This is a genomic window from Streptomyces sp. NPDC048600 (assembly GCF_055587025.1).
In genome coordinates this window covers 71,824-185,863 of record NZ_JBVJGZ010000011.1, presented here as the reverse complement: position 1 = coordinate 185,863, position 114,040 = coordinate 71,824, and the positions used below count along the sequence as shown (strand labels likewise).

94 protein-coding genes and 1 pseudogene (1 of these 95 cut by a window edge) are annotated in these 114,040 nt (G+C 73.0%); 51 read left to right on the top strand and 44 right to left on the bottom strand.

Going from position 1 to position 114,040, the window contains the following annotated elements:
- The 3 genes from ACZ6SQ_RS17590 to ACZ6SQ_RS17580 form a co-directional block, all read left to right on the top strand.
- Positions 1 to 12 carry the final stretch of a TraR/DksA family transcriptional regulator gene (locus ACZ6SQ_RS17590; protein WP_469562549.1) on the top strand. Its footprint begins 360 nt before the window's first position, so 12 of the gene's 372 nt are visible here — the last part of the coding sequence; its start codon lies off the left edge, out of view; its stop codon occupies positions 10 to 12.
- Complete coding sequence (locus tag ACZ6SQ_RS17585) at positions 9 to 809, top strand: rod shape-determining protein (RefSeq protein ID WP_469562547.1); 801 nt, start codon at positions 9 to 11, stop codon at positions 807 to 809. The genes ACZ6SQ_RS17590 and ACZ6SQ_RS17585 overlap by 4 nt, the downstream gene beginning before the upstream one ends.
- Positions 810 to 1,034: 225 nt before the next feature.
- Positions 1,035 to 1,238, top strand: coding sequence for a cold-shock protein (locus ACZ6SQ_RS17580; protein ID WP_190192812.1), 204 nt, complete (start codon positions 1,035 to 1,037; stop codon positions 1,236 to 1,238).
- A gap of 66 nt (positions 1,239 to 1,304) precedes the next feature.
- Here the strand turns inward: ACZ6SQ_RS17580 and ACZ6SQ_RS17575 are convergent, their stop codons facing one another.
- Positions 1,305 to 1,757, bottom strand: a complete 453-nt coding sequence (locus tag ACZ6SQ_RS17575) for a GNAT family N-acetyltransferase (RefSeq protein ID WP_469562544.1) — start codon at positions 1,755 to 1,757, stop codon at positions 1,305 to 1,307.
- A 298-nt stretch (positions 1,758 to 2,055) separates the two neighbouring features.
- Between ACZ6SQ_RS17575 and ACZ6SQ_RS17570 the strand changes: the two genes are divergently transcribed.
- From ACZ6SQ_RS17570 to ACZ6SQ_RS17550, 5 genes are all read left to right on the top strand, one after another.
- Positions 2,056 to 2,178 carry a hypothetical protein gene (locus tag ACZ6SQ_RS17570; RefSeq protein WP_469562542.1) on the top strand — a complete coding sequence of 41 codons (123 nt, stop codon included), beginning with the start codon at positions 2,056 to 2,058 and terminating at the stop codon, positions 2,176 to 2,178.
- A gap of 110 nt (positions 2,179 to 2,288) precedes the next feature.
- The gene (locus ACZ6SQ_RS17565; protein WP_469562539.1) at positions 2,289 to 2,444 is read left to right on the top strand and encodes a hypothetical protein; all 156 of its coding nucleotides are present in this window, start codon (positions 2,289 to 2,291) and stop codon (positions 2,442 to 2,444) included.
- Between the two features lie 553 nt (positions 2,445 to 2,997).
- A complete protein-coding gene (locus ACZ6SQ_RS17560) occupies positions 2,998 to 4,224 on the top strand; it encodes a cation:proton antiporter (protein ID WP_469562537.1) in 1,227 nt (408 codons plus the stop codon).
- 103 nt (positions 4,225 to 4,327) lie between these two features.
- On the top strand, positions 4,328 to 5,383 hold the full coding sequence (locus tag ACZ6SQ_RS17555) for a PucR family transcriptional regulator (protein ID WP_469562534.1): 1,056 nt from the start codon (positions 4,328 to 4,330) through the stop codon (positions 5,381 to 5,383).
- Between the two features lie 209 nt (positions 5,384 to 5,592).
- Positions 5,593 to 6,033: a hypothetical protein gene (locus ACZ6SQ_RS17550; RefSeq protein ID WP_469562532.1), complete on the top strand. Its 441-nt coding sequence runs from the start codon at positions 5,593 to 5,595 to the stop codon at positions 6,031 to 6,033.
- Between the two features lie 50 nt (positions 6,034 to 6,083).
- Here ACZ6SQ_RS17550 and menC read toward each other — a convergent pair whose 3' ends face one another.
- Genes menC through ACZ6SQ_RS17535 form a run of 3 tightly spaced genes read right to left on the bottom strand, consistent with a single transcriptional unit; the run spans position 6,084 to position 9,090 of the window.
- Positions 6,084 to 7,193 (bottom strand): o-succinylbenzoate synthase, encoded by a 1,110-nt coding sequence (menC, locus tag ACZ6SQ_RS17545; RefSeq protein WP_469562529.1) that lies wholly within the window; start codon positions 7,191 to 7,193, stop codon positions 6,084 to 6,086.
- Positions 7,190 to 8,008 carry a GNAT family N-acetyltransferase gene (locus ACZ6SQ_RS17540; protein ID WP_469562527.1) on the bottom strand — a complete coding sequence of 273 codons (819 nt, stop codon included), beginning with the start codon at positions 8,006 to 8,008 and terminating at the stop codon, positions 7,190 to 7,192. The genes menC and ACZ6SQ_RS17540 overlap by 4 nt, the downstream gene beginning before the upstream one ends.
- The gene (locus tag ACZ6SQ_RS17535; protein WP_469562678.1) at positions 8,005 to 9,090 is read right to left on the bottom strand and encodes a M20 family metallopeptidase; all 1,086 of its coding nucleotides are present in this window, start codon (positions 9,088 to 9,090) and stop codon (positions 8,005 to 8,007) included. The genes ACZ6SQ_RS17540 and ACZ6SQ_RS17535 overlap by 4 nt, the downstream gene beginning before the upstream one ends.
- Positions 9,091 to 9,595: 505 nt before the next feature.
- Between ACZ6SQ_RS17535 and ACZ6SQ_RS17530 the strand changes: the two genes are divergently transcribed.
- The 7 genes from ACZ6SQ_RS17530 (at position 9,596) to ACZ6SQ_RS17500 (ending at position 19,019) form a co-directional block, all read left to right on the top strand.
- Positions 9,596 to 11,278 (top strand): PucR family transcriptional regulator, encoded by a 1,683-nt coding sequence (locus ACZ6SQ_RS17530; protein WP_469562523.1) that lies wholly within the window; start codon positions 9,596 to 9,598, stop codon positions 11,276 to 11,278.
- A gap of 136 nt (positions 11,279 to 11,414) precedes the next feature.
- Complete coding sequence (icmF, locus tag ACZ6SQ_RS17525) at positions 11,415 to 14,645, top strand: fused isobutyryl-CoA mutase/GTPase IcmF (RefSeq protein WP_469562521.1); 3,231 nt, start codon at positions 11,415 to 11,417, stop codon at positions 14,643 to 14,645.
- Positions 14,646 to 14,792: 147 nt separating this feature from the next.
- Entirely contained in the window at positions 14,793 to 15,536 is a 744-nt protein-coding gene (locus ACZ6SQ_RS17520; protein WP_469562519.1) for a VOC family protein, read from the top strand.
- 522 nt (positions 15,537 to 16,058) lie between these two features.
- A complete protein-coding gene (locus ACZ6SQ_RS17515) occupies positions 16,059 to 17,777 on the top strand; it encodes a SulP family inorganic anion transporter (protein ID WP_469562517.1) in 1,719 nt (572 codons plus the stop codon).
- A complete protein-coding gene (locus tag ACZ6SQ_RS17510; protein WP_469562514.1) occupies positions 17,774 to 18,199 on the top strand; it encodes an ATP-binding protein in 426 nt (141 codons plus the stop codon). The genes ACZ6SQ_RS17515 and ACZ6SQ_RS17510 overlap by 4 nt, the downstream gene beginning before the upstream one ends.
- A 40-nt stretch (positions 18,200 to 18,239) precedes the next feature.
- A complete protein-coding gene (locus tag ACZ6SQ_RS17505) occupies positions 18,240 to 18,461 on the top strand; it encodes an alkylphosphonate utilization protein (protein ID WP_386382564.1) in 222 nt (73 codons plus the stop codon).
- Positions 18,462 to 18,683: 222 nt separating this feature from the next.
- Entirely contained in the window at positions 18,684 to 19,019 is a 336-nt protein-coding gene (locus ACZ6SQ_RS17500; protein ID WP_386382661.1) for an ArsR/SmtB family transcription factor, read from the top strand.
- Positions 19,020 to 19,075: 56 nt separating this feature from the next.
- Here ACZ6SQ_RS17500 and ACZ6SQ_RS17495 read toward each other — a convergent pair whose 3' ends face one another.
- A complete protein-coding gene (locus ACZ6SQ_RS17495) occupies positions 19,076 to 19,234 on the bottom strand; it encodes a DUF6126 family protein (RefSeq protein WP_469562511.1) in 159 nt (52 codons plus the stop codon).
- 82 nt (positions 19,235 to 19,316) lie between these two features.
- Positions 19,317 to 19,493, bottom strand: coding sequence for a hypothetical protein (locus ACZ6SQ_RS17490; RefSeq protein ID WP_386382558.1), 177 nt, complete (start codon positions 19,491 to 19,493; stop codon positions 19,317 to 19,319).
- Between the two features lie 251 nt (positions 19,494 to 19,744).
- On the opposite strand from ACZ6SQ_RS17490, the gene ACZ6SQ_RS17485 reads away from it, so the two are divergent.
- On the top strand, positions 19,745 to 20,542 hold the full coding sequence (locus ACZ6SQ_RS17485; protein ID WP_469562675.1) for a VOC family protein: 798 nt from the start codon (positions 19,745 to 19,747) through the stop codon (positions 20,540 to 20,542).
- Between the two features lie 172 nt (positions 20,543 to 20,714).
- Complete coding sequence (locus ACZ6SQ_RS17480; RefSeq protein WP_469562507.1) at positions 20,715 to 21,506, top strand: bestrophin-like domain; 792 nt, start codon at positions 20,715 to 20,717, stop codon at positions 21,504 to 21,506.
- Positions 21,507 to 21,582: 76 nt separating this feature from the next.
- On the opposite strand, the gene ACZ6SQ_RS17475 is transcribed toward ACZ6SQ_RS17480, so the two are convergent.
- The 3 genes from ACZ6SQ_RS17475 to ligA all read right to left on the bottom strand — a co-directional run bounded on the left by ACZ6SQ_RS17475 (position 21,583) and on the right by ligA (position 25,721).
- Positions 21,583 to 22,038, bottom strand: coding sequence for an SRPBCC family protein (locus tag ACZ6SQ_RS17475; protein WP_469562504.1), 456 nt, complete (start codon positions 22,036 to 22,038; stop codon positions 21,583 to 21,585).
- A 206-nt stretch (positions 22,039 to 22,244) separates the two neighbouring features.
- Complete coding sequence (locus tag ACZ6SQ_RS17470) at positions 22,245 to 23,441, bottom strand: alpha/beta fold hydrolase (RefSeq protein WP_469562499.1); 1,197 nt, start codon at positions 23,439 to 23,441, stop codon at positions 22,245 to 22,247.
- Positions 23,442 to 23,675: 234 nt separating this feature from the next.
- Complete coding sequence (ligA, locus tag ACZ6SQ_RS17465) at positions 23,676 to 25,721, bottom strand: NAD-dependent DNA ligase LigA (protein WP_469562497.1); 2,046 nt, start codon at positions 25,719 to 25,721, stop codon at positions 23,676 to 23,678.
- A 421-nt stretch (positions 25,722 to 26,142) separates the two neighbouring features.
- Here ligA and ACZ6SQ_RS17460 point away from each other — a divergent pair, with 421 nt between their 5' ends.
- Together ACZ6SQ_RS17460 and ACZ6SQ_RS17455 are read left to right on the top strand one after the other, a co-directional pair.
- Positions 26,143 to 26,880 (top strand): HEAT repeat domain-containing protein, encoded by a 738-nt coding sequence (locus ACZ6SQ_RS17460; protein WP_469562494.1) that lies wholly within the window; start codon positions 26,143 to 26,145, stop codon positions 26,878 to 26,880.
- Positions 26,874 to 28,004, top strand: a complete 1,131-nt coding sequence (locus ACZ6SQ_RS17455) for a MerR family transcriptional regulator (RefSeq protein ID WP_469562492.1) — start codon at positions 26,874 to 26,876, stop codon at positions 28,002 to 28,004. Before ACZ6SQ_RS17460 ends, ACZ6SQ_RS17455 begins: the two co-directional genes overlap by 7 nt.
- Here ACZ6SQ_RS17455 and ACZ6SQ_RS17450 read toward each other — a convergent pair.
- Entirely contained in the window at positions 27,940 to 28,260 is a 321-nt protein-coding gene (locus tag ACZ6SQ_RS17450) for a GYD domain-containing protein (protein ID WP_469562489.1), read from the bottom strand. The two genes, ACZ6SQ_RS17455 and ACZ6SQ_RS17450, sit on opposite strands and share 65 nt — an antisense overlap.
- A 178-nt stretch (positions 28,261 to 28,438) precedes the next feature.
- On the bottom strand, positions 28,439 to 28,876 hold the full coding sequence (locus ACZ6SQ_RS17445) for a RidA family protein (protein WP_469562486.1): 438 nt from the start codon (positions 28,874 to 28,876) through the stop codon (positions 28,439 to 28,441).
- Between the two features lie 318 nt (positions 28,877 to 29,194).
- Between ACZ6SQ_RS17445 and pgm the strand changes: the two genes are divergently transcribed.
- From pgm to ACZ6SQ_RS17415, 6 genes are all read left to right on the top strand, one after another.
- Positions 29,195 to 30,835, top strand: coding sequence for a phosphoglucomutase (alpha-D-glucose-1,6-bisphosphate-dependent) (pgm, locus tag ACZ6SQ_RS17440; protein WP_469562483.1), 1,641 nt, complete (start codon positions 29,195 to 29,197; stop codon positions 30,833 to 30,835).
- 66 nt (positions 30,836 to 30,901) lie between these two features.
- Positions 30,902 to 32,062: an NAD(P)-dependent oxidoreductase gene (locus ACZ6SQ_RS17435; RefSeq protein WP_469562479.1), complete on the top strand. Its 1,161-nt coding sequence runs from the start codon at positions 30,902 to 30,904 to the stop codon at positions 32,060 to 32,062.
- Between the two features lie 117 nt (positions 32,063 to 32,179).
- On the top strand, positions 32,180 to 32,884 hold the full coding sequence (locus ACZ6SQ_RS17430) for a VanZ family protein (protein ID WP_469562476.1): 705 nt from the start codon (positions 32,180 to 32,182) through the stop codon (positions 32,882 to 32,884).
- A 68-nt stretch (positions 32,885 to 32,952) separates the two neighbouring features.
- Entirely contained in the window at positions 32,953 to 33,651 is a 699-nt protein-coding gene (locus tag ACZ6SQ_RS17425; protein WP_469562474.1) for a response regulator transcription factor, read from the top strand.
- 7 nt (positions 33,652 to 33,658) lie between these two features.
- Positions 33,659 to 34,756 carry a sensor histidine kinase gene (locus ACZ6SQ_RS17420; protein WP_469562471.1) on the top strand — a complete coding sequence of 366 codons (1,098 nt, stop codon included), beginning with the start codon at positions 33,659 to 33,661 and terminating at the stop codon, positions 34,754 to 34,756.
- Between the two features lie 76 nt (positions 34,757 to 34,832).
- Positions 34,833 to 35,825: a phosphotransferase family protein gene (locus ACZ6SQ_RS17415; protein WP_469562468.1), complete on the top strand. Its 993-nt coding sequence runs from the start codon at positions 34,833 to 34,835 to the stop codon at positions 35,823 to 35,825.
- A 21-nt stretch (positions 35,826 to 35,846) separates the two neighbouring features.
- Here the strand turns inward: ACZ6SQ_RS17415 and ACZ6SQ_RS17410 are convergent, their stop codons facing one another.
- Both ACZ6SQ_RS17410 and ACZ6SQ_RS17405 read right to left on the bottom strand, forming a co-directional pair.
- Positions 35,847 to 36,488: a dihydrofolate reductase family protein gene (locus tag ACZ6SQ_RS17410; protein ID WP_469562465.1), complete on the bottom strand. Its 642-nt coding sequence runs from the start codon at positions 36,486 to 36,488 to the stop codon at positions 35,847 to 35,849.
- A gap of 90 nt (positions 36,489 to 36,578) precedes the next feature.
- The gene (locus ACZ6SQ_RS17405) at positions 36,579 to 37,280 is read right to left on the bottom strand and encodes a 2-phosphosulfolactate phosphatase (protein ID WP_469562463.1); all 702 of its coding nucleotides are present in this window, start codon (positions 37,278 to 37,280) and stop codon (positions 36,579 to 36,581) included.
- A 245-nt stretch (positions 37,281 to 37,525) separates the two neighbouring features.
- On the opposite strand from ACZ6SQ_RS17405, the gene ACZ6SQ_RS17400 reads away from it, so the two are divergent.
- Positions 37,526 to 38,539 (top strand): hypothetical protein, encoded by a 1,014-nt coding sequence (locus ACZ6SQ_RS17400; RefSeq protein ID WP_469562461.1) that lies wholly within the window; start codon positions 37,526 to 37,528, stop codon positions 38,537 to 38,539.
- A gap of 67 nt (positions 38,540 to 38,606) precedes the next feature.
- On the opposite strand, the gene ACZ6SQ_RS17395 is transcribed toward ACZ6SQ_RS17400, so the two are convergent.
- From ACZ6SQ_RS17395 to ACZ6SQ_RS17345, 11 genes are all read right to left on the bottom strand, one after another.
- Positions 38,607 to 39,797, bottom strand: a complete 1,191-nt coding sequence (locus tag ACZ6SQ_RS17395; protein WP_469562458.1) for an NADase-type glycan-binding domain-containing protein — start codon at positions 39,795 to 39,797, stop codon at positions 38,607 to 38,609.
- Between the two features lie 6 nt (positions 39,798 to 39,803).
- The gene (locus ACZ6SQ_RS17390; protein ID WP_469562456.1) at positions 39,804 to 40,373 is read right to left on the bottom strand and encodes a phage tail protein; all 570 of its coding nucleotides are present in this window, start codon (positions 40,371 to 40,373) and stop codon (positions 39,804 to 39,806) included.
- On the bottom strand, positions 40,370 to 42,361 hold the full coding sequence (locus ACZ6SQ_RS17385; RefSeq protein WP_469562453.1) for a putative baseplate assembly protein: 1,992 nt from the start codon (positions 42,359 to 42,361) through the stop codon (positions 40,370 to 40,372). Before ACZ6SQ_RS17385 ends, ACZ6SQ_RS17390 begins: the two co-directional genes overlap by 4 nt.
- Before the next feature lie 8 nt (positions 42,362 to 42,369).
- Complete coding sequence (locus ACZ6SQ_RS17380; protein WP_469562451.1) at positions 42,370 to 42,768, bottom strand: GPW/gp25 family protein; 399 nt, start codon at positions 42,766 to 42,768, stop codon at positions 42,370 to 42,372.
- A 27-nt stretch (positions 42,769 to 42,795) separates the two neighbouring features.
- Positions 42,796 to 44,610, bottom strand: a complete 1,815-nt coding sequence (locus ACZ6SQ_RS17375; RefSeq protein WP_469562449.1) for a VgrG-related protein — start codon at positions 44,608 to 44,610, stop codon at positions 42,796 to 42,798.
- Positions 44,607 to 45,347, bottom strand: coding sequence for a CIS tube protein (locus ACZ6SQ_RS17370; protein ID WP_469562447.1), 741 nt, complete (start codon positions 45,345 to 45,347; stop codon positions 44,607 to 44,609). The genes ACZ6SQ_RS17375 and ACZ6SQ_RS17370 overlap by 4 nt, the downstream gene beginning before the upstream one ends.
- Before the next feature lie 2 nt (positions 45,348 to 45,349).
- Entirely contained in the window at positions 45,350 to 45,787 is a 438-nt protein-coding gene (locus ACZ6SQ_RS17365; RefSeq protein WP_469562444.1) for a phage tail protein, read from the bottom strand.
- A 2,690-nt stretch (positions 45,788 to 48,477) separates the two neighbouring features.
- Positions 48,478 to 48,630 carry a DUF6760 family protein gene (locus ACZ6SQ_RS17360; protein WP_469562442.1) on the bottom strand — a complete coding sequence of 51 codons (153 nt, stop codon included), beginning with the start codon at positions 48,628 to 48,630 and terminating at the stop codon, positions 48,478 to 48,480.
- Positions 48,627 to 49,028, bottom strand: a complete 402-nt coding sequence (locus tag ACZ6SQ_RS17355) for a hypothetical protein (RefSeq protein ID WP_469562439.1) — start codon at positions 49,026 to 49,028, stop codon at positions 48,627 to 48,629. Before ACZ6SQ_RS17355 ends, ACZ6SQ_RS17360 begins: the two co-directional genes overlap by 4 nt.
- A gap of 32 nt (positions 49,029 to 49,060) precedes the next feature.
- Entirely contained in the window at positions 49,061 to 49,504 is a 444-nt protein-coding gene (locus ACZ6SQ_RS17350; RefSeq protein ID WP_469562436.1) for a phage tail protein, read from the bottom strand.
- 112 nt (positions 49,505 to 49,616) lie between these two features.
- Entirely contained in the window at positions 49,617 to 51,203 is a 1,587-nt protein-coding gene (locus tag ACZ6SQ_RS17345) for a phage tail sheath family protein (RefSeq protein ID WP_469562434.1), read from the bottom strand.
- Between the two features lie 378 nt (positions 51,204 to 51,581).
- On the opposite strand from ACZ6SQ_RS17345, the gene ACZ6SQ_RS17340 reads away from it, so the two are divergent.
- Complete coding sequence (locus ACZ6SQ_RS17340; RefSeq protein WP_469562431.1) at positions 51,582 to 53,156, top strand: peptidoglycan-binding protein; 1,575 nt, start codon at positions 51,582 to 51,584, stop codon at positions 53,154 to 53,156.
- A gap of 241 nt (positions 53,157 to 53,397) precedes the next feature.
- Here the strand turns inward: ACZ6SQ_RS17340 and ACZ6SQ_RS17335 are convergent, their stop codons facing one another.
- From ACZ6SQ_RS17335 to ACZ6SQ_RS17320, 4 genes are all read right to left on the bottom strand, one after another.
- Positions 53,398 to 55,416 (bottom strand): ATP-binding protein, encoded by a 2,019-nt coding sequence (locus ACZ6SQ_RS17335; RefSeq protein ID WP_469562429.1) that lies wholly within the window; start codon positions 55,414 to 55,416, stop codon positions 53,398 to 53,400.
- A gap of 40 nt (positions 55,417 to 55,456) precedes the next feature.
- On the bottom strand, positions 55,457 to 56,074 hold the full coding sequence (locus ACZ6SQ_RS17330; RefSeq protein WP_469562426.1) for a Pvc16 family protein: 618 nt from the start codon (positions 56,072 to 56,074) through the stop codon (positions 55,457 to 55,459).
- Complete coding sequence (locus tag ACZ6SQ_RS17325; RefSeq protein ID WP_469562423.1) at positions 56,074 to 56,712, bottom strand: response regulator transcription factor; 639 nt, start codon at positions 56,710 to 56,712, stop codon at positions 56,074 to 56,076. The genes ACZ6SQ_RS17330 and ACZ6SQ_RS17325 overlap by 1 nt, the downstream gene beginning before the upstream one ends.
- A gap of 183 nt (positions 56,713 to 56,895) precedes the next feature.
- Positions 56,896 to 59,694: an AfsR/SARP family transcriptional regulator gene (locus tag ACZ6SQ_RS17320; RefSeq protein ID WP_469562421.1), complete on the bottom strand. Its 2,799-nt coding sequence runs from the start codon at positions 59,692 to 59,694 to the stop codon at positions 56,896 to 56,898.
- A gap of 440 nt (positions 59,695 to 60,134) precedes the next feature.
- On the opposite strand from ACZ6SQ_RS17320, the gene ACZ6SQ_RS17315 reads away from it, so the two are divergent.
- The 9 genes from ACZ6SQ_RS17315 (at position 60,135) to ACZ6SQ_RS17275 (ending at position 69,990) form a co-directional block, all read left to right on the top strand.
- Positions 60,135 to 60,485 carry an NADH-quinone oxidoreductase subunit A gene (locus ACZ6SQ_RS17315; RefSeq protein WP_469562419.1) on the top strand — a complete coding sequence of 117 codons (351 nt, stop codon included), beginning with the start codon at positions 60,135 to 60,137 and terminating at the stop codon, positions 60,483 to 60,485.
- Between the two features lie 23 nt (positions 60,486 to 60,508).
- Positions 60,509 to 61,750: a hypothetical protein gene (locus ACZ6SQ_RS17310; protein ID WP_469562417.1), complete on the top strand. Its 1,242-nt coding sequence runs from the start codon at positions 60,509 to 60,511 to the stop codon at positions 61,748 to 61,750.
- Complete coding sequence (locus ACZ6SQ_RS17305; RefSeq protein WP_469562414.1) at positions 61,743 to 62,687, top strand: NADH-quinone oxidoreductase subunit H; 945 nt, start codon at positions 61,743 to 61,745, stop codon at positions 62,685 to 62,687. The genes ACZ6SQ_RS17310 and ACZ6SQ_RS17305 overlap by 8 nt, the downstream gene beginning before the upstream one ends.
- Before the next feature lie 73 nt (positions 62,688 to 62,760).
- The gene (locus tag ACZ6SQ_RS17300) at positions 62,761 to 63,267 is read left to right on the top strand and encodes an NADH-quinone oxidoreductase subunit J (protein WP_469562672.1); all 507 of its coding nucleotides are present in this window, start codon (positions 62,761 to 62,763) and stop codon (positions 63,265 to 63,267) included.
- Positions 63,264 to 63,569, top strand: a complete 306-nt coding sequence (gene nuoK, locus ACZ6SQ_RS17295; RefSeq protein WP_386382507.1) for an NADH-quinone oxidoreductase subunit NuoK — start codon at positions 63,264 to 63,266, stop codon at positions 63,567 to 63,569. The genes ACZ6SQ_RS17300 and nuoK overlap by 4 nt, the downstream gene beginning before the upstream one ends.
- A complete protein-coding gene (locus ACZ6SQ_RS17290) occupies positions 63,566 to 65,488 on the top strand; it encodes an NADH-quinone oxidoreductase subunit 5 family protein (protein ID WP_469562411.1) in 1,923 nt (640 codons plus the stop codon). The genes nuoK and ACZ6SQ_RS17290 overlap by 4 nt, the downstream gene beginning before the upstream one ends.
- Positions 65,489 to 65,493: 5 nt before the next feature.
- A complete protein-coding gene (locus ACZ6SQ_RS17285; RefSeq protein ID WP_469562410.1) occupies positions 65,494 to 67,002 on the top strand; it encodes a complex I subunit 4 family protein in 1,509 nt (502 codons plus the stop codon).
- A 5-nt stretch (positions 67,003 to 67,007) separates the two neighbouring features.
- Entirely contained in the window at positions 67,008 to 68,435 is a 1,428-nt protein-coding gene (locus tag ACZ6SQ_RS17280) for an NADH-quinone oxidoreductase subunit N (protein WP_469562668.1), read from the top strand.
- A 142-nt stretch (positions 68,436 to 68,577) separates the two neighbouring features.
- Positions 68,578 to 69,990 (top strand): VWA domain-containing protein, encoded by a 1,413-nt coding sequence (locus tag ACZ6SQ_RS17275; protein ID WP_469562408.1) that lies wholly within the window; start codon positions 68,578 to 68,580, stop codon positions 69,988 to 69,990.
- A 102-nt stretch (positions 69,991 to 70,092) separates the two neighbouring features.
- Here the strand turns inward: ACZ6SQ_RS17275 and ACZ6SQ_RS17270 are convergent.
- Positions 70,093 to 70,315: pseudogene (locus tag ACZ6SQ_RS17270) on the bottom strand (PPOX class F420-dependent oxidoreductase); the annotation flags it as partial.
- Positions 70,316 to 70,477: 162 nt separating this feature from the next.
- Here ACZ6SQ_RS17270 and ACZ6SQ_RS17265 point away from each other — a divergent pair.
- The 4 genes from ACZ6SQ_RS17265 (at position 70,478) to ACZ6SQ_RS17250 (ending at position 74,620) form a co-directional block, all read left to right on the top strand.
- The gene (locus tag ACZ6SQ_RS17265; protein WP_469562405.1) at positions 70,478 to 71,380 is read left to right on the top strand and encodes a hypothetical protein; all 903 of its coding nucleotides are present in this window, start codon (positions 70,478 to 70,480) and stop codon (positions 71,378 to 71,380) included.
- Between the two features lie 234 nt (positions 71,381 to 71,614).
- On the top strand, positions 71,615 to 72,007 hold the full coding sequence (locus ACZ6SQ_RS17260; RefSeq protein WP_386382489.1) for a hypothetical protein: 393 nt from the start codon (positions 71,615 to 71,617) through the stop codon (positions 72,005 to 72,007).
- Positions 72,004 to 73,806, top strand: a complete 1,803-nt coding sequence (locus ACZ6SQ_RS17255; protein WP_469562403.1) for a caspase family protein — start codon at positions 72,004 to 72,006, stop codon at positions 73,804 to 73,806. Before ACZ6SQ_RS17260 ends, ACZ6SQ_RS17255 begins: the two co-directional genes overlap by 4 nt.
- A gap of 148 nt (positions 73,807 to 73,954) precedes the next feature.
- On the top strand, positions 73,955 to 74,620 hold the full coding sequence (locus ACZ6SQ_RS17250) for a GntR family transcriptional regulator (RefSeq protein ID WP_469562400.1): 666 nt from the start codon (positions 73,955 to 73,957) through the stop codon (positions 74,618 to 74,620).
- Between the two features lie 48 nt (positions 74,621 to 74,668).
- Here ACZ6SQ_RS17250 and ACZ6SQ_RS17245 read toward each other — a convergent pair whose 3' ends face one another.
- On the bottom strand, positions 74,669 to 74,893 hold the full coding sequence (locus ACZ6SQ_RS17245; protein ID WP_469562398.1) for a cold shock domain-containing protein: 225 nt from the start codon (positions 74,891 to 74,893) through the stop codon (positions 74,669 to 74,671).
- Between the two features lie 29 nt (positions 74,894 to 74,922).
- On the bottom strand, positions 74,923 to 76,350 hold the full coding sequence (locus tag ACZ6SQ_RS17240) for an amidohydrolase family protein (RefSeq protein ID WP_469562396.1): 1,428 nt from the start codon (positions 76,348 to 76,350) through the stop codon (positions 74,923 to 74,925).
- 788 nt (positions 76,351 to 77,138) lie between these two features.
- On the opposite strand from ACZ6SQ_RS17240, the gene ACZ6SQ_RS17235 reads away from it, so the two are divergent.
- The 6 genes from ACZ6SQ_RS17235 to ACZ6SQ_RS17210 are packed head-to-tail and all read left to right on the top strand — an operon-like array spanning position 77,139 to position 82,580.
- Positions 77,139 to 78,785 carry a sensor histidine kinase gene (locus ACZ6SQ_RS17235; RefSeq protein ID WP_469562394.1) on the top strand — a complete coding sequence of 549 codons (1,647 nt, stop codon included), beginning with the start codon at positions 77,139 to 77,141 and terminating at the stop codon, positions 78,783 to 78,785.
- Entirely contained in the window at positions 78,782 to 79,186 is a 405-nt protein-coding gene (locus ACZ6SQ_RS17230; protein WP_389334816.1) for a roadblock/LC7 domain-containing protein, read from the top strand. Before ACZ6SQ_RS17235 ends, ACZ6SQ_RS17230 begins: the two co-directional genes overlap by 4 nt.
- Positions 79,183 to 79,530, top strand: coding sequence for a DUF742 domain-containing protein (locus tag ACZ6SQ_RS17225; RefSeq protein ID WP_469562391.1), 348 nt, complete (start codon positions 79,183 to 79,185; stop codon positions 79,528 to 79,530). The genes ACZ6SQ_RS17230 and ACZ6SQ_RS17225 overlap by 4 nt, the downstream gene beginning before the upstream one ends.
- The gene (locus ACZ6SQ_RS17220; protein WP_469562388.1) at positions 79,511 to 80,137 is read left to right on the top strand and encodes a GTP-binding protein; all 627 of its coding nucleotides are present in this window, start codon (positions 79,511 to 79,513) and stop codon (positions 80,135 to 80,137) included. The genes ACZ6SQ_RS17225 and ACZ6SQ_RS17220 overlap by 20 nt, the downstream gene beginning before the upstream one ends.
- Positions 80,134 to 81,351 (top strand): cytochrome P450, encoded by a 1,218-nt coding sequence (locus tag ACZ6SQ_RS17215; protein WP_469562385.1) that lies wholly within the window; start codon positions 80,134 to 80,136, stop codon positions 81,349 to 81,351. Before ACZ6SQ_RS17220 ends, ACZ6SQ_RS17215 begins: the two co-directional genes overlap by 4 nt.
- Before the next feature lie 2 nt (positions 81,352 to 81,353).
- Entirely contained in the window at positions 81,354 to 82,580 is a 1,227-nt protein-coding gene (locus ACZ6SQ_RS17210) for a cytochrome P450 family protein (RefSeq protein ID WP_469562383.1), read from the top strand.
- Between the two features lie 61 nt (positions 82,581 to 82,641).
- On the opposite strand, the gene ACZ6SQ_RS17205 is transcribed toward ACZ6SQ_RS17210, so the two are convergent.
- The 3 genes from ACZ6SQ_RS17205 to ACZ6SQ_RS17195 all read right to left on the bottom strand — a co-directional run bounded on the left by ACZ6SQ_RS17205 (position 82,642) and on the right by ACZ6SQ_RS17195 (position 88,680).
- The gene (locus ACZ6SQ_RS17205) at positions 82,642 to 83,847 is read right to left on the bottom strand and encodes a glycoside hydrolase family 64 protein (RefSeq protein WP_469562380.1); all 1,206 of its coding nucleotides are present in this window, start codon (positions 83,845 to 83,847) and stop codon (positions 82,642 to 82,644) included.
- A 125-nt stretch (positions 83,848 to 83,972) separates the two neighbouring features.
- Positions 83,973 to 88,256, bottom strand: a complete 4,284-nt coding sequence (locus ACZ6SQ_RS17200; protein WP_469562378.1) for a CHAT domain-containing protein — start codon at positions 88,254 to 88,256, stop codon at positions 83,973 to 83,975.
- A gap of 19 nt (positions 88,257 to 88,275) precedes the next feature.
- Positions 88,276 to 88,680 carry a CATRA system-associated protein gene (locus ACZ6SQ_RS17195; protein WP_469562375.1) on the bottom strand — a complete coding sequence of 135 codons (405 nt, stop codon included), beginning with the start codon at positions 88,678 to 88,680 and terminating at the stop codon, positions 88,276 to 88,278.
- Between ACZ6SQ_RS17195 and ACZ6SQ_RS17190 the strand changes: the two genes are divergently transcribed.
- Positions 88,681 to 90,831: a CATRA conflict system CASPASE/TPR repeat-associated protein gene (locus ACZ6SQ_RS17190; protein ID WP_469562373.1), complete on the top strand. Its 2,151-nt coding sequence runs from the start codon at positions 88,681 to 88,683 to the stop codon at positions 90,829 to 90,831.
- Between the two features lie 248 nt (positions 90,832 to 91,079).
- Positions 91,080 to 93,464, top strand: coding sequence for an ATP-binding protein (locus tag ACZ6SQ_RS17185; protein WP_469562370.1), 2,385 nt, complete (start codon positions 91,080 to 91,082; stop codon positions 93,462 to 93,464).
- Here the strand turns inward: ACZ6SQ_RS17185 and ACZ6SQ_RS17180 are convergent.
- Complete coding sequence (locus ACZ6SQ_RS17180; protein ID WP_469562367.1) at positions 93,428 to 94,378, bottom strand: helix-turn-helix domain-containing protein; 951 nt, start codon at positions 94,376 to 94,378, stop codon at positions 93,428 to 93,430. The two genes, ACZ6SQ_RS17185 and ACZ6SQ_RS17180, sit on opposite strands and share 37 nt — an antisense overlap.
- Before the next feature lie 214 nt (positions 94,379 to 94,592).
- Between ACZ6SQ_RS17180 and ACZ6SQ_RS17175 the strand changes: the two genes are divergently transcribed.
- The 3 genes from ACZ6SQ_RS17175 to ACZ6SQ_RS17165 all read left to right on the top strand — a co-directional run bounded on the left by ACZ6SQ_RS17175 (position 94,593) and on the right by ACZ6SQ_RS17165 (position 96,010).
- On the top strand, positions 94,593 to 95,312 hold the full coding sequence (locus tag ACZ6SQ_RS17175) for a hypothetical protein (RefSeq protein WP_469562364.1): 720 nt from the start codon (positions 94,593 to 94,595) through the stop codon (positions 95,310 to 95,312).
- A gap of 29 nt (positions 95,313 to 95,341) precedes the next feature.
- On the top strand, positions 95,342 to 95,515 hold the full coding sequence (locus tag ACZ6SQ_RS17170; protein WP_381084933.1) for a hypothetical protein: 174 nt from the start codon (positions 95,342 to 95,344) through the stop codon (positions 95,513 to 95,515).
- A 108-nt stretch (positions 95,516 to 95,623) separates the two neighbouring features.
- A complete protein-coding gene (locus tag ACZ6SQ_RS17165; protein ID WP_469562361.1) occupies positions 95,624 to 96,010 on the top strand; it encodes a hypothetical protein in 387 nt (128 codons plus the stop codon).
- A 135-nt stretch (positions 96,011 to 96,145) separates the two neighbouring features.
- Here the strand turns inward: ACZ6SQ_RS17165 and ACZ6SQ_RS17160 are convergent, their stop codons facing one another.
- The 9 genes from ACZ6SQ_RS17160 to ACZ6SQ_RS17120 form a co-directional block, all read right to left on the bottom strand.
- Entirely contained in the window at positions 96,146 to 96,862 is a 717-nt protein-coding gene (locus ACZ6SQ_RS17160) for a hypothetical protein (RefSeq protein ID WP_469562359.1), read from the bottom strand.
- Between the two features lie 11 nt (positions 96,863 to 96,873).
- A complete protein-coding gene (locus ACZ6SQ_RS17155; RefSeq protein ID WP_469562356.1) occupies positions 96,874 to 97,248 on the bottom strand; it encodes a CATRA system-associated protein in 375 nt (124 codons plus the stop codon).
- A 31-nt stretch (positions 97,249 to 97,279) separates the two neighbouring features.
- Positions 97,280 to 101,044 (bottom strand): CHAT domain-containing protein, encoded by a 3,765-nt coding sequence (locus ACZ6SQ_RS17150; protein ID WP_469562355.1) that lies wholly within the window; start codon positions 101,042 to 101,044, stop codon positions 97,280 to 97,282.
- 277 nt (positions 101,045 to 101,321) lie between these two features.
- Entirely contained in the window at positions 101,322 to 103,724 is a 2,403-nt protein-coding gene (locus ACZ6SQ_RS17145; RefSeq protein ID WP_469562353.1) for an SDR family NAD(P)-dependent oxidoreductase, read from the bottom strand.
- Entirely contained in the window at positions 103,721 to 105,142 is a 1,422-nt protein-coding gene (locus ACZ6SQ_RS17140) for a cytochrome P450 (RefSeq protein WP_469562351.1), read from the bottom strand. The genes ACZ6SQ_RS17145 and ACZ6SQ_RS17140 overlap by 4 nt, the downstream gene beginning before the upstream one ends.
- Positions 105,139 to 107,907: an SDR family NAD(P)-dependent oxidoreductase gene (locus ACZ6SQ_RS17135; protein ID WP_469562350.1), complete on the bottom strand. Its 2,769-nt coding sequence runs from the start codon at positions 107,905 to 107,907 to the stop codon at positions 105,139 to 105,141. The genes ACZ6SQ_RS17140 and ACZ6SQ_RS17135 overlap by 4 nt, the downstream gene beginning before the upstream one ends.
- Positions 107,904 to 111,185, bottom strand: a complete 3,282-nt coding sequence (locus ACZ6SQ_RS17130; RefSeq protein WP_469562347.1) for an SDR family oxidoreductase — start codon at positions 111,183 to 111,185, stop codon at positions 107,904 to 107,906. Before ACZ6SQ_RS17130 ends, ACZ6SQ_RS17135 begins: the two co-directional genes overlap by 4 nt.
- Entirely contained in the window at positions 111,182 to 112,624 is a 1,443-nt protein-coding gene (locus ACZ6SQ_RS17125; RefSeq protein ID WP_469562345.1) for an acyltransferase domain-containing protein, read from the bottom strand. The genes ACZ6SQ_RS17130 and ACZ6SQ_RS17125 overlap by 4 nt, the downstream gene beginning before the upstream one ends.
- Positions 112,625 to 112,652: 28 nt before the next feature.
- Complete coding sequence (locus ACZ6SQ_RS17120) at positions 112,653 to 113,381, bottom strand: 4'-phosphopantetheinyl transferase family protein (protein ID WP_469562344.1); 729 nt, start codon at positions 113,379 to 113,381, stop codon at positions 112,653 to 112,655.
- Between the last annotated feature and the right edge of the window lie 659 nt (positions 113,382 to 114,040).

Sequence of the window (114,040 nt, the reverse complement as noted above, 5' to 3'; positions counted from 1 at the left end):
GCCGTGCCATGACCGACGCCCGCCCCTCGTACGCCGTGCCCGCCCGGCACCGGCCCTGGCCGCTGTGCCGGCAGTGCTGCGGCATCGCGCTGGACATGGGCAGCGCCCGTACCCGCGCCTGGATCGCCGGCCGTGGTGTCGTCGTCGACGTGCCCACCGTGACCGTCCCCGGCACCGGCGCGGTCCACCCCGTGCAGCGCGGCACCATCGTCGACACGCCGGGCTGTGCCCGGATGCTGCGGCGCCTGCTCGCGGACCGGGTGCCCCGCCTCGCGCAGCCCATGATCATCATCACATCGCCGGTCCTGGACGGCCTCGCCTACCGCACCCGGGCCCGCGCCGCCCTGGACGTGCTGCGCCCGCGCACCGTCCTGACCGTGCCGAGCGCCCGGAGCATCGCCCAGGCCGCGGGCGCGGATCTGGCCCGCCCTCTGCTGGTCGTGGACCTCGGCGCCCAGGTGACGGAGGTCGTGCTGCTGAGCGACGGCGCCGTCACCGACGCCCGGCGCACCGCCCTGGGCACCGGCGACCTGGACGACGCGACCACCCCGGGGCACCTCGCCGAAGCCGTGGCCAGGATGCTCACCGCGATGCTCGGCCAGGATCGCACCGGGCTCACCGCCGAAGCCCTGGACCGTGGCGTCCTCCTGGCCGGCGGCGGCGCCCTGCGCCCCGACATCACCGGACAGCTCTCCGCCCGGCTGCCCGCGTCCCTGCGTGTCGTGCCCGCGCCGCACACCGCGGCGGTCCGCGGCGCGGCCGGACTCCTCCAGGCCGCCCACGCCCATCCGGCCGCCTCCGGGGGCTGAACAACCACCGTCTCACCCGGGCCTCTTGGCGGGGGAGTGCACCCATTCGAGTGCATCCGCGGGAGTAACTCCGACCCCGACTTCACCTCGTTTCGCGGCCCGTATGAAAATGAGTCGGATAACTGGGCGTCGACAGGGTAGAACGGACGCCGGGGCCTTCCGGCGACGGACGGCCCTGCCCACAGACCAGCCGGGACCTCTCGGCGATATCGAAGGACAAACAGCATGGCCAGCGGCACCGTGAAGTGGTTCAACGCCGAAAAGGGCTTCGGGTTCATCGCCCAGGACGGCGGCGGCCCGGACGTCTTCGCCCACTACTCCAACATCAGCGGCAACGGCTACCGCGAGCTGGTCGAGGGCGAGCCGGTCACGTTCGACGTGACCCAGGGCCAGAAGGGCCCCCAGGCCGAGAACATCGTGCGCGGCTGACGCAGGCCCGCCCACTTTGTGAGGCCCGCCGCCGTGAGGCGGCGGGCCTCGGTGTTTCCCAGGGGGTCACGGCGCGGTCTCACCCAGGTCCGGGCGGTTCCGCGGGAGTGCGAAGCCCGTCAGGCCCTTCTCCTCGTAGGAGAGAAGACCGAGGCTCCGGTAGAACGCGTGGTTGCGCGCCCCGTCCGGCGTCGACGCGTCGTCGGTGGACAGCAGGAAGGCGCGGCAGTGCGCGTAACGCCGTGCGAGGTGCTCGAGCAGCGCCCGGCCGACGCCCTGCCGGTGATACGCGGGGTCGACCACGACGTCCTGTACGTAACAGATGTGCTCGTCGTCGGAGAGGGTCCGGGCGAGGCCGAGCAGGGTGCCTGAATCGTCCCGTGCCGTGATGACCAGGTGGGAGTTCGACAGTCCGCGGCACAGGCTGTCGATGTCGGCGGTGTAGCCCTCCCAGCCGACCGAGCCGTAGAGGCTCAGGATCTCGGCGGGGTCGAAGGCGTTCTCGGCCGCTATGAACACGCGTCTGCTCCTCTTCTGTGGTGCCGTTCCTCGTCCCGGGTCCGACAGCGCATCCGACCCGATGCGGGCCGAAGACGTCAAGATCGGCGTCGGTGCCGGTCGACCGCGAAGTTCCGCACCCACGCGTCACGGTCCGGCATGCGGAGCGCGCCAAGACTGCCTGAACACGGCAATGTGCCACGGGGTGCGGCCGGTCCAGGATGGGGGCGGCAGAAACACGGGGAGGGGCCCCGGTGTCGCGGTCCGGCAATGCGGACGCGGCGCCGGGACCCAGGGCATCGGTTACGGGGGTGAGGGCATGGCACAGGCTCACGCCGCCGCCTCACCGCACTTCGTCGCGCTCCTCACCTCGGAGGCCGTCGGCGCCGACGCCGCGCGGTGTGCTCCGTACGACCCCGGCAGTCCCAGCACTCGCGGTTGAGCCGCCGCTCCCGCGTGTTCCCGCGGACGAGATCGCCTCGGTCGAGCGTGCCCCGCAAACCTTCACCGCCCCCGCATCGGCCGGCATCCCGTCAGCCGCAAGGAGCTGTCATGACCCCTTTCCTGACCCCGGTCGCCGTCTCCGTGCTGATCGTCGCGCTGGGCACAGCCGTGCCGGCCCGCCGAGACCGGCGCCGCACGACGGGCGACACGGCGAGCCTGCGGGTAAAGGCAGTTGATGGGCGAAAGCGCCTAATGCGCCATTAGTCGTACGGTAAACTCCGCTACCGAGTCAGGTGCTCCGATGAGCAGGAGCCGACTCATTCTGCGGCCGCCCTTTCCGGCTGTCCTGAAACGCGACGTGATGGGGGACGTGACATGCGCCGACATGCCCGCGCCCGCACCCTCCCTGCCGCCGGGGTGTCCTGCCGCCCGTCCGCCGCTGCCGTCAGGCCCGCGCGTATCGACAACACCGCGCGCGACAGCGTGCCCGATCCGGGTCACGCCGCTTCCGCCGTCTGACGCCCGGTCCGACGCGCCCCCGGCGCTGCGACCGAGTCCATCTGCCGGGCCGGCCTCTGGCCACGAGCCGCGCCCTGCCGTTCTGGTGCTCGTCGCGAGGCAGGCACCGGTGCCTGCCGCACCGCGCGTCCGCACGCCGTGACCGCCCCCTCCACGCCCGGCTCCCCTGGAGCCGGTCAGTCCCGCACGCCCAGCCGTACCGCCCGCCGCACCCGCGCAACTGCCGCAGCCGCGGCGCCCGCTCGCCGCCCAGAAGGCACAGACGCCGTCGCCGAACCGAACCGGAGGACAGACGCCCGTGCACGACACCACCGCCCTGCTCATCGAACTGGGGGCGATCATTCTCGCCCTGGGCCTGCTGGGCCGCCTCGCCGGACGGGTGGGCCTGTCGCCCGTACCCCTCTACCTGCTCGCCGGGCTCGCCTTCGGCCACGGTGGCATCCTGCCGTTGCAGGCCAGCGAGGAGTTCGTCGCCACCGGTGCCGAGATCGGCGTCATCCTGCTGCTGCTCCTGCTCGGTCTGGAGTACAGCGCCTCCGATCTCGTCACGAACCTCAAGACCCAATACCCCTCCGGCGCCGTCGACTTCGTCCTCAACGCCGCGCCCGGCGCCGCGATGGCGCTGCTGCTGGGCCTCGGGCCGGTGGCCGCCGTCGCGCTGGCCGGTGTCACCTGGATCTCCTCCTCCGGGGTGATCGCGAAGGTCCTGGGCGACCTGGGCCGGCTCGGCAACCGTGAGACACCGGTGGTCCTCGGCATCCTGGTCCTCGAGGACCTGGCCATGGCGGTCTATCTGCCGATCCTGACCGCGCTGGTCGCCGGGGTGAGCCTCGCGGGCGGTGCCGTCACCCTGCTGATCGCCCTCGGCACCGTCGGCGCCGTCCTGTACGTGGCGCTGCGGCACGGCCGGCTCGTCAGCCGCGCGGTCTCCTCCGACAACTCCGAGATGCTCCTGCTGGTCGTGCTCGGCCTGACCCTCTTCGTCGCCGGTACGGCACAGCAGTTGCAGGTCTCCGCGGCCGTCGGTGCCTTCCTCGTCGGCATCGCCCTGTCCGGCGAGGTCGCCGAGGGCGCGGGAAACCTGCTCACCCCGCTGCGGGATCTGTTCGCCGCCGTGTTCTTCGTCTTCTTCGGTCTGTCCACCGACCCCGCCGACATCCCGCCGGTACTCCTGCCGGCCCTCGCGCTGGCCGCCGTCACCGCCCTCACCAAGATCGCCACCGGCTACTGGGCCGCCAGCCGTGCCGGTATTCCGGCCAAGGGACGGTGGCGGGCCGGCGGCACCCTCGTCGCCCGCGGCGAGTTCTCCATCGTCATCGCCGGGCTGGCCGTGGGCGCCGAGCCCCGGATCGGGCCCCTGGCCACCGCGTACGTCCTGATCCTGGTCGTCATCGGCCCGCTCACCGCCCGCTGGACCGAGCCCCTCGCCCGCCGCCTCACCCGCACCCGGCAGGGGACCCCCGCCACGCCGGACGCGTCCGTGGTGGCCGAACCCGTCGAGGCGGCAGCGCATGCCCGGCGCTGAGTACGCGAGAGCGGGGCGCGGCGGTGCGGCGTCATGGCCTCGGCCCGCCCCACGGCCCCGCCCGAACGCCCGCGTGACGACACCCGAACCGAGGGGAAACGACATGACTGTCACCATCGCCGACGAGACGTTCCTCGAGGGCTTCGAGGAGATCCTCACGGACGCCGCCCGCACCGGTCGCCGGCTGACCCGCGACGAGATCGAGTCCCGTCGCGCCCTGGGGGCCAGGGCGGCCGAGGCCGGGCACGGCTGGCGCGCCCTGGTACGCGCCCACATCACGGCCGGCCGCGAACGCCGCCCTGCGGCAGCCGCTCCGGACCATGTCCTGGCCGTGATCGAGCAGGCGGTCGACGCCTTCGCCGACGGCTACGAGCGGGCGCAGCGGCTCGTCGTCCGCAGGGAGGAGGCGGCCCGGCGCGAGTTCATCGACGACCTGCTCCACGGCCGCGGCGACGCCGGTCAACTCGCCTCGCGCTGCGAGCGGTTCGGGCTGCGTCTGTCCCGCGGCCACGCCGTCGCCGTGGCGAAGGGCCCCGAGTCCTACGACGAGACCGACCCCGTTCCCCGGCAGGTGGCCGACGACCTGTTCGCGCGGTTCGAGAGCCGCCGGATCCTGTTCACCACCAAGGACGGGCGCATGGTGTGCATCGCGCCCGGCGATCAGCCCGACGTGCTCACGCACTTCGCCGAGCTCGTCCACGCGGCCACCGGCGACAGCCAGGTCGCCATCGGCCGCCCCCGCACGGGCACCGTCGGTATCGGTCACAGCTACGAGGAGGCCCTCAACGCCCTGGACGTCGCCCAGCGCATGGGCCTCGACGACCCGTTGCTGCGCGCCTGCGATCTGCTGGTCTTCCCCGTTCTGGCCCGCGACCGGCAGGCGCTGGTGGACCTGGTGCACCACACGCTGGCGCCGCTGGAGGGGGCGCGGGGAGGAGCGCGGCCGCTGCTGGACACGCTCAGCGCGTACTTCGACAGCGGCTGTGTGGCCGCGGCGGCCGCCCGGAGGCTGTCGCTCAGCGTGCGCGCCCTGACCTACCGGCTGGAGCGCGTCCATGCGCTGACGGGCAGCGACCCCACCGACGCGGCGCACCGCTACGCCTTGCAGACCGCGGTACTCGGAGCCCGGCTGCTCGACTGGCCGAACAGGCCGCTGTGAACGGGACGTTGTGACGGTCCGCACCCTGTCCGACTGTCTCGATTCGACCGTTCCTCGAAGCCCGCAGGTGTGTCACCCTACCGAGCACCGCAACCGGCCCACGCGGCCCGGGCGGAAGCACGGTGGGACAATCCGTCCTCCAGGGTCCGCACGCGGCAGCAGGCGGAGCCTGCCGTCGGCGCCGCGCAGGACCGGAAGGAATCGTTAACATGATCGAGTGGGTGTCCCTCAGTACCGGGGCCCGCCCCGTTCCCCGGCCCGTGGCCACGCCGCTGGTGTGGGCGACGGCCTTCGGCGGCGCACTGGTCCTGGTCGCCCTGCTCAACACCACCGTGGGCACGGACCGTCCCGCGCTCGCCCTGGCCGCGCTGTCCCTGCTCGCCGCCGTGCTCGGTTTCTGCGCCAGCTTCACCGCGGCCCCGGGAACGGCCGTGCTGTGCTGGCTGCTCCTCAACGGCTTCGCGATCCCGCCCGCGGGCACCCTCAGCTGGATCGGGCACCGCGACACCTTCTGGCTCGCCTGCCTGCTCACCGCCACCCTCGTCGGCACGGCCCTGGCCCGCCTCGCCCACGCCCGGGCCGCCTATCGCACCGTCACCTCGGCCATCGCGTCCGAGCCGAACGACGAACCGTACGCCGGCCGGTTCTGACGGATCAGGCCGGGCACGGGCGACCGAGCGCCCGTGCCCGGCGTTCGCCGCTACAGCGGCAGCCACTCGCGGGAGGTGGTCACCTCGTCCAGGACGTCGGGCAGCGGCTCGACGCCGAGTCCCGGGCCGGTGGGGACCTCCAGATGACCGTCCGCCAGCACGAACGGCTCCGTGATGTCGGTCGCGAAGTACCGGTGGGAGCCGGAGGTGTCGCCGGGCAGAGTGAACCCGGGCAGGGCCGCGAGGGCCAGGTTCGCGGCACGGCCGATGCCGGTCTCCAGCATGCCGCCGCACCAGACCGGGACACCGTGGGCGCGGGCCAGGTCGTGGATGCGGCGCGCCTCCAGATAGCCGCCCACGCGGGCCGGCTTGACGTTGATGACGGAGCAGGCGCCGAGGGAGAGCGCCGCGGCGGCGTGAGCGGCGGACTCGATGGACTCGTCCAGGCAGACCGGGGTCCGCAGCAGCTTCGCCAGCCGCGCGTGCTGCACCATGTCGTCGTTGGCCAGGGGCTGTTCGATCAGCAGCAGACCGAACGCGTCCAGACGGGCAAGGTGTTGAGCGTCCACCAGCGTGTACGCGGCGTTGGCGTCGACCTGGAGCAGCAGGTCGTCGCCGAACCGCTCACGGACCGCGCGCACCGGTTCCACGTCCCAGCCCGGCTCGATCTTCAGCTTGATGCGCACATAGCCCTCGGCGACGTACCGCTCGACGGCGTCGAGGAGCTGGGGCACCGAGTCCATGATGCCGACCGACACACCGCAGGGGACCCGGTCGCGCGCCGCGCCGAGGTAGCCGCCGAACGACTCGCCCGAGGCACGGAGCTGGGCGTCGAGCACCGCCGTCTCCAGGGCCGCCTTCGCCATGTGGTGGCCGGTGAAGGGCTCCAGCGCACGGCCCACCCCGGTGGCGTCCACCCCGTCCTTCGGCAGGGCGGGGACGAGGAAGCGCCGCATCACGTCCTGGGCGCCGTCGACGTACTCGGCGCAGTACCGGGGTTCCGACATCGCCGCGCACTCCGCCCAGCCCTCGCCCTCCGTGGTGACGACGCGGACCAGCAGGACGTCGCGGCGCGTCTCCACGCCGAAGGAGGTGCGGAACGGGGCGACGAGCGGCATGGCGATACGGCGCAGCTCGACGCCGGTGATCTTCGGCTTCATGAAGTGGGCTCCTGAACGGGTCGGTACGGCGTGGTCGAAGGGCGCTCGACGACGTACCGCCGTCGGGCGTGGAAGGCGGTGACGCGGGCGCCCTCCGCGAGGAGGCCGCCCAGGACGTCGCGCAGCGCGAGACGCCAGGCGCGCGCGGCCGACGGGTCGGTGCGGCGCAGCCGCTCGATGTCGTCGGGCAGGTCGATCAGGACGGTCGCGGCGCCGGTGTGTGTGGTGACGGGCAGTCCGGCCCGGTCGAGGAGGCCGTGCTCGGCACCGGCCGGGACCGTGTCGGGCCCGGTCCGCGCGGGGTCCGGGGCGGCGGCCGGTACGGGGGCGGTGAGGTCCCAGACGGCGAGGACACGGTCGGACGGGTCACCGCCGTTGACGGCGTCGTCCATGGCTCCGTAGAAGTCGGTGAGGTACTCCTCGGGCCGGGCGCCCAGCTTGGTCAGGTTGAAGTGGGCGTTGCGGCGGATGAGGGGGTCGTAGGTCCAGGTGATCCGCGTCAGGCCGCGCGCCAGCGCCCATTGCCGCTGGTGCAGTTTGAGGGCCAGGCCGATGCCGCGGCCCGCCAGGGTGCCCGTGATGTGGGAGTGCAGCGTGGTGCCCACGGGGGCGCCGAAGAAGCCGACGGAGGCACCGACGAGCCGGCCGTCCTCGTAGGCACCGGCTACGTAGTTGCCCGCGTGGGCGAGGGCGCGCATCACCTCGGGGGAGACGGGCGGGCAGGCGGGGTCGGTGCCCCAGATGCCCGCGTAGAGGAGGGCGACGGCTTCGAGGTCCTCGACACGGTGCAGCGTGCGGATGTCGGGCGTGTTCATCGCAGCGCACCCACCAGCCCGGTGAGCAGTCGGGCGCGGTCGGGCAGGGCGGCCACCAGGACGTGTTCGTGGTCGGCGTGCGCCCCGTCGCCGACGGCGCCGAGTCCGTCCAGGGTGGGGCAGCCGACGCCGGCGGTGAAGTTGCCGTCCGAGGCTCCGCCGACGGTCGCGCCGCGCAGCGGGGCGAGGCCCAGTTCGCCGGCCGTGCGCGCGGCGAGCGCGAACAGCGCGTCGGAGGCGTCGGGGTCGAGGGGCGGCCGGTTCGGGCCGCCGTCGATCTCCAGGCGCGTGCCCGGGACCCGGGGCGCCAGCTCGCGCAGCCGGCGGTCCACCTCGTCCTGCGCGGCCGCCGTGGGCACGCGGACGTCCAGGTTCACACGGGCGAGCGCGGGGACGGTGTTGGTGGTGGTGCCCGCCGACGCCACGGTGGGCGTGATGGTCGTCCCCGGGCCGGTGTCCGCCACGACGGACGCGGCGAGCGGGTCGAGGGCGAGGATCTGATGGGCCAGCTCGACGGCGGCGTTGACGCCGTTCTCGGGTTCCAGGCCGGAGTGGGCGGCCCGGCCGCGCACGGTGATGTCGTAGATCGACACCCCCTTGCGGCCGGTCTTCAGCGCCCCGCCCGGCGCCGAGGGTTCCAGGACCAGGGTGGCCGCGCAGCGGCGGGCGAGGTCCTCGACGAGGGCGCGGGAGGTGGGAGAGCCGAGTTCCTCGTCGCCGGTGACGAGGACGCAGACGCCGTCGAGGGAGGGCAGGGCCGACAGCGCGTGGAACATCTGGACCAGGCCGGCCTTCATGTCGAAGACACCGGGTCCGCGGGCGACGCCGTCCTGCACCGACCAGGGGTGGGAGGCCAGGGAACCGGTCGGCCAGACCGTGTCGTGGTGGCCGAGGAGCAGGACGCGGGGCGTGCCGAAGGTCCACCGGAGGTGGGTGACGCCCTCGACGTCGAGGATCTGCGGGCGGGCGCCGCCGAGCAGCCTGCCGCCCTGGTCGGCGACGACCCGGGCGCTGCGGGCCAGGGCCGCGTGGTCGGCGGAGTAGGACTCGCAGGTGACCAGTTCTTCGAGGTCGGCGAGCATCGCGTCGAGCCGCGGGCCGTCGCCCCGGGGCACGGGCGAGGGTGCGTGAGGTTGCACGGGTGGTCCTCCTGGGTGGGATGGCTGCCACGTTAGGAAGACCGGAGGGCGCGGGGTTGGTGCCGCGCGCCGAAGCCGGGCGGCCGGGTTCGTCGGCCGGGACGAACGCGCCTGCCCGCGCCCTCCCGCCGTCGCGGGGCTGCCGTATCGGCAGACGTGGCGCGCCGGGAGCCGGGCACGCCCTCCAGCCGTCGATGGTGTGTGCCGGCAGACGTACGCCGCACGCGCTCACCCGCCGCCGCGGAGTGCGTACCGGCCGACGGGTGCGCCCGGACCCCGGCAGCACGCCCTCCCCCCGTCGCGCGGTGCGTACCGGTAGACGGACACCCCCCAGAGCCCGGCCGCCGGAGAGTTCGTACGCCACGACGAACCAGGGGCCGTAATCTCGTACCCACCGACGAACGCATGCCCCGCACAGGGCGCCTAGCCTGCGGAGATGATCGGGCCCATGTCGACGCCATCCGCCCGGAGCCTGAGCCGTGTGCTCGGGGATCTGGGCCCCACCCTGCTGGAACTGGTCCACGGCGACCCCGGCGAGGCCACCGCGATCGGCGGCGTCGGCATCCACGATCCGTACGACGAGCAGCTGTACCCCGAGCACGCCGTCGTGCTCGGCGTCGGCGTGACGGGGGAGCGGCAGATCGCCGACCTGCTGCGGCTTCCGACCCTGCGGGGCGCCGCGGCGCTGGTCGTGCGCGGCCCCGCCGAGGACCTGGGCGCGCTGGAGGCGGTGGTCGCCGAGACCGGTGTGGCGCTGCTCGCGCTGACGCCCGGGGCCTCCTGGGCCCAGCTGGCGGCGATGCTCCGCACCCTGCTGGCCGAGGGGGACGTCGGCGAGCCCGGCGGCCAGACGCTCGGCGGACTGCCGTCCGGCGACCTGTTCGCCCTGGCCAACGCCATCGCCACGCTCCTGGACGCCCCGGTCACCATCGAGGACCGCGACAGCCGCATCCTGGCGTTCTCCGGACGGCAGGACGAGGCGGACCCGGCGCGGGTCGCGAGCATCCTCGCCCGCCGGGTGCCCGAGCGGTATCTGCGCATCCAGGAGGAGCACGGCGTCTTCCGGGAGCTGTACTTCAGCGACCGCGTCGTCCACATCCCCGCGCCCGACCTGGGGGACGAGGTGACCCTGCCGCGCGTGGCGATCGGTGTACGGGCCGGGGACGAGGTGCTGGGGTCGGTGTGGGCGGCGGTGCGCGACCCGCTGACCCCGGAACGGGAGCGGGCCTTCCGCGAGGTGGCCAAACTGGCCGCCCTGCACATGCTGCGCTTCCGGGCCGGCGCGGACGCCGAGCACCGGCTGCGCGCCGACCTGGTCGCGACGGCCCTGGAGGGCGGCACGGGTGCCGTCGCCGCGCTCGGCCGTCTCGGGCTGGCCGGGGCGCCCCTGCTCGTGATGGCGATGGGCGTCGAACCGGCCGGGGGCGGCGACCACGCCCGCAACGCGGTCGAACGCCAGCGGCTGACGAGCGCGCTCGCGGTGCATCTGTCCGCCGTGCAGCCGCGCGCGGCCGTGGCGCTGCTCGGCGACGTGGCCTACGCGGTGACCCCCGCCGCCCCGGACGCCGACCACGCCCGGGAGCGGGCCGTCCAGGTCGCCTCGGACTTCCTGCACCGCACCGGCGACCGCGCGGGCGCCGTCGTCGGCATCGGCTCGGTCGCCGCCGAACCGGCCGCCCTCGCCCGCTCGCGCGAGGACGCCGACCGCGCGCTGCGCGTGCTGCTCGGCAGTCACATGTCCCGGCGGGTCGCGGCGATCGCCGACGTATACGCCGACGCCGTACTGCTGGAGATGCGGGACCTGGCCGCCGCCCGCCGCGACGAGCCCTCCGGCCCGCTGGCGCGGCTCGCGGCGTACGACGCCCGGCACGACGCGCACCTCGTCGAGACGCTGCGGGCCTGGCTGGACGCCTTCGGGGACGTGGTGACGGCGTCGTCCCGCCTGTTCGTCCACCCGAACACCTTCCGCTACCGCCTGCGCAGGGTGACGGAGGTCGGCGGCATCGACCTCCAGGACCCGTCCGCCCGGTTTGCCGCGATGCTCCAGCTCCGCCTCATCGGCGCGTACGACGCGCCCGCGGCCCGCCCGGGCCCGTACGACGGGCTCTCCGGACCCGCCGGGTCCCCCTGACCGAGGATCGGGCCCGGCCCGCGGTTCGGGGGCCCGCCGCTGTGCGCCTGGTCACACAGGCAGGCCTGCCTGTGATTTAGTAGGACGTCCTAGTATCTCTGCGAGTCACGTTCCAGTGTCCGGTCCGGAGGGCCCCATGAGTGATCTGCACCGCCCCGTGCATCCCGTTCGCCTGGTCACCGCGTCAGCCCTGTTCGACGGCCATGACGCATCGATCAACATCATGCGGCGGATCTTCCAGTCGCAGGGCGTCGAGGTGATCCACCTCGGACACAACCGGTCGGTGAAGGAGGTCGTGGACGCGGCGCTCGAGGAGGACGCGCACGGCGTCGCGGTCTCGTCCTACCAGGGCGGACACGTGGAGTACTTCGAGTACCTGGTGGAGTCGCTGCGCGCCCAGGGCGCGGACCACGTGCGGGTCGTGGGCGGTGGCGGGGGCGTCATCGTGCCCGAGGAGATCTCCCGGCTGCGCGCGAGCGGAGTGACGATCTTCTCGCCCGAGGACGGCCAGCGCATGGGCCTCGCCGGCATGGTCAACTCCGTGGTCGCCGACTGCGACTTCGACCTCTGGGACACCAAGCCCGCCGACGCGGCCGCCGTCCTCGCCGGTGACCGGTTCGCCATCGCCCGCGCGGTCACCGGCGCCGAGCTGGGCAAGCTGCCCGCCTCCTTCCTCGACGAGCTGCGCGCCGCCACCGCGTCGCGCCAGGTCCCCGTCCTGGGCATCACCGGCACCGGCGGCTCCGGCAAGTCCTCGCTCACCGACGAACTCGTCCGCCGGCTCCGCGTCGACCAGCAGGACAAGCTGCGCATCGCCGTGATCGCGGTCGACCCCACCCGCCGCCGGGGCGGCGGCGCGCTGCTCGGCGACCGCATCCGCATGAACTCCCTCGACGGCGGCCAGGTGTTCTTCCGCAGCCTCGCCACCCGCGGCAGCCGCGAGGTGCCCGAGCACCTGTCCGACGTGATCGACGTCGTGAAGGCCGCCGGCTTCGACCTGGTCGTCGTGGAGACCCCCGGCATCGGCCAGGGCGACGCGGCCATCGTGCCCTTCGTCGACACCAGCCTGTACGTGATGACGCCCGAGTTCGGCGCCGCCTCCCAGCTCGAGAAGATCGACATGCTCGACTTCGCCGACGTGGTGGCGATCAACAAGTTCGAGCGCCGCGGCGCCCTCGACGCCATGCGCGACGTCGCCCGCCAGCTCATCCGCAACCGCGAGGCGTTCGGTATGCGCCCCGAGCAGATGCCGGTCTACGGCACCTCGGCGGCCACCTTCAACGACGACGGTGTCACCGCGCTCTACCAGCACCTCAGGTCCCTGCTCGGCGAGAAGGGCCTGCCGCTGTCCGAGGGCGCCCTGCCCGCGGTCGACGTCCGGCACTCCTCCGGCATCCGCCAGGTCGTGCCCTCCGACCGGGTCCGCTACCTCGCCGAGATCACCGAGACCGTCCGCAAGTACCACTCCGAGTCCCTCGTGCTCGCCGAGGCCGCCCGGCGCGTCCAGCGCCTCGCCGCCGTCCGCGACGAACTCGTCGAGGCCGGCTCCGACGACAGCGGTGTCGAGGCCCTGCTCGACGGCGCCCGCCGCGCCCTCCCGCACGAGGTCACCGAGCAGATCGAGGGCTGGCCCGCCGTCGTCGCGGAGTACGCCGAGGACGAACTCGTCGTGAAGGTCCGGGACAAGGAGATCCGCACCAAGCTGGTGCGCGAGTCCCTCTCCGGCAACAAGATCCCCCGCGTCGCCCTGCCCCGCTACGCCGACCACGGCGAACTCGTGCGGTTCTGGCGCGGCGAGAACCTGCCCGGCCGCTTCCCCTTCACCGCGGGCGTGTTCCCGTTCAAGCGGGACGGCGAGGACCCGGCGCGCATGTTCGCCGGCGAGGGCGACCCCTTCCGCACCAACCGCCGCTTCCGGCTGCTGTCCGAGGGCCAGCCCGCGACCCGCCTGTCCACCGCGTTCGACTCGGTCACGCTCTACGGCCGCGACCCCGACGAGCGCCCCGACATCTACGGCAAGGTCGGCACCTCCGGCGTCTCCGTCGCCACGCTCGACGACATGAAGGCCCTCTTCGACGGCTTCGACCTGGTCGCGCCGACCACCTCGGTCTCCATGACCATCAACGGACCCGCCCCGACCATCCTGGCGTTCTTCCTCAACACCGCGATCGACCAGCAGCTCGACGCGTTCCGCGCCGCCGAGGACCGCGAGCCGACCGCCCAGGAGGCGGCCGGACTGCGCGCCAAGGCCCTCGCCAGCGTGCGCGGCACGGTGCAGGCCGACATCCTCAAGGAGGACCAGGGCCAGAACACCTGCCTGTTCTCCACCGAGTTCTCGCTGCGCATGATGGCCGACGTGCAGGAGTGGTTCATCCAGAACCAGGTCCGCAACTTCTACTCGGTGTCCATCTCCGGCTACCACATCGCCGAGGCCGGCGCGAACCCCATCAGCCAGCTCGCCTTCACCCTCGCCAACGGCTTCACCTACGTCGAGGCGTATCTGGCGCGCGGCATGGACATCGACGACTTCGCGCCGAACCTGTCGTTCTTCTTCTCCAACGGCATGGACCCGGAGTACTCCGTCCTCGGCCGCGTCGCCCGGCGCATCTGGTCCGTCGCCATGAAGGAGAAGTACGGCGCCAACGAGCGCTCCCAGAAGCTCAAGTACCACGTCCAGACCTCGGGCCGCTCGCTGCACGCCCAGGAGATGGACTTCAACGACATCCGCACCACCCTCCAGGCCCTCATCGCGATCTACGACAACTGCAACAGCCTGCACACCAACGCCTACGACGAGGCGGTCACCACCCCCACGGAGGAGTCGGTCCGGCGCGCCCTCGCCATCCAGCTGATCATCAACCGGGAGTGGGGCCTGGCGATGAACGAGAACCCCCTCCAGGGGTCGTTCGTCATCGACGAGCTCACCGACCTGGTCGAGGAGGCCGTGCTCACCGAGTTCGAGCGGATCAGCGAGCGCGGCGGCGTCCTCGGTGCCATGGAGACCGGCTACCAGCGCGGCCGGATCCAGGACGAGTCGATGCTGTACGAGCAGCGCAAGCACGACGGCACCCTGCCGCTCATCGGCGTCAACACCTTCCGCAACCCGAACGCCGACACCGCCGAGCCGGGCGCCATCGAGCTGGCCCGGGCCACCGAGGCGGAGAAGCAGTCGCAGCTTGACCGTGTGCACGGCTACCAGTCCGCCCACCAGGAGCCCGCGCACGAGGCCCTGGCGGCACTGAGGACCGCGGCCATGGAGGGCCGCAACGTCTTCGCGGTCCTCATGGACGCCGCCCGCGTCTGCTCCCTGCAGCAGGTGACCGACGCGTTCTTCGAGGTCGGCGGACAGTACCGGCGCAACGTCTGATCCGGCGGGCACCCGTACGGGACGCCCCGGGCCGAGGACCGGTCACATGACCGGCACGCACCCCGGGGCGTCCCGTGCGGGTCCCGTGGGGACCGCACCGCCCCGGCGCGGATGTCGGGTGCGGAGCGGGTGCATAGGATCGCCGGCATGGCACTGCGACCCGTTCATGTGAACGTGAAGGCCCTCGACAGCTCGGCGGTCGGCCGGTTCTGGGCGCACGCGCTCGGCTGGAGTGCCCACGACGCCGGTGTCACCACGTATGTCGGCCCCGCGGGCGGTGGCGTCTGGCCCGAACCGGTCGGCATCGGCATCGACTTCGTTCCCGTCCCGGAGCCGAAGACGGCGACGAAGAACCGTACCCACCTCGATCTCGCCACCACCTCGGCGGCCCATCAGGCGGAACTGGTCGCGCGCCTCGAGGCTCTCGGCGCGACGCCCGCCGACGTGGGCCAGGGCGACGTGCCGTGGACGGTCCTCGCCGACCCGGAGGGCAACGAGTTCTGCGTGCTGGAGCCCCGTGAGGTCTACCGGGACACCGGGCCGATCGCCGCCGTGGTGGTCGACTGCGAGGATCCGAGGGCCATGGCCGCGTTCTGGGGCGAGGCGCTGGACTGGACCCTGCACCGGGTGACCGACGAGCAGGCGGTGCTGCGCTCCGCCCAGGGCGTCGGCCCGTACCTGGAGTTTCTCCGCACGCCCGGCGCGAAGACCGTGCCGGACCGTGTCCATCTCGACCTGCTGCCCTGCCCGGGCGACGACAAGGAGGCGGAGGTGGCGCGGCTGCGGACCCTCGGCGCCATCGGCCTCGACCTCGGCCAGGGCGACGTCCCTTGGACCTGTCTGACCGACCCGGAGGGCCACGAGTTCTGCGTGCTCGCCCTGCACGGCTAGGGCGCTTCTGACGGATCTCCGTCAGAAGGGCCCCCGCCGTCCCCGGCGCGTGCGCGCCTGCGTCGCCTCAGTGGTGCGGTCGCCCACATCGTCAGTCCGACGACGCCGAGGACCACCATCCCTCCGACGACGGTGGGAACGATGCCGATCATGGCGAAGACCAACAGAAGCTCCCACAAGGTCGGTTCCTCGCCCATCGTGCTGCCGCCCTGTGCCATGAACGGCATGACGCCAGGGGGGAGTTGATCAGTTCCACTCCGCTTCGGGCGCAGTCGCACAGGCTCGACGTTCACGCCGTGGAGCCGTCGCAGCTTCCATGAATTGCAAATATCTGCAATTCAATAGATGCTGTGGTCGTTGTGCCCGTAGGTAGCCGCGGGCACAACGCCCGACTATTCCTGGCGCAGAGGGGTGCGAGACGGTGCCGGTTCCGCTGTATCGGACGACGTCCAGCCGCTTCCGTGCGCTGCCGAGGCGGCCCGGGCGGACCGGGCGCCGGTGTACGACGGGGGTCCGGTCGTCGTGAACCCGCTTCCGGCCCGGGCGGCACGCCGGGTGAGGGCAGTGCTGCCGAGCCGTGCCGATCTCGCGGCGATGGGCCGTGATCCACGCCGTGACCTGCTGGCCGGACTGACGGTCGCGATCGTCGCGCTGCCCCTGGCGCTGGGCTTCGGCGTCTCGTCGGGGCTGGGCGCGGAGGCCGGCCTCGCCACCGCCGTCGTCGCGGGCGCTCTGGCGGCCCTGCTGGGCGGCTCCCATCTCCAGGTGTCGGGGCCGACCGGGGCCATGACCGTGGTGCTGGTGCCGATCGTGGCCCGGTACGGGCCGGGCGGTGTGCTCATGGTCGGCCTGATGGCCGGAGCGCTGCTCGTCGGGCTGGCCCTGCTGCGGGCCGGCCGGTACATGCGGTACGTGCCCGCGCCGGTGGTGGAGGGCTTCACGCTCGGCATCGCCTGTGTCATCGGCCTCCAGCAGATCCCGAACGCCCTGGGCGTGGACCAGCCCGAGGGCGAGAGGGTCCTGCTGGTGGCCTGGCGGGCGGTGGCGGAGTTCGCGGCGCAACCGCAGTGGACCGCGGCCGGCCTGTCCCTGGGTGTGGCGGCGGTGATGCTGCTGGGGGCGCGGTGGCGCCCGGCGGTTCCGTTCTCGATCGTGGCGGTGATCGCCGCGACCGTGCTGGTTCAGGTCTTCGATCTGCCGGGTGCGGCGCCGATCGGGGAGCTGCCGTCCGGGTTGCCCGCGCCGTCGTTGTCGTTCCTCGACGTCTCCGCGGCCGGGTCGCTGCTGGCTCCGGCGGTGGCGGTCGCGGCGCTGGCGGCCCTGGAGTCGCTGCTGTCGGCGACGGTCGCGGACGGGATGACGGTCGGGCAGCAGCACGACCCCGACAAGGAACTGTTCGGCCAGGGCGTCGCCAACCTGGCCGCCCCGCTGTTCGGCGGCGTCCCGGCGACCGCGGCGATCGCCCGTACGGCGGTGAACGTCCGCTCCGGGGCCTCGTCGCGGCTCGCCGCGCTGACCCATGCCGCCGTGCTCGCGGTGATCGTGTACGCCGCCGCCCCGCTGGTCGAGAGGATCCCGCTGGCCGCCCTGGCCGGGGTGCTGCTCGCGACCGCGGTCCGGATGGTCGAGGTCGGCTCCCTGCGGGCCATGGCCAGGGCGACCCGCTCGGACGCGGTGGTCCTGGTGCTGACCGCGGCGGCGACCCTGGTGCTCGACCTCGTCTACGCGGTGATCATCGGCCTCGCCGTCGCCGGGGCCCTGGCCCTGCGGGCGGTCGCCGCCCAGGCCCGCATGGACCAGGTCGACTTCCGTCCCGACCTGCCCGGCGAGCACAGCGACGAGGAGCACGCCCTGCTGGCCGAGCACATCGTCGCGTACCGCATCGACGGCCCGCTCTTCTTCGCGGGCGCCCACCGTTTCCTGCTGGAGCTGACCGAGGTGGCGGACGTGAAGGTGGTGATCCTGCGCATGTCACGGGTCACGACCATGGACGCGACCGGCGCCCTGGTCCTCAAGGACGCGGTGGAGAAGCTCGACCGGCGCGGGATCGCCGTGATGACCTCCGGCATCCGCTCCGGCCAGCGCCAGGTGCTGGCCTCCGTCGGCGCGCTGGACCTCCTCCGCAGCGAGGGCCGCGAGTACGGCACCACCCCCGAGGCCATCGCGGGGGCCCGCAGGCATCTGGAGCGGGCCGGACTGCTCGCGCACCCCTCCCACCGCATCCGGAAGGCGTCCCGATGACCGCCGACGTGGAGGCGCTGCACCTGCGGCACGTGCTGACGCTGCCCACGACCGGCGCCGCCGTGCGCGTGGCCCGGCAGACGACGGAGGACGTGCTGGCCGACTGCGGCGTGAGCCTGCGGCATCCGACCGTCGGGCCGGCCCTGCTGATCGTGGCGGAGCTGGTCACCAACGCCGTCCGGCACGCCGCGGTCCTCTCGCCGACGGTCACCGTCACCTACGCCCACGGCCGGGACACGTTCGCCTTCGCCGTGCACGACCGCCACCCCTACCTGCCCGCTCTCTACGGGGCGATGGCCGCCGTACCGGGAAGCGGGCTGGCCACCGTCGTCGAGATGACCATGGAACTGGGCGGCACCGCGGTCGTACGCCCCGACGGGGACGGGCGTGGCAAGAGCATCTGGATCACCCTGCCCCTGTGAACGTCACCCTCACCCCACCACCCGAACAGGACACAGCAGCATGAGCGACATCATCGTCAAGGACTCCAACGGCACCCCGCTCGCGGACGGCGACTCGGTCACCCTGATCAAGGACCTCAAGGTCAAGGGCACCTCCGAGACCCTCAAGCGCGGCACCCTGGTCAAGAACATCCGGCTGACCTCCCGGCCGGGCGAGATCGAGTGCAACACCAAGAAGGTGAAGGGGCTGGTCCTCAGGACCGAGTTCCTCAAGAAGGCCTGACCCGCGCGGCCCGGCGGGCGGCGACCGGAACACCCTGGGAGGCGGCCCGTCGGCCCGGTCGGTGCCATGGGTGTCCATCAGTTGCAGGAATCTGCAATTGTAGAGGTCACAGCATGTTGGCGGGGGCCCCACGTCCCGGGGTCCCCACGAGGAGTTCGGGTGGACGAGGTGCCGCGCACACGCATGACGAACACGGCCGAGGACGGCAGCGGGAACACGCAGGTGAGCACCCCGCTCTACCAGCTCAAGGCCGAGTTCTTCAAAACCCTCGGCCACCCCGCCCGGATCCGCGTCCTGGAGCTCCTCAGCGAGCGCGAGCACGCCGTCGCCGAGATGCTGCCCGAGGTCGGCATCGAGGCAGCCTCCCTGTCCCAGCAGCTCGCCGTGCTCCGCAAGGCCAACCTCGTCGTCACCCGTCGCGAGGGCTCCAACGTGTACTACCGGCTCACCAGCCCCGACGTCGCCGAACTCCTGCGCGTCGCCCGGCACATCCTCTCCGGCGTCCTCGAAGGGCAGGCCGAGCTCCTGGCCGACCTGCGCGCCGCCCGGCCCGAGTAGCCGCCGCCCGGCCCGAGTAGCCGCGCCGCCCGGCCCGAGCGGCCGCGGCGCCCAGGTCACTTCTGGGCGTGCTGGCCCAGGTAGAAGAGCAGGTACACGAAACCGGCGATCAGGTGTGTGCCGAAGACGTAGAAGAAGACGCGCAGGGCGACCCCGTTCTCCTTCGACCGCTCCTGGTCCGGCGCGGCGGACTGCGCGTGCTGGTCGTCCGTCACGGGTTCCTGCCTCCATTCGGAAGTGCTCGGTCTGTGCTGCGCGCCGTCGGCGGCGTCCCGCTACCGGCCGGGGCCGGCGCCTTCACCGGCCCTGTGTCTCGTCGACGCGGACGCCGTGGTCACGCGCCATACGCAGCGCGTCCTCCAGCTCGTCGGCGGCCTGCGCCGCCTCGAAGTCGTCGTCGTTCTCCCGCGCGGCGGCCAGGCGGTCCCTCGCCACACGGATCCGGTCCAGCGCCGCCTGCTCGAACCCGGCCACAGCACAACCCCCGTCCACGCATCCTAGAACTAGTGAATTGCATAACTCTGCAAGTCTAGCGTGAGGGGGAGTCCGCCCATGCCCCGCGGCCGTGCGAGCGGTCGCCGGCGATGGCCCCCGCGAGTGCGGGACCGGGGTGCTTTCACCCGTACGGCCCGATTCCACACCTCCGGCCCGGGTAGGGGACGGCCGGTTCTTTCCCCGGGCGCCCGAGCGCCCGACCGGCACCCCGGAGGCATCACGTGCCCGACATGAACGGCCCCTACCAGCCCGGCACGCCGTGCTGGATCGACCTGATGGCCCCCGACCAGCAGGCGGCCCTCGACTTCTACTGCGACCTCTTCGGCTGGCAGGGCGAGATCGGCCCAGCCGAGCAGGGCGGGTACTCCGTCTGCACCCTCAAGGGCAGGCCCGTCGCCGGGATCATGAAGGCGATGAACCCGGACGGCACGGTGCCCGACCCGCTGCCGCCGACGGCCTGGACGACGTACCTGTCCACGGACTCCCTCGACTCCACGGTCAAGGCCGTCACCGACGCCGGAGGCGCGGTCGTGATGGGACCGATGGACGTCATGGACCTCGGCCGGATGGCCGTGATCGCCGACCCGGCCGGAGCGGTCGTAGGTCTGTGGCAGCCCGGCACCTTCGACGGCGCGGCCATCGTCAACGAGCACGGCGCGCTGATCTGGAACGAGCTGACCACCCCCGACCTCGCGGCGGCGTCCGCGTTCTACTCGGCGATCCTGCCCGTCACCACGGCCCCCTCGCAGATTCCCGGCGCCGAGGACTACGTCGAGTTCCGGGTGGGCGGGCGCGCCGTGGGCGGGATGATGGACCTGAGCAAGCTGCCGCCGGGTGTACCCCCGTCCTGGCAGCCGTACTTCCACGTGGACGGCGTGGACGACATCCAGGCGGCCGTGGTGCGGGCCGGCGGCACCGTCCTGGCTCCGGCCTTCGACATGGCCGCCGGCCGCATGGCCGTGCTCGCCGACCCACAGGGCGGCTCCTTCTCGGTGATCACGGGCACCTCACCCGACCAGCCCGCCTGACGTGGCCGGGCGCGCGGGGCGCGCGGACCGCCACCCCGTGCGCCCTCGCCGGGCGAGACCCGGCCCGTCACCCGATGGTGTGAACCTGCGGGGACCCGGAGCCAGTGATCACCGCGCCCGCTCGCTCCCGGGGCGCTCGAGGGCCTCCGTCCAGCCCCTAGGCTCCCCGCACATGTCGCTCTGGCTGCTCAATCAGTTCAGCACCTTCACCCTGGCCGTCATCACCGTCGGCGGGACCGTCGTCCTGGCCGTCGCCGGCAGCGTGCTGCTCCGCCGCAGGTACCCGTCACTGGCCGAGGGCGAGCACAACGACATGGTCGGGGTGACGCTGGGGATGTTCGGCGCGATCTACGGCATCATCCTCGCGTTCGTCATCGTCACGCTCTGGACCCAGCTCGACAGCACACAGACCATCGTCGCGACCGAGGCCACCGACATCGCGCTCATCACCCGTGACGCAGCCGCCTTCCCACCCCCTGTCCAGGCCCGCGTCGACAGTGCGCTCAGCGGTTATGTGCACGCGGTCGTGGAGGACCAGTGGCCGCGGATGCGCGCGGGCCGGCCCGCCTACGGGGCCACCGCCGACAAGCTGGAGGCCGCCTTCGACGCGCTTCAGTCGTACGAGCCGAGGACCGCGCGCGAACAGGTCTTCTACGAAGAGGCCGTCGCCCGCCTCAACGACGTCGCCGGCCAGCGCCGGGCCCGGCTGACCATGGCCGAGCAGGAACTCCCGCCGCTGCTCCAGATCCTGGCCTTCGGCGGAGCCCTCGTGCTCATCCCGCTCACGTTCCTCTACGGCATGCGCCGGCTGAGGATCCAGCTGCTCTTCGTCGCCTCCGTCGCCGCGCTCATCGGCTTCAGCCTGCTGCTGGTCTTCGTCCTCGACCGGCCCTTCGCCGGTGACCTCAGTGTCAGCCCGACGCCCTACCGGCAGGGCGCGCTCGCCCGGTACTGGGCTCCGTGACCGCGGCGCGGTGACACCTCGTGTCCGGGACGGCCCGCACGGGGCTCCCGGCGCGTTCGTGGAGCGGAGGAGCGCCTCATGCGGGCCGGGCGCCGTCCTGTTGCTCGCGTACCGCGATCCGGGCCAGTTTCGTCAGCATCATGCCGTTGCGGATGGACACGACGTAGTCCACGGGGAGTCCGTGCATCCGGGTGCCGGGGCCGCGCAGGGGGTGCCATTCGAGCACGAACAGGGTGTTCTCGCCCCACGGGATCAGGTTCATCGCGATCCGGGCCGCGCCGAAGGGCTCGGCCTTCGCCTCCAGCTCCAGACGGCGCTGCGGTTCACAGATGCGCACCACACAGCTGTCGTCGAGGGTGAGGGGGCCGAGTCCGACCCGGACCCGCAGGCGTGCGCCCACCTCCGGCCACCGCGGATCCGCGGCGATGACCTGCTGGGTGCCCGACACCCACTCCCCGTAGCGGTGACCGTCGGACAGCAGGCCCCAGACTCTCGACGGCGGACTCAGGATCAACCGACGGTTCCGGGCCACGCCGACCACACTCCTTCTCGCCCTCGCGACCGGCGTTCGCGGCATTCGCTCTCGCGACCGGTGTCCGCGCCCCGCGCCGGGCGCGGAACGCCTCCTCGACAGTAGCCGTGGCGCGGGACATCAGCACCCGCTGCGCGATCGGCGCGGGCGAGGTCGGCGCGAGGGTGCTGCCCGGGCACGGCGGGTGTCGGCCGAGGCGCGGGGCCCTACTGCACCACCTCCGTCAGCACGTTGTCCGCGTCCATGAGCCAGCTGCCCCTGTCGACTCCGTACACCTTCTTGCCTTCGAGCCACTGCCAGGACATGTGGTGCAGGGTCTTGGCGGGCTTGCGCTCCCAGACGGGGTTGTGGTCCCAGCCCTCGACACGGAACATCAGCTTGTCGCCGCCCGGGATCGTCGCGTAGAGCTTCGGGACGGAGAAGTGGAGCACCGGCCCCAGCACCTCCGGCGTGTTGGCTGTTCTGTCCAGGTCCCCGTAGACGATGCACACCGGCACCTCGCCGCCGAGCGTGGGGCCGAGCTTCGCGGTGCTGTCGTTCCAGCCCCACCAGTAGGTGTTGCGCCACCGCATCACGCCCTCGGGTGCCGCGGGGTCCGTCCCGCCCCACTTCTCGCCGACGCTGTCGCCGGCCAGGACGGACCGCCACAGGTGTTCGCCCACGGTCTTGTCGCTGGCGGCGCCCGTGATGCTCGCCTTGCTGGTCAGGTTCATCGGGAAGCCGAACACCGCGGGCGGCGTGTTCACGGGCTCCGTGGGAAGCGGCGTCATGGGAGGCGCGTCGAAGGGCTTGTCGGGGTTCGTCGACCAGCGGCCCTTCGGCGGGAACATGGGGGCGAGCAGGAACAGGCTCGACACCTCCTTGGGGTGCTGGAGCACATACGGGCCCATCACGAACGCGGCCGCGGACCAGCCGACGAACGCGACCTTCGCGTTCTGGCACAGCCCTCGGACGAACGCGACGACGGTGCTCAGCTCGTCCTCCTCGCTCTTGGAGTTCCCCAGTTGGTACGCGTAGGTGGCCGTCGCGGAGCAGCCTGCCGTACCGGGGTTGGTCTTCAGGAGGTCCCGCTGGGCAGGGTTGGCGTTGCACGGGTTGTCCATCACCTCCGGGCGGTGGGAGCGCCCGGACCCCTGGAGGTCCATGACGAACACGTCGTAGCCCTTGCTCGCGAGGGCCTGCGCCCAGCTGTAGCTGGTGTCCTGATGCGGCGAGCCGCCTGGCCCCGGGAGCACCAGGTCGAAGCCGGGGAGAGCCGGGACGCTTCTGCCGTGGAGCATGAGAACCGGCTTGGGGGTGTCGCCGGATGCGCGCTTGTACTGCCGGACGAACAGGTCGATCTGCTTGCCCCTGTTCTCCGGGATCGTCGATGTGTGCTTGACCTTGTGGTCGACGGGAGTCATGTGCGGCATGGTCGCCTCCGATGGCCGCTCGCTGAGGCAAGGCGTACAGGCGCTGGTCAGGGCCCTCGGGACCGGCCGTGGCCGCCCCGGCCATCGCGTTTCGAAGGTACGGAGCCGGTGTCAGCCCGGCGTCATTCCCTCGTCATCGGAACGGGCGAGGCCCACCCGTTCCGCCGCGCGGCTCGGCGACGGCCCGGGCGGGTCCGGCGCCGAACGCGTGGACGCGGTGCCGGTTCACGCCAGGTGGTCGCCGAGCAGGGCCGCGAACTCGTCCTCGGTGAGCACTCTCGTGCCGAGCTGCTCGGCCTTGGCCAGCTTGGACCCGGCGCCCTCGCCCGCGACGAGGATGGTCGTCCTCTTCGACACGCTGCTGGAGGCCGTGCCGCCCGCGCGCTCGATGAGTTCGTTCATCTCGTTTCGGTTGCGCCCGGCCAGCGGCCCGTGCATGCCGCCCGTGACGACGACGGCCTCGCCCACCAGCGGAAGGCCTCCCCGGTCGGGTCCGGCTGCCGTCGGCTCGGTCATGTTCACCCCGGCCTCGGCCAGCTTGTCGATGACCGGGCCCAGCGCGGCGATGTGGGCCGCGATCTTCGGGGCGTTGGCCCCCGGAAGCTTGTTGACCTGCGCCAGCTCGTCCGGTGCGGCCGCCCGCACCGCGTCCATCGTGCCGAAGTGGCGGGCGATCTCCCGGGAGAGGGTCCGGCCGGTCCGCACCACGCCGAGCGCGCAGAACACCCTGTTCAGCGGCTGCTCCTTGGCCTTGGCGAGCTGGAGCAGCAGTGAGTCGGCGCGCTTGTCGCTGCCGGTGGCCTCGGCAAGCTGCTGCCGGGTGAGGAAGAACAGATCGGCGACGTCGTCGACCAGGCCGGCCTCGACGAGAGCCTCCAGATAGGTCACACCCAGGCCGTCGATGTCGAGCTGGTCGCGGCCCACCGCGTACTTCAGGGAGGGCAGCTTGCCGCATCCGCCGCTCGCCCCGCCCGCGCACTCCCACCGCTCGCCGGACTTGTCGATGTCCCCGCCGCATCCCGGGCACGCCTCGGGCAGGGCGATGTCGGTCTCCTCGCCCGTGCGCAGCGCCACCACGGGTGCCTCCACGCGCGGGATGATGTCGCCCGCCTTGTAGAGCAGGACCGTGTCACCCACCTTCAGACCGGTGTTGCGGATGAACGCCGGATTGTGCAGCGTCGCGTACGTGACGGTGCTGCCGTCGACCTCCACCGGCTCCAGCACGGCGCGTGGGGCGATGTGCCCGGTGCGGCCCACGTTCCACTCGACGGCGAGCAGCCTGGTCTGCGCCTCCACGGGGGGCAGCTTGTAGGCGACGGCCCAGTGCGGGTGCCGCGTACCGGAGCCGGCGGCCTGCTGCTCGGCGTGCTCGTTCGCCTTGACGACGACCCCGTCGATCCCGAACGGCAGCTCGGGACGCAGTCGCTGGATCTCCTCGACGCGGGCCTGTGCCTCGGCCAGCGTGGCGTACACGCGCAGTCCGATGTCGGTGGCGGAGGTGGTCTGCACGCCCAGCGCGGCGACCTGGTCCATGACAGCTTCGTGGCTGGTGCCGGTGAGGAAGCCGGTGCCGTCCAGGTCCACGGCCCCGTAGGCGAAGAACGTGGTCTCGATGGTGTACGGCCGGTCCTTGGCCCGCAGGGTTCCCGCCGTGCCGTTGCGCGGGTTGGAGAAGACCTTCGCGTTGTGCGCGGCGCGGATCTCGTTCGCCTTCTCGAACTGGGCCCGGGTCAGCAGGACTTCACCGCGTATCTCCACGGTGGCGCCGCCGGGCACCTGGGTGGGGAGACCGGCGATCGAGCCGATCGCGTGGCTCAGGTCCTCGCCGTGCGTGCCGTTCCCGCGTCCGACGAGCTGCACCAGGCGCCCGTCCCGGTAGCGTGCCGCCATCGCGGCCCCGTCCAGCTTCGGCTCCACCGCGTACCCGCCCGCCACGGGGTGGTCGATCCGGCGGGCCAGCGACGCGTCCCACTTCACCAGGCCCTCGGCGTCGAAGACGTTGTCGAGGGAGAGCATGGCCACGGTGTGCGCCACCTCGCCAACGGGAGCCACCCCGCCGCCGACCTTCCCGATGGGGGAGTCGGTCCGGACATGGTCGGGACACGCCTGCTCGTAGGCGGCTATACCGCGGGCCAGGGCGTCGTAGGAGGCGTCGTCGAGGGTGGTGTCCCCGTCCCCGTAGTACGCCGCACTCGCGGCAAGGGCCTGCTCGACCGCGTCGTCGTAGGCGGCACGGTCGGACAGCGGAACGGCAGGTGCGGAAGTCGTCATGTGGTGATCATCGCGCAGGGGTCTGACAAACGGGATCCGCACGTTCCGCTTCTGGGGGCGGGGAGCCTTCCGCGGTGACGGCCGGGCGGACGGGCAGGGCCGGAAGGCGGATGCATGACGGTGGGCGAGGGGGCCGACGACGCCGAGTCGGACGCAGAATGCGCAAAGCGGCCTGAAAAGGCGCGGACTGTGTCATGGTTGGAGTCTGGCCCGTCGCTCTCCCCCGTAGCGGCGGGCCAGCCTGCTGATCGGCGTGGTGGTGCCGACGTGGACGGCGACGCTCGGCATACGTCCCACAGGCCCTCGCAGCCGCCATGGATTCGCTGGTCACAGGCTTGACCTTGACACGTTGACAACGTGTGTCCTGGGTGCAGGAGGTGGTCCCATCAACACGACAGACGGAACCCCGCTGTACACCCGCGTGGCCGGTGCCCTGAGCGCCGAGGACTCGTCGGTCCGGCTCCAGGCCGCCCTGGCCGTCGGCTCGCACCCCGACCCCGGCTTCCTCGATGCGCTCCTCGAGCGGTGCGCGGTCGAGGCGGACTTCTTTGTGCGGGACATGCTGTCCTGGGCGCTGACGCGCCTCCCGCCGGAGGTCACCCTGCCCCGGATCCGTGAGGAACTCGGCTCCGAGCGCGCCCAGGCCCGCAGCCAGGCGCTGCACACGCTCTCCAAGATCGGCGACGGCGCCGCGTGGGCCTGGATCACGCGCGACCTGATGCGCGACGCGGACGACGAGGTCGCGCGGACCGCGTGGCGCGCGGCGGTCGTCCTGGTGCCCGAGGCGCAGAAGCCGGACCTGGCGGGCGAACTGGTCGAGCAGCTCGGCCGCGGCGACCGCACCGCGCGACGCAGCCTGAGCCGGGCCCTGGTCGACCTCGGCGACGCGGCCGCGCCCGCTCTGGCGAAGGCCGCGGCGAACCCCGACCCGGCGGTGGCGGCACACGCTCACGCCACCGAGCTGCTCCGTCGCGACCCGGAGACCGGTTTCGACGCGGCCGTCGACGAGGCGAGGCGCGTCGTCGCCCTCGGCCCGGAACGAGCCGCTGCCGCCGATGCGTCCGCCTCGGAAGCCGCGGAGTGCGCAGTGACCGCAGCCGCGGTGGAGTCCGGCGCGCCGGTCGGCGTGGCGAAGAGTACGGAGTCCGCGGTTTGCTGATCGGTGAAGTGGCCCGCCACTCGGGGGTGAGTGCCCGGATGCTCCGGCACTACGACGCCCTCGGACTGGTGCGACCGACCGGTCGCACCGTCGGCGGCTATCGCGAGTACTCCGCCGAGGACGTCCGCAGGATCTTCCACGTGGAGAGCCTGCGGTCCCTCGGACTTTCGCTCAAGCAGATCGGGCGGGCCCTGGAGGACCCGGCCTTCACACCGTCCGGCCTGGTCGGCGATCTCATCCGGTGGACGGAGGACCGCCTGGCACGGGACCGTGAGCTGCTCGAGCGGCTCCGAGCGATCGACGCCTCTGCCCCCGGCGGCTGGCAGGACGTCCTGCGCGTCGTCGAGCTCATGCAGGGGCTCGGATCGGCCAGTGCCGCGCGCAGACAGCAGGCCGTGCTGGCCCGGCCGGAGGGCGGGTCGCTGCCCGCCGAACTGCTGGCCGAGGCGGTCCTCGCGGAGTCCGACCCCAATGTCGCGGGCGCCCTGCGCTGGGCGCTCGCCCGGTCGGGAGGCGACGGGGTGGCGGCTGTCGCCGCGGGCCTGTCCTCGGAGGACGTCGAGATCCGGCGGCGCGCGGTGCTGGCGGTCGCCGGGATGCCCGAGGCTCCCGGAGCGGCCGGACTGCTCACGGAGGCGCTCGGGGACGCGGACGCGACGGTACGCAGGCACGCGGCTCTGGCGTCGGGCGGACGCGGCGCGGCCGAGGCCGTGCCGACCCTCGTCGGCATGGTCGTCGAGGGCTTCAACGACGTCGACGCGGCGGAGGTCCTGGGAAAGCTGTCCCGGGACCCCGCGCACGGCGAAGGGATCCTGAACGCACTGGTCGACGCACTCGCCGCGCCCACCGCGGACTCCGCGACGCGGATCCGACTCACCCAGGCACTGGTCGAACTGTCCGGGACCGCCCCGCGCGAAGTCCTGCGCCGACTCGCCGAGGACGAGGACCGCGCCGTCGCGCTCGTCGCCTCGGCGTTCGTGGGAGTTCTCGACAAGCGGTCCGCCGAGGACGAGAACGGGAACGGGGACGGGAACGGTGACGAGGACCCGGCCTCCCGGCCTACGCGCCGGGAGGCCGGAAGCCGACCTCCCGACGCACCGCCTCGTCGATCTCCTCGACGGTGAGCAGGGGAGTGGCCCGCGTGCGCAGCGCACCGCTGGCCTTGACCCTGAGGCTGACGGCGGCCATGGAAACGGGGTCGGGGAAGTCGAGGATGCACACGAGGTCGTCCTCCCCGAAGGCGAAGTACATGGCCTCGACTTTTCCGCCGAGGCCCGTGACGACGTCCTCGACCGCGGCACGGCGGCCACTCGCGCCTTCCCTGAGCAAGCCCTCCGTCCCGTCGGGCGTATAGGTGGCCTGGATGAGGAACTTCGGCATGGAGGCGCTCCCTGGCTGTGACGCGGCTGGTACGCAGTCTGGCCTTCCCGCTGCCACGCGGGCCCTCCGTGGACGCGGTGCCGGATTCACCCGTTGAGCACAGCGGTGCCACGGCACCGCCCCGGGCCGCGGGACCGTGGTGCCTGATTCATCCGCGGCGTCACCGGCCGCGTCGGACTCACGCGACCGCGGTCCCCTCCAGTTCGACCATCAGCGTGGGGATCGCCAGGCGTGTCACCCGAGCATGGTGGTGGCGGGGGCCACCCCGGCGGCGCCCAGTCTCGACGCGAGGACGTCGTGGTGCCGCAGGAGCAGGTCGACGTCGGGTTGCAGAGCCGAGCCGGACGAGGTTGGCGAGGGACATACCGGCCTCGCCGAGCACGGCCTCCAAGTTGTCCAGGCTCAGAGCCAGTTGACCCGCCATGTCGCCGTCGTGCCGGGGCTCGCCCTCCGTGCTCGTCGGGGTCTGCCCCGAGATGTACAGGGTCCGGGTGTGCCCGGAGACGAGCTCGCCCTGGTTGACCCCCAACCACATGACGACGGCCAGTCGGCGGCGGCCCTGCCGGGCGTGACGTGTCCGGCTCCGGCCGGATGCGGGTGTGGTGGGGCTCTCCATGGTGCGGCTCCTCGTCGACGTGCTGCTTCGGGATGCCGCGTGATGTTAGGAAGCCGCCTCAGGGCGAAGCCACAGCATCCGCCCTTGTGTTCATACTGTTCGTCCGTGAACGCCCGGCCGCCCCCGCGCCCCGGCCCCGGCCGGAGCATGGACGGGCCGGTGAGCTCGGGGCGACAGGTACGGGAACACGGCCTCGAGCGCCGGTTCGGGTGCGTGAACACGGTCCCCGGCGCCGGTCCGGCAGCGCGGCAGGCGTGCCGGGCAGGGGACAATGAGGCCCGTACCCACGACGGTCAACCTTTGCGGAGGAGCGGGGACATGAAGGACACGCGAGCGGGGCAGGTCGCCGGGCCCGGGGATCTTGTCGACGTGGCCCGCCTGGTCACGGCGTACTACGCGCTGCACCCCGACCCGGCCGAGGCCGGGCAGCGGGTGGCGTTCGGTACCTCCGGGCACCGCGGCTCGTCCCTCGCGGCGGCTTTCAACGAGGACCACATCGCCGCCACCAGCCAGGCCATCTGCGAGTACCGCACCGCCCAGGGCACCGACGGCCCGCTCTTCCTCGGCGCCGACACCCACGCGCTCTCCGAGCCCGCCCGGATCACGGCGCTGGAGGTCTTCGCCGCCAACGACGTCACCGTGCTCATCGACCAGACCGACGGCTACACACCCACCCCCGCCGTGTCGCACGCCATCCTCACGTACAACCGCGGCCGCGCCTCCGGTCTCGCCGACGGCGTGGTGGTCACTCCCTCGCACAACCCGCCCGCCGACGGCGGCTTCAAGTACAACCCGCCCAGCGGCGGCCCCGCCGGATCCGAGGCGACCTCATGGATCCAGGACCGGGCGAACGAGATCATCACCGGCGGTCTCAAGGACGTACGGCGCATCCCCTACAGCCGTGCCCTGGCCGCGCCCGGCACCGGCCGCCACGACTTCCTCGGCGCCTACGCGGCCGACCTGCCCCAGGTGCTGGACCTGGACGCCGTCCGCGCCGCGGGGGTGCGCATCGGCGCCGACCCGCTCGGCGGTGCCTCCGTCGCCTACTGGGGCCGCATCGCCGAACAGCACGGGCTCGACCTGACGGTGGTCAACCCGCTCACCGACCCCACCTGGCGCTTCATGACGCTGGACTGGGACGGCAAGATCCGCATGGACTGCTCCTCCCCGTACGCCATGGCCTCGCTCATCGAGCGGCGCGACCGGTTCGACATCTCCACCGGCAACGACGCCGACGCGGACCGGCACGGGATCGTCACTCCCGACGGGGGCCTGATGAACCCCAACCACTATCTGGCCGTGGCCATTTCGTATCTGTTCTCCCACCGGGAGCAGTGGCCCTCGAGTGCCGGGATCGGCAAGACGCTGGTGTCGTCCAGCATGATCGACCGGGTGGCGGCGGACGTCGGCCGCCAACTGGTCGAAGTCCCCGTCGGATTCAAGTGGTTCGTGGACGGCCTCTCCGACGGAACGCTCGGCTTCGGCGGAGAGGAGTCCGCGGGCGCCTCCTTCCTGCGCCGCGACGGCTCGGTGTGGACCACCGACAAGGACGGCATCCTGCTGGCCCTGCTCGCCTCCGAGATCACGGCCGTCACCGGCAAGTCGCCCTCGGAGCACTACGCGCAGCTCACCGACCGCTTCGGCGCCCCCGCCTACGCCCGCGTCGACGCCCCTGCCTCCCGCGAGGAGAAGGCCCTGCTCGCCAAGCTGTCCCCGCGCCAGGTGACCGCCGACACCCTCGCCGGCGAGGCGGTCACCTCGGTGCTGACGGAGGCTCCCGGCAACGGCGCGGCCCTCGGCGGTATCAAGGTCACCACCGCCAACGCGTGGTTCGCCGCCCGTCCTTCAGGCACGGAGGACGTCTACAAGATCTACGCGGAGTCCTTCCACGGGGAGGACCATCTGCACCGGGTGCAGGAGGAGGCCAAGTCCGTGGTGCTCGCGGCGCTGGACGCCTGAGCAGGCATGAACCTGGCTGATCATCACTTGACCTGCCCCGACTGACGGTTCCGTCACACTGCCTGCATGAACCGCTGCACCGTGCCGTCCGAGCCCGCCCCAGGCGACAGCGACTCCGCAGCCGCGGCCCCGGGCGGGCTGACGTCGGGCAGAGTCGCCCGGGGCCGGGTCCTCGTCGTGGATCCGGCCCCGGGCGAGCAGGCCCTGATCGAGCTGGCCGCACTCGCCGGCATCGGCCTGGCGCCGACGGTGAACCTCCGGCGCGTGGCCGATGCCCGGCTGCGGGCCCGGATCGAGGCCGACTGGGAGACGGTGGACTTCGACGGGTTCTCCGAGGAGGAACTGGCCCAGCACCTGGAGGACGGAGGACAGGGGCATCAGGTCCTCAAGTGCCGGGCCGGAATCCCGCTCACCCGGCGGGTTCTGGAACGGGCGACGAGCGACGGTCTGGGACGCCGTCTGGCGCTGGTGGGGCGGGCCGCCGCCGGATCCGACACGTTCGACCACGAGACGGCCGGGCGTCTGGGGGTGGCGATCCGGACCACGCCGGGCGCCAACGCCTTCGCCGTGGCCGAGCTTACCGTGGCGCTCATGCTCGACGCGCTGCGGGACGTCTCGAGACGGGACGCCGCCTTGCGCGGCGGTTCATGGAGCGCGGCGATCGCGGATCTGCCCGCGCGCGGCCTCGCGGACACCCGGGTCGGGCTGGTGGGCTCCGGTGCGATCGCCCGGCGGGTGGCCGAACTGGTGCGTGCCTTCGGCAGCGAGGTGTGGGTCCTCGGATCGCCGCGATTCACTCCGGAGCGAGCCGCGACATGGCCCGGCCGCCGCGTCGAGTCCCTTCATGAGCTGCTGACCGGCTGTGACGTGGTGTCGGTGCATGTGCCGGCCACCGCCGGGACCGACGGCCTCATCGGCCCCGAGGAACTCGCGCTGATGCGGCCGGGTTCGGTCCTGGTCAACACCTCCCGGGCGAGCGTGGTTCGAGAGGACGCCCTCGACGCCGCACTGCGGAACCCCGCTTCCGGGCCCGAACGGGCCGCGGTCGACGTATTCGAGACCGATGGCACCGCCTTCGCGTCACCACTTGCCGACAATCCGCACTGCACCCTGTCGCCGCACGCCGCGGGCATGACCCGATCCGCGATGCGGGCCGCGTCGCAGCAGCTCCTGAAGGAGTTCGCGGTCTTTCTGGAGGCCAGGTCGCCGACCGGCGGTCCTCTGTGACGCAGGGTCGAGCCAAGTAGTAGGGCACCCGCGGCAGCACCGGCCGCCCCCGGCATATCGCGCGCGTATCGAAAACCGGATACGGCACCGCAACGGCCCTGCCGCTCTCATGGGTGCATGAACCACAACGCATCCCTGTCGGCACCGCCCCGTAACGCGCTCAGGGCCGGGCTTCTCGGGCTGGTGATCGTCGGCTTGGCGGGCGCGGCGTTCGTCGTGCGGCGGCCGCTCATGATGGCGGCGCCGAGCTGCATGGCCGGGCGGTGGCACGGCTGCCTCGACACGTTCAACGGTGTGGTGCTCGTGACGCTGGTCTCGCTGCCGTTGGCCGGGCTGGTGGCATGGGCGCTGGCGCGCCGTCGGCGGGCCGCGGGTGTCGCGTCGGCGTGGCGGGTGTCGCTGGCGGAGGTGGGCATGGTGCACGGGACGGTGCCGTTCGTCTGGCTGATCATGATGCCGGGTGCCGGGGCCGGGATCGTCCCGGGCCGGGTGAGCCTGGTGCCGTTGCGGGACCTGGCCACGATGGGGACGCTCGGGATCACCGGCAATCTGCTGGTCTTCGCGGCGCTGGGGTTCTTCGCCCCGATGCGGTGGGCGGCGCCGGCCTCCGTGCCGCGGATCCTGGCCCTCGGGGCGGGCTGCTCGGTCCTGGTCGAGACGGGACAGTACGTGCTGCGCCTGGACCGGGTGTCCTCCGTGGACGACGTACTGGTCAACACCACCGGAGCCGTGCTGGCCGCGCTCGCGTCGCGCCGCTGGTGGCGCACCACGGAGCCGGCGCCCTCGGACCGGCCGCACGCCGCGCCGACGACGACGGGCTGAGCCGTGGTCACGGCGCGCACACGCCTTCGCGCACGTCGGCGCGAAGGCACGCCGCTTAGGCTTCCGGCATGCGTGTACTGATCGTGGAGGACGAGCCCTACCTGGCCGAGGCCGTCCGGGACGGCCTGCGCCTCGAGGCGATCGCCGCCGACATCGCGGGCGACGGCGCCTCCGCTCTGGAGCTGCTGAGCGTCAACTCCTACGACCTGGCGATCCTCGACCGCGACATCCCCGGCCCGTCCGGCGACGAGGTCGCCCGGCGCATCGTCGCCTCCGGCAGCGGCATCCCGATCCTCATGCTCACCGCCGCCGACCGGATCGACGACAAGGCGTCCGGGTTCGAGCTCGGTGCCGACGACTACCTCACCAAGCCGTTCGAGCTGAGGGAACTCGTCATGCGGCTGCGCGCGCTCGACCGCAGACGCGCGTACGCCCGGCCGCCGGTCCGTGAGCTCGCGGGCCTGCGGGTGGACCCCTTCCGCCGGGAGGTCTTCCGCGACGGACGCTACGTCGCGCTCACCCGCAAACAGTTCGCCGTGCTCGAAGTCCTGGTCGCCGCCGAGGGCGGGGTCGTCAGCGCGGAACAACTGCTGGAGCGGGCCTGGGACGGGAACGCCGATCCCTTCACCAACGCCGTCCGCATCACCGTCTCCGCCCTGCGCAAACGGCTCGGCGAACCCTGGCTCATCGCCACGGTACCGGGGATCGGCTACCGCATCGACACCGGTGGCCCCGGCACGCCCCGGCCCGGCAGCGCGCATGCCTAGGGACCTCATGGCGGATGCGAAGGGCCCCAGACGCCCCGGGCTCAGCGTCCGCCTGAAGCTCACCCTCAGCTATGCCGGGTTCCTCGCCGTCGCCGGTGCCGTCCTGCTGGCCGTGGTGTGGCTGTACGTGCTGCGCTACGTACCCGACAACCCCCAGGGCCTGCTCGGGGTCTCGCCCAACCGCTGGCTCCTCGTGCGCACCTTCGCGCCCGCCGCGGCCGTGGCGATGGTCTGCCTGCTCGTGTTCGGTCTCGTCGGGGGATGGTTCCTCGCGGGCCGGATGCTCGCTCCGCTCACGGAGATCACGGCCGCGGCGCGCAAGGCCGGGAGCGGATCGCTGTCGCATCGGATCCACATGGAAGGCCGCCAGGACGAATTCCGCGAACTCGCCGACACGTTCGACGGCATGCTCGGGCAACTCGAGTCGCACGTCGCCGAACAGCAGAGGTTCGCCGCGAACGCCTCCCACGAACTGCGCACCCCGCTGGCCATCTCCCGGACCCTGCTCGACGTCGCCCGCGAGGACCCCACGGTGGACCGGGCGCGACTCCTCGAACGCCTCCAGACGGTCAACACACGCGCGATCGACCTCACCGAGGCCCTCCTGCTGCTCAGCCGCAGCGACCGGGGGACGTTCACCCGCGAGAACGTCGACCTCTCCCTGGTCGCCGAGGAAGCCGCCGAGACCCTGCTCCCGCTCGCCGAGCAGCGCGGGATCACGCTCGACGTCACCGGCACGCCGACCCGGACCAGAGGCAACGCGGAACTCCTGCTGAGGATGACGACGAACCTCCTCCAGAACGCCGTCGTCCACAACCTCCCCACCGGCGGCAGCGTGACGGTCGGCACCGAGGCGCACGGCGACACCACTGTGCTGCGCGTCGAGAACACCGGCCCTCCCGTGCCGCCGGAACTGGTACCGACCCTCACCGAGCCCTTCCGGCGCGGAACGGAACGCGTACGCACCGACGAGCACGCCGGCGCCGGCCTCGGCCTCGCCATCGTCCACAGCGTCGTCCGCGCCCACGACGGGACCCTCGACCTCGCTCCCCGCCCCGCCGGCGGACTCGTCGTCACGGTCCGGCTTCCGGGCATGCCGCACTGATCGGTCCCTGGACGCGCCAACTGCCCCTCGGCATCATGGGAGCGCTTCCGTCGTCGGCCGTCCCGAGAGTGCCCCCATGCAGAGCCGTACCAAGCGCAAGATGTCACCCGGTGAGCTCGACACGCTTCTGCGCGAGTCCATGGGCACGGGGTGCCGTGTCGAGAGCGAGCTGACCGACGGCTGGTTCAACACCGCGTACCGGGTACGTCTCGACGACGGGCGGCCCGCGATAGTGAAGCTCGCTCCGCCGGGCGACGCCGCCGTCCTGCGCTACGAGCGGGGCATCATGTCGACCGAGGCCATGGTCTACCGCAGGATCTCGGCGCTGCCGGACCCCGGCGTCCCGGCCCCCGCACTGCTTTACGCCGACGAGGAGTTCCTGGTCCTCTCGCTCCTCGGCGGCACACCCTGGGACCAGGCGGGCAGCCTCCTTTGCCCGGACCGCGAGTCGGCACTGCGGCGGGAACTGGGCCGGATCGTCGCGCGCCTGCACACACTGACCGCCGAGGACGGCCGGTTCGGCTACCCGGCCGACGAGTCGTCGCTGTCCGCCACCGACTGGCGAACGGCGTTCGGCGCCATGGTGGACGCGCTGCTGGAGGACGCCGAGCGCTGGGACTCCCCGCTCGACGTCACGCCCGGCGCGATCCGGGAGCTGGTCGCGGAGGGCGCGTACGCGCTGGACGAGGTCACCGTGCCCCGGCTCGTCCACTTCGACCTGTGGCCGGGCAACATCTTCGTCGACGTCCCCGGCCGGACCGGGCCCGCCCGCATCACCGGGCTCATCGACCACGAGCGCGCGCTGTGGGGAGACCCGGCCGCCGAACTGGTCTCCCTGGCCCTCGGCGGCGACACGGGCCCGGCGAGCGACTTCGTCACGGGGTACACCGAAGCCGGCGGCGGCCTCGGCCCCACCGCCACGCTCGACCACCGACTGGCCCTCTACCGTCTCTACTTCGGGCTGCTGGTCGTCGTCGAGTGCGGCCCCCGCGGCTACGGGTCCGAGCATCTCGCCAGGTGCCGCCGGACCCTCGCCGAGAGCGTCGCCGCGCTGCGGTCACGGGTATGAGCGCCGTACCGCGCAGCCGCTTCAGTCGTTCGCGACACCGCGGTCGGGTGCGCTCATGTCTCCCGTGGCGGGCGTGCCCTCGGCGAGTCCGTAGCGCAGATACACGGTGCCGCTCGGACTGGCCGCCGGGGGTGCGAGGAGCGTGACGTTGGTGGGCACCGCGCCGCCGTCGAACACCTTCTTGCCGACGCCGAGCACGATCGGGTGGAGCCAGAGGTCGAGACGGTCGTACAGCCTCTCGCGCAGCAGGGTCTGTACGAGGTTCAGGCTGCCGACGACCTTGATGTGCTCGTGCCGGTCGCGGATCTCACGCACCGCGCCGGCCAGGTCCGGGCCGAGCTGTGTGGACCCGGCCCACGAGAGGTCGGGCCTGCCGCGCGAGGCCACGTACTTCGGGATGCTGTTGAACAGCCTGGCGAACTCGCTGTCCTCGCCGCCTTCTTGACGGGGCCAGTAGGCGGCGAAGATGTCGTATGTGCGGCGGCCGAGCAGGAGGGCGTCCGTGCCCTCGTACGCGGCACCGACCTGCGCGCCGGCGACCTCGTCGAGCAGGGGTGCCTGCCAGCCGCCGAAGGGGAACCCCTCCGGGTCCTCCTCGGGGCCGCCGGGCGCCTGCCCGACGAGGTCCAGGGTCGCGAACAGCTCGATGTGGATGAGGCCCATGATCTTCTCCCGGTGAGTGGTGGTCCCCCCAAGAGATAGACCGGTGGGCGCCCGCGGACTCATCGCCGCGCCGGAGCCGTCCGCCGGCGGTCAGATCGCGTGGCCGTCCGTCGGCGAGGGCACCGCGCACGGGCGGAGGACCATGAGCGAGTCCTCCCAGGCCGCCACCATGGCGAAGGGGAACCGGTCGAGTTCCAGACACAGGGCGACGTCGTCGGGATGGGAGCCCTCGCGCACCCCCTGTGCCAGTTCGGCGGCGGCGCGTGAACCGGCGGCGCGGAGCAGGAACCCGCTTGCGTCGGCCGCGGCCCCGGTCGCCCGCCGGGAGATGTACTGGGCGCAGGCCAGGTCCTCCTCGGCCCGCCCGTCCTCACCGGTGACCACGAACGTGACGGCGCCGCATTCGCGTGTCCGCAGCAGCCGTGCCGTCGCCTCCGCCACCACGAAGCTCGCGCACAGCACCAGCGACGCCTCCTTGACCGCCAGGGCGCCGACCGTGCCCGCCGTGGTCTTCTGCACGACGGTCCGTCCGGCGAGGTCGGCGGAGCGCAGCAGGGCCGGTGAGTTGACGACGTCGAACCCGGGCGCCGGGGGACCGTCCTTGAGCGCGACCCAGTCCGGGTGACGCCCCTTCAACACCAAGGCGTCGTCGAGCGATTCGGCGAGGACGATCTTCTCCGCCCCCCGTGCGAAGGCGTGGGCGGCCACGGTGAAAGCGCGCATGACGTCGACCACGACCGCCACGGAAGGGGCTTCGGCCAGCTCGGCGACGCCGGCGAAACGAGAGTCCATCCGGTCATCGTCTCTCATGCCGGGCCCGAGGCATCCGGGCAGTGACACGCCTCACGCCGAAGGTTCCGGAACACACGTCGCCACTTCCCGTGTCGGGTACAACCATTCGGCGGTGTCCCGGGTCTTGCCGGTGACCACGTCGTGGTCGCACTGACGAGGAGACCATCATCACCGCCATACGTAAGACCCTGACCGCCACGGCAGTAGTCGGCGCCGTTCTGGCGGGTTCGGCCGCCTGCGGCACCGTGGAGCAGCTCTCCGCGGGGAAGAAGCTCGACGAGGCCTTCGAGAAGCTCGGCAAGGAGAAGACGATCTCCTTCGAGCTCGACCTCGACACGGACGCCCGGAGTCTGAAGGCACTGGACGCCTCGTCGGACCCGGAGCCCGGTGAGGGGATACCCGACGAGGCCGTCGACCTGCTCAGCGGTCTGAAGATCAGCGTCACCGTGCAGTCGAAGAAGCCGATCGCGGAGTCCGGGGAGAAGGACTACGTCGGCATGGAGGTGAAGCTCGGCACCGAGGACGGCTACCTCACCGAGTACCGCGTCATCGGCGACTACATCTACATCCGCTCCGACGTGAACGCCGTCGGCGAGATGCTGGGCGCCCCCGTGCCGTCGCCGAAGGACCTGCCCCCGGAGGCGGGCGGGCTCAAGAAGGCGCTCGAGGGCGAGTGGGTGAAGATCGACGCCAAGGAGATGGAGGAGACCACCGCGGAGATGGGGGCGGAGCCCGGCACGAAGCCCGAGCCGGAGCCCACCCTCGACGCCCGGACCCAGAAGCGGCTGCTGGACGCGCTGCGCGGGACCATCGCCCGCGAGGTCGACTTCAAGACCGCGGGCGACAAGGACGGCTCCGAGCACATCACCGCCACCGCTCCGTTCCGTACGCTGATCACCGAGTTCCTCGGCGAGATCCGTCCCCTCGCGAAGAAGCTCCCGCCGGGCGTGGAACTGCCCACGGACAAGGACATGAAGGACGCCCCCAACACCGAGGTGTCGGCCGACTTCACCCTGAAGAACGGCGAGTTGACCGAGGTCTACATCGACCTGGCCGAGCTGGCCGAGAACGCGAAGGTGAAGAAGCTGGGCCTGGCGCTGCGGCTGAACGAGGGCCGGACGCCCACGGCCCCGGCCGGAGCCACCGAGCTGGACATCGACGAGCTCATGGGCGGGTTCGGCGCCGCGATGACGGGTGACGAGATGACGGACGACGAGGCGTTGTCGGACGAGGAGTTCCTCATCGAGGGCGACGTGTAGGAACGCGTCCCGCGGCTGGGCCGCCTCGCACCGACCGGGCGAGGCGGCCTGCCCCTGTCCTGGCCGGTCAGGACAGGGACCTGCCGAAGAACTCGATCTCCGCGACGGCCACTTGGCGCGTCGCGTCGGCCCGCCACGCCGTGCGCAGCACCAGCCGGACCGACAGCGCGTCACGCACCCGCAGGGCGACACTCTGCGTGCCTCCGTCGTTGATGCGGTGGTGCGAGGTGTGTGTCGTACCGGCCGAGTCCGTGACCACGAGGTCGAACGTGCGAGGGGTCGCCTGCCCGTTCGTCTGTGTGGTGTTCTTCGAGCTGCCCGGTGTGATCAGCAGCGACAGCAGGTCGGTGGGCTCGTCGAAGAGGGCCTCCAGGTACTGCCCTTCCGAGGCTCCCGAATAGCCGGTGCCCCACCAGGTGTTGGAGTAGCCGTCGCCTGCCAGCAGGGGGCTCTGGCGTGGCGCCGAGTGGGAGGCCCGCCAGGTGACCGGGGTGACGGGGACGCGCTTGGCGAAGTGGTCCGCGACCGCGCGGGCGGCGGGCGGGCCGCCGAACACGGCGACGACCGTGACGGCGACGAGGGCGGCGACCAGCAGGGTCCGGCCGATCCAGCGGCCGCGGTCACGGGCGAGAGCGGGCCGCTGACCCGCGAACGGGCCCTGGGACAGCTGTAGTTGCGCAGGAGATAGGGCGTTCGCGCAGGACCGGCAGAAATGCCTGCCCGGGGCGTTGGGGGAGTGGCAGGCCGGGCACAGCGGGCCGCCCCGCGCGGGCTCCGGCGCCACGACCGCGCTCACGGCCGGGCGCGCCGCCGCCGGGCGCCCCGGGAGTACGGGTGAGGCGGCGGGCGGCTGACCGGAGGGCTCGCTCTCCGGGACCGGGACGAGGAGGGAGCGTACGACGGTGTCCGTGGGACCGGGACGGTCGGCGGACGCCGCCGAGGGTGGCACCACGGCGGGCAGCGGGGCGGTCTCCTCCTCAGGAGACACGGCGGGCGCGGCGGACCGTGTGGATCGGGCGCCAGAGCCGTCGGGCTCGTCCCGCGGCGGCGACCCACCGTCCGCAGGCTGCCCCGCAGACCGTTCCGCCTCGTCGTCGGCACGCGCCTCCGCGCGCGGTGAGGGGGCGGCGGCCGGGGCCGCGCCGCCGGGGGAGTTCCAGCGCAGGAACCCTCCGCAGGCGTCGCAGAACGACCGGTCCTCCGCCGGCGCCGGTGCCGCGCAGTCCGGGCAGGCACGGGTCGGGGTCGCGTCGCTCATGGCGGTTCAGTCTCCTTCGGGCGAGGGGAGGGGGATCACGGCCGTGGTGAACGGCAGATGCGCGGGGCGGGACGCCGCCACGACGGAGTGCAGGCGATGCGGGTCGACGCCCGCCGGGTCGGCGACCGCCAGGCGGACGTGCAGCCCCGCCGCCGGCGCACCGGGGAACGGGCCGAGCGGCCGGGCCGACCAGAGGGCGCCACCGCTCTCGCTGATCTCCGGCACGGTGCCGAAGGCGAGCCGCACGGCCGCCACCAGACCGCGCCGGGTGCCTCGGACCCGGTGCAGGGCCACGGCCGCGGCGACCGCGGTCCGGCGCTGGGCGAGCGGCTCGGTGCCGTCCAGCTCGGCGCCGACCCAGGTTGCGAGGTAGTCCACGAAGTCGGCCGGCGCCAGCTCGGGCGAGAAGTACGCCTCCAGCGAGTCGAGCACGTTGAACAGCGGCGCCAGGACGACGTCGAGGCCGGACACGAAACGCTGGCCGAGGTCGTCCTCGGCGTAGACGGCGGGCAGCGCCTCGCCCAGCGGCGACGGGCTGGCCAGCCCCGGGACCGTGCCCCGCGCCGACCCGCTCACCGGGCCTCGATCACACGGACGTGGTGGTCGAACGGGAAGAGCAGCGCCGCCGGTGACAGTTCGATCCGGTCGGTCGCCTCCCCTCTGCGTCCCGTCAGCGGATCGGCCGGATGCAGCAGCACCTCGTCGACCAGCTCCACGCCCGGCACCCGCTGGAGCGCGGCGAAGACCTCGCCGGAACGCAGGGGGCGGCCGAAGGGCCAGCCCTCGCCGTACGCGCCGCCCCTGAGCGGATCCAGATAGGCGTACAGCACGTCCAGCGCCTCGGCGCGCACCCGGTCCGCCCCGGCCGCACGGAAGGCGTGCAGCGTCGCCACCACCGTCACACCCTGGTAGAACGGCGGCCCCACGGCGAGCCGGGTGCCCAGCGGACGCCGTTCGTCGAGGAAGTCGGTGACCCGGGACAGCAGTTCGTCACCCGGTACGAGCTGCTCGAACCGCAGCCGTCCGCCCCGGTCGGTCGGGGCCTGGGGCACCACGAGCACCCGGACCGCGTTCTCCCCGGCCTCGGCCGCGTCCGCCGCCAGGCAGGCGATGCGCGCGGTCTCGGGCGCGGCCCGTTTCGCCAGTTCCTCGTAGTCGCGAGCGGTGACGGCCCGGTCCTGCGCGCGCAGCGCGACCGGGGCGCGTGTCCTGGCCTCCTCGACCGTCTCCCCGTCGACCCCGCCGCGTGCCGCCTCACGGTTCTCGACCTGGGCGATGTACGGAATGGAGCTGCGCAGCACGGTGATCGTGGAGCGGGCGACGTTGCCCGCCCGTCCGCCGCCGGTGCCGTACCTGACGGCGCGGATCGCCGCGCCCTTGGGCGGAACGGCACCGTACTGCCGCAGTGTGCCGTCCGGTTGACGGACGCACGGGCCGAAGGCGATCTCGCCGGTGGCGGCGTCCAGGGTGTAGTGGCGGTCGCCGGGGCGCGAGGAGGCGAAGTGCGGGACGGCGGTCCACGCGTGCCAGCCGTCCTCCCCTTCGTCCGCCTCCGTGGCGTCCCCGGCCCGTGCCGCGACCTCCAGGAGCAGCGGCGGCCGGTTCACCACGGGCGTACGGGCCAGCCGCAGCCGCTGTCCGGGAACCCCCTCGGACTCGCCGAGCGGCTCGTCGCGGACCGTCTCGGCGTGCGCCGCCGCCACCGTGCCGCCGATCGTGAAGGCGTCGACCGCCCGCAGCGAGGGCGACTCGCGGTAGACCGGCTGGCCCGGCGCGGCCTCGACCACCCGGCAGCGCACCCACCCCGCCTCGTGCCCGCCGAGCCGTGAGGCGGCGTGTCCGGACGGTATGTGCAGCACCACCTCGCCCGGCCGGTTGAGCCCGCCGGTGGTGTCCTCGTCCACGTCGCAGACGGCCCAGCCGTCGGCCGCCGTCCACGCCTCCCACACCAGCGGCGGCTGGCGCGGGTCGACGCCCACGCCGTCGACGCGGCTGTCGAGGCCGAGCACCAGGACACAGTCCGGCACGGCCGCCGTCAGCCCGAACAGCAGCAGGTCCCCGACGCGGGGCGCGGCGGAGAACACGGGCACGTCCCGGCCCGCGAACACGTCCTGCGTCCGGTCCTCGAGGCCGCCGCCCCCGGCTTCCTGGCGCAGCAGACGCGCCGCCGCGCAGGGGACGATCGTCAGATCGGCGGTGGTCGCGAAGACGACCGCCTCCTCGGTGTCCGTGCGCCCGGTGGACACCTCCGTACCGGCCGGCAGCACCACGGGTTCCGGCTGCGGGGCGGAGAGCCGGAAGGTGACGCCGGCGCGGGCGGCGGCGGGCGGGAAGAGCGTGATGCCGAGGAGGTCGAGGAAGGCCAGGTGGTTCTTCTCCGGGACCCGGTTGATCCGGTAGACCAGCTGGTCCGCGATATGGGCGACCGCCTCGATCAGGGTGACGCCGGGGTCCGAGACGTTGTGGTCCGTCCACTCGGGGCACGCCTGCTGGACGTAGCGCTTGGCGTCGTCGACGAACTGCTGGAAGCGCCGGTCGTCGAGATGGGGTGCGGGCAGGGCCATGGGGCGTGTCAGTCCTCGGAGGGGATGATGTAGAAGGGGAAGACGAGATTGCGCGGGTTGTTCGTGCCGCGGACGCGGTAGCGGACGTCGATGTGCAGCACGGCCGCCTCGCCGGGCGCCGGTTCGACCGCCACGTCCGCCACCTCGATACGCGGCTCCCAGCGTTCGAGCGAGACCAGCACCTCGTGCCGGATCCGCCCCATGGTCGCGTCGTTGACCGGCGCGAAGACCAACTCGTGGACGGCGCAGCCGAATTCCGGACGCATCGGCCGTTCGCCCGGGGCGGTCGCCAGGACGAGCCGCATCGACTCCTCGATCTCCCGTTCGCGCCGGACGAGGGCGATGGACCCGCGGGGCGCGGTGCGCAGCGGGAAGGCCCAGCCCGCTCCGACGAAGTGCTCACTCATGAGGTGACCCCTTTCCTCCGCCGTTTCTCAGAACGGCAGGTTGGCGATGACGGGGTTGGGCACGGGGACGGTCGAGGTGATCAGGGACGGCGCGTTGAGCACGCCCTGGGTGACCGCCTGGACCTTGAACTTCGGCCCGGCCTTGATGTCGACCCCGAGCCCCGCGTCGAGGTTGATCCTGCCGGTGGCGGTGAGGGTGAGGTCGGCGCCGGAGGTGATGGTCACGCCCCGCGTACCGCTGATGGTGACGGTCCCGTCGCTGGAGACGGTGAGGGTCGTGCCGGCCTCGTTCAGCTCGATGCTGAGCTTGTTCTGCCCGGTGCGCAGCCGGATGCCGTGTGAGGCGCGTGTCCTGCCGCCGGCCTCGCGCAGCTCCACGGTGTGTCCGCTGCGGGAGGTCAGCGACCGCCACTGCACCCGCCCGCTCGTCGGGTCCACGGCGGCGGCGTTGTCGGTGGCCGGGGTGGGCCGGTCGACGCCGTTGTACAGCCCCGCGAGCACGTACGGATGCTCCAGGGAACCGCGGTCGAAGGCGCACAGCACCTCGTCGCCGACCTCGGGCAGCATCAGTCCGCCGCCTCCCTTGCCGCCGAACTGGGCGACCCTGCACCAGTCGCTCTCGTACGTCGCCGAGAGCCAGGGGAAGCGCAGCCGCACCCGGTTCTGGGCGAGCGGGTCCTTGGTGTTGGTGACCAGGGCGACGGCGACGCCGGGCAGGGACGGTGTGCTGTCCCGGCCGCCGGAGGCGGTGCCGTACAGCGAGCGGAACTGCCGTCCGGACACGGTCAGCCAGGAGGTGAACTGCCGTCCGGAGGCGAAGACATGACGGACACCGGTGGCGGTGTACCGCCCCTCGAAGGGGAAGCCCGCGCCCTTCACGGCGACCGGCTGCCCCGGCATCAGCGCGGGATTCCCGGTCACCGCGACCTCCAGCTCCGCGAACGACCCCGCCACGTCGTCCGCGAGGGCCCGCGCGGCCTGGGTCACCGCGGACTGCGTGGTGAACGGCGTGCCGGTCGCGGTGAGCCGGGCCGGGCCGAAGGGCGCGGCGAGCCGCGCGGGAGTGATGTCGGACAGGATCTCCGTACTGGACCGCGCGGGCGTGGGCGAGGACAGCTCCTGTCGCGTACGGGGGTCCCAGCCCCGTACGTCGGCCGTGTCGACCTGTCCCGCGGCGGTGACGGACACCCTGCTGTGCAGGGTGTTGTGCCCGAAGTCCAGGACGTAGGGGCTCTGCGCGGCGGGCGTGGTGTCGGACGGCGCGGAGGACGCGGGAGGGAGCGCGGCGAAGGAGAGGCGGCCCCGCGGGTCGAACGACAGCCGTACGTCGTTCTCGCGCGCGAGACGGGACAGGAAGTCCCAGTCGGTGGTGTTGGGCTGGGTGGCCAGCTCGTACACGGTGGGTGTCGCGTCCACCCGGCCGAGACGGACGCCGTTGAGGGCGGCGAGTCTGCGGACGATGTCGGCCGCGGTCATGTTCGGGTAGCCCTCGACGCGCCGGTTGCGCAGCAGCCGGTGCCCCGGGTCGTAGCCGCGCAGGATCAGGTAACGGCCGTGTCCGGGCAAGGTGTCCACCTCCGCGGCGGTCACCTCACCGGTGATCATCGGCTCGCCAGTCCTGCCGCCGGCACAGGGCGACAGCACCGCCGCCGCGCCGACCCTGAGGTAGGGGAACTTCTCGGTCAGCGTGCCGTCCTCGTCGCTGAACGTGAGCTGGAAGGCGGAGGGCACGTTGACGCTGGCGTCCACCCAGCCCTCGGTGAGCCGGAGCGCCAGCGGATCCGGCAGCGTGGTCCCGTCGAGCGTCACATGCAGGACGGTGGTGAAGGTCTGCTCGCTCACGCCGCGGTCCCCCGCTCCGGTGACTCGGTGGCGGACGGGAGCAGCAGCTCCGTGCCGGGACGCAGGCGCATGGGGTCGTCGATGCCGTTGGCCTCGGCGATCAGCCGCCAGCGGGTCGCGTCGCCGTACTCGCGCCACGCGAGCAGCGCCAGCGAGTCACCGGCGACGGTCCGGTGCACGCGACGCGCCGAGAGCGCGCCCGAGGTCGGGTTCTGGCCCTTCGCCGGGGACGCGATCTCCGTGAGCGAGAGCGAGCAAGTGGCGCGCAGCGGGACGCCGTTGGGGCCGAACAGCGTGTACGTGGCGGCGGCACTCGTGACATAGGCGGTGAACTGGACCGTCGAGAAGGACCCCCACGAGAACACCACCCACGGCGGGCTGGGCGCCTTGGAGTTGACGCTCTGGGCCGTCACCTCGCAGCAGGAGAGCAGGAGTTCGACCTGGCTCTGGACGGCGGTCGACCTCGGCGTGCCCGAGGCGTCCAGGAACACGTCGAGTTGCAGGGTGGCCGGCTGGCTGCCGGTGAACTTCGGCGGCGCTCCCCGTGTGTAGGCGACCGCGGGCTCGGTGTGCCAGTTCGCGCCGCGCGTGAGACTGAGCTGGTCCGGGTTGAACTGGAAGCGCACCTCACCGATCAGGCCGCCCGTTCCGCCGCCGAGCGTGGCGGGCGGCTGATGGATGGCGAGGGAGGCGCGGGCGAGACCTCGCGCGGCCTTTCCGCCGGTGGGGGCAGCCATCGTCAGGCCCCTCCCGCGTCCGTGAAGCCGTGGTGCGCGATCTCCAGGGTCTCGGTCGCCACCGACGGGCTGGACGGGTCCAGCGTCGGCCCCGTCCAGCGCACCGGCAGCACCTCCACCAGACCCCACTGCGCCACGACCGACCGGTCTGCGCGCAGTGCGGCGATCTGCGCTGTGGGCCGGGTGATCCCGGAGGCCAGGGACGAGATCCAGGCCGCGACCCGGGCGGTGTCGGGGGTGAGGGGACGGGTGAGCCGGATCGTGGAGAAGGTCACCCTGGTGGGGAGCTGCCAGACGAAGCCGTTGTTGCCGCCCTCGTGGCGCTGCTCCACCTCGACCTCGGAGGCCAGGCCGTCGCAGCCGTTGAACAGACCGAGGTCCTGGCCGTCGATCGTGAGCTGGAAGAAGACGGTGGATGCGGGGTCCTGCGGTTGAGGCATCGGGGTTCTCTCGGACGAAGTTCTCGCTGGTGGAGTTGTCTCGGACGGGGTGGAGGGTGGCCGACGGCCGGCTCGGCGCGTTCGGTCAGCGGCCGTGGTCGCGCAGGCGGCCCACCCGCTCACGGTCCGCGCGGAGCTCCGCGCGCAGCAGCCGGGACAGCGGCGCCACCAGCCGACGCGCCAACTCGTCCAACTGGGCTGGGGAGTTGTCGGCGGCAGGCGATGCCTCGGCCGACGGGGAGGTACGAGCGGGGAGCGCCGGGGCGGGCCTCGCGGAGGCGGAGGGCGGTCGGGCGGAGGGCGGGGCCTGGGCGCGCTGGACCGGAGGTGGCGGGGTGCTCGCCGGGGGGCTCGGGCTCGGTTCAGGCGCGGAGGAGGTGTTCGGCTCCGGTGGCCGGGGCGCGCTCGTGGCGGGCGGAGAGCTGCTCGCCGCTCGCCGTCGGACGGCGGGCCGAGGGGAGGCGGTTCGGGTGGCCGGTGGGGGCGTGAGCGGCACGACGAGCCCCGTGGGGCGGCCGGGGGCCGCCGAGGCGGGTCGGGCCTGGGCGCGTTGTACGGGTGCCGGGAGGGCGGCGGGCGCGCCAGAGGACAGCGGCGGGTGTGGCGCGCCGGGCGTCAGGGGCGGTTGGTGTGGCGTGTGAGGCGGCAGGGGTGGTTGCCGCGGTGCGGAGGGGGAAGCCGTGTCGGCGGTGTGCGGGATCGGTCCGGCCGCGGGCGGACTCTGGTGAGTGGGGCGGCGCGGGGTGAGCGGGCGGGCGGTGGCGAGGGGGAGTACGGCTTGGCTCTGAGCCCGGGGTTGCGGAGTGCTGGACAGGCCGTGCGCGGGGGCGGGGGGCCGTCCGTGTCCTACGGCATCCTCCGTGCGAGTACCCCGCTCGGCCGGGTTCCTCGGGGCCGTGGCGCGCCGCTGCACGGGCGCGGAACCGGTGGGGGAGACCACACTCTGCGGGGGCTGTGAGCTGGGCGGGGCGGTTCGTCGCTGGAGGGCTCGGACCGGTTCGGGGCTGCCCGAGGAGGAGGGCTCCTTGGTGGGGACCGCGGACGTTCGCCGAGCGATGGCCGGTTCGCCGGAGTCGGCCGTGGGCGTGCTCCCGGTGCCGCGGGACCTGGGCGATGAGGACGGTGTCGTGGATCCCGTGGTGGGTCCGGCCTCGGCCGGTGCCGGCCCGGCGGGCGGCAGCTGGACGGGAGCCGTGCTGGGCGAAAGCGCTTTGGAGGTCGCGGATGGCGCCTGAGTGGGGGTGGAGCTTGGCGTCACGGCCTGCGGCGCCGGGCCGCCGGGCGTGGTCGTCGTCTGTGCGGGGCGTACGTCGTGCCGACCCGAACTGGTCGCCGGGGCCGGGCCGGGCGTGGCAGGACCGGCGGTCTCGGAGGCCCGGACCTGGTTGGGGCCTGCGGGGCCCGACGGCAGGGGCGGGCCGATCGGGGAACGGCGTGGCGTCGTAGGTGCGGGACGCGCCGGTGCGTCCGGTGCACTGCGCTGCAGCGGGGCGCCGATGCCCTTGCGAGGGGCGGGGGAGGGCACGCTCCAGTCGGCACCTGGGGCACGGCGTGAGCGCCGTATCACCGGACGGCCTCCCGTCGGTGCCGTTCGTGGGCGGGGGGTGGGTGTCCCGGCCCCGTCGGGGGAAGACGGGGCCGGGACAGCTGGGGGCGGTGCCGGGACCGTGGCACCGGGTGTGAGTGCGGGTGCGCCGGGCGCGGGCGAGGGTGCGCTCGGCACCGTCGGCGCTTCCGCGCGCTGCACATCGGCGGTCTGCCGGACCGTGGGAGCGGCTGTGGGTGGCGTTGGGGCTGAGGGGTGGACGTCGGGAGCGGCTGTGGGCGGCGTCGAGGCCGAGGGGAGGACCGCGGGAGCGACCGTGGGCCGCCCTGAGGCCGAGGTATCGACCTCGGGCGCCTCGGCGCGCTCGCCGCCGGCAGGTGCCAACGGCGGCCGCCCGTCGACGACGGGCGCGTTCGCGGCACGCAGCTGCCGTTTCGGATGCGTCGGGCCCACGGCACGGGCGACGGTGAGCGGGTCACGGGACGGCTGGACGGCGGACGCGACCGGAGTGGCTCGCTGAACGATCGGCCCACCGGTACCGGCCACTGGGGTGTGGCCCGGGGCAGAAGGAGGCGAACCTGCTGCCTCCGGTCGGCCGATGCCCTCGTGGACGGAAGTCCCTGACGGGCGGACGTGTTCCGTCCGACCGGTGCGGAGATCCGGTACGGGCGCGGCCCCGGCGGTCCGTTGGACGGACGGCGCGGCCGGGCGCTCGCGGTGCCCGAGTGCGTTCCGGGACGCCGGAAGAGGGCCGGCAGCCGCCGAGGGCAGCTGAACGTCCGGACCCGCACCGCCCGCGCGCGCCTCCGGCGCCGGACGCGCCACGTCGAGCAGCAGCCCGCTCGGTGCGTCGGCGGCGAGACCATGCCCCAACTCCCGCTGGAGAGAGGGATTCCGGTGAGTAGTGAGGGAGTCCGCGAATCCCGGATGCGTGACGGAGCGCGGGCGCCCCAGCACACGCTGCACGGGCGGGAGGGACGCCCAGGCGTCGCCGACGAGGGGCGGTGGTACGGACAGCCCCTCGTCGGCACCGCCGGTGACGGCGGGCACACCGGGAACACCGGAATCGTCGGCCCGGGAGACCCCCGTCCTGCCGGACCGCCATCTGCTGAACATCCCCACCCTGTGCACCCCCTTGGTCTCGCTACGCCTGTGTGCGCTCCGTCAGTGCCGCGGCCTGTGCGGCGTATCTCTTGCGGTCCGTGTGTTCAAGATCGAGGATGTCGTCCAGGGACCAGTGGAAGCGGTAGGCGAGGTACGCGGTCTCCTCCTCGATCCGGTCGGCCCCGTACGTCACGATTCCCCCAGGCGGCTCCCCGCCAGGTCGACCTCGAAGGACTCCTGGCAGTGCGGGCAGGCCACGGCGGCTCGCGTGTGCCCCTCCGCGTTGATCTGCCGGTAGAAGTCCTGGAGGAACGCCAGGTCGGAGGCGAACATGTTCTCCACGGTGCCGTCGTGCACGGCCGGCAGTGTGCCGAGCCGGGTGATGACCCGGCCCAGCAGTACGACCGACAGATAGGCGGGGTTCTCCCGGACCCGCACGTCCCGCAGGGGGACCAGCTCGTCGCGGGCCGTCGCCAGCCGCATGACACCGTCGCGGTGGACCGTGCCCAGCTCGTCGACGAAGCCGCGCGGCAGCTCGAAGCGGAACTCCGTGCGCAGCGGCTCGTGTTGACGCGGTGCGGGGGGAGGCATGACGGCGGTACCCGCAGGGCCTTCGCCGCGCTTCACTCGATGACCAGCTCTTCGAACACGATGGTGACGGCCTCGGTGAGCGCGGACGCGTCGCCCGCCTTCACCCCGCTGGTCTCGACCTTGCTGCACCAGGCGCTGCGCAGGTTGTACCGCTTCACCGGGTTGTTCTGGTAGTCCATCATCATGATCGTGGCGTTCTTGCGCGCAGATCCCATGTCACCGGCGATGGACTTGTTGATCCACTCGGTGAAGACCGCGCTCTGGGTCATCCCGCGGGTGACCGTGCACTCACCGGCCTTCTTCACACCGGGCATCTTCTTCACCACGGGCCTGCCGTCGGCCGAGACCTGCTGGTACTCGATGACGTCCTGCTCCATCGTCAGACCGCTCACCTCCTGGAGGTACTCGACCATGACTCCGTCGATCTGGAGGCCGAAGTTGTGTGTGGTGAGCGCGTCGCCGGGTTGCAGGGACATGCGGTGTTACTCCTTGTCGGGACGGGACGGGACGGGACAGATGTGCGCGGGCGCGCTGTTCGCGAGGTATGGCGGGATCACGGAGCCGCAGGGGCACGAGGACGGCCCCGTACTACTCCTCCAACTCGCCCCCGCCTCCCGAGAACTGGGCGAGGCGGAAGACCACGAACTCGGCCGGCTTGACGGGCGCGATGCCGATCTCGCAGACGACCCGGCCGAGGTCCACGGACTCGGCGGGGTTGGTCTCCGCGTCGCACTTCACATAGAACGCGTCCTCGGGGCGCTGCCCGAACAGGGCCCCGGACCGCCACTCGTTGACGAGGAACGCGGATATGTTGCGCCGGATACGGGCCCACAGAGCCTGGTCGTTGGGCTCGAAGACGACCCACTGGGTGCCGATGAGGATCGACTCTTCGAGGTAGTTGAAGTAGCGGCGGACGTTGAGGTAGCGCCACGCCGGGTCGGAGGCCAGGGTCCGGGCGCCCCACACACGGATGCCGCGGCCGGGGAACGCGCGGATGCAGTTGACGCCTACGGGGTTGAGCAGGTCCTGTTCGCCGCGGGTGATCTGCAGTTCCAGGTCGGTCGCGCCGCGCACGATCTCGTTCGCGGGGGCCTTGTGCACGCCGCGCTCGGAGTCGTTGCGGGCCCAGACGCCGGCCATGTGCCCGGAGGGCGGGACGGTGCGGGTCTGCCCGGACGCCGGGTCGAACACCTTGATCCACGGGTAGTAGAGCGCGGCGTACCGCGAGTCGTAACCGGCCGTCTCCTGACGCCACTTGCGGATGTCGCGGGCGTTGAGCCCGGGCGGCGGGTCGAGTACGGCCATCCGGTCGCCCATGAGCTCGCAGTGCGCGACCAGGCCGAGCTGCACAGCCTTGACCTGCTCCAGGTCGAGGACTCCCTGCTGGTAGGCCGACATCAGGTCGGGCACGGCGACCATGCTGACCTCGTCGAACGCCTCCAGCCCACCGAAGCCGGTACGGTCCGCCGAGTCACCGATGAACCGTCCGGGCTCCGGGACCGCGACGGCGTCACCGCGGCGGTACACGGCGGGCGCGGTCGCCGTCGTGGGGGGCGCCAGGACCACGGACTGTGCGTCCGGCCTGGCCGGTTGCCCGCCGGGAGCGGCCTCTTCCAGCACGATCGTCTTGGAGCGCTGGCGGATCTGGGTGACGGCGTAGTTGCGCGCGGTCTTCTTCGTGCTGACATCGAAGCTCTCGACGACCTTCTCGCCGTCCTTGACGACCAGCTTGAACCGCTCGGTGTCGCCCTCGACGTCCTGCACGTCGACGGTGAGGGCGCCGTCCTGCGCGGATCCGGCGGTGATCGCCGCGACCCTGAACGGGCCCAGCGCCACGGCCTCGCCCGGTACGGTCACCGGCTCGGGGGCCGCCGCCGAACCCGCCGGGGCCTGCGCGGCGCCCTGGCTGTCCGTGCCGCCGACGCGGACGACGTAGGCGGCGGTCCCGCCGTTGTTGAAGAAGCCGTAGACGGAGTGCGCGAGGTAGTAGCCGTCCGTGAAGTCCCCGAACGCCGCCACGAACTGCGACCAGTTGGTCACCAGCGTGGGCTCGTCGAGCGGTCCGGTCGGCGCGAGGCCCACGAAGGCCGCGACCGAGGTCCCGACGCCCTCGATGGGCCGGGACCCGCCGGCGACTTCCTCCACGTAGACGCCGGGGGACAGATAGGTGGGCACGATCGGTTGCTCCTTGTCGGCAGTTGGGGGCGCGGCGGACCTCCGGCTCGTGCACGCCCCGCACGGGTGACCGGGCGGAAGTCCGGACGCGTACGGCGCGAACGTCGTGCTCACGTCCAGGAGTCCGGGAGCACATCGCCGGTCCTGGCCTGCTTCCCTCCTCGTCCGGGGGGCCGCGGTCGTCCTGCGTCGACTCTCGTCGCGCGGGTGTGCACGCGGCGAGGAACGAAGAGGCGCTCGTGAGGGCAACCGCGGCTGCCCTCACGGACATCCGGTCCGACCGGTCCTCGGGCTGCGTGGACAAGGGCAGCGAACGTTGCCCGGAACGCGGGTCGTTCGGGCACTCGGCAAAGGGAACCGCGCCCTAGCCTGCGCTCCATGACCATGTGGACCTCTCTGGACCCGGCCGAGGTGAGTGTCGAACCCGGGGCGCGGGCGGGTGCCCGGCTGCGGGTGCGCAACACCGGTGACACCGTCGAGGAGTACCGGCTGTCGCTCGTCGGCAGGCCCGCCGGCTGGGGGCGCGTCGAACCCGACGTACTGCGGCTCTACCCGGGCGCGGAGGGAACGGCCGAGATCTCGTTCGCCCCGCCGCGCTCCCCGGACGCGCAGGCCGGTCCCGTCACATACGGGATACGCGTCGAGCCTCGAGAGAACACCGTCGTCCGGGACGTCGTGGAGGGGCGGCTGACCGTCGCGCCGTTCACCGAGATGCGCGCCGAGCTGCTGCCGCCCACGCTCACCGGCCGGTTCCGGGGGAAGGCCCGCCTCGCCGTCGACAATCTGGGCAACACGCCGCTGACCCTGGCGCTGACGGCCCGCGACGAGAGCGACCGGCTGGAGTGCGAGATCGAGCCCACGGCCGCGCAGATCGCGCCGGGGCATGCCGCGTTCGCCGGGATATCGGTGCGGCCCCAGGCCGTGCGGTGGACCGGCGGCGAGCAGACTCACCGGTTCACGGTGGCGCTGCGCCGGCCGGACGAGGACGTCCCGAAGGTGCTGGAGGGTGGCTACACACAGCGGCCCGTTCTCGGGCCCTGGCTGGTGGCCGTGGCCGGACTCCTGGCCACGGCCGTGATCGCCTTCGCCGTCCTGTGGTTCGGCTTCTCACCGAAGACCGTCAGCACGGCCAAGGAACTGCGCGCGACGCAGGAGGCGGACCCCGTGCCCCAGGGCAACGGCGAGCCCCTCCCCGACGCGCCCGACCTGCCTGACACCGGCGACGACGCCCTTGCGGGCCCGACCCCGGAGGGCGCGCCGCCGCCCGGCGACGAGGGCGGCGGTCCGGACGGCGGTTCCGGGAGCGGCTCGCGCGACGGCGGCTCCGAGGGCGGCGCCCCCGACGCCGGCGCACCCGCGGACGGCGGCGGCGAACCGGCGGCACCGAAGCCCGCCAAGACCGGGCCGCCCTGGGGGATGGGATACGAGAAGGACCCCGTCGTCGAGTTCGCCCAGGAACGGCTGGCCGCGATGGGCGACTCCAACCCCTGCACCCTGCGCGGGAACTGGAGCCGGGGCGTGATCGACAAGGCCACGCGCGACTCCATCGTCTGCTACCAGCGCAAGAGCGACAGCGACGACAGGAACACCGCCAAGATCCTCGACACGGATCAGGAAGGCACCCTCGGCCGGGCCACCCTGACCTCGATGTGGGTCCAGAGCGTGAAGCCGGACCAGGTGCGGCCGGGCACGACCAGCTGGCAGACCACCCAGGTGATGGCGGCCTTCTGGTGGGCGATGAACCGCGGCTTCGACGCCCACGACCTCGACGTCGCGCACGCCAACGCAGAGCTCGGCATCGACTGGTTCCGCACGGGCAGCGAAGCGCCGACCCGCTACAGCGACAGCGTCGCCGCGCACATCCGTGAGTACCAGTCGGCCATGGGACTGTCCGCCACCGGGGTCGTCGACTGGGCGACCCTGCGCAAGATGCTGGGCGGGGGAGTGCACTGACCGCGTGCCGCGAGCAGCGTCCCGTACGCCGAGAGGGTGCGTACGGGACGTTTCCCTGAACGGGGCCTGCACGTTGAAAGGGCGCGGGCCCCCTCCTCACACCCGACTCCGCACGCCGAGGGGGGCGCTGGCCCCCTCCTCACACCCGGCTCCGTACGCCGAGGGAGGCGCGGACCCCCGCCTCACACAGGCCTCACACGCCACACCCCACCCCACGAACTCCACGTACCCCACGCACCCGTCAGACCGCCCAGGGCTCCCGCGTGTCCGGCAGCAGCCGCCCCGCCTTCTGGTACTCCCGCCGGGCCGCCGCCCGTACGTCGTCTCCGGTCACCCGGCCGTCCCGCCCGGCGGCCAGGTATCCGGCGGTCACCGCCGCCGACCGGATCGCGCCCCCCGCCAGCTCGAACCCCTTCGCGCACTCCGCCACCGCGTCCGCGACGTCGGCCGCCAGCGGGGCGCCCTCGAGGCAGGAGTGCCACAGCGCCACCCGCTGCTCCACGTCCGGGAACGGGAAGTCCACGACCAGGTCCAGACGCCGGGTGAACGCCTCGTCGATGTTGGCCCGCAGGTTGGTCGTCAGGACGGCGATCCCGTCGAAGGACTCCAGCCGCTGGAGGAGGTAGGCGCTCTCCAGGTTGGCGTAGCGGTCGTGCGAGCTGTTGACCTCGGAACGCTTCCCGAAGACGGCGTCGGCCTCGTCGAACAGGAGCACGCAGTCGGTCCGGTCCGCCTCGGTGAAGATCCGCTCGAGGTTCTTCTCCGTCTCGCCCACGTACTTGTCCACGACCGAGGACAGGTCCACCACGTAGAGGTCCAGGCCCAGTTCGCCGGCCACGACCTCGGCGCCCAGCGTCTTGCCGGTGCCGGACTCGCCCGCGAAGAGCGCGACCACGCCCCGGCCCCGGCCGCCGCCGGGGCGCAGCCGCCAGTCGCCGAGCACCCGGTCGCGGTCGCGGGCGCGTCCGGCCAGCTCGCGCAGCATCGCCAGCGGTTCCGAGGGCAGCACCAGATCGGTGAAGCCGACGGCGGGCCGGACGCGACGTGCGTGGCTGTCGAGCAGGGGCGCGGACATCAGCCGGGCCCCGCGCTGGATCTGCGCGGCGGTCAGCGCCGTGCCCTCGAACCGGGCGAGAGCCTCGGCCGAGCGCGCGGCGGTGCGGATCCGGTCCTCGCCGAGCCGGTACGGCGCGACGACCGCGCCGAGGTCGAAGTCCCGCTTCGGTGAGGGGAGTTCCCGCTCCCAGACGTCGAGCGTCGCCGCGTCGGCGTCGGGGGCGTCGAGGGACAGCAGCGTGACGCCCGGTGCCCAGTCCGGGTCCGGGGCCTGTGGACCGGCCAGGACCAGCGTCACATCCGGTGCGCACAGGGCGCGGATCAGCGGTCCGGGGTGGGGCGGCAGCGGGGCGACCACGACGGCCGCGCCGCGCAGCCGGGCCTCCCGCAGCAGGGCGGACCCCACCGTGGTGCCGTCGGAGTCCGGCCGCAGCCGCAGCACGGTCCGTCCCCGGGCGCGCAGCGCGGCCGCGACGGACTCGGCGGCGGCGCCGGTCGGGCGCCGCTCCCGCAGATGAACGCTGATCGGCCCGGCGCCGCAGATGCGCCCGGTCAGTGCGGCGAGCGGGCCCGCCGACGGGGCGGAGGGCGTGCCCTCCGTGCCCTCCGACGGAACAGGAAGGAGCAGTTCCACTCCGGCCGCCGAGAGGTCCGGGTCCAGCCTCGTGTCGTCGCCGAGCAGATGGGCCACCACCCGTTCCGGCACCCGCAAGGACCGTCCGGGCAGCGGCCGGTCCTCGTCCTCGACGACCAGGAGCCCGCCGGAGCACAGCGGAGCCCGGGGGTGGAAGCGGTCGCGGGCGGCCGCGTCGTGGGGCCCGGTGCCCGCCAGGTCGAGGGCGAGCGCCACCGTGGCGCGCCGCCTCCCCACGTCGTCGTTGAGGAAGCCGTACAGGGCCTCGAACCCCCGGTCCACGTCCGGGGCCAGGGCCGCGACCAGGACGGACAGGTCCAGCGGGGTGAGCGTGAACGTCCGTGCGAGCAGGGCGAGCCGGTCGCCGCCGTCCTGCACGTCCGGCATCGTGACCGCCCGGTCTCCGGGACGCGGCGACGTCGTCGCCAGGCGCAGGGCCGTGTCGTGGCTGACGTACAGGCCCCGCAGCGGGTCGCGGGCCGTCGGGTCGTCGGCGGCACGGGCCTGGACCAGGGCCGCGACCCGCTCCCGCAGCGTCTCGAGCAGGTCCAGCAGGCGGTCCGTACTCATCGCGGGGCCCTCCCTTCGCCCGCCCCGGAGTGCCACGGGCTCATGTCTGGCCCCCCGTGCGCCGCAGCATGCGCGGCCGCGCGTCCGACGGCTCCCCGTCGACGCCCCGCACCCTGATCTCCGCGCCCTCGGTGACCGCGGGCGCCACCTCGTACACCGGGGTGACGGGGAACGGCGTGCTGATCACCACGTCGAGCGAGGGCTTGAGCTCCCCGCCCAGCGCCGACCAGATGTCCGCCAGCGAGCGCCCCTCGGCCGGAGGAACCGCGACGGTCAGCGGAACGGAGGCCGCAAGGCCCCGCACCACCTCGGGCATCGCCTCGTCCGGCAGTGCCTCGTGGGGCAGCAGCAGCGCCAGGGCGGCCGACAGCAGCCGGTGTTCGTCCTGCGGCCGGGAGGTCCACGCCGTCACCAGGTACGACAGCCGGAACCAGCGTCTGGGCTGGCGCCGTTGCAGCACGACACCGCGGGCGTCGCGCTCGGCGTACGCACCGCGCTCGCGGCGCGCCACGTCCTCACGGATGTCGTACAGATAGGCGTTCAGCGTCGGTGTGGTGCGGCGGGCGGCCCAGTCGCGCGTGGGCGCCTCGAAGGAGACGTCGCCGTCGACCGCCGGGTCCAGGAGGCGGCGCAGCGCCTCGTCCATCTCGTGGATCATCAGATGTAGCCCTCACGGAACGCGTAGGCGACCGCATGGGCCCGGTTGGTCAGGCACAGGCGTGTCATCAGGGCGTGCAGGATGTTCTTCACGGTGCGTTCGGAGTAGGCGAGCTTCTCGCTGACCTGCCGGGTGTCGAGTCCGTCGGCGAGCAGCCGCAGCACGTCCACCTCGCGCGGAGCCAGCCCGAACAGCGGGACCGCCGAACCGGAGGTGCTCGCCCGGTGCAGCCGTCCCACCTGGTTCAGCAGCCGGCTGATCAGGTCGGGAGGCAGCTCGCCGTCGCCGCGCGCCGCACTGTGCACCGCGCTCAGCAGACGCTGTTCGGTGACCTGGTGACGCCAGAGGATGGCACGCACCCCGTAGTCGACCACCGCGAGCAGATCGGGCTCGCGCAGATCGCGGGCGATCAGTACGACGCGCTGCTCCCCGCCGCGCACCAGCCGGCGCAGTTCGGCCGTGGTGAGCTCGTCGACCCGGTCCATGAGCATCACCGCGACCCCCGTGCCGTCCTGCTCCGGGTGCTCGCGTCCGGCGACGACGTCGATCGTCGGCTGGTGCTGTAAATGGCTGATGAGTCCGGTCCGGCTGAGCGGATCGCTCGCGTGGACGGTCACCGCCACCCGTCTCGTGTGCACGATTGTCCGTCTCCCTTCTGCGCCAGGTCGTCCGGGGCCGGGCACCCCCGTACGTCGCGTCGGCCCGGCCCCCGGTGACGTGCCCCGGTCGCGCTGGTCGGGCGCTGTCCAGGGACGTCCTCGTGGTCGGTCACAGACTCACCGGGCGTTTCGCCGTTCGTCTGCCGCCCGGCTAACGCCCGGCTAACGCCGCGTTGCCGTCGCGATGCCGAGCTGTCGGAAGGCGGCCTCCGCCCGCTGCACGCCCTCCTTGTAACCGTGGGCCGAGGCCAGCTGGCGGGCCCGGGTGAGCGCGGCCATGCCCGCGGTGGTCTTCCCCAGACTCATCAAGGCCGCACCGGCGGTGGCGGTCAGCATGCTGTGCCGGATGCCCACGAGACCGTTGGTGGTGTCGCCGTCCAGCGCGAGCCCCTCACGCGCGCAGGCCAGCGCGCCCGCGGGGTCGCCCACGGTGATCAGCTGGCGCGCGCGGTGCTCCAGCGCCAGCAGCTCCGTCATCACGTCCCCGCTGCCGCGCACGAGCGTCACGGCCCTGGCGGTGTGCGCGAGGGACTCCTCGCTCACCCCGAATCTGTCCAGCGCGACCGTGAGATTGACCAGCGCGGTCGCCTCGCTGGACACGTCCCCGGCCCGCGCGGCGAGCGCGGGCGCCAGCCGCAGATGCCCCAGCGCCTCCTGGAGCCGGTTCTCCTGGGTGAGCACCCAGCCGACGAGCGCGCGGGCCCGGGACTCGCCGTCGGGGTCGGCGGCGCGGGCGGCCGAGTCGACCGCGTCCTCCAGGAGAGGCGTCCAGCCGTCGTGCGCGTTCCACAGGATGTACGGCCACTGCAGGATGCCCAGCCGCCAGGCACGGTCGTGGTGCCCGGCCGCACGGGCCGCCGCGACGGCGGCGGCGAGGTTGTCGCGTTCGGCCGCGTACCACAGCAGCGCGGCGTCCCGGCCCGCGAACAGCGGCGCTCCGGCGCGCGGCAGACGGGCGTTCGACGGCAGGGAGCAGCACGCCCGGTCGTCCGGCTCGGCGGCGCGCGTGGCGGCCAGGGCGGTGACCGTGTAGTGGTCCAGCAGCCTCAGCAGCGCGTCCTCGTCGGCGTCGAGGCCGCGGGAGTAGAGCCGGACCAGGTCGTGCAGCGTGTGGCGGCCGGGCGCGTACTCGGTGAGCAGATGGGCGTCGCAGAGCCGGTCCAGGGCCTCGGCGGCGACCGTGGGCATCCGGTCCATCAGCGCGGCGGCCGCGGCCCGGTCCAGGTCCGGGCCGGGCAGCACCCCCAGCTGCCGGAACAGCCGGGCGGCCTCCTCCGGCAGGCCCTCGACGGTCAGATGCAGCGCGGCGGCGACCCCCTGCGAACCGGAGCCCCCGGAGTCGTCCACCGACAGCAGCGACAGCCGGCGCTGCTCGTCGGCGAGCTCCACGGCCAGGTCGGACAGGCGCCAGCCGGGCCGGGCGGCGAGCTGCGCGGCGGTCACCCGCAGCGCCAGCGGGAGACCGTCGCAGAGCGCGGCGAGCCGCCGGGCGGCTGACGGCTCGGCGTCGACCCGGGGGCCCACGGCCGCCGCGAGCACGGCGGTGGACGCGTCGGGCCCGAGGACGTCGACAGGGACCGGACGGGCGAGTTCGGTGACGACCAGACCGCCCAGCCGGAGCCGGGACGTCACCACGGTCGCGCTCCGGGAACCGGCCGGCAGCAGCGGCCGGGCCCGGTCGGCGCCACGGACGTTGTCCAGGACCACGAGCAGGGCGAGCTTCTCGGTGAGCGAGCGGTACAGCGCGGCCGCCGCGGTCGCCGACTCCGGTACACGGCAGGGCGGCACACCGAGAGCGGCCAGGAACTCGCGCAGCGCATCGCCCGGTTCGACCCCCTCGTCCGGACTGAAACCCCGGAGATCGGCGTACAGCACACCGTCCGGATAGGCCGCCGCGCGCTCGTGCGCCCAGTGCAGTGCGAGCGCGGTCTTGCCGACCCCGGCCGGACCGGTGACGACCGCGATCCTGGCCGACGCGACGGCGGCGTCCAGCGCGGCGAGCTCCTGCGCCCGCCCGACGAAACCCCGCGGGGTGCGGGGAAGGAGGTCCGGGGCCGGGAACGGCACCGACCCCTCGGCCGCGCTTCCCTCCGCCGCGAGCACCGCCTCCACGACCTCACCCGACGGGGCGCCTGGGTCGTTCAGAAGCGCCACCGCGCCGCCGTGCGCGTCGGGCCGGCCGGCCGCGACGGCCTGCGCCTCGGGCATCTGCCCGTTCGGGCCGGTACCGCGCAGCAGGGCCTGATAGGCCGCGCGCAGCGCAGGACCGGGATCCACGCCCAGTTCCTCCGCGAGCTGCGCCCTCGTCCGGTGGTAGCACTCCATCGCGTCCGACTGACGGCCCGCCCGGTACAGGGCCAGCACCAGCGCCGCCACCAGCGACTCGCGCAGCGGATGCGCCACGGACTCCGCGCGCAGGAGCGTCGCCGCCGCGACATGGTCACCGAGCCGTCCGTAGGCGGCGGCGAGGTTCTCGACGACACCGAGCCGCGTCTCCTCCAGTGCCTCGGCGGCGGCTGAGAGAGGCTCGCTCGTCGCCGTGCCCGTCAGCGCGGGGCCGCGCCACAGCCCCAGCGCCTCGCGGAACACCGGCACGGCGTCCGCCGGGTGCTTGTGGCCCCTGGCCAGGCGCACCAGTTCCTCGAAGCGGTGCACGTCCAGCAGCTGCTCGGGCAGACGCAGCTCGTACGCCGTGCCGCGCGTGGCCAGTTCGACGCCGTACTCCGCCGCCGCGTGCTCGTCGAAGAGGGCCCGCAGCCGCGAGACATGGCCCTGGACGACCGTACGGGCGCGCGCGGGAGGCTGTTCCTCCCACACCGCCTCGATCAGACGGCCCACCGGGACGGCGGAGTTGGCCCGCAGCAGCAGCGCGGCGAGGACACTGCGCCGTTTGGCCGGGCCGAGCGGCAGTTCGCCCGGCTCCTTCAGCACGGACACCGTCCCCAGCAGCCTGAACTCCACCCCGTGCCCACCCTCTTCCGTTGTCACGCCGCCGGATGCCGCCCCGTGCGCCGCCGTTCGAGCCCGCGGCGGCCGCCGCGTCGTCGCGGCCTCGCATCCGGTAGCCAACCCTCCCATTCGCGGGGCTCGTTCAGTACGTGTCAGCACATCGTGTGAGATACAGCGCACAGCGGAACGTCGCCCCGCGGGTCGTCGTCGGGCGGAGCGGAGGGGGGCGTCCGGCGCGACACGGGCGGCACCGCGCGACGCGACCGTGCCAGGTTCACCGGGGCGGACGAGGCCGGGCGCGCTCCACGGCGTGCCCGCGGACCGGCGGGGAGCCGCCTCCGGCACCCTGGCCGAATACGACAGTTTCAGGTGGTTTGGCCCTGCCTGCCGGGGCTGGGCCCGCCGGTCGCGCACCATGTGCGGATGGACGCCGAGAACGGAGGTCGGGCGGGATGGACCCGTGGCAGCCGATGCTGGTGCTTCTCGGCGTGGTCGGCGCCGGTCTGGCCGCCCTCTACGGGCTGCGCGGATGGCTGGCGGCCGAGCGGTCCCCGCTCGAGACAGGTCCCTTCTCCGGCGGCCTCCGGCCGGGCGAGCACGCCGTGTCCCGATTCCATGTCCGCTGGTACCCGGTCACCATGATCTTCCTGGCCTTCGACATGGAGATGCTCTTCATGTACCCGTGGGCCAAGGTCGTCGCGGAGGTGGGCACCCCGGCGGTCGTGGAGATGTTCCTCTTCCTCGGGATCCTGTTCGCCGCGGTGGCGTACGCCTGGCGCGAGGGGGCTCTGCGGTGGACCTGAGGCGCCTTGCCCGGCGTACGGCCATGAGCCGTCCGGCCGTCCTGGCGGTCACCCTGCCCGGAGCCACGGCACTGCGGCTCGAGGTGGAGAGAGAGGTACGCCGACTGGGGTGGCCGTCGGCCGCTACGCCCGCCGCGGCGGATCTCCTGGTCGTCTGCGGCGCCCCCGGGCCGGGGGACTCACGGTGGCTGGACGGCGTCGAGCAGTCGATGCCGGAGCCTGCCGTACGTGTCGCCGTGACGGAAAGCGGTCAGTCGGCGCACGCACTCGGAAGGGCGCGCCGGGAGCTGATCGACAGGGCGGTGACGGACCGCGACGACCGGGCCCAGCACACGGCTCCTCCGGAACGCGGCGGCGGCCACGCCCACCCGGAGCCCTCAGGACACGACATGCAGGGCACACATGACGCCCAGGGCACGCACGGCATGCATGACGCGCACGGCTCGCACGACATGCACGCCATGGGCGAGATCGCCGGTCTGCCGATGGCCGAGAGGGCCCAGGACCGCGACGCCCTGACCCTCGATCAGCTGCACCTCCCGCTCGGACCCGCCCTGCCCGACTGGCCGGCCGGGCTGGTCCTCAGGCTCACCCTGCAAGGAGACGTCGCCCAGGCCGTCGAGGTGGACCACGTCCCCGTGCCGCCCGGCGGCGATCGACTGCCCTTCTGGGACGAGCCCTGGCTGCGGGCCGCGCGGGGCGACGAGGTCACCAGGGACGACGCGGCGCGTCGGCGCTGTGCCGCACATCTGGACAGCGCGGGGCGGCTCCTTGCCGTGGCCGGCTGGGCCGACGCCGCTGCGCGATGCCGACGGCTGCGCGACGAACTGCTGTCGGGGGCACCGCGCGAGCGCGCGGGCGGCGAGCTGGACCGGACACTCTGCCGAATCCGACGGTCCCGCCCGCTGCGCTGGTCCCTGGCCGGACTGGGGCACCTGCCCGCCGACCGGGCGCGCGCCGCCGGAGTGAGCGGCCCGGCGCTCGCCGCGAACGGTGACGCCCACGACCGGTTGCTGAGGTGGCTCAGCGAGATCGAGGCCGCCCTCGAAGGGCTCGACGACACACAGCCCCTGCCGCCCGACGACCGCACGGGCCCGCGCGGCCGGCTCGACGGACCACGACCGCCCTCGGCGGCGCTGCTCGACGTCCTCCCCGGACTGCTGACCGGCTCCGAGTTCGCCTGCGCGCGGATCATCCTGGCCAGCCTGGACCCCGACCTCGAAGAACTCGCGCTCGCACCGGTGACCGAGGGGGCCCATGCCTGACGCAGCGCCCCTGTGGGCGGCCGTCGCCCTTCCCGCCGTCCTGTCCGTCGCCGCCGTGGTCACGGCCGGATTCGACGCGGCGCTGTCGGCGTCGGCCGAGCGCGGACGCGCCGGGAGCACGCGGGGGACCGCGCTGCGGGCGCTGGAGCCGTTGCGTGAAACCCTGCGCCTGCTCGTCCAGCAGCCCCGCCGTACGACGGTGTCCGACCGGTTGCTCGGCAGGCTGGGAGTGGTGCTGGTCCCGGTCGCCGCGGTGCTCGCGGGAGCGGTGCTGCCCTGGGGGTTTCGCGCGGTGAGCGATCCGTCCGTCGGCATCGTGTGGTTCAACGCGATGGAAGCCCTGGCGTGGGCGGCCGTGTGGCTGGCGGGCTGGGGGCCGAACTCCGCGCTGTCGCTGATCGGCGGGTACCGCTTCCTCGCGCAGGGGCTGGCGTACGAACTCCCCCATATGTTCGCGATCACCACGGCCGCGCTGGGAGCCGGGTCCCTGCGGGTCGGGGAGGTGGTCGCGGCGCAGGACGGCGTGTGGTTCGTGGTGTGGATGCCCGTCGCGTTCGTCGTCTATCTGCTGAGCGCGCTCGCGATGGCGTTCTGGGGGCCGTTCGCGTACCCCCTCGCCCGGGACGCGGCCGGTGGGGCGGCGGCCGAACTGGCCGGCGCGGACCGGCTGGTGCTCCTCGGCGGGCGGTGGCTGCTGCTGGTGGTGACCGCCGGGTTCAGTGTGCCGCTGTTCCTGGGCGGCGGTCACGGCCCGCTGCTGCCGGGCTGGGCGTGGACGCTGCTGAAGACCGCCGCCGTCCTGGCCCTGCTGGTGGCCGCGCGGCGGGCGCTGCCGGTGGCGCGCATGGAGCGGTACATGGAGGTGGCGTGGATGGTGCTGGTGCCGCTGTCGCTGCTCCAGGCGCTCTTCGTCGCCGTGGTCGTGATCAACCGGTGAGAGCGAGGTGCCACCCGTGTCCGACGGCGTGATCTTCTGGGCGCTCGCCCTGCCGGCCGTGGCCGGTGCGGTCATGGTGTTCCGGTTCGACTCCATGGCGCGGGCGACGTTCGCCCTGCTCACCTCGCTGCTGTGCGTGGGCGGAGAGGTGCTGCTGCTCGGACTGGACTACCTCGGTGTCGTGATCGTGCTGATGATGACGATCGAGATGGCCCTCATGGCGGTGTTCATGGTGATGTACATGATGAATCCGGCCGGGCTCATGCCGATGACCATGCTCCACAACAAGCAGGGCGCGGCCTGGATCTGCGCGGCGCTCTTCGTCCTGCTCGCCGCGGGGATCGTTCTCGCGCCCTGGCCGCCGCGGCGCGGCGGGCAGTCGGCCGACCCGGCCATGGACCTCGGCCTGTCGCTGATGGGTCCTCAGATGCTGACCATGATGACCCTGGGACTCGCCCTGTTCGCCACCATCGTCGCGAGCGTCGTCCTGGCCACCCGCCGGGGCCGCTACGACCGGTTCGGCGACGACCTGAAGGCGCGGACGGCCGACGACCCGGTCCGCGGAGGGATCGGCCGATGAACCTGGAGCTGTTCCTGCTGCTGGCCGCCGCGCTGTTCAGCGTCGGCCTGTTCGGCGCGCTCACACAGCAGTCGATCGTGATGCTGATGATGGGGCTCGAACTGATGCTGGGCGGCATCATCGTCGGCGCGGCGGCCGTCTGGCACTACATCGCCCCGGCCGCCGCCGACGGACAGGTACTGGTGGTCCTTGCCGTCACGGTGATGGCCGTGGAGATGGCTCTCGGATTCGCCGTGGTCACCGCGCTGTTCCGGGCGCGCGAGGTCGACATGACCGACATGGCGGCGGAGCTGAGGGAGTGAGCGCGTTGCTGTGGGCGCTCGTCGCGCTGCCGCTGACGGTGGGCACGCTGCTCGCGGCCGTGGGCCGTCCGGCGGACCGGTACGCGCCCGGCGTCGCGGTCGGCACCACGGTCACCGCGCTCGGCCTCGCCGTCACGGTCGCCTTCGAGCACCCCCGGGCCGAGGCACCGCTGCTGGAGGGGCTGCCCGCCGGGCTGGCGGTCGACGGTCTGTCGGGCCTCATGGCCGTCACCGTCACGGCGGTGAGCTCGGCAGTCCTCCTCTTCGGCGTCGCGGACATCGCACCGGGCGAGCCACGCGCCCGCTTCTTCGGGCTGATGCTGCTGTTCACCGGGGCGATGCTGACGACGGTGACCGCGACCACCCTGACCGTGCTGCTGATGGCATGGGAGGTCATGGGCGCCACGTCCTGGGCGCTGATCGGCTACTGGTGGCGCGACCCCGAACGCGGCGCCGCCGCCAACACGTCCTTTCTCACCACCCGGGCCGCCGACCTCGGCCTCTACCTCGCCGCCGGAGCCGCCCTGGCCGGCGGATCCGCCGAGTCCCTCGGCCTCGACGCGCTCCCCGACCTGACCGGCGCCTGGGCGGACGTCGTCACCGCCGGTGTGATCGCGGCCGCGTTCGGCAAGTCCGCCCAACTTCCGTTCAGCTTCTGGCTGTCCAGAGCCATGCAGGGCCCGAGCCCGGTCTCCGCCCTGCTGCACTCGGCGACCATGGTCGTGGCCGGGGCGTATCTGCTGCTGCGGCTGGAGCCGCTGCTCGCGCGGTCCGGCTGGGGCGGGCCCGTGGTGGCGTGGACGGGAGCGGTGACGGCGGTGGCGCTCGGCCTGGTCGCCGTCGCGCAGACCGACCTCAAGCAACTGCTCGCCGCCTCGACCTGCGCCCAGATCGGCTTCATGGTGCTCGCCGCCGGGGCGGGAGCGGTCACCGGCGGAACCCTGCAGCTCATCGCGCACGCCGCCGCGAAGAGTCTCGCCTTCCTCGTCGCGGGCGCCTGGCTGACGGCGCTCGGCACCAAGGCACTCCCGGCGCTGCGGGGCGCCGCCCGGCGGTACCGCACGGCCGGGATCACGTTCGGCGTCGCGGCCCTGTCCCTCGCCGGGGTCCCGCCCCTGGCGCTCTGGGCGGCCAAGGACGTGCTCCTCGCCGGAGCCCTGGAGGACAGCACGGCGCTGTACGCCGTCGGGCTGGCCGCCGCGGTGATCTCCGCCGCCTACAGCGCCAAGGCCCTGTGGTTCGTCTGGCGGCCCGCTCCCGCCGCGCACGACGGTGACCGGCCTGCCGTGTACGACCGGGACCGGCCCGCGCCGCACGACGGTGACCATCCCGAATGGCACGACCGTGACCGGCCCTCGCCGTACACCGCGCGGCTGCCGCTGATCGTTCTCGCCGTCGCCTGCGTCGCCCTCACGGTCACGTCCTTCCCGCCGGTACGGGACGCGGTCGACCGGGTGCTCGGCGTCGGTCCGCAAGCCGCCCCGCACGCAGGAGAGTTCGTCGTCTCCGGCGCCCTCGCGGTCACCGTCTGCGCCGTGGTCTGGGTCCGCGGTCCGCGGCTCCTCGCCCTGCCCGGCCGGGCCGACGCGTGGGCCTCGCGGTGGCTGCGCCTGGAAACCGTCGCGGACCGGCTCCTGGTCCGCCCGGTGCTGCGCCTGGCCGGTCTGCTCGCCGCCCTCGACGACCGGGTCCTCGACCGCGCCGTCGAGGGCACCGCCCGCGGCTCGGTCCGGCTGGCGCGATGGACCGACGCCCGGGTGGAGGTGCTCGTCGACGGCGCCGTGGAGGGCGTGGCGGCCGGTGCCCGGGTGCTCGGGCGCTGGGCGCGCCGGCCGCAGACCGGGCAACTGCACCAGTACCTCGCCCAGGCGGTCGCCGCCTTCACCCTGCTCGCCGTCGTCCTCGTCCTCGTGAGGTGACCGCCGTGCTCACGGCCATCGTCCTGCTGCCCACCGCCGTCGCGGCCCTTCTGCTGTGCGTGCCGCGCGGCGCGCCCGCCGCCCTGTTCCGGTGGATCTGGACGGCGACCGCCGCCGCCGACCTGATCCTGACGGTGATCGTCTGGGCGGGCTACCAGCAGGGCGGCGGGATGCAGTACGAGACCCGGGCACGCTGGATCCCCAGCGCGGGCATCAGCTACCACGTCGGGGTCGACGGCCTGTCCCTGCCGCTGGTCGCCGTCACCTGCGTGCTGTTCCTCGCCTGCGCGCTCTACGCCCGGCGCGAGACGCGACGGCCCAGGGAGTTCGCCGCCCTGTTCCTGTTCCTCCAGACCACCTGCCTCGGCCTCTTCGTCGCCCTCGACCTGATCCTGTTCTTCGTGTTCTTCGACCTGTCCATCGTGGCGATGTACTTCGTCATCGCCGGGTGGGGACACCGGGGCGCCGCGCGGGCCGCGCTGAAGTTCTTCCTCTACACCTTCACCGGCTCCCTCGCCCTGCTGCTCGGCTTCATCGGCCTCTACCTGGCCGCCGACCCGCACACCTTCGACATCGTCGAGCTGACGGCCGCCGACCCCCTGGCCGGGCGCGCGACGTACGGCGCCCTCGTCCTGCTCGCCGTCGCCGTCGGACTCGCGGTCAAGACACCGACCGTGCCCTTCCACACCTGGCTGCCGCCCGCCCACACCGAAGCCCCGGCCGCGGGGTCCGCGATCCTCGCCGGGGTGCTGCTGAAGATGGGCACCTACGGGTTCCTGCGCGTCGCCATGCCCGTCCTGCCCGACGCCTGGCGGGAGTACGCGCTCGTCCTCGTCGTCATCGGCGTCGTCTCCGTGCTCCACGGCGCGCTGGTCGCCCTCGCCCAGACCGACTTCAAGCGCATGATCGCGTACACCTCCGTCAACCACATGGGCTACATCGTCCTGGCGATCGGCGCGGCCGGTGCCGTCGGCACCGGGCCGGAGGAGGCGCGCCGCCTCGCCGTCACCGGCTCCGTCTTCCAGATGGTCAGTCACGGGCTGCTGACCGGCGCCCTGTTCCTGCTGTCCGGCGTGCTGTACGAGCGCGGACGGACGTACCGGATGTCCGCCTACTCCGGCATCGCCGGACGGGCCCCCGTGTTCGCCGCGCTGACCGGACTGGCCGCCTTCGCCTCGCTGGGGCTGCCGGGGTTCTCCGGGTTCATCGCCGAGTTCCAGATCCTCACCGGGAGCCTGGGGCCGCGGCCGGTGGCCACGGGAATCGCCGTGCTCGGGATCCTGCTCACCGCGGGCCTGTTCCTGCGCGCCCTCCAGCAGATGCTCCTCGGGCCGCTCCGGCTGCCGCTCGCCGCGCCGGGCACCGACCGGCCGTTCCCGGACATCCGCCTGCACGAGGGTCTCGCGATCGTCCCGCTCCTGGCCCTGGGCGTCGTCCTCGGCCTCGCTCCCCGGTTCGTCCTGGACGTCGTCGAACCCGCCTCGCGCACCCTGCTGGAGCTGCTCGCGCGATGAACGAGATGACCGGGATGAACGAGAACCCCGTCGACCTCCTGCCCGAAGTCCTGCTCGCCGCCTCGGCCGTGCTCGGCCTGCTGCTCGGCGCATGGCTGCCGCGTCACCGCCAATGGCTGACCGGGGCCCTGGCCGGCGTCGCCTGCACCGCGGGGATCGTCGCCGCCGCGACGGCCGCCGGCCCCGTGGAGACGGCCTTCGGCGAGTCCTTCGCGCTCGACACGCTCACCGCCACCGGCAGGATCGTCATCCTCGGCGCCACCCTCCTCGTCCTCGCCCTGGCCGCGCCGCGCGTACGCGCCCACCCGCGCGAGACGGAGTTCTACGTCCTTCTCCAACTCGCCGTCGCCGGAGCGCTGATGATGGCCGGAGCCCAGGACCTGCTCCTCCTCGCGGCCGGCTACCTCCTGGCCAGCGTCCCCGCCTACGCGCTCACCGGGTTCCGCAAGGACGCCCCCGGAACCGAGGCGGCGCTCAAGTACTACGTCGTCGGCGCGCTGCTCGGCGTGCTGATGCTCACCGGCGTCACCGTCCTGCTCGCCGCCGGGCGCACCACGGCGTACCCCTCGCTGCGCATCGCGCTCGCCGAGGCACCGACCGCGCTGGTGGCCGCCGGTGCGATCCCCCTGCTCGCCGGTGTCCTGTTCAAGGCCGGAGCCGTGCCGGGCCACTTCTGGGTACCGGACGCCGTCCAGGGCAGCGCGGCGCCCGTCGCCGCGTTCCTCACCACGATCCCCAAGATCGGCGCCCTCGTGGCCTTCTACCGGCTCGGCGCCGTGCCGCTCTCCGGGGCCGGTCTGCCGTGGGGCGATCTGGTGGCCGTGCTCTCGGTCGCCTCGATGACCCTGGGCAACCTGGCCGCGTTCTTCCAGCGGGACGTCAAACGCCTGCTCGCGTACTCCGCGATCAGCCAGGTCGGCTACCTCCTGCTCCCCGTGGCCGTCGCCGGGCGCGCCGAACTCGACCAGGAGGCGCTGCTGTTCTACCTGGCCGCCTACGCGCTGACCAACCTCGGGGCCTTCGCCGTCGTCTGCGCGCTGCCCGGCGCCCGGACCGTCGAGGACTACCGTGGCCTGGCCCGGACGCACCCGGCCCTGCCGGCGGCTCTCGTCGTCTGCCTGCTGGGCCTGGTGGGCACGCCCCCGACCGCCGTGTTCCTCGGCAAACTGGAGGTCTTCAGCGCGGCCGTCGACGGCGGCTACGCCTGGCTGGTGGTCGTCGCGGCCGTGAACACGGTGGCCTCCCTCTTCTACTACCTGAGGTGGATCGCGCCGGCGTTCGTGGCGCGCGCGGACGGCGGGGGCGTGGCGGGCCCGGGTGCGACGTCACGGTCGGCCGCCGTGGTGGCGTACGGGGCGGCGGCCGGATCCGTCGTCCTCGGGCTGCTCGGCGGGGCCGTACTGGACGTGGTGGGCGGACCGCTGGTGCGCTGACGGACACACCCGGACACACGTGCAGGGGTGTGCGCACTGTGTCCGGGCCGTGGCCGGTCAGCCGACGCACGGTCAATCCGACCCCGGGGAAACCCGTGCCCCAGGGGTGCCCGAGCGCCGCCGACTCGGCAGACTGGGCCCCATGACAGCGCGATCCATGAGCAAGGGCTCCAACCTGCCGGTGGCCCCCTCCGTCGTCCGTGCCGAACTCAGCTGGTCCGAGCGTGGTGGCGGGCCGGACGTCGACGCGTCGGCCCTGCTGCTGACCGAGGCCGGACGGGTCCGTGACGACGGCGACTTCGTCTTCTACAACCAGCCCCGGCACACCTCCGGCGCCGTGACCCACATCGGCAAACGAGCCGTCGGCGGGGTCATGACCGACACGGTCGAGGTGAACCTCGGCGTGCTGGAGGGCGGCATCGCGCGCGTGATGCTGTGCGCGTCGGCCGACGGCGGCACCTTCGGCCAGGTCACCGGTCTCACCCTGAGGCTCCTGGACGCCGCGGGCCACGCCGAGATCGCCCGGTTCGAGATGACGGCCGGCACGGAGACGGCGTTCATCGGCGGTGAGCTCTACCGGCGCCAGGGGAGCTGGAAGTTCCGGGCCGTCGGCCAGGGCTACGCCTCCGGACTCGCGGGCCTGGCCACCGACTTCGGGATCACCGTCGACGAGGAACCTCCGGCCGCGGTCACCCCGCCCCCGGCGGCCACCGTCACTCCGCGCCCGGCAGCCGTCCAGCCGCCGCCCGTCCCGGCGGCTCCGACGCCGTCGGCTCCGGCATCCGGTCCCCGCCTGTTCAAGGGCGAGGAGCAACTCCCCGTGGACATGCGCAAACGGCTGTCCCTGCGCAAGGAACAGGTCGCGGTCAGCCTCAGGAAGCACGGCGCGACCGGCGTCACCGCACGGGTGATCCTGGTGCTGGACGCCTCCGGCTCGATGTCGTTCCTGTACTCGGGCGGCGTGGTGACGGACGTCGTGGAGCGGATGGCGGCGGTCGCGGCACAGCTCGACGACGACGGCGAGATGCAGGCCTGGACCTTCGCCAGCAACCCGGCCCGGCTGCCGGACCTGCGGCTGGGCGAGCTCCCCGAGTGGCTGCGCCTGCATGTGCGGGTGGGGGAGATCGGTCTGCTCCGGCGCAAGAAGCCCAGGAGGGGAATGGAGCCGGGGCAGGTCGACATGCGGGCGGTCGGCATCCAGAACGAGGAGCAGAAGGCGATCGCCGAGGTCAGGGCGTATGTGCGGGAGAACCCGGCACCGGTCGGCACTCTTGTGCTGTTCTTCTCCGACGGCGGCGTCTACCGCGACGCGGCGATCGAGAAGGAACTGCGCGAGGCGGTCGAGGAGCCCATCTTCTGGCAGTTCGTCGGCCTCGGCCGCTCCAACTACGGTGTCCTGGAACGGTTCGACACCCTGCCCGGCCGACGCGTCGACAACGTGGGCTTCTTCGCGGTGGACGACATCAGCACCGTCCCGGACCAGGAGCTCTACGACCGGCTGCTGTCCGAGTTCCCGTCCTGGATCACCGCCGCCGGCCGGGCGGGAATCCTCTGACCCGGGTCCCCACCACGGTTCCCGCCACGACCGTCCGTCCGGCCACGGCCCCGGTGGCCGGCCCCGCCGCGGTCGGCCGGGCACCAGCGGACCGTCGTCCCATCCGTCGACGTCGAGCGCCGTGCCGTGGAGCCGGTCCACCTTCAGCCCGGCGACCACCCGGCGCTCGGCGACCGACTCCTCCAGGAACGCGGCTTCGTCCTCGGGCCGCGCGGCCTCGGGGATCATCCCGAGCAGCTCCCGCCCGACCGCGTCCCCGGGAACCGCGGTGACGTCCGAGACCTCGGCCTCGCCCGGCGACGGCGAACGACCCCACATCGCCGCCTGCGTTCAGTCATGAACTGGCCGCGTCGCGACCGGTCGCCTCCTTCGGATCGGTGGTGATCGCGATACCGTCGTGCCGTGCGCCCCGTCCCGGCCCGCCGGTGAAGGCGCTGGTCCTGAGAGTGCCGATGCCGTCACCCGTCCGCGGTCCGATTGGAGAGTCGTGTCTGACGCAGAGTCTCGCGCGGAGGCCCGGATCGCGCCGGTGCGGGACGACGTACACGGACGCGTGGCGCTGGCACGGGACTTCTACACGGACTCCTCCGGACCCCTGCGCCGCTACGGCCACGCGGAACTGAGCTTTCTGCGCTGGTCCGCAGCGCGGGGAGTGCTCGCGCCGGAGTTCTCGGACCCTCCGGGCAGCGCGTGGTGGCGTTCCGTCAACGAGGAGCTTCTCAGGGACAAGGTGGAGGCGAGCCTGCTGTGCGCCGGCGTTCGAGGCGAGCCGCGCTCGAAAAGCGTCGAGTACTGGATGCGGTGCATCCGCTCTCCCTCGCCCGCCTCCTGGTACCGCGCCCACAACGCCAGCATCGTGTCCGGCTACCTCCGCCACGAGGACCTGGCGGCGGCCGAGTCGCAGGTGGAGCGATTCATGATCAACGTCGCCCTGCTGCGTGTCCTGTTCACCCACGCCATGCTCGTGGAACCGCGGCTGGCACTGGGGCGGTTGGCCGGGTTCGGGCCCCGGCTGGTGGACCCGCGCTCCCGGACGGTGAAGTGGTTCCTCGACCTCGGCCGCTCGTTTCCGTCCGAGTACCCGGTGATCACGCCCACCAGGGAGACCATCCTCGACGAACACGCCATCGCCCGGATGCTCGACTACGGGGTGATCGCCCCGCGTCTGCCGGCGCTGTACGAGTTCTCGGCCGTGGCACTCGACGAGCCACGTCTGCCGGGTCTGCTGGACGGGGGTGTTCCCGCCTATGTCTGGCGGCCGGAGGAGAGATCCCTCTGGTACGTCGGCAACACGGGCCCCCATCTGCGCGTCATCGCCCGCGCGACCGGGGAACGTCTCCTCTGGCAGCCGTCCCCGGCGGCACACCGCGCTCCGTGGAAGCGCAAGTGACCGTTGCCCGACGGCGTCACCGTACCCGGGTCGCCGGCTCGGCACCCGCACGTAGGTTGAACGGACAATCGGACCGTTGAACGAGTAATCGTACGGTTGAACCGTGAAATTCATTCCGTCCTCGGCGACTTGCCGCCCGGCTCTGAGCAGCACAAACTGGAAATGATGACGTAGAGCCACCGAGGGCCCGACTCTGCGCCGCCCCGACGAGCACGTAGCAAAGGGGCTGACCCGGTGGAGAACACACTGCACATCCTCCTCACCGAAGAGGACGCGGAAGCCGAACGCGTCGAGGAACTGACCGGCTATCTGCGCGACGAACTGCTCGATCTCGACGTGGACGACGTCACGGCGCTCCCCGGCGGGGAGGTCCCTGCCGGAGCACGGGCCGTGGACGTCACGCAGATCGGTGCCCTGCTGGTGAGCCTGGGCAGCTCGGCGACCGCCCTGAACCAGGTGATGACCGTGATCCGGTCGTGGCTCGGACGGCGCCAGGACACCCATCCTTCCCTGCGTCTCCAGATGGGCGAGGACGTCCTGGAGGTGTCCGAGGCGACCGACGATCAGGTCGCCGAGGCGTTCAGGATCTTCGTCCAGCGCCACTCCGTCGCCGGAGCCGAACCATGACGGATTCCAGACACGCGATGATCATCGCCAACGACCGGTACGCCGACCAGGGACTCAAGAAGCTGAAGGCCCCCGCGCAGGACGCCGCGGCGCTCGAGAGGGTGCTGCACGACCCGCAGATCGGCGACTTCGAGGTGGAGGTCGTGCACAACGCCTCGGCCGACCTGATGCGCAGACGCATCCAGCGCTTCTTCATCGACCGGCGTCGCGCCGACACACTCCTGCTGCACTTCTCCTGCCACGGCCTCAAGAGCGAGTCCGGCGAACTGTACTTCGCCGCCAGCGACACCGAGCCCCCGCTGCTGGCCGCCACGGCCGTCGCCTCCCAGTTCGTCCGCAGTTGCATGTCCGGCACCCGGGCGGGCCGCACCGTCCTGTTCCTCGACTGCTGCTACGGCGGCGCGTTCTCCCGGGGATCGGCCTCGGTGCGCGCGTCCGGGGACGTCAACGTCCTGGAGTCCTTCGCGAAGGAGGAACCGGCCACCGGGCGGGGCTGGGCCGTCATCACCGCGTCCGACTCCATGGAGTACGCCTTCGAGGGCAGCCAGCTCGCCGAGAACTCCGGCCCGCGGCCCTCGCTGTTCACCCACGCGGTGGTCGAGGGCCTGGAGACCGGCGAGGCCGACCTGGACGCCGACGGTAATGTCTCGCTCGACGACCTGTACGAGTACGTCTACCGGCACGTACGGGAGCAGAACCCCCATCAGACGCCCAAGAAGGCGGCGGAGATGCACGGGGAACTGGTTCTGGCCCACAGCCGCCGCGGGCGTATCAAGATCGTCGCCGTTCCTTCGCCGACCTCCCTCCAGGCGGCCATGAACAGCGAAGACGTCATCACACGGCAGGGCGCCGTGATGGAACTGCGCAAACGGCTTCTGCGCCCCGAACTGCCCATGGCGGAAGGCGCGCGTCAGCATCTGGAGGAGGTCGCGCGCAACGACATCCAGCAGATCGCCGACCTGGCGTCCGACGCCCTGAGCGAGATCCGGCTGGCCCCGTCCCCCGACCGCCTCGACTTCGGCCGCGTGCCGATCGGATCGCCCTCTCGCAAACTGTCCGTGACGATGCAGGGCCCGCCGCTGGCCCGCCACTGCCTGGCCCAGCCCAAACAGTCCTGGCTCAGGGTCGATCCGACCCGTGACGGCCTCGAGGTCCACGTCGCCCCGACCGCCGAGGGGCCCCTGTCCGGCGAGGTGGTGCTGAAGGGCGTGGCCGACGAGTCGGTGATCCGCGTCCAGGCGGTGGCCGGCCCGACCCCCGAGCCCGGCGCCGGCCACTCGGACGACGTCACAAGAGAGATGCCCAAGCCGGACAGCGAGCGGGAGACGGTGGTCGTCGCGCCCCCGCGCATCCCGCCCCAGCCCGGGAAGCCGCCCCGGACCACCCCGGACGTGACACGCACGGAGCCGCCCTCCCCGTCCCGCCGCGCCGTTGTCCTGGCCGGTGCCGCGCTCGCCCTCGCAGTCACGGCGGTGCTCACCCTCGTATGGGCTGTCCAGGCAGCTGCAGTGGCCATCGCGGAGCGGAGCGACCAAGGACACCAGGGCAACATCGAGGACAGCATCCGAGATCACGGAGCCCTCCCGCCGCTCACCGTGTGTCTGATCACCGCAGCGGTGGCGCTCGTCGTGGGCGCGTTCGCCCGGCACGATGTGGCGGTACGGCGGGAGCACTACACGGAACGGGCCGCGAGCGGCACGCACACGATGACCGCGATCACGAAGGGCCTGGCCGTTCCGGCGCTGATCCTGGCCGTCGTCATCGTCATCACCTACCTGGTGGGCAGCGCCCATTGGTGACGGCCGGCGCATCCCCGGCAGTCCCTGCCATGCCACGAGGACGCCAACAGAGGCGCTGCGGCTTCATCGGTCTCGAACAGAAATAACGATTATGAAGTCAGATAGCGATAATCGATAGATTATCGTTCCATTGCTACGATGTCCTGTCATGGCTGGTGAGAAGGCGACTAGAGGCGCGGTCGTGTACGCGCGGATCCGTGAGGACATCTTCCAGGGGACGTTCACGCCGGGGCAGCGGCTGCGTCTGGTGGAGCTGGCGCAGCGCTTCTCCGTCAGCCAGTCGGTGGTGCGTGAGGCACTCACACGGCTGTCGGAGCAGGGGCTCGTGGTGGCCGCTCCGCAGCAGGGCTTCAGCGTGGTGACCGTGTCCGAGCGGGACGTCGAGGAGCTGACCGAGGCCCGGATCGAGATCGAGACGATGGTGCTGCGTCGGGCGGTCGAGCGTGGGGACCTGCGTTGGGAGGCCGACGTGGTGGCAGCCCACCACCATCTGGCCGGTGTGTCGCCGTTGCGGGCGGACGGCAGCATGAACAGCGACTGGTTCGAGGTGCACGAGCGGTTCCATCAGACCCTGCTGGAGGCGTGCGGCAACACACGGCTGCTCGCCGTGGCCGCGGGCCTGCGCGACGCGGCCACGCTGTACCGGCGCTGGACGGTGCCGGTGGGTAAGGACACCGACCGCGACGTGGCGGGCGAACACCAGCGCCTCCTGGACGCCGTACTGCGCAGGGACGCCGACGCGGCGGCCGAACTGCTCGCCGCGCACATCGACCGCACCGCGCAGTCCCTGCGCACGGCCGTCGAGAAGGACTAGTTCCAGGAGGACCTGGAGCGCGCTCCAGATCAAGAGCGGGCGAGCCTGTCAGTCCGACCGGGGCACGATCGACAACGCCCGGTAGTCGTACCCGTCCTGCTGGAAGCCGGGGGCTTCCCACCGCAGGTCGACCCGCTGCTTCGGCGACAGCGTGTGGAAGCCGCGCATCTCGATGTGGGAGTAGTGGGCCCAGCAGCCGCCGGGCGTCTCGGGGGAGTCGAGCACACCCCACCCTTCCTCGTCGTGCCACTCACGGACCGTCGCGATCACCATGCGGGAAGCGTACAAGTCCCGCCGCGGCGTCAGTCGACGGACCGGGCTGCCGCGATGCGGTCCTTGATGCCGGCGAGGGCCTCCGCGGAGTGGTGCGTACCGGCCCGTACGACACCGCTGACGCGGTGCAGGTTGGCGGCGTCGTCCACCGGGTCGGCGTCCAGGAGGACGAGGTCGGCGTTCCTGCCGGGCTCGACGGTGCCCATGGAGTCCGTCCTGTCCAGGAACTCCGCCGCGTCGAGGGTGAGCATCTGGAGCAGTCGCAGCGGCGGGATGCCCGCCTCGGCGAGCAGGTCGATCTCGTCGTGGAGCGCCGCGCCGGGGACGACCCAGACCGCTCCGGAGGAGTCGGTGCCGACGAGCATCCGTACCCCCGCCTCGTCGAAGACCCGCGCCATCCGGTACTCGTAGCGGTGGGAGGCGGCGAGGACGGCCAGCTGCTCAGGAGTGAACCGTTTGCGGAACCGGGCCAGGACGCGGTTCCAGGTCTTCAGGGTGCCTGGAGACATGTAGCGCAGGTCGGGGTCGGTCGCGAACGCGGGGTCGTCGCAGAGCTTGCTGGTCCTCTGCCGGATCAGGGTGGGCACGTGCCAGGTGCCGTCCGCGGCGAAGCGCTCGGCGAGTTCGCGGGTGCGGCCGTCGTCGTAGGTGCGCGCGGCGTGGTCCACGACCGCGATGTCCTCGGGCTTGTTGAGGAGGACCGGGTTGAGCACCACACGCCGCATGATCGCGTTCACGGCCCGGTCCATGAACGGCAGCCCGACGCCGGGCAGACTGAGCCGCTGACGCTCGCCCGCGGCCTGCTGGACGGCGTGTTCCTCGGTGGAGCAGCACGCCAGGACGCCGAGGCCCGAGCCGAAGTGCTCGATGGACTTCATGCCGATGCGCGAGGCCCGCAGAACGTCGATGCCGCCGGGAAGATGGCCGACGATCGGCACCCCGAGCCGCAGGGCCTCGGCCTGGGCGTCGAAGAAGCGCTCCTTGGTCATCGCGGCGGACTTCACGAAGTCAGCGCCCGCCTCGACCTGTTCGCGAACGGTCGCGGCGGCCTGTTCCGCGGTGGCCGTGTTGAGCATCGTCAGTAGCGGTCCGGGCATGGCGAGCAGGGCCGGTGACGCCTGCGGGAAGACCAGCCGGCCCGTGGCACGCGCCCCCAGCAGGGCGAGGTCGCCGGACATCTGGCGGTAGCCGGTGATGCCGTGGGCGAGCATGAGCTCGAGGGCAGCCGCCACGTCGCCGCCGCGGCCCAGCGGGTGGGCGTGCATGTCGTTGTAGCCGGGGACGAGGTAGCGGCCGCGCGCTTCGACGACGGCGGCGCCGACGGGTGCGGCGAGCCCCGGTCCGACAGCGGTGATCACACCGTCCTGGACCAGCACGTCGGTCCCGGGCCGACCGGAGCCGGTGCGGGTGTCGACGACCGTCGCGGAGCGCAGGAGCAGGGAGGGAGGCTGGGACACGTTCGGGTCTTTCTTCGTGGCTCGGGTGTTACCGCGTCGGCGTGGTGAACCGGCGTCGGCGTCGCGAACTGGCGTCGGCGCGCGCAGGGAGGCCGGCGCACGGTCGGCGACGGACCTGCGGAACCGTCGGACCGGCCTGCGTATACGACATGGCCTGCGCATACGACATGGCGGGCGAGTACGACGTGGCGGACGCGGTGGCGGCCACCGCGGCCACCGCGGCCGCCAGGGATGTCTCCAGTGCTGCCTCCGGGAACGCGGGTACCGGGCCGACGCGCCGCTCACCGCACATTGCGTGTGCGGCTGCCGGGTCTCCTCACTATGAAGAGACTCCGGCCGCTCCTCGGCACTGGGCCGGGAGACCAAGACTGACCGGTCCGACTGGTCCGGGGGGCAGGACGCACGCGCATTGGTCCGGCGGGCCAGTTTCCGCGGCCGGGATTGTGACGCCGGACCCATGACAGCGGGGCGGCCGGGGCGTGGAATCGCCTGAGCCGCCCCCGGCCCGCAACACAGAGAGGCCCCCGTTCCTCTCGCGCACCCACGCCGTCCGCCGCCGCCACGCCGCAGCAGCCCGGCGCCACCCATGGGACAGCCCCCTCCGCCCCACCCGTTCAAAAGTTTCCTCTCGCAATTCCCCATTAGGGCAAGCGAATCCCTCACTCTCGAACACGAACTCTCGTATAGTGACGCCCGGTTGAGCGATCTTGGCGCTCAATCACGCAACTCCGAAACCCTCCTGGACCTATTCGAAGCCGCTCTCGACGCGGCCACCGAGGACCCGACTGATGACCGCGTACGCCCTTTCCGGCGATCAACCGGCCGTGAAGCCACTGCTCCTCACCGCGGCGACGACCGCGGTCGTGTCGGCCGCCGCCGTCGGCTGGGCGGTCTCCGCCCTACCGCTGTCCGCTCGGGCACCCGTGGGATGGGGCGGTGGCGTGGCCGCGGTCGTGCTGTGCGTCGCCGTCACCGTCGCCGTGCACGGACTGCGTGCCGCGCGGTCGGCCCGCGCCCGGACGCGGACGCTGGAGGAGGAGGCAGCCAGGCTGGCCGGCGCGCACGCGAGCCTCACCGCCCAGTGGCAGCAGGAACGGCAACGCGAGACACGGTCAGCCGACACCGAACGCGCCGCGCTGCTCGCCCAACTGGCCCGCGAACGCGACGAACTGGCCCGGCGGACCGAGGCCGAACGGGCCGCGCTGCTCGCCGAGTCCGCCCGGGAACGGGAAGGACTGGTCCGCCAGGCCGAGGCCGAGCGCGCCCGACTGGAGGACGAGGTGCGCAGCCTGTCCGCCGAGGCGGACCGTGCCGTGTCCGACCGTGCCGCCGCCCTCTCCGCGACCGCCAACGCCGCCGCCCGGATGCAGGCGCTCGCCACCGGCACCCTGGCGGACCTCAGGGCGATGGAGGAACGGCACAGCGACGAGGACGTGCTCGCCGACCTGCTGCACCTCGACCACCGCACCGCCCAGGCCGGCCGTCTCGCCGACTCCGTCGCCGTGCTCACCGGCGCCCGCACCGGCCGTCGCTGGGCGCGCCCCATCGCCATGGAGTCGGTCCTGCGCGGCGCGATGGGACGGATCAGCGGCTACCAGCGCGTCCGACTGCACGCGGTGACCGGCACGGCGGTCGTCGGCCACGCGGCGGAGGGCGTCATGCACGCGCTGGCCGAGATCCTGGACAACGCCGCCAACTTCTCGCCGCCCAGCGCCGAGGTGCACGTCTACGTCGAAGAGGTACCGGCCGGGGTCATCGTCTCCGTCGAGGACTCCGGGCTCGTCATGAGCGACATCCAGCTGCGCCGGGCGGAGCAGGCCGTCGCCGGCGACATGTCCGAGCTGGGCGGCCTCACCGGCACCCGGCTGGGGCTGGCGGTGGTCGGCCGGCTGGCCCGCAAGCACGGGCTGAAGATCTCCTTCCGTCCCTCGGCCCGCGGCGGCACCGGCGTTCTCGCGCTGATCCCCCAGGACATCCTCACCCAGGCGCCCGCGGTCCGGCTCCCCGCCCCGGACGCCAAGGCGCCCGCGGCGCGGGCGGCCGTGCCCGCCGTCGGCACCGAGGTCGCCGAACAGCACGAGCCGGCCCGGAGCGAGACCGAGCAGCCCGTGCGCTCGCCGGGCGGCCTGCCGAAGCGCCGCCGCGGACGTACCCTCGCCGCCGCCGAACGGTCCCGCGCCGTGCCGCAGGCCGACGCGCCGCGCACCGGCGCGGCCGAGGACATCAGGACCAGGGCGACGCGCTTCGGGGAGTTCCGCCGCGCGATCCGCTCGGCCGAGTCCGCCTCGGAGAGCACCGGACAGCACCGGATCCCGGGACCGCCCGACGGCCCCGACGCGGCGCCCCCTTCCCACGGCCCCGACGCAGCCACCCGTTCCCACGCCCCCACCCCCCGGGCGACCTCCTCCGACCCGGAAGGCGACACCACCTCATGACCGGCACCACCGTCGACGAGAAGCTCACCTGGCTGATCGAAGGGCTCCTGGAGCGCACGCCGGGCGCTCGGCACGCACTCGTGCTGTCCCGGGACGGACTGAAACTCTGCCGCACCGGCGAGCTGACGGTCGATCAGGCGGATCAGCTCGCGGCCATCGCGGCCGGCATCCAGTCCTTGTCGCACGGCGCGTCCGTCGAGTTCGGCGACGGCAGCGGTGGAGTGCGGACGTCGATGACGGAGTTCTACGGCGGCACCCTGTTCATCGTCGAGGCCGGTGACGGCGCCCACCTCGCGGTGGTGACCACCGAGGACGCCGAACCGGGCCTGGTCGGGCACAACATGAGCGAACTGGTGGAGCAGCTCGGAGAGCACCTGACCGCCCAGCCGCGCACCTCATGAGGCGACCCGGCAGGGACGACGCCCCGGACCGCCTCTACACCCTGACCGGAGGCCGCAGCCGTTCCGCGCCGGACAGCCCGTTCGACCTGGTCACCCTGGTGGTGGCGGAGAGCGAACCGGCGCCCGGCATGCAGTCGGAGCACAAGGCGATCCTGCGCATGGCCGGGGCACCCACGGCCGTGGTGGAGATCGCCGCGGAGCTGGGCCTGCCGGTGAGCATCACCAGGATCCTCCTGTCCGACCTCCACGACGCGGGACGCGTCAGCGCGCGCCACCCCCGTACCTCCGCCCTTCCCGACCCCGACCTCCTGGAGCAGGTGCTCGTTGGACTCCGCAGCCTCTGACACCCGCACCCCGCTGCGTGCCTCCGCCGACAACGGTCTGAAGATCGTCGTCGTCGGCGGGTTCGGCGTCGGCAAGACGACCATGGTCCGGTCCGTCAGCGAGATCCGTCCCCTCAACACCGAGGAGACGATGACGCAGGCCGGCGAGAGCGTCGACGACATCAGCGAGGTACGTGGGAAGACGGCCACCACCGTGGCCTTCGACTTCGGGCGCATCAGCCTCGACGCCCGCAATGTGCTCTACCTGTTCGGGGCGCCGGGCCAGGAGCGCTTCTGGTTCTTGTGGGACCGGCTGTTCTCCGGCACCCTCGGCGCCGTCGTCCTGCTCGACGCCCGCCGCATCGAGGACTCCTGGTACGCCATCGACCGCCTGGAACGCCACGGCACGCCGTTCATCGTGGCCTGCAACGACTTCGGCGGCCCCCGGCACGACGTCGCGGACGTCCGTGAGGCGCTGGACCTCGACCCCCGCGTGCCGATCGTCGAGTGCGACGCCCGCCTGCGCGAGTCCGCCAAGCAGGTTCTGATCACCCTGGTCCAGCACATCCAGCAGCAGCTCGGCAACCGGGCCGAACCGATCGCCACGCCCCTCCGGGAGACCGTGTGACCTCCGACGCCGTCCCGCTCAGCGGATCCCGCTTCCAGACCGAACCGGCCCGCCTGTACCGGGAGATACGCCGCGACCACGGCCCCGTGGCCCCCGTCCTGCTGGACGGCGGTGTCCCCGCCTGGCTGGTGGTCGGCTACCGCGAACTGCATCAGGTGACCGGCGACCCGGTGCTCTACAGCCGTGACTCCAGTCTGTGGAACCAGTGGGACAGTATCCCCGCCGACTGGCCGCTGCTGCCGATGATCGGCCGCGACCAGCCGTCGATCCTCTACACCGTGGGCGAACGGCATCACGAGCGCGCAGGCATGATCGGCAAGGCCCTCGCCGGCGTCGAACCCGCGGTGCTGCGCCGTCACTGCGAGCACTTCGCGGACGAGCTGATCGACGCGGTGTGCTCGACCGGCTCCGCCGACCTGGTGGGGCAGTACGCGATGCTGCTGCCGGTCCGCGTACTCGCCAGGCTGTACGGCTTCTCCGACGACCGGAGCAGCACACTCGTCACCGCGCTCAACGACATGATCGACGGCCGGGAGCGCGCCCTCGAAGGCCAACGGCATCTGGCCACCTCCATGGCCGAACTGGTGGCGCGGCGCGCCGCGGAGCCCGCCGACGACGTGGTCTCCCGGATGCTCGCCGCACCCGGCGGCTTCACCGAGGAGGAGGTCATGCAGGACCTCATGGTCATGACGGCGGCGGGCCACCAGCCGACCGCCGACTGGATCGGCAACTCGCTGCGGCTGATGCTGACCGACGACCGGTTCGCGGCCTCCCTGTTCGGCGGGCGGCACAGCGTCGCCGAGGCCATGAACGAGGTCCTGTGGGAGGACACCCCCACACAGAACGCCGCCGGACGCTGGACCTCGCGGGACACCCAGCTCGCCGGACGCCACATCAAGGCCGGTGACCTGCTCCTGCTCGGCCTCCAGGGCGCCAACGCCGACCCGCAGATCCGTACCGACACCTCCGAGCTGACCGGCGGCAACAGCGCCCACTTCTCCTTCGGCCACGGCGATCACCGCTGCCCCTTCCCGGCCCAGGAGATCGCCGAGGTGATCGCCCGCACCGCCATCGAGGTCGTGCTGGACCGGCTGCCCGACATCGATCTCGCCGTACCCGCCGAGTCCCTGACCCGTCGTCCCTCCCCCTGGCTGCGGGGACTGACGGAACTGCCCGTGCGGTTCACACCCACCCCTGCCCTGGGAGGCAACTGACCATGACGACCGGCACAGCGGATGTACGCATTCCCCTGGACCCCTTCGTCAGCGACCTGGACGGCGAGAGCGGCAAGCTGCGCGCGGCGGGCCCGCTGGCCCCGGTCGAGCTGCCCGGCGGCGTTCCCATGTGGGCGGTCACCCGGCACGCCGAGGCGAAGGCCCTGCTCACCGACGCCCGGCTGGTGAAGGACATCGACCGGTGGAGCGCCTGGCGGCGCGGCGAGATCCCCGCGGACTGGCCCCTGATCGGCCTGGTCAACCCGGGCCGGTCGATGCTGACCGTGGACGGCGCGGACCACCGGCGGCTGCGCACCCTGGTCGCCCAGGCCCTCACGCCCCGGCGGGTGGAGGAGATGCGCGGGCGGATCACCGAACTCACGGAGGGCCTGCTGGACGCCCTGCCGGCCGACGGCGAGGTCGTCGACCTCAAGGCCGCCTTCGCCTACCCGCTGCCCATGTACGTCGTGGCCGACCTGATGGGCATCGACGAGAGCCGGCTGCCCCGGCTGAAGGTGCTGTTCGAGAAGTTCTTCTCGACGCAGACCCCGCCGCAGGAGGTGATCGCCACCCTGACCGAGCTGGCCGGGATCATGGCCGAGACGGTCGCGGCGAAGCGGGCGGCACCGGGCAACGACCTGACCAGCGCGCTCGTCCTCGCCTCGGAGGACGGCGACCGCCTCACCGACGAGGAGATCGTCGCCACGCTCCAGCTGATGGTCGCCGCCGGGCACGAGACCACGATCTCCCTGATCGTCAACGCGATCGTCAATCTCTCCACGCATCCCGACCAGCGCGCCCTGGTGCTGTCCGGAGAGGTGCCGTGGTCGGCGGTCGTCGAGGAGACGCTGCGCTGGTCCACCCCGACCTCGCACGTCCTGATCCGGTTCGCCACCGAGGACGTGCCCGTCGGCGACAAGGTGATCCCCGCCGGGGACGCGCTGATCGTGTCGTACGGCGCGATAGGCCGCGACGAGCTGGCCCACGGCCCGACGGCCGGTGACTTCGACGTCACCCGCGAGATCACCACCCGTCACATCTCCTTCGGGCACGGCCCGCACGTCTGCCCGGGAGCGGCGCTGTCCCGGCTGGAGGCGGCGGTGGCGCTGCCCGCGCTCTACGCCCGTTTCCCGGAGCTCGACCTCGCCGTGCCCGCGTCGGCCCTGCGCAACAAGCCCGTGGTGACCCAGAACGACCTCTTCGAACTGCCGGTCCGACTCACGGCCTGAACCACGAAGCGCGCCCCGGCGGTGTGCGGCACACCGCCGGGAACGCTGCCTTCCTCGCCCCCTAGTCGAACGGGTCGAGGGTGACGTACGCCTGCTGCGGCGATCCGTCGTGCACCAGCGACTCGTGGGCGCCGACGTCGTCGAAGGCGAAGGCGTACGCCTTGCCGTCGGCCATCTGGGCGTGGATCTTGCGTGCGTAGTGGTTGGTCACCGGGTCCTGGTAGAAGCCGGCCGACGAGGTGTCCGGCTGGTTGGGGTTGGTGAGCAGCGTGGAGCGGTTGAACCCGGCGCACAGGGTGCGGGAGATGGGGCCGCGGACCAGGTCGTTGGGTGCGTCGAGCCGCTTGTAGCAGCCGAAGACACTGTCGGAGTCGGGCTTCTGGAACGAGGTGACGACAGCGCCCGAGCCGTTGGTGAAGTTCATGACGCCGCCGCTGACCCGGCCGTAGTACTTCACCGAGGGCTGGTTCGCGAACGGTGTGACCGTCAGCGTCGACGAGGCGTACTTCGTCCACACGCGGTTGATGTAGTCGTCCATCACACCGGTCGGCAGCGCACCCGCCTCGATGCCGTGGCCCGGGGCGAGGGCGCGCAGCACGGTGCCGTCGGAGCGTGTCTGGATGAGCCCGCCCCAGCCGCCGGGCTGACCGCGCAGGGAGTCGTAGAAGCCCCGGTAGCCGCCCGGCTTGAGGCGGCCGGTGTTCACGACGCTGCCGTTCGGCCGCTTGACGCCGACGGAGTAGGGGGCGGAGAACATGTCGACCTGGGTGCTGTTGAGCCAGATCCCGGAGTCGTTGAGCGTGTACTCGGACCAGTTGAACAGGATGTTCCTGTTGGGGTCGCTCGGGTTCTGGACGGCGGGCTGGACGAGTCCGCCGGTGGCGAGCTTGAAGACCAGCTTCTGTCCGTAGCTGAAGTAGAGGCGGCCGGAGAACTTGGGCAGCCGGATCGTCAGGCTCTGTCCGCGTCCCGGCCCCGCGATGGAGGCGTCGGGCGCGGGGACCGGCACGGGCTGCCCCGCCGGCCAGGGGTGGAACGTGCCACCGGCGTCGGCCCAGCCCTGACGGCCCGTCGCCAGGTCGGTGCCGAGGTTGTAGAGATAGATCTGCTCGCCACGGCCGGAGTTGTTCGTGAACGTGAGCGGAATCGTGGCCGGTACGGCCTCCTCCGCGGCGGTCGAGGGCGTGACGCCGACGGTCGTGCCGATGGCCGAGGCGATCGCCAGGAGGACGAACAGCCTGGTGTTGAGACGTCGTGGGGAACGCATAGGAGCTCCTCCGGGGTGGGGGATCCGTGAGGAATCGAGGTGGGGGGAGTTGCTTCGTGAGAGCGCTCTCAGAATGAGGATGTTGACGTGATCGTGTCAATGGGTGTGCAGGGCCGGACGGATTCTCAGCTGCCTACGTGGTGGTGGGCCGCCCAGGCCGCCGGGTCGTCGGCGTAGTTGACGCGGTTCAGCCGCACGGCGCGGGCCAGGGCGACGGCCGGTTCGTCGGGGACGGCGTCCAGGGCGTCGTAGAACTCGCGGGCCGTGGTCTCGGCGACCGCGTCCGGAGTCCGCCACAGGGTGCCGATCACCCCGGAGAACCCGACGAGCAGGAACGCGGAGGTCAGATGGATCGCCTCGTCGGCCAGGTCCCGGGGCGTGTACGTCGTCTCGCACGCCGAGAGATACGCGAGACGCCCCCAGCCGCCCCGGCGCGCGGCGATCTCGGCGAACGTCAGGTCGAGGTCCGGCAGCAGGAACCTGCTGGCACCCGGGTCGCTCTGGTCCGCCACCGCGTGCAGCGCCAGATGCAGATGAGTGCAGGTGACCAACGCGTCGATGAGGAGGGCGCGTTCGCACTCGGCGAGGTCCAGCGGTTCGACACCCAGCCGGTCCGCGGCGGCCCGGGCCTCGCGGAGCGCGGCGGGCAGCTCCGCGAGTCCGGGCCGGCGCACATCGGCGTGCACGACGGCTGCCACCGCGTGCTGCGGCGCCGCGCCACGGGCCCGCGCGTGGTGCAACGCGGTGACCGTCGGCGTGTACGAGGAAACGGTCCGGTCCACCAGCGACTCCGGCAGCCCCGGCGTGCCGTCCGCCACGGTGCCCGGGGACGTCGCGCGGTCGGCGGGCGGCTCCGCGGCCGTGCCGTCCGGCGGTGACCGCGTGGCGTGCGGGGCCGCCGTCGCGGCGTGCAGCGGCAGTCGGCACAGCGCCTGTGTCGGCACCCACCAGACCCGGGTGTCCGGATGGGGCACCCGCAGTTCGGCGAGGACGGGGGCGGCCACCTCCCGCCACAGCAGGTCGAGTGTCGTGACGACACGCTCGTTGGCCGCGTCGACGTCCTCCTGGGCGGCCCGGGTGTCGAGCGCGGTGACCACGTCCGTGTGGAACACGTCCGCCGCGCGCTCCAGTTCGTCGGCGTCGAGGTCGTCCAGCGGCACGTGCCGCAGTCCCTCGGCGGTGAGCAGCAGCGCGTCGCAGCGGTACTCACTGACGTTGACCACGACGACCGGACCGTGCTCGGCCTCGGCGAGCAGCGAGGCGACCGAGGGCGGCCGCTGGAACCCGGCCTGGCCGGGCAGCGCCCTGATCCGGCGTACGACCAGCTCGAGTTCGGCCTCCAGGTCCCGGCGGCGTTCCCGCTCCCGGCCGGTGCTCCGCGTCGCGGCCGGCTGGTCCGGCAGGGGCAGCGGGGGGTGGTCCAGCCGGTCGAGCGCCTCGCGCAGTTCCTCGAACCGCCGGGCGAGAGCGTCATCGGCGTCGTGGAGTTCCGCGAGGTCGGCACGGATGCCCGAGAGGCGGCCGAGGAGCACCCCACGGCCGAGTTCCAGCAGGCTGAGCGCACGCTCGGGATCGCCGCAGGCCAGGCACATCGCGGCGGCGTCGCTCGCCAGTCCTGCGGCCTCGGCGAGCCGTCGCTGGGCGTCCGGCCGTTCCAGCCGCCGGGGCGTGGCGTCCGGCAGCAGCTCCACGCCGAGGGCGAAGGCCTCCGCGGCGGCTCGCGCGTCGCCCCTGCGCGCCGCGAGCCTGCCCCAGCCGCGGGCCGCGTTCAGCCGGATGCCGGCGGGGCCGGTCCCGGTCAGCGCGGCGGCCCGCAGAGCGTCGTGCGCCTCCGCGAGGTCGGCGGATTCCTGGGCGTCGGGTTCGTCTGTTGGGTCGGTGGGTCTCTCGAGGTCGTGTGTGTCCTCCTGGTCGTCGGCCCCGTCGTCGGCCTCGTGCCGCAGGTTCAGTACATAGGCGAGGTTGGCCAGCGAGCGGGCCAGGTCGGGGTCGTCCGGTGAGGTGTCCGCGACCACACGGCGGGCCAGCAGCACGGCCTCGTCGAGGTCCCCCTCGCCGGACCGGGCGGCCAGGGTGAGCAGCAGACTGCCCCGTACCGCTGTGGCCCGCCAGCCGTCGTCGAGCGTCATCAGGGCGGCACGCGCCGTGTCCACCGCCTCCGTGGCGGCGGCCGTGCGATGCGTCGACGCGTCCCTCGACGATACGTCCCTCAGCGACGAGTCCCTGAGCGAGGTGGCCAGATTGGCGAGCAGGAGCGGCAGATGCGGATCGGCGGGCGCGGTGCTCGCCACGGCCGTGCGCAGACTGACGAGGGCCCGCTCCAGGGTGTCCTGGTCACCGGTCACGCCGTGGTGCGCGTGCAGCGCCAGGCCATGGGCGCCCGCGAGCGTCGCGAGCCGCCGGGGCGCCGGCCCGGCCGCCATCGCCTGCTCCAGAAGCGCGAGGGCCTCCGACAGGTCGCCGTGGACGCCCAGCACCTCGTGGCGTTCCGTGAGGGCGGTGGCCAGATTGCCGAGCAGGCCGGGACGGTCGGGGTGGTCACGCGGGACCAGGCGCAGGGCCTCGCGCTGGAGGTCGATGTCCTCGTCCAGGTCGGCGAGGTCACCGTCGCGGGTGTAGCGCTGGTACAGCTCCCCGCCCAGGTTGCTCAGCCGCAGCGCCCGCTGGTGGGCGGGACCGCCGCCGCGTACGGCGGCCCGGCCGGCGGCGATCGCCTCGTCCAGTTCGTCCGCGGCGCCGTGCAGCCGGGTCCGGGCGGCCAGGGCTGAGCCCAGGTTGGTGAAGTGCATCCCGGCGTCGGGGTGGTCGTCGGCCAGCAGGGCGAGGGCATCGGCGTACCGGCCGATCGCCGAGTCCAGGTCCCTCGGCGAGCCGGTCTCCTCGTGTCGCAGGAGCAGCAGGACACCGAGGTTGCCGATGCGTCCGGCCCGGTCGCCGGGCGGGCCGGTCTCCGTGGCGGCCGCTGCCTCGCCGTACCGGATCGCCTCGGTCAGCAGCTCCGGGTCCTCGCTCAGCCAGTAGCGGCAGCGCAGCACGTCGGAGAGGGTGTCGCGCGCGACGGCGCGCCGCTGGTCGTCGGCCCCGGCCAGGACCAGCGCGGTCCGCGCCGCCTCCTCGGCCTCCTCCGCCACGTCGCTGTCCTCGTGCTGCTCCGCCCAGGCGCACAGCACCGCGGCGGCGATCTGCCATACGTCGGAGCGCGGGTCGCCTGAGGCGGGGGCGGGGGCGGGGGCGGGTGCGGGTCGGGGTTCGGACGTTCGGATCGCCGTGCCGTCGGTGTGGCTGCCTCGTGTGGCGGAGTGGTCCCCTGCCACGAGGGTACCGATTGCCGTGTTGTCGGCGTCGGTTCCGCGCGCGGCGGAGGCGCCCTGCGTTCCGGCGACGGTGGCACCGTCCCCGCCCGCCGACTCCAGATCCAGCGTCGCGGCCTCGGCGGCCGTGGCCTCGCGGACGACGGCGACCGCCTCGGTGAGCGCCCCAGGGTCTCCGGCGTAGTGGCACTCGGTCAGGGCGCCCGCCAGCAGACAGGCCCGCTTGGAGCGCTCCTCGTCGCCCTCGGCCGTCCGCGCCAGTGCCTCGCGTGCCGCGGCGGCGGCCTCGCGCGCCAGGCCCGGATCGCCGGTATCGCCGAAGCGGTAGCGCAGCACCTGGGTGAGTTCGGCGTACTCGTCGGCCGCGTCCAGCCCGTGCTCCTCGCACCGCGCCACCGCGTCGCGTGCCGCGGTCTCGGCCCGGGCGAGCGTCCCGGCCTCGCCGTCGTGCTCGTACAGCAGCCGGTGGGCCTGGGCGAGCTGCAGCGGTGAACCGCCGCCCGCGGCGAGCGACTTCTCGACCAACGTGACGGTCTCCTCGAGGAGCGCGGGGTCGGCGAGGTCGGATCCGGCGCGCAGCAGCAGTCCGGCCACCGACGTCAGGACCATGATCAGGGTCAGCGGGTCGTCCGGGGCGCGCTCCGCCGCCAGGCGCGCCGTGGCGACGGCTTCCCGCAGACGGTCGCTGTCGCCTGTCATCCCGTACAACGCTTCTTGCGCGTCGGCGAGTTGGGCGAGGATCACCGCCTCGTCCGGGCCCGGCTCGTTCGGCGGCGCCTCGTGGCGTGGCCTCTCGTGCCGTGGCCCTTCGTGGGGTGCCGCCTCATCCCCTCCCACCTCGGCCAGAGCCCGCCGCAGCGCCTCCACGGACCGTTCCGCCGCGGCCGGGCCTCCGCCGCGTCGGGCCGACTCGGTGTGCAGTGCGGCGATCCCCTCCAGCAGTGCCACCCGGTGCTCCCGCCCGGCGGACCCGAGGGCGGTTTCGAGGAGGCCGACGGCCCGGTCCGTGCGGCGCGGGAAGCGGCCGTCGACGGTGGCCCGGCGGGCGCGCCACAACGCCAGTGCGAGACGCGGCCGACGAAGAACGAACGGTTTCACGGCGGTGGGTGGCCCGGCCTCAGTGCCGCTCGTCGTCGCCGTCGGCCTTCCCGGCCGTGCCCTCGCCGGGGTCGGCGATGATGTGGACCAGGGAGGTGAGCCGCTCCCTGAGGGGCTGCGGCGGCGGCACGTCGGCAGGGTCGACGATGGGGTCCGCCCGGTTCGGGCTGAGGACTTCGAGCCGGGACACGGCCCTGCCGAGAGCGACTCCGTCCCCGGACTCCCACGCGGCGGCGAGCGCCTCGACCGCGGCGGCGGGACGCGTCCAGGCGGCAGGGGGAAGGCGCCATATGGTGACGTCGCGGAGCCCGGTCGAGCAATGCGGCGTCGATGCCTGTACCGGGTGAATCCGACCTAGACTGCATGAACTCAACTGTAGCGAGTGCGCCGGGAGCGGCGACGCGAGACGGGGGTGTACCGGCACGTGCCCGAGCGAGAGATGACGGGGTATGAGCTGACTGAAGGTCAGGTCACCGAGCAGGAGGTCGCGGTCCACCTCTTCGTCCCGCTGGACGGCGTACGTGTCGAGGAAGGGCTGTCCTCGGTGCGGGAGATATGGCGGCGTTTCCGTGAACTCCAGCACGCGGACACGGAGTTGTACGCCGCGCTGCCCGTCCTGGTGCCGGACCTGCTGCCCGGCCCGCCGGAGCACGGCTCGGTCGCGGTGGCGGGTGTGCAGTCCGCCGACCGGCTCGACCAGGCGATCCTGCGCCGGCACAAGGAGATCCTCAATCTGTCGGTCCTGCTCGGCGCGGGTCCGGGCCGGGAGTGGTCCGGGTTGCGCGAGCGGCTGGAGGCGATCACCGGCCCGCTCGGAGAGTGCCATCTGGGCTCGGTGACGATCGAGTTGGGCCGAGCGGCGCGGGGCGCTCCGGCCGGCGTGGACGTGCTGGAACCGGAACGCGGCGGCGATGCGGACCCGCGGCGGCTGGTGCGGTTGCTCGCCGGGGCCGGTGCGGAGGGCCGGCTCAGCGCCTGCGCGTGGTCCGACGCGGGCGACCCGGAGATGCCGTACTTCGTCCGCTACTTGATGCATGTGACGGCGATCCGTCACCAGCACCGGGCGTATCGCTGGCTGGCGGAAGCCAGGGCCGCAGGATCGACGGGACCGCTGGCCGTCGTGCGGGCGCACGGCGCCCTCACGGACCGCGAACTGCCCTCGACCGAGGAGGCCCACTACGTCCATGACGCGGTGGACGGCAACTGGGAGAACGCGCGTACGGCCCTCGCGGCCTCGGGCCTCGACGGCGGGGCCGTGGCGGAGCGCGACCGGCACTTCTCCTCGTCGTTCCTGTGGTGGCTGAACGACATCCTCGCCCGGCTGAAGCAGTCCGGCGTGGGTGATCCCCGGTTCGAGCCGGGGCGGCCGGTGCGGGTGCTGGTCGTCGCCGACGAGTGGTTCCCGGCGCGCGGGGGCCTGAGCTCGTTCAACAGCAAACTGTGCACCGCGCTCGCCGGGCAGGGCGCGGACGTCCGTGTCATGGTCGAGACCGTCGGCGAGGAGGAGCGGGCCGACGCGGCGAGATGCGGGGTGCGGCTCGTCGGCGTCGCACAGCCGGGGCTCAGCAGGGACGCGGCGCTGTCGGCGCCCCCGGAGTTCGCCGACGGGTTCGTGCCCGATCTCGTCATCGGGCACGGCAGGGTCACCGGACCGGCGGCCAGGGTACTCGTCGAGCGCTACTTCAAGAACGCCGCGCGCCTGCACTTCCTGCACGTCGAGCCGGATCAGGCGGAGGCCTACAAACCCCAGGCCGAGGGGGACTTGGCCGTTCGCGCGGAGCAGCGCACGGATCTGGAACTCGGGCTCTGCCGCGGCGCGCTGCACCCGATGCCGGTCGGCCACCGGCTGGAACGGGCGCTGTGGCCCCACCTCCGCACCCCCGAGTACGAGGACCTCGCCGCACCCGTCCGCATCGACCCGGGCTTCGACGGCGGGGCGTCGGCGACTCCGCCGAGACCGGGGGAGATCCCGCAGATCCTGCTGCTGGGCCGGCTCGACGACGCCGATCTGAAGGGGCTGGACATCGCCGCCCGCGCGGTGGGCAGGGCGGCTCCCCACGCGGCCGGTCCCGGCTCGTGGCATCTGTTCGTACGCGGGGTGCCCGTCGGTGAGGCCGACACGCTGGCGGCTCAGGTCAGGAAGTGGGTGGGCAACTCCGCGGTCGACGTCGTGCCCCGCAGCTACTCCGCCGATCCCCGGCGGATCAGGAACGACCTGGCCCGCGCCACTCTGGTTCTCATGCCCTCGCGCGCGGAGGCGTTCGGTCTGGCGGGCGCGGAGGCGATCGCCGCGGGAGTGCCCGTGCTGGTCAGCGGCCGCAGCGGACTGGGCATGCTGCTGCGCGCCCAGAAGCTGCCGGTCGCCGACCGGGCCGTGGTCGACGTGGAAGGCGCGCGAGGCTCCCGCAAGGCCGACGTCCAGACCTGGGCGCGGGCCGTCCACGCCGTCGTGCGCAATCCCGAGGCCGCCTTCCGTGACGCAGCCGAACTCCGCGACGCCATGGCCGCCCGCTACACCTGGGCCGCGGCCGCCGCCACCGTACTCGGCTGTGTCCGCCCCGGCACGGCCGGCTGACCACGGGCACGGATCGGCCCTCCACGTCCTGTCGGCGGACATGGAGGGCCGGGGCGGGCGCGGTACGGCGTTCAGTGGGTCTGCACGGCTGTCGTCCTCCTGCGGCAGGCCGAGGGCCGATATCCCCTCGGCGTGGAAACCGCAGGCAAACACGCGGATCGGTCCGGGCGCCCGCCGCTCTGGAGCACACTGGAAACGTCTGGATCCGCGCGGAGCGGAGCCGTGGGACTCTGCGCGGAGGAACGGCGGTGAACGAAGCCACCTGGTCACCCGACGAGGACGCACCGGCATCGACACAGCGACTCGCGGTCGAACTGACCCGTGCCGTCCTCCAGGCCGAGAAGCGCTCCGGCAGAACACTGGACCGGCGAGAACTCGCCGGACGCCTCAACGTCTCCACCAGCAGCCTGTACGCCTACCTCAACGGCACCACCCTGCCCGGCAGCGTCGTGTTCGACGCACTCCTGGACGCGCTGGGTATTCCGGGCGCGGAGGCCGGCCGGCTGGCCACCTTGCGGGACGAGGCCGACGCCGCCCGGCGGCTGCGCCCCACCGCCGCCCGCGCCCAGGCAGCCCGGACCCCAGCCGCCCCCACCCCACGGCAACTGCCCCTGAGCCACCCGGTGTTCGTCGGCCGCGACGCCGAACTCGCCCGGATGGACGCGTTACGGAGCCCGCCCGCCGACCGCGTCACCGGCGGTGCCCGCGTGGCCGTCGTCGAGGGCACCGGCGGCGTCGGCAAGACCGCGCTCGCCCTGCACTGGGCCCACCGCGCACAAACCCACTTCCCGGACGGTCAGTTCTACATCGATCTCCGAGGCTACGGCGGCGACGCGGTCGTCGACCCGGGCGAGGCACTGCACGGCTTCCTCCAGGCCCTCGGCGTCACCCCCGCCGCCGTGCCGACGGACACCGCCGTCGCCTCCGGGCTGCTGCGCACCCTGCTCGCCGGGCGCCGTGTGCTCATGGTGCTGGACAACGCCCGCTCCACCGACCAGGTACGGCCGCTCCTGCCCTGCGACTCCGGCTCCGTCGCCGTCGTCACCAGCCGCAACCGCCTCGACGGCCTGGTCGTACGCGAAGGCGCCCTGCGCATCGCCCTCGACGTACTGCCCCGCTACGCCGCCCGCACCCTCCTGGAACGGCAGATGGGCGCCGAGCGGGTCGCCCTGGAACCGCGCGAGGCCGACGAACTCGTCGACCTGTGCGCCCGGCTGCCGCTCGCCCTGAGCGTCGCCGCCGCCCGCACGGCCGCCGCGCCCCCCGGCTCGGTCGGCGCGCTCGTCCGCGAACTGCGCCGCAACCGCCGGCCGTTGGAGCTGTTCGGCACGCAGGACGCGGACGACGACCTGCGGACCGTCTTCCACGGTTCGTACGCGCTGCTCCCGCCGCCCGCCGCCCGTCTCTTCCGGCTCCTGGGCTGCCACCCCGGACCCGAGATCGACGCCTTGGCCTGCGCGGGCCTCATCGGTACCCACGACCCGCCCACCGCGCTCCTCGACAGCCTCACCGCCGCCTACCTCGTCCGCGAGCACACCCCCGGCCGCTACACCCTGCACGACCTGCTCCGGCTCTACGCCGTGGAACTCCTCGACAGCGGCCCGCCCCAGGAGCGCCGGGACGCCACCGAACGGATGCTGCGGCACTACCTGGACACCGCGCGCCTGGCCGACCACCGTCTCGAACCCTGGCGTCCGACGGCCGGCGAGACACCGGAGCCATCCGCCGGGCAGCCGCAGATCGACGACCGCGCCGGCGCGACCGGCTGGTTCGAGGCGGAGCTGTCCTCGCTCCAGGCCGTCATCGCCCAGGCGGCCGCGACACCGGGCCTGGAACCGTACGCCTGGCGGCTGGCCGACGCCTGCGCCGTCCATCTGCGCCGTTCCGGCCGCCGCGCGCAGCGGGCCGCCGTGCACGCCCTGGCCCGTGACGCCGCGGACCGGGCCTCGGACGACGCCGCCCGTGCCACCGCCACCCGGCGGCTCGCCGACGCCCTCTCGCGGCTGCACCGCGCCGAGGAGGCGCTCCCCCTGCTGTACGAGGCCCTGCGCACCTGCCGCCGCCTGAGCGACGACGAGGGCGTCAGGGAGGCACGCCTGTCCCTGGTCCGGGTCCACGCCTCTCGCGGCGACCCCCGCCGGGCACTGCCCCACGCCCGGCTCGCCCTCGCCATGGCGGAGCGCACCGGAGACCCCCTCGCCCTCGCCGACGGCCTCACCTCTGTGGCACAGCAGTGGGAACGCCTCGGCGAGCACACGGTCGCCCTCGGGCACGCCCGCCGCGCCCTGGTCCTCTACACCCGGCTCGGCCACCTCGACGGGCAGGCCGGCATCCTGATCGGCATGGGCCGCGCCGAACAGGGCCTCGGCCGGCCCGACGCCGCGATCGGCCACTACGAGCTCTCCCTGGACCTCGACCGCGCCCTGGGCGACCGCTACCGCGAGGCCCACGCTCTGGACCACCTCGCGGACGCCCACGCGGAACTCGGCCGGGACAAGGAGGTGACGGCCCTCCGGCAGGAGGCCCTCGGCCTGTTCGAGGAACTGCACCATCCCGACGCCGAGCAGGTCCGCGCCAGACTGCACACCGCAGGGGACTATCCCGCGCCCGACTCCCGCCAGCACAGCCCGTAACCGTAGCCCACCTTCATTGCCTTGAACTCGGCTTCCACCAGGCCCCGTTCGTCCGGGCGCAGGACCGGGGCACCGGGGTTCCGCTCGTAGATGACGGCCGTCGGCACCCCCGCCAGCCGCCACACCGCGCGCGGCGGCCGCGCCCGGTCGAAGCGGACCCGCAGCCGGAAGTGCTCACTGCGGGTCAGCGGGACATGCACGAAGTGCGGCGCCATCGGCTGGGCCGGAGGAATCCGCAGCCGCACCTCGTACACATGCCGCGTCCCGGCCCTCAGCGGCGCCGGCAGCACGAGCGCGCGCTCGAAGTAGCTCTCGTACCGCGGCCCCTCGTCCTCCAGCCGTCCGCCCTGGACGACGGACGTCTCCAGCCCGTGCCCCGGAGTGGTGTCCCCCGCGCGCCGGGGCACGCTGACGCCGACCGGGATCCGGGCCAGACCGTCGCAGGTGGCGACCACGACCCTGCGCTCCAGCGCCTCGGGCGTGGGGGTGTCCAGCCGCAGCAGCGTGGACACGGACTCCGTGTACCAGCCGTGCGGCTCGGTGCGCCCGCAGTCCGCCGGGCAGTGCTCGGCATGCACACCGCCCGCCCGGCCCGCCGTGTCCTCCCACGGCGGCGGGGTGACCTCGGCCAGGCCGTCCGGACAGTCGGGGTCCAGGGCCCGGCGCACCTGCGACCAGAACACGCCCCACCGCGGCACATCGCCCCCGCACGCCCGGACGATCGCCAGTGTGACCGGACGGCTGGGATGGCTCTCGCCGCGCATGGCGTCGCTCACGGTCGTCTTGCTGAACCCGGTGCGGCGGGCCAGCTGGACCAGTGTGAAGCCGGCCGATCCGCGCAGGTCCCGAAGCCAGTACGCGAAGAGCCGGGTCGGTGACCCGTCCAGGACGATCTCCTTCTGCGGACGCCCCATCGTGCTCAACTCCCCTTCTCGGCAGCGCCTTTGCCGCCGAAGTCGCCGCCGAGTCTCGCACAGGGCCGACGCCGCGTCCCGGTCCCGTTTTCCGGAGATGGTCCGGTTCGCCGGAGAACCGTTGAGGCCGAACTCCGTCCCTTGTTACACAGGTTGCGCCCGGCTCCGGTGCGCCCGCATCGGCCGGTTCCTGCTCTTGTGCCAGGAGAAGACCATGGCCTTGTTCCCCCGGACGCCTCGCGCCACACGGCTGCCGGCCGATGTGGTGGCGCGTATGGAGCGGTTCGGCCGCTTCGAGTTCGACCCCGTCGGCACCGACATCGACGCCTCGGACGTCTGGTCCGAACTCCAGGCCCCGTTCCTGCCGTTCGCGCAGTCGGACCCGGAGGGCTTCGCCCGCGCGCTCGCGGACGCCGTACTGCCCGCCGGCGGCTTCGCTCTCTTCGGCGCCGCCCGCACGGTGTGGAACCTGGTCGGCTCCGACTTCGGCAGCCCGGCCTACGACGCCGTACGGATGGCCGCGCTGGAGTTCTTCCGGGCGAACGGGGTGCCCAACAGCAGGCTGTCCGCCGACGACTGGCGGTTCTGGCAGGAGAACCGCTCCGAGCCCTGGCTCCTGGGGCGGCCGCGGCCGGCTGCGGGGGAGGCACGGATCGCGCCCCTGGCACCGGGGGAGTCGCGCCGTATCGCACGGATCACCGGGGCCCCGGACTCCAACGTCGTCTACGCGGCAGCCGCCCCTGACGGCCGTTTCGTGGCCGTCGTCGACGCGCCGACCAGCGACACCGACCCCACGCGGGCCCGCTTCGACTGGGTGACGGCGGACACGCTGTACGACCTCTACATCCGGATCGGGGAGACGTTCCAGACCCCCGTCCACTGGGTCGCCGAGGAACTCCTTCCCTTCATTCCCCTGCCTCCGTCCCGTTTCTGAGACCACCGACTCCCCAGGAGAGAAGAGACATGGCCAAGGGCCGCAGCTGCCAGGTCTGCCGGCAGCGCATGAGCGTCAAGAGCGAACAGCGACAGCCGATGGGCTCGTGGGTCGTCTACGAGTGCCGCAACCCCGCCTGCAAGAACTGGATCGACAGCGGTCAGCGCTACCGGTTCAGCGAGAAGGTCTTCGAGGACAAGTAGGGCGGGCCGGGCAGGGGCTACCTGCCCCCACGCGACAAGAACAGCGATCAGAGCAAGCGGCGCAGGGACGACGAACTGCGCGGACACACCTAGCAGGGAGCACAGCGCATGGCCAAGTCACCGGTGGAGATAAGGACCCAGTTGTCGATGGCGGAGGCGGCCGACGTCTTCCGCCAGGCGATGCGGGTGAGCTGGTGGAACGAGAACATCACCGGCGCGGGCACCACCTTCGAGCAGCCCAGCGGCTCGGTCTTCGACACCGTGGCCGAGGATCTGCCCGACTTCGCCGTGATGGCGTTGCTCGGCGGCCGGGGAGCCGAGATCCAGAAGTCCGCGGTGCACATGTACATGTGGAACCGGGGCGACCACCGGGAGATCCTGCTCGGCGTCGGACGCAACCTCGGCTCCTTCGGCATCAAGGCGAACCGCAAGATCCGGCGGTACATCGAGACGCTGACGGTGCTCGACCCGGCCCTCAAGTACTCCGGGATCTGAGCGGCCCCTCGGCCCCTCCGCTCGCCCCCTCGGGCCGCCCTACGGCCCGAGGGCACCAGGATCACCCGGCGCGGGGGGCCGGGTGCTCCCTTCATGTCCAGGCGCGGGACCCGGTGCTCCGTATCGTCCAGGCGCTCAGCCGGCCGTCGTGAACGCCTCCACCGACACGTCCCTCTCCAGCTCCGAGCGGTGGAACGAGTAGACGTCTATGTGGGAGACCTTCACCAGCAGGCAGTAGCGGTCCACCGAGGTGACCGACGTCGCCACCCGCGCGTACTCGCGCCGCAGGAAGTGGACCGCCGCCTGGTTCGCCACCGAACTCTGACCGCACACCAGCAGCACCGGCCGGCTCGACTCCGGCGGGGTGAACTTGGCGACCACCGCGTACTCCTGATGCCCCCGATCGAAGTAGTAGCTCTCCCCGCCGACCACGATCGCCACCGAGTCGGGGCGTTCGCTGAACGGTGTGATCGTCAACCCGGGCAGATGGGCGGTGAGATGGCCGCCGGTCCGCGGATTGGATCCGCCGATCGGCCCGCCGACGCAGAACTCGGCCCGGTCGCCGTTGCTGCCGCGCAGGTCGCCCGACTCCACGCTGACCCGGCAGCCCAGTTCGCTCAGCAGCACGGTCAGTTCGACGACCGCCCGCAGATCCCGCTGCTGGGTCGTCCCCGGCTGCCCGTGCTTGGTGCCGACGACGATCACGCAGTGCTCGCCCGGCCGGGTGCCGAAGAAGGCGGCCTTGCGGTACAGCGCCCTTCTGTGGCGTCCCCGCTCCCACAACGAGCCCAGTCCGAGCCCGACCAGGCTGGTCAGCAGACCGATCGCGACATTGGCGAGCAGCGACAGCATCGCGTCGCCCGTCAGTTCCGCTCGGCCCGGGCGGGCAGCGGGCCGCCGGGCGGGGAGTCCGGGTCGAGCGCGTGCACGAGGGCGACCACTCGCTCGCGATACGGCTCCGGCAACGGCACCTTGGCGTCCTGCGGAGGCGGGTCCTGGGGGCCCTCGATCCGGGCGACCCGGCTGTCCGACAGCTCGTCCAGCTCGACGGTCAGCGTGTCCAACGCCGCCGCGTCCCCGGCGGCGACGGCCGCCGACAGCCTGTCGAGCAGGTCGGCGACCTCCACCTCCCACTGCTGCCGCGGCAGCCGCCACTCCTCCAGCATCAGCCCCAGCGCCAGACACGCCGCCTCGGCCGTCTCGGGGTCGACCACGGCCGCGTTGTCCGATGTGCTCACACCGTCGTCCTTTCGTTCGGCTCGTCGTCCGTCAGCGCCCGGTGTGGACGTACGGCGCCCAGATGCGCGGTGCGTCGGAGTGCCGTGTCCGCAGCGCACGGACGATCTCGTGCACGGCCCGCGCGGTGTCGGTGACGTCGAGTCCGGTGCCGTACGTGCGCAGAGAGCGGTACAGACGTCGCGTCAGCCGCACCGACACCAGATCCGTCGCTTCCCACAGCGCGCCCACCACCTGCGGATATCCGGCCGTCTGGAACGCCGACGTCAGATGGACGGCCTCGTCGGGGAGCCGGTCCGTGCGCGTCGTGTGACAGGCCAGCAGGACGGCGAGCTGGGCGTTCGGCAGATGCCTGCGGGCCACTTCCAGCACCCCGAGCGGCCCGTCGGCCAGCTCCAGATGGCTCCTGGAGGGGTCCTCGGCGTCGCTGAGGCCGTGACACGCGAAATGCACGGTGGCCGCGGAGGACAGCTCCGCGAGAACCCGTTCGACCGTCGCGTCCGGCCCCTGCACGGTACGCAGCGCGCCCAGGGTGCGGGCCATCGCCGCCACCTCGGCCACGGACGCGCCGTCCCGGCCGCCGGCACCGGTGGGCCGCCGAACCGCCAGGAAGGGCCCGGCGCCCCCGCCCGGCGCCGCGGCCTGCCGGGCGTGCCGCAGGGCCCTGATGCTCGGCGTGTACGAGGAGGCGACGCGGTCCAGCACCGAGCGCCCGGCGCCCGGCGCGGCCGCCCGGTGATGACCGGCGGCGTGCAGCGGCAGATGAGCCAGCGGCCCGGACGCCGACCACCACAGCCTGGGCACCGCCTCGCGCGGGACGCCCTCGGGGAGCGGCCGCGTCAGGCCCGCCGCCGTGAGAACCGGTTCCGCGATCGCGTCCCACAGCCATTCGAGGGTGGCGAAGGTCGTCTCGGCGGCCTCCTTGCGACGGGCGGGCGATTCACCGGCCCCCACCGAGACCGCCGCGAGGAAACGCCGAGCGGTGTGCGCGAGCTGCCCCTCGGTGACGTCGAGAGGGACGAGGCCGATGCCCCCGGCCGTGACCACGAGGGCATCGGAGCGCAGCCGGTCGATGTTGATCAGCACGATCGGCCCCTCCTTCGCCTCGTGCCGCATCTGCTCGGCGCTCGGCGGCAGCAGGAAGTGCTCGAACCCGTTCAGTCCCCGGATCCGCCCCAGCAGCCGCTGCCACTCCTCGGCCACCGCGTGCTGCTCACGGATCCGCGCGGCCTCGCCGCCGGCCGACGGCTGTGGGCCAAGGCCGTCCGGCGCCACCGGCTTCTCCGCCTCCCGCAGCCGGTGGGCCAGGGCGGTGAACTCGCGCGCCGTCCCGGGATGGACGGCGGCCAGGTCGGAGACATCGCTGCGGACCTGGATGTCCTGCCCCATCAGCACCGCCCGCCCCTGCTCCAGCAGCGCCGCGGCCTGCTCTGTACGGCCCGCGGCGAGCGCCACGGCGCACGCGGTGCGGGCCAGGCTCGTACCGGCGAGCCGGTCCGGGAGGTCGGTGGAGCGCCGGGTGCCGGCCGGTCCCGGATAGCGGCGGCCGAGCAGCGCGGTGCGCAGCATGGCCTGGCGGTCGTCACGGTTCAGCGCCTGCGACACGATCAGCGGCAGCGCCTGGAGCGCGGCCTCGGCGGCGTCCGTCGCCAGGGCCCAGTCGTGGCGCTCCACCGCCTCACCGAGGGCGTTGCGCGCTTTGTCGAACCGGGCCTGCGGCGGCAGCACCCGGTCGGCCGCCGGGTCCCACGAGACGGGTTCCTCGTCGCCGTAGCGGTACCAGGTCACGGCGTCGTGGGCACGGCGGACGCCCTCGGCGACCGTGGCCAGGGCGGGACGGAGCAGCTCGCGCAGCTCGGCCAGCTCGGGCGAGTACTCCGGCCGCTCCGGCAGGGCTTCGAGACCGCGCGCCGCGAGATCGGTGAGCCGTGCCGCCTCCTGGGTCCCGGCCACGTCCCGGCGCATCCAGGACAGCAGGGCCAGGGCGTGCGCGTACGGGATGACGCAGCCCAGCCAGCTCGCGGACATCTCCGGGAACCGCCGTACCGCCCAGGCCAGCCCGTCGCAGGCGCGGGCGATCGTCGGCATGTCCTGGTGCAGTGTCCCGTGGGCGATCCGGTGCGTCTCGACCGCGCAGAGCAGCTCCTCGTACCGCGCGCTGGTGGGTGAGAGCAGGGCCAGTTGCTCGTCGCCGCGGCGTACGGCCCGCTCCAGGTGTTCCGGGTCCTCGCTGAAGGTGAACCGCGCGACCATCAGTTGCACGAGGACGCTGGCGAAGTGGCCCCGCCGCCCGTCGGACAGCGGCCCGGTGAGCACGGCCTCCAACTGGTCCACGGCGAGAGCCAGTCGGCGCGGATCGCTGACGCCGTTGCCGAGCAGGGCGGCGCGCGCGGCGACGACGTCCGGCGGCAGGCCTTCGAGGTCCTCCTTCGACGCGGGCTCCGACGGCCCGGTGTCCTCGGGCGGCGCGGGCGGCCATGCGACCGCGGCGTGCCCGGCGCGACTCGGCGGCGCGTCCGCCGTGGCGGGCCGTGCGACACCGGTGAAGGGGGCGAAGTCCTCCGGGCCCGGACCGGGGGAGCGCACACCGGGCCGCCCCGGCGGTACGTACATCTGCATGGGCGGCAACTGCACCCCGCTCAGCAGCGGTCCCAGGAACGGCAGCGCCAGCTTGAGAAGCCGCGTGAAATTGAACGGCGACCGCTTGACCAGCTGTTCCATCTTGGCGCACATCGCCCGCTTCTGGATGACATGCGGCAGCAGGGGGTGCTCCGGGGGCAGGTCCCGCTGCAGCGCCGCCCACAGTTCGTCCGAGCGCCGAAGGTCGTCGACCGACCCGGTGAAGACGGCCCGCGCGGCCAGCAGCGCGGGCATGTTCCCGGCGTACATCCCGTTGTCGTCGGGCGGCGCGCAGGCCCGGTACGCCTCCAGCTGCGCGATGGCCTCGTGGACCACCTCCTCGTCCGGGTTGCGCGGCAGGGACGCGGTGAGGGCGAGGGAGAACATGAGATGGGCCGAGGCGGCCTCGTCGTCTACCACGCGGGTGCCGTGGCGCCGGGCGTGCTCGACCGCCCGCAGCGCCGAGCGGCCGGCCCTCAGCGCCAGCCGGATGCCCGCCGCGTCGGCCGGCCGGTCGCGAAAGCGTGTCAGCGCCACGTGGACCGCGGTGCAGCTGACGGCACCGGCCTCCACATGGTCGGCCGAGATCCCGGCGAACGCGGCCTCGGCCCACCGCCCGGCGTCCTCCAGCACGGACCTGTCACCGGACTCCAGGCGGAAGATCGCGGTCTGGGTCAGCCTGGTCAGCAGACAGGGCCGGACCAGGTCGTCCTCGGGCAGCGATTCGGCCAGCAGCTCGGCGTGCGGATGCGACGGCCGGGGCGGCTCGAAGTGGCGCGGCGAGGGCTCCTCCGGATATCTCGCCGCGACGGCCACCGGATCGTCCGCCGGCCGGCCCTGGGTCTGGGCGGCGAGATGGTGGTGGACGTCGTCCGACAGTCGGTGGTCATCGAAGCGCAACGCCAGCGTGCGCTCGGCCAGCCACAGATGCAGCACCCAGCGAGGCCGCCGCTCGTCCTGCCGCGCCCCTACGTCGAGGGCGTACTCCATGACCGCCAGTGCCGCGACCGCGCAGTCACGGCCGCCCTCGTTCCAGGAGGCGCGCAGCAGTCCGGCCGCCGACGGAAGCCAGCTCTCCGGGTCCTCTCCGGCGCGCGCCGACCACCGTTCGACGTCCGGCGTCCACGCCGCCTCACAACGCTCCAGCGTGCGGTCCACGGCCGTTCGTAAATCTGACACGCCGCCAGTCTTCCCTGCCGCGCGCCCCTTTGGCCCCGGTCCGGAATTCTCCGGCAAACAACGCCCGCGGCCGCCAGGCGTTCAGAACGGCTCGAAGCCCGGCCGAACCGGACCGATCTCCCCGGCGGCCACCAGCTCCTCCAGTCCTCCGGTCCAGGTACTCCGGGGCGTCGCCTCGTGGCCGCGGCGCGCGGCTTCCGGAACAGCTGAGGTTTGCGTGCGGACAGGCCCGGGCGTGGCCCGGGCCTGTCCGTCGATGGGTGAGGTGGTGGGGGAGTCAGTCCGAGATCGCCACGCCCTCCGCCAGAAGGACCGGGACGTTGTCGCGGGTGCCCGTCCAGCTGCCCGACTCGTCGTCGTAGCCGAGGTGCTCGACGCGCTGGGCGCCGGGTGTCGCGGTGAGGCGGTGGGCGGTCAGGGTGCCCGGGGTGGTCCTGGGGGAGTGCTGGTCGGCCGCGCGGACGAGTGCCTCGACGGCTGCGGGGTCGATGGTGGGGAACGGCGGGAAGGGGACCGTCCAGAGGTCGGCCGGGTAGACGGCGGGGACCGTGCCCTCGCCGTCGAGGAGGTCGGGGGTGTCCGGGAAGAGCACGCCCTCCCAGGCGAGATGGCCGTCGTGTCGTCGGACCGTGCGCGGTGCGCGGCTCGTGGAGGCGGCGTCCGGGAGGCCGTCGAGCGGCTGCTCGCCGTAGACCAGGGTCAGCGACGCGACGTCCTCGCCCGTGTCGTCGCGGACGGAGACGTCCACGCACCAGTCGCCGTCACGCCGGACCCCTCGCGCCTCGCGGTGCAGGGCGAGCACGTCGTGGGTGAACCGCAGCCGCGGGAGGTGGACTCGCAGGGAGCGCAGCTCCCGCAGGTGGAGGAGGGGCCAGCCTTCGGGCACCACCCAGTCGCCCGCGGCCACCGCGTGTTCGAGGACGACGCTGACGGGGACGGCGAGGTCCCCGCCGACCCGGAACTCGGACAGACACGGATGCCGGCGCGCTTCGAGCGACAGCGAGGTGCGCAGCGTGCGGAAGATCTCGTACCGCTCGACCCTGCCCAGGTAGTGGTCCAGCGCGTGCAGGCGCGGCAGGTCGGGGTGGCCGGTGAGGGTGCCGAAGCCGCGGAGCTGGCCGGGGGAGAGGACGGCGCCGATCCGGCCGAGGAAGACGGCCTCGCCGGTGTGTCCGGAGGCGAGTTCGGCGGCCCACAGCCGGGCGCCCTCGGCGGGGTCGAGGGTGGAGACATAGCGCACGGCGGCCGCGTAGTTGGCGATGACGCCGAGCCGTTCCCAGGTCGGCCAGCACAGGGTCTGCACGGGCAGCCCGAGGTCGTCCCGGGCCCAGAAGCCGAGCCGGGCCAGCGCCTCGTTGCCCGCCGCGTAGTCGACCTGCCCCACCATGCCGCCCATACGGCCGGCCAGCGAACCGACGTTGCTCAACAGCCGCAGCCGAGACCGGCGTTCGGGCCGTGCGAGGACGGCCGTGACCAGATTGGCGAAGCCGGTGACCTTCACGTCGACGGTGCGGACGACGTCGTCGGCCGACTTCCGGTCGAAGCGGGCCGGTTCGTCGATGCCGGCGTTGTGCACGATGTGGGTCGGCCCCTCGCCCAGCGCGGCGAAGACACGCTCGACCTGGTCGGGGTCGGTGCAGTCGCAGCGCAGATAGTCGACGCGCAGCCCGTCGGCCGCCGCGCCCGCGAGGTTGCGGTGCACGGCACGGTCGTCCTCGGCGCGGCGCACCTCCCGGCGTACGCCGGCCAGCGCGGCGGGTGTCCGGGCGGTGGCGAGCCGCTCGCGACGCCAGCGGGCGAACTCCTCCTCGTCCAGGAGCAGTTCTCCCTCCGGCCGTGGGCGCTCACCCCGGCCGGTGACCACGACCCGGCAGCCGAACGTCTCGGCGAAGGCCCGGGCCGCCGCGAAGCCGACGCCCCGGGCGCCACCCGTGACGAGGACCGTGTCGCCCGGCCGCGGCGCCGTCGCCCCGCCGGGCGGCGGGGTCGGGGCGGGGCGCCCGGCGAGCACATGGCGCCGCCCCGCGCGGTAGCAGACCTCGAAGTCCTCCGGGCGTACGTACTCCTGGGCGACCGCCTCGGCGATCACCTCGGGCTCGGCACGGTCGACGTCGACCACGACGAGCCCGGCGGCGGGCAGTTCGCGGGGCAGGCATTTGGCCAGACCCGCCCAGATGCCGCTGAGCGGCTGCGGCACCGGTCCGTCGCCGTGGCCGCCGAGCCCGCCGAGATGGGTGACGGCCACATAGACGTGATGGCCGTAGCGGTGTTCGGCGGCCCAGTGCGCGTAGGCGCCGCGTACGGCCTCGGTCGTGCCGGCGAGCGCCCGGCGCCACGACGTGTCGCCCAGCTCGTAGGCCCGGCCGACCACGTTGAGATCGACGATGCCGTCCCAGCCGTCGGCGCTCGGGAGGCTCCCGGGCGTGTGGGTCACGACGCGGGCGCCGCGCCGCTCGAGGGCGGCGCCGACCGCGTCTACCAGGTCCCGCACCTCGCCCACCAGCAGCAGCCTGCGCCCGGCCAACGGTGCCGGCGCGGCTGCCGGACGCGGGGCCTCGACAGGCTCCCAGACGAACCGGCCCACCGGGCGGACGAAGGCCTCGGGGTCGAAGGCGGACAGATGCGGCCGCAGCGCCGGCCAGTCCCGGTCGGCGCTCCCGCGCAGGGCGGTCGAGGTCATCGGCGGCGCTCCTCTGCCGTCACCCGGATGCCGTTCTTGGGGAAGAGGGTGATGAACGCGCCGTTGCGGGGCGTCTCGTCGACCAGGGTGAGCCGGAAGCGGCCGTGCACCGTGGCCACCGCCTGACGCAGGAGTCCGAGCCCCATCCTCTTGCCGATGCACTGGCGGCGCCCGCCGCCGAAGGGCACGTAGGCGTTCCGGTCGCGTCCGGCGGAGGCCTCGGCCGTGAAGCGGTCCGGGTCGAAGGAGTCCGGGTCGGGCCACTGCCCGGGGTTGCGGTGGGCGGCGTACACGGAGATCAGGACCGGCGTACCCGCGGGGACGCGCCGGCCCGCGAGGACGTCGTCGCCGATCGTCTGCCGGGGGAACTGCCACACCGGCGGATGCAGCCGCAGTGCCTCGTCGACGACCCGGCCCGTGTACGGCAGCGAGTCGAGATCGGCGGACGTGGGCGGGCGCACTCCGCACACCTGGTCCGTCTCCGCCTCCAGCCGGTCGCGGACCTCCGGATGGCGGGCGGTCTCGTACAGCGTCCACGCCAGGGCGAGGGCGGTGGTCTCCACTCCGGCGAGCATCAGGGTCACCAGGTCGGACCAGAACGCGTCCTCGGGCAGGTCGGAGTCCCGGATCAGGGCGGCGACCTCGCCGCCCGAGCCCTCGTCGGCGTCGCGGCCGGCCTGGGCGATGACCCGTTCGAGGGTGCGCCGGGCCCGGCGCACGCGGCGCCGGTAAGGGGTGGGGACGAATGAGGGGGCCAGCTTCTCCAGGGAGCCGACCTCCTTGAAGACAGCCTCCAGCGCGACGCTCAGCGCGTCGGCGAACTCACCGCCGTCCCGCGAGAGATCACGGCCCACCAGGGCGTGACCGATGACCCGGCAGGTGAGCCTCATCGACTCCGCGTACAGGTCGAACGGGCTTCCCATGCGTGCGTGTTCGGTCCAGCGGGCGGTCAACTCCAGCAGGGCGGCGTCGGTTTCGTCGGAGCGCGCGGCGATCGCGCCGGGTGTGAAGGCCGGGTTGACGACCTTGCGGTGCTCGCGCCAGTCGGCGTCGTCGAGCGTCAGCAGGCCCTGGCCCATGAACAGGCGGAAGGCCTCGTAGTAGGCGCCACGGCAGTAGTTGTCCGCGTTGCCCTGGAGGATCTGCCGGACGGCCGCCGGGTCGGTCACCTGCACGGTGGGGTTGTGCGGGACCATCGGCAGCTTCACCACGGTGCCGTGGGCGTGCTGGGCGCGTACGGCGAAGCCCGGCGGGTCGGCGGCGTAGAGGATCGTGGAGCCGACCAGCGGCCAGGCCAGGGGGAGTCCGGTCGGTCCGTCGGGCTCCGGCGGCGGTGCCTCGCCCGCCAGGGCTCCGGTCACGGGGCAGCGCGGGGCGGTGTCCGTGTCACTGCCCCTCGGTGTGCTCTGACGCGTCACGATGTCGCCTCCTGGGCCTGTGCCGACGCCCGTCGGGCGAGGTCGGCGCCACGCGGACGCTCGCGGTAGGCGCCGGTGGTCTGGTTGATGTGGCCGAGCACCACACCGGTCATGTCCTTGATCTGGAGCACCACGTCACCGGCCGCGCCGACCGCCACCGCCCGGTTCGCCGCGCCGCTCTCCAGGTCCAGGCGCGCGGGCAGCGAGTACAGCTCCACGTGGGTCCCGGCGGCGGCGAGCGAGGCGTCGGTGTGGCCGCCGTACAGGTCGATACGGCGGATCGTGCGCGGGACGGCGAGCGGGGTCCAGTCGCCGCCGTGCCCCGGGAGTTCGGTCCGGTCCAGGACACACACGCGGGCCAGACCGTCCAGCAGCACGGACGGCACGACCAGTCCCGAGAACCAGCGGTCGATGCCGGGCCGGTCGGGCGCGTAGTGGGCGCGCCGGCCGGACGGATGGGTGCGGGTGCCGGCCGTCGAGACGAAGACACCGCTGAGGAGGACGGCGGGGTTGGGTACGTGGTAGGGATCGGACAGGGGCTCTGCCCCGTTGTCGTCCCAGTGCTGCCACTGCGGCGCGGCCACGTGTTCGTCGCGCAGGCGGACGCGTGCGCTGAAGTGCCTGCGGTCCTTCACCAGCACCCGCCCGTCCGGCGCCACGACGTCGCCGGTCACCTCGACGGCGACGACCGATTCCCGCGGCCCGTCGGACAGCAGCCGCGCGGTGATCTTCTTGGTCTCGTCACGGTCGGCCTTGTAGACCCGCAGGAACGACTCCAGGCGTACGTCCTCCACGACCACCGGAACGCGGCCGGGCACCAGGTGCATGGCGGCCTCGGCGGCGAGTTCGGGGACGAACGTGCCGGGCAGCGTGGGGTGACCGTTCACGACGTGCTCGTTCAGATAGGCGTCGCGGTCCAGGCCGAAGCGGCGTACGACGGTGAGCCGGCCGGGGGCGCGGTCCACGACGTCGTCGACGTAGAACTCGGGCAGTGCGGGGGTGGTGGGGACCGGTGAGCTCGCCCGCGAGGCGGGCCGGTTGCGGCAGAAGTCCAGATAGCCCGGTGCGGCCGCTTCGATGGCGGCGCGTTCGGCGTCGCCGAAGAACACCGTCACCGGCGTGTGCCGTCCGTGGTCCGCCTGGTCCAGCTCGTGCAGGAAGTGGTCGACGCCCTCGGCCGTGGGCATCGCCGTGAACTGGGCGCTCTTGGCGAGGAAGGTCCGCATCAGCGGCGTGGCGCCCAGGCCGACATCGCGCCACAGCGTCCAGCCGAGCGTGAACTCCCGTGTCCCGTGCGCGGAATGGTGCAGGGCGGCGGTGTTGAAGTAGTCGTTCGCGGCGCCGTAGTCGGTCTCGCCGGTCTGGCCCGTGAAGCCGACGAAAGAACCGAAGTTGCACCACAGGCGCGGCTGCCGGTCGCCGAAGGCCGCCTTGAGGTGGGCGTAGGAACGGACCTTCAGATCGCGGACGGTGTGGAAGTCCCTCAGCTGCTTCTGCTCGACCGAGGCGGCCCGGTTCGTTCCGGCGATGTTGAGCAGCAGGTCGACCCCGCTCTCCACGTCCGTGATCCGCCGTACGGTGGTCCGCACGTCCTCCGCGTCACGCAGATCGCAGCGGTGGTACGTGACCCGGTCTGCGCCGCACAGTTCGCGCAGCGCGGCGATCGTGGCGCGGACCTCGCGGGCGGAACCCAGCCGGTCGTAGGCCATGTTGGCCTCGCGCACGGTGAGCCGCTCCGGGCCCGTGGTGCGGGCCCGGATGAAGTCCTTGCGCTTCAGCCGCTCGTCGGCCCGGTCGCTGTCCAGGTCGGTCGAACCGATCAGGTGCAGCCGGGGCCGGTCGCGGCGGGCCAGGGCGAGCAGCAGCTCGGCGCCGATGCCGCGGGCGCCGCCGGCCGCGACCACCACCCGATCGCGGGAACCCCTCCCCGCCTCGACACGCTCGCCGGGTTCGGTGACGGCCTGCCACAGCAGCCGGGTGCCGCCCACGTGGTAGACGACCGGCAGCAACTGCGGTGTCGCGTGCTCGCGGGCCGCGTCCGGCTCGGCCGTGACCAGGTCGCGTGTCTCGTGCACGACCGCCAGGACCGAGGTGTCCGGCCACTCCAGCGCCAAGCTCTTGGCGAAGCCGGTGAACAGGCCCGCGCACGCGTGCGGGACGCGTGCGTCGTCGACGCCGCCGAGCACGAGCACGGAGAACGACTCGGGGCGCTCCGCGCGCTCGACGCATGCCTTCGCCGTGCGGAACATCGCGTCGTGCAGGTCGAGCAGGGCCTCGGAGGGGGCCGCCGGCTCGGCGTGCAGATCGACCAGGACGCGGATGTGGCGGGGCCGGGTCCGTGCGACGACGTCCTCGAGCGTCGCGTCGAGGGTAAGCGTCTCCACTCCGGCGACGTGGTGGCCGGTGTTCGTCAGGAGGGCGGTGCCGGCCGGGAACAGGTCCGGTGCCGGGTGGGTGAGGCCGGGGGCGGGCGCCGGGGCCAGCCGCAGGACATGACGGTCCAGGAGGTGCGGCGTGGCCGGGGCGGACTCTGCGCACTCGGCGGACCTGGCGGACTCCGCGGGTGCCGCGGTTTCTGTGGTTTCCGCGGCGACCGCGGGCGGGCCCGGGCGGCGCAGGGTGAGCCTCTGCACGGGGCCGCCCCGGCGCACCGGACGTTCAAGGACCGCCGTGGCGGCCGCGCTGTCCGCCCCGGTCAGGAAGGCGATCAGCTCGCGGGCGCCCTCGGCGCCCAGAAGGGTCGTGCTCTGCCGGGTGGCGCTCATGCGGCCGCGCTCCTTTCCATGACGGCCAGTACGGGCAGTCCGGCCTCTTCGGCGAGTGAGCGGCGCGTCACCACGAACAGGAACGCGCCCTCGGCGGCGGGGCGACCGTCGGCGTCGTTCCAGCCGGGCAGCGCCGCGCCGTTGACACCGGCGACCAGCGCCACATCGATCTCCTGGAAGCCGAGGTACAGCCCGGCCACGTCGAAGGCCTCCAGCAGCGAGGCCTCGCCCGCGTCCACGGTGAGACTCAGACCGCGCAGGTCGAAGTAGTTGCACAGCCGGGCGGCGATCACATTGGGCATCTCGCCCGGGAACGAGTCCTCGGTGGGCGCGGCGATCAGACCGGTGGCCCGTTCCTCCAGACGCTGGAGGAACTTCGCGGTCACGCCGGGTTCCTCGGATCCCGCCACCGCGTGGGCGATCTCGTCGAGATAGGCGCGGGTCTTGTACAGCAGCGCGTTGCGGGTGGCGCCGGTGTGTCCGACGACGACTCCGGCGTTCGTCCGCCGGTTCAGGCAGAAGTCCCGCACCTGTTCGTCGAGTTGCTGCACACAGCGGACCAGCATCAGCTGCGAGCGGTCCGTGGTGCGGGCCGTCGGGGGAGGCATCCGCAGTTCCTGGAACGGCGGCACGGGGTAGACGGTCCCGAACGACGCCTCGGGAGCGGGCCCTTCACCCGCGGCCCAGGCGGCGACCGCCGCCGCGTCCGGGTCGCCGGGCAGCCGGGACGACCAGCCGACCACGACCAGCTCGTCCTCGACGGGGGCGGGCAGCGTGATCGGGCTGCCGGACCGGGCGGCCGAGGGGTGGTCCTCGCTGAGGATCAGATGGGCGTTGGTGCCGCCGAACCCGAAGCCCGAGACGGCCACCCGGCGGGTACGGTCCGCCCGGGCCGGCCAGGCGACCGGTTCCTGCGGCACCCTCAGCGCCCCCGACAGCGCGGTGAGCGCCTCGGGCAGCCGCTCGAAGCGGTACTGGGCGGGGATCGTGCCGTGCCGCAGCGCGAGCAGCGCGTGGATCACGGAGACCACCCCTGCCGCCCAACCGCTGTGTCCCACCAGGGACTTGTTCGAGGTGACGTACATCGGCCGGTCACCGGCGTAGCGGGCGTGCAGGCCGGTGAACTCGGCCTCGTCACCGGCCGGCGTACCGGTGGCGTGGGCGATGATCCAGTCCACGTCCGACGCGTCGAGCCCGCCGCGTTCCAGGGCGCGTTCCACGGCGAGTTCCTGCCCCGCGGGTGCCGGAGCGTAGATCGCCTTGCCCCGTCCGTCCGCGGACAGCCCGATCGCCGACACTAGCCCGAGGACGCGGTCGCCGTCCGCACGGGCCCGGGACAGCCGTTTGAGGACGACGAGACCGGCGCCGTCGGAGAACAGCGCACCGTCCGCCCCGGCGTCCAGAGCGCGCACGGCGCCGCCCGCGGACAGCCCGTTGAGCTTGGCGAACAGCACCGAACCGCTCGGCGCGAGGGCGAACGAACCACCGCACACGGCGATGTCGCTCTGCCCGGACAGCAGGTCACGCACGCCGATGTCCATCGCGTAGAGCGAGGAGGAGCAGGCGGTGTCGACCATGTGCAGCCGGGTGCCGTCGGGCAGGATGCCGGCCATGGCGTCCTCCCCGATCCGGTGGGGGAGATACCCGGCCGTCGGGTCGTCGCCGCGGTGGAAGCGGCCGCGCAGCGCCTGCCCGATCGGCCCTTCGACCGCGTCGTCGCCGTCCTCGGCCAGGGTGTCCAGCGCGGACCGCAGCACGAAGGCCTCTTCGAGGTGCTGGCTGCCGTCAGGCGTGTAGCCGACACAGAAGGAGAAGCGGGCGTCAGGGGCGCGGTGCACGCCCTCCAGCGCCTGGTGGAGGCTGTGCCGCAGCCACAGGGTGGTGTGGTCCAGGCCGGCGGTGGCCCGGCCCTCGGCGCGCAGCCGCTCGTGCGGCTCGAAGGACGTGATGAAGCCGGAGCGGCGCTGGTAGGTCTTGTCCGGCGCGCCGCGGTCCTCGTCGTGGAAGCGTGCGATGTCCCAGCGGTCGGCGGGCGCCTCGACGAAGAGTTCGCGGCCCTCCAGCAGCAGTCGCCAGAACTCGTCGGGGGAGGAGGCGCCGGGGACGGCCAGGCCCATGCCGACGACGGCGATGGGGTCGTCCTCGTCGGCCGTCGTCCCGGCCGCCTCTTCGGCCGTCGTTCCGGCCCGCGTCCCGGCCGCCTCTTCGGCCGTCGCCCCGGTCCCGGTCCCGGCCGTCGTGTCGGCCGCGGCCCGGGGCTCCGGTGCCTCGTCGGCCGTCACGACGACCGGCGTCGTCGCGCCGGTCTCCGCGATCTCCGTCCCCGCGGCCGGTGACCTCGGCGCGGTCGCCCGTACGGCTGCCGTCTCCGGCCCGGTCTGCTCCGCAGCCAGCCCCTCGGCAGACGTCTCCTCCGCGGACGCCTGCCGTACAGGAGACGGGCTCGGCGACATCGCCGACCGCAGCAGCGTGAGGCCGCCGTCCGCCAGCAGCGTCTGCCCGGTGACCCAGCCGGAGCGCTCCGAGGCCAGGAAGACCACGACCTCGGCGAGGTCCTCGGGGCTGCCGAGGCGGGCCAGCGGTGTGGCCGCAACGGTGTTGGCGCTGACGTCCTCGAAGGCCGGGAACATCTGGCCGACGGGGTTGTCGATCAGCCCGCAGGACGCCGCGTTGACCCGGATGCCCTCCTCGGCGAGCTCGGCGGCGAGGTAGCGGGTCAGCGACTCCAGCGCCGCCTTGGAGATGCCGACCGGCAGGTAGTTGGCCGGGGCGGTGACCGACCCCAGGGAAGAGAGGTTGACGATGGCGCCGCCCCGGCGGGTGGCCCGCGCGAGCAGGGGGCGGGCGTAACGGGCGCACCAGAGCGGGCCCTTGACGTTGGTGGCGTACGTCCGGTCGAGCAGTTCCTCGGTGATCTCCTCGAACGGTACGAAGGAGCCGGCCGCGGCGTTGTTGACCAGGATGTCCAGGCGGCCGTGCTCCTCGCCGATCTCGGCGAACATCCGCTCGACCTGCTCCGGCTTGGCGACGGAGGCCCTGACGACCCTGACGTCCAGGCCCTGCCCGGTGAGGGTGCGGGCGAGGCCCTTGGCGGCGTCGTAGGAGTGGAAGCAGTTGAGGAGCACGGTGGCGCCCTGCCGGGCGAGGCGTTCCACGATGACCCGGCCGACGCTTCCGGCGCCGCCGGTCACCAGGGCGATGCGCCCGGTGAACTCGTCGTGCGGCACGGGCGGACGGGCGCTCTCGTGATGGGGTTCGAGCTCACGGCCGCTCATCATCGGGTGACCTCGCCCTCGGCGAAGCCGCCGCCCGCGACACCGGCGGCCACGAAGTCGACGACCTTGCCGAAGGTGTCGTAGTCCGCCACGCGCAGTCCGCTCGGCGGGGCGCCGAGGCCGAAGCGGTCGCCGAGCCGGCTCAGCAGCTCGGTCTGCTTCACGGAGTCGACGCCGAGGTCGGCCTCCAGCAGGACGTCGTCGGTGAAGACCTCGTGCGGGTACTCCATCGCCTCGGCGTACAACGTCCGCACCTGACCGGCGAGTTGGTCGCGGTCGACGTCGACGGCCTCCGACGCCGTGCCGGGTGCGGCCTGGACGGGCCGGGCGGCGGGCTCCGCAACCGGGTCCGCGGTGACCGGAGCGGCCGCGGTGACCGGCTCCCTCACCACCGCGGAGACCGCGACCGGCTCCCTCACCACCGCGGGGGCCGCGACCGACCGGACGGCCGCGGGCGCGCCCAGCGGATCGAGCAGCGCCTGCGCGGCCGCCGCGAGCCCGGCCTCGTCGTCGTGCCCCGCCAGCGGTGCCACCGTGTGCGTACCCGGCAGCGCCGCCTCGGCCAGGCTCGTCAGCACCCGTCCGGCGCCCATCTCGACGAAGGTCCGTGCGCCGGCCGCGTGCAGCGCGGTGAGGGACGTACGGAAGGCGATCGGGGAGACCAGGTGCAGCGCGAGCAGCTCGGCGAGGTCGTCGCCGTCCCGGTAGAAGCGGCCGAGGATCGGCGAGTAGACCGGCACGGTGAGCTCGTGGCGCTCGAACGAGGCGATACGGGTGGCGAGTTCGCGCCGGGCACCGGCCAGCAGCGGGTTGTGGAAGGGGTGCGGGGAGCGCAGGGGGACGGTGGTGATGCCGAGATGCCGGGCGATCGCCTCGGCGGTGTGGATGGCGTCGGCGGGGCCGGACAGGACCGTCTGGTAGAGGGCGTTGTCGACGGCCACCACCAGGTTCGCGTGGTCGATCAGGGCCACGAGCCGTTCGGCCCGCTCCTGACCGCATCGCAGCGCGAGCATCGAGCCGCCCCGGCGGTCGTGGGCGCGTACGACGGAGATCCGCTCGCACAGCACGGCGGTGGAGTCGGCCAGGTCGTAGGCGCCCGCGCAGGCCAGCGCGGCGACTTCGCCCAGACTGTGCCCCATGTGGAGCGAGGGGCGCACCCCGTTCCCGGTCAGCAGCCGGTGGGTGGCCACCGAGGTGGCGAAGATCGCCAGCTGAAGGGTGTCCGGGGCCTGCTGGAGGAGGGTGGCGGGGCTGGGCGGTGAGGGCTGGAAGAGGACCGAGGACACCTCCTTGCCGAGGCGCTCCTTGGCGACCTCGTCCACCACCTCGAAGGTGTCCCGCACAGCGCTCGTGCCACGCTCCCACAGGCCCGCGAGGGCCCCGGCACGGTAGGCGCCCTGCCCGGGGAACAGCGCGACGGTCAGGTCCAGATTTCGGTTCATGGGGTTCACGGGAGGACTCCAGTAGGGGTCAGACGCCCGATACGGCGAAGTGCTCGTCCAGGCTGGTCGGATCGGTCAGGTCCACCAGGCGCACGGCGTCGGCCCGGCTGCCCTCGACGGCGAGGGCGAGTGTGTGTCCAGAAGCGGTGCGCAGCAGCTCGAACCACCAGCCGGGCCCGCTGTCGCGCGGCTGCCGCGGGTCGTGGACGGTGACGCGGGCGGCGTTGCGCGGGGCGAAGGAGAACCCGTCGAAGTCGCGCCGCCCGCCGATGCCCAGGCCCTTGAGGTACGCCTCCTTGAGCGCCCACAACTCGGTGGTGCGCCGGGCACGTTCGGCGTCGGGCAGGGCGGCCAGTTCAGCTCGCTCGGAGGGCGAGAAGAACCGGGAGACATGGGCGGCCGACTCCTGCGACAGGGGGCCTTCCACGTCCACGCCGCAGGCGGCGCCGTCGGTCACGACGCAGACGACGAGGCCGTCGGTGTGCGAGAGATTGAACCGCACCCCGTACCAGCCGGGACTGGGCTCGGGCCGCCCGAACTCGTCGACGGGGAACTCCCAGCCGTCCACGGGATGACCGGTACGCGCACTCAGCGCGTGCCGGCACAGCAGCCGTCCGGCGAGGAACTGCCGACGCCGACGCGGCATCAACATCCTTGCCATGCGGGCCCGTTCCTGCTCTCCCAGCAGCCGGTCCTCGCCCATGCGCTCGACGAAGGCGCCCGCCGTGTCCTCGGGCAGCAGCCACAGGTCCGTCATCGCGTGCCCTTCGCGCGCTCGGCCGGGAACGGGAACGACAAGTGGCCGCCGAGCCCGCCTGGATACGGGTCCGAGGTCCTCATCAAGCCGACTCCTTCGTGTCCTTCGTGTGCCGGGTACGGGTGCCGGGAACGCCTTGCGGCGCGGACGTGCGGGTACGCGGGTGGGTGCCCTCGGGCCTGAACGGCCGGGCGGTGACTCCGAGGGGTGCGTCGGTGTCGGGCAGTGGGTGAGGTGTGCGGCGAGGTGGTCCGGCCGGCTGTGGCCAGCACATCACCGTGGCCACCCGGTCACATGAGTGGCAGGCACTCAAGCGGGCTCGGCCGGCAACGCCCTGACGGGAGGAGCTGCGAGGTGGCTTCGCCGGAGGCGCAGGGGAGTAGTGCCGCGTCATGTGTTCGATTTGAGTGGCAACTACTGGCGCCGCCGCCCTGGCCGAAATGATGTGCTGCTCCCCGCTCGGCTGCCGGGCCGGGTCCGGGCGTGCGGCGGCCGGGCATGAACAGCTCGAAGAGTTCCAGGACCGACCGTGCGGCGGCTACGAGGCCGGTGTGCGGGCAGCGGGGGGGGGGGGGGGGGGGGGGGGGGGGGGGGGGGGGGGGGGGGGGGGGGGGGGGGGGTGGTTTTCTTTTTGTTTTCTTTTGTTTCTTTCCCTTTTT

What these genes read in the sequence shown, in the direction of transcription:
- ACZ6SQ_RS17585 (WP_469562547.1), top strand. Translation starts at nt 9, where the DNA reads ATGACCGACGCCCGCCCCTCGTACGCCGTGCCCGCCCGGCACCGGCCC.
- ACZ6SQ_RS17580 (WP_190192812.1), top strand. Translation starts at nt 1,035, where the DNA reads ATGGCCAGCGGCACCGTGAAGTGGTTCAACGCCGAAAAGGGCTTCGGG.
- ACZ6SQ_RS17570 (WP_469562542.1), top strand. Translation starts at nt 2,056, where the DNA reads ATGGCACAGGCTCACGCCGCCGCCTCACCGCACTTCGTCGCGCTCCTC.
- ACZ6SQ_RS17565 (WP_469562539.1), top strand. Translation starts at nt 2,289, where the DNA reads ATGACCCCTTTCCTGACCCCGGTCGCCGTCTCCGTGCTGATCGTCGCG.
- ACZ6SQ_RS17555 (WP_469562534.1), top strand. Translation starts at nt 4,328, where the DNA reads ATGACTGTCACCATCGCCGACGAGACGTTCCTCGAGGGCTTCGAGGAG.
- ACZ6SQ_RS17550 (WP_469562532.1), top strand. Translation starts at nt 5,593, where the DNA reads ATGATCGAGTGGGTGTCCCTCAGTACCGGGGCCCGCCCCGTTCCCCGG.
- menC (WP_469562529.1), bottom strand. Translation starts at nt 7,193, where the DNA reads ATGAAGCCGAAGATCACCGGCGTCGAGCTGCGCCGTATCGCCATGCCG.
- ACZ6SQ_RS17540 (WP_469562527.1), bottom strand. Translation starts at nt 8,008, where the DNA reads ATGAACACGCCCGACATCCGCACGCTGCACCGTGTCGAGGACCTCGAA.
- ACZ6SQ_RS17535 (WP_469562678.1), bottom strand. Translation starts at nt 9,090, where the DNA reads ATGCTCGCCGACCTCGAAGAACTGGTCACCTGCGAGTCCTACTCCGCC.
- ACZ6SQ_RS17530 (WP_469562523.1), top strand. Translation starts at nt 9,596, where the DNA reads ATGTCGACGCCATCCGCCCGGAGCCTGAGCCGTGTGCTCGGGGATCTG.
- icmF (WP_469562521.1), top strand. Translation starts at nt 11,415, where the DNA reads ATGAGTGATCTGCACCGCCCCGTGCATCCCGTTCGCCTGGTCACCGCG.
- ACZ6SQ_RS17520 (WP_469562519.1), top strand. Translation starts at nt 14,793, where the DNA reads ATGGCACTGCGACCCGTTCATGTGAACGTGAAGGCCCTCGACAGCTCG.
- ACZ6SQ_RS17510 (WP_469562514.1), top strand. Translation starts at nt 17,774, where the DNA reads ATGACCGCCGACGTGGAGGCGCTGCACCTGCGGCACGTGCTGACGCTG.
- ACZ6SQ_RS17505 (WP_386382564.1), top strand. Translation starts at nt 18,240, where the DNA reads ATGAGCGACATCATCGTCAAGGACTCCAACGGCACCCCGCTCGCGGAC.
- ACZ6SQ_RS17485 (WP_469562675.1), top strand. Translation starts at nt 19,745, where the DNA reads ATGAACGGCCCCTACCAGCCCGGCACGCCGTGCTGGATCGACCTGATG.
- ACZ6SQ_RS17480 (WP_469562507.1), top strand. Translation starts at nt 20,715, where the DNA reads ATGTCGCTCTGGCTGCTCAATCAGTTCAGCACCTTCACCCTGGCCGTC.
- ACZ6SQ_RS17470 (WP_469562499.1), bottom strand. Translation starts at nt 23,441, where the DNA reads ATGACTCCCGTCGACCACAAGGTCAAGCACACATCGACGATCCCGGAG.
- ligA (WP_469562497.1), bottom strand. Translation starts at nt 25,721, where the DNA reads ATGACGACTTCCGCACCTGCCGTTCCGCTGTCCGACCGTGCCGCCTAC.
- ACZ6SQ_RS17450 (WP_469562489.1), bottom strand. Translation starts at nt 28,260, where the DNA reads ATGCCGAAGTTCCTCATCCAGGCCACCTATACGCCCGACGGGACGGAG.
- ACZ6SQ_RS17445 (WP_469562486.1), bottom strand. Translation starts at nt 28,876, where the DNA reads ATGGAGAGCCCCACCACACCCGCATCCGGCCGGAGCCGGACACGTCAC.
- pgm (WP_469562483.1), top strand. Translation starts at nt 29,195, where the DNA reads ATGAAGGACACGCGAGCGGGGCAGGTCGCCGGGCCCGGGGATCTTGTC.
- ACZ6SQ_RS17435 (WP_469562479.1), top strand. Translation starts at nt 30,902, where the DNA reads ATGAACCGCTGCACCGTGCCGTCCGAGCCCGCCCCAGGCGACAGCGAC.
- ACZ6SQ_RS17430 (WP_469562476.1), top strand. Translation starts at nt 32,180, where the DNA reads ATGAACCACAACGCATCCCTGTCGGCACCGCCCCGTAACGCGCTCAGG.
- ACZ6SQ_RS17425 (WP_469562474.1), top strand. Translation starts at nt 32,953, where the DNA reads ATGCGTGTACTGATCGTGGAGGACGAGCCCTACCTGGCCGAGGCCGTC.
- ACZ6SQ_RS17420 (WP_469562471.1), top strand. Translation starts at nt 33,659, where the DNA reads ATGGCGGATGCGAAGGGCCCCAGACGCCCCGGGCTCAGCGTCCGCCTG.
- ACZ6SQ_RS17415 (WP_469562468.1), top strand. Translation starts at nt 34,833, where the DNA reads ATGCAGAGCCGTACCAAGCGCAAGATGTCACCCGGTGAGCTCGACACG.
- ACZ6SQ_RS17410 (WP_469562465.1), bottom strand. Translation starts at nt 36,488, where the DNA reads ATGGGCCTCATCCACATCGAGCTGTTCGCGACCCTGGACCTCGTCGGG.
- ACZ6SQ_RS17405 (WP_469562463.1), bottom strand. Translation starts at nt 37,280, where the DNA reads ATGGACTCTCGTTTCGCCGGCGTCGCCGAGCTGGCCGAAGCCCCTTCC.
- ACZ6SQ_RS17395 (WP_469562458.1), bottom strand. Translation starts at nt 39,797, where the DNA reads ATGAGCGACGCGACCCCGACCCGTGCCTGCCCGGACTGCGCGGCACCG.
- ACZ6SQ_RS17385 (WP_469562453.1), bottom strand. Translation starts at nt 42,361, where the DNA reads ATGGCCCTGCCCGCACCCCATCTCGACGACCGGCGCTTCCAGCAGTTC.
- ACZ6SQ_RS17380 (WP_469562451.1), bottom strand. Translation starts at nt 42,768, where the DNA reads ATGAGTGAGCACTTCGTCGGAGCGGGCTGGGCCTTCCCGCTGCGCACC.
- ACZ6SQ_RS17370 (WP_469562447.1), bottom strand. Translation starts at nt 45,347, where the DNA reads ATGGCTGCCCCCACCGGCGGAAAGGCCGCGCGAGGTCTCGCCCGCGCC.
- ACZ6SQ_RS17365 (WP_469562444.1), bottom strand. Translation starts at nt 45,787, where the DNA reads ATGCCTCAACCGCAGGACCCCGCATCCACCGTCTTCTTCCAGCTCACG.
- ACZ6SQ_RS17355 (WP_469562439.1), bottom strand. Translation starts at nt 49,028, where the DNA reads ATGCCTCCCCCCGCACCGCGTCAACACGAGCCGCTGCGCACGGAGTTC.
- ACZ6SQ_RS17350 (WP_469562436.1), bottom strand. Translation starts at nt 49,504, where the DNA reads ATGTCCCTGCAACCCGGCGACGCGCTCACCACACACAACTTCGGCCTC.
- ACZ6SQ_RS17340 (WP_469562431.1), top strand. Translation starts at nt 51,582, where the DNA reads ATGACCATGTGGACCTCTCTGGACCCGGCCGAGGTGAGTGTCGAACCC.
- ACZ6SQ_RS17335 (WP_469562429.1), bottom strand. Translation starts at nt 55,416, where the DNA reads ATGAGTACGGACCGCCTGCTGGACCTGCTCGAGACGCTGCGGGAGCGG.
- ACZ6SQ_RS17330 (WP_469562426.1), bottom strand. Translation starts at nt 56,074, where the DNA reads ATGATCCACGAGATGGACGAGGCGCTGCGCCGCCTCCTGGACCCGGCG.
- ACZ6SQ_RS17315 (WP_469562419.1), top strand. Translation starts at nt 60,135, where the DNA reads ATGGACCCGTGGCAGCCGATGCTGGTGCTTCTCGGCGTGGTCGGCGCC.
- ACZ6SQ_RS17310 (WP_469562417.1), top strand. Translation starts at nt 60,509, where the DNA reads ATGAGCCGTCCGGCCGTCCTGGCGGTCACCCTGCCCGGAGCCACGGCA.
- ACZ6SQ_RS17305 (WP_469562414.1), top strand. Translation starts at nt 61,743, where the DNA reads ATGCCTGACGCAGCGCCCCTGTGGGCGGCCGTCGCCCTTCCCGCCGTC.
- ACZ6SQ_RS17300 (WP_469562672.1), top strand. Translation starts at nt 62,761, where the DNA reads ATGGTGTTCCGGTTCGACTCCATGGCGCGGGCGACGTTCGCCCTGCTC.
- nuoK (WP_386382507.1), top strand. Translation starts at nt 63,264, where the DNA reads ATGAACCTGGAGCTGTTCCTGCTGCTGGCCGCCGCGCTGTTCAGCGTC.
- ACZ6SQ_RS17280 (WP_469562668.1), top strand. Translation starts at nt 67,008, where the DNA reads ATGACCGGGATGAACGAGAACCCCGTCGACCTCCTGCCCGAAGTCCTG.
- ACZ6SQ_RS17275 (WP_469562408.1), top strand. Translation starts at nt 68,578, where the DNA reads ATGACAGCGCGATCCATGAGCAAGGGCTCCAACCTGCCGGTGGCCCCC.
- ACZ6SQ_RS17255 (WP_469562403.1), top strand. Translation starts at nt 72,004, where the DNA reads ATGACGGATTCCAGACACGCGATGATCATCGCCAACGACCGGTACGCC.
- ACZ6SQ_RS17250 (WP_469562400.1), top strand. Translation starts at nt 73,955, where the DNA reads ATGGCTGGTGAGAAGGCGACTAGAGGCGCGGTCGTGTACGCGCGGATC.
- ACZ6SQ_RS17245 (WP_469562398.1), bottom strand. Translation starts at nt 74,893, where the DNA reads ATGGTGATCGCGACGGTCCGTGAGTGGCACGACGAGGAAGGGTGGGGT.
- ACZ6SQ_RS17235 (WP_469562394.1), top strand. Translation starts at nt 77,139, where the DNA reads ATGACCGCGTACGCCCTTTCCGGCGATCAACCGGCCGTGAAGCCACTG.
- ACZ6SQ_RS17230 (WP_389334816.1), top strand. Translation starts at nt 78,782, where the DNA reads ATGACCGGCACCACCGTCGACGAGAAGCTCACCTGGCTGATCGAAGGG.
- ACZ6SQ_RS17225 (WP_469562391.1), top strand. Translation starts at nt 79,183, where the DNA reads ATGAGGCGACCCGGCAGGGACGACGCCCCGGACCGCCTCTACACCCTG.
- ACZ6SQ_RS17210 (WP_469562383.1), top strand. Translation starts at nt 81,354, where the DNA reads ATGACGACCGGCACAGCGGATGTACGCATTCCCCTGGACCCCTTCGTC.
- ACZ6SQ_RS17205 (WP_469562380.1), bottom strand. Translation starts at nt 83,847, where the DNA reads ATGCGTTCCCCACGACGTCTCAACACCAGGCTGTTCGTCCTCCTGGCG.
- ACZ6SQ_RS17180 (WP_469562367.1), bottom strand. Translation starts at nt 94,378, where the DNA reads ATGGGGCGTCCGCAGAAGGAGATCGTCCTGGACGGGTCACCGACCCGG.
- ACZ6SQ_RS17175 (WP_469562364.1), top strand. Translation starts at nt 94,593, where the DNA reads ATGGCCTTGTTCCCCCGGACGCCTCGCGCCACACGGCTGCCGGCCGAT.
- ACZ6SQ_RS17170 (WP_381084933.1), top strand. Translation starts at nt 95,342, where the DNA reads ATGGCCAAGGGCCGCAGCTGCCAGGTCTGCCGGCAGCGCATGAGCGTC.
- ACZ6SQ_RS17165 (WP_469562361.1), top strand. Translation starts at nt 95,624, where the DNA reads ATGGCCAAGTCACCGGTGGAGATAAGGACCCAGTTGTCGATGGCGGAG.
- ACZ6SQ_RS17160 (WP_469562359.1), bottom strand. Translation starts at nt 96,862, where the DNA reads ATGCTGTCGCTGCTCGCCAATGTCGCGATCGGTCTGCTGACCAGCCTG.
- ACZ6SQ_RS17145 (WP_469562353.1), bottom strand. Translation starts at nt 103,724, where the DNA reads ATGACCTCGACCGCCCTGCGCGGGAGCGCCGACCGGGACTGGCCGGCG.
- ACZ6SQ_RS17135 (WP_469562350.1), bottom strand. Translation starts at nt 107,907, where the DNA reads ATGAGCGCCACCCGGCAGAGCACGACCCTTCTGGGCGCCGAGGGCGCC.
- ACZ6SQ_RS17130 (WP_469562347.1), bottom strand. Translation starts at nt 111,185, where the DNA reads ATGATGAGCGGCCGTGAGCTCGAACCCCATCACGAGAGCGCCCGTCCG.
- ACZ6SQ_RS17125 (WP_469562345.1), bottom strand. Translation starts at nt 112,624, where the DNA reads ATGAACCGAAATCTGGACCTGACCGTCGCGCTGTTCCCCGGGCAGGGC.
- ACZ6SQ_RS17120 (WP_469562344.1), bottom strand. Translation starts at nt 113,381, where the DNA reads ATGACGGACCTGTGGCTGCTGCCCGAGGACACGGCGGGCGCCTTCGTC.